Consider the following 113,357-nt stretch of genomic DNA (forward strand, 5'->3'; position numbering starts at 1 on the left):
CTAAATCCTAACCTCAGATGCCCCCGGTCTCTCCCGAGCGTAACCGCCGCTTCCGCCGCGTCCCAGCGCCTCAGCAGCGCCGGTGAAGGGGGTTCTAAGTATAACAAACAAATCCCGCAAGCGGAAAATACACAAAAACAGAAGAAATTCTTGAAAAGTTCATTTATCCAAGAATTACAGATAGTTAATTCAGATCAACCAAGCACACTGCCGCCGATAACTATGTAAAGGCAGGTCAGAATTCCCGGTTCAGCGCGTTATGCACATGATTACCCACAGCCTCACGTCCGAGTCAGGCGGAATCGGCCCTGTTGGACCGGAAAGACAGGTTGGGAATCGGCAGGCGCAGGACAAGCAGGGCGATAATGGCAGCCAGGTAAGCAAGCGGCTCGATCTGAAATCCTTTTGCCAGCAAGAGGTAATGCATCGCCCCCAACAATGCGGCCGCGTAAACGAGGTGGTGCAGCTTGCGCCAGCGCGGTCCCAGTCGGCGCACAGACCAGTTGTTGGAGGTCAACACCAGCGGAAGCAGAAGAAGAAACCCCGCCATGCCGACTGTTATGTACGGGCGTTTGAGGATATCCGCCCAGATCTGGCTGGGAAGCTGCACATCCAGAACCAGCCACACAAGAAGATGCAACGCGACGTATACAAACGTGAGCACCCCGATCGCGCGCCGAAACTTCATCAGGTTGAGGCCGACATGCCGGCGCAGGGGTGTGACCGCCAGACCGGCAATCAGCAACTGAAGGGCCAGTTCCCCATATCTGTGCTCCAACGCCTCAATCGGTTCGACCCCCAAACCACCGGTCAGGCCAAGATAAAACAGCCAGGGGGCGGGCAACGCCCCCAGCAGATAAACGGCCCATACCGGAATACGGCGGAGTGTCTGGTTCATCGCCGACATGGTTTTAATAATTCTTGGCCAGATCCATGCCTTCATAAAGGCTGGCGACCTCTTGTTCATAGCCGTTGAACATCAGGGTCGGCTTACGTGACGCGAAAAGCCCGCCCCCGATCTCGCGCTCTGAAGCCTGAGACCAGCGTGGATGGTCCACGTTGGGGTTCACATTACTGTAGAACCCGTATTCGCGTGGATTGGACATGTTCCAGCTGGTGGGCGGTTCATCCTTTGTGAGCGTGATCCGAACAATCGACTTGATCGATTTGAAGCCGTATTTCCAAGGAACGACCAGACGCAAGGGCGCACCGTTCTGGTTGGGAATCGGGCGGTCGTAAATTCCGGTTGCCATGATTGTCAGGGGGTGCATCGCCTCATCCAGGCGCAATCCCTCTCGGTACGGCCAATCGAGAACGGGAAACCGCGTTCCCGGCATTTCATCCGGGCGATAGGCCGTCTCAAAAGCCACATATTTCGCGCCGTCTTGCACGCCCGCCATATTGAGAAGGTCGGCCAGCTCAAATCCGTTCCACGGAATTACCATCGACCAGGCTTCCACACAGCGAAAGCGGTAGATCCGCTCCTCTATCGTCATCTCGGACAGGATGGCCTGAAAATCATAGTCGCCGGGGTGGTCGACCAGACCATCAATCGTGACGCTCCAGGGTTCGGTCACCAGCGTATGAGCATATTTCGCCGGGTCATCTTTTCCGGTCCCGAACTCATAGTAGTTGTTGTAGGTGGTGATCTCTTCCCACGTGTTCGGCTCCAACCCATCCTGTGCTGCCGCCGGTTTGGCCATCGCAGTCAGGCCGACACCAGCCAGCCCGGCCATAACCTGCCGCCGGTTGAGGAACGCCGCCCGGGGGGTGACGTCTGCATGTGTCAAAGTATTGGTCCAGCGATGCGCCATATGGGTCTCCGTCATCTTCAGTGGTCGCTATTGACGTAGTGTGCTGATAGCACAGAGCCATGGAAACAGGCGTAACGATTGAGCGAAGTGATTGTAACGTTCCATTTTAACAGGGCATTCGAGTAACGTTTTCAGCACCGAAAACCATAGACTCGAGAACTTTTGGAGCCCGGCGGAAAACTGCGGTTTTCGTGGATTACCGTCAGAACTCGGGCACAAAACTTTACAACTGCGGGCGCAAGGCTGCACTCTGTCAGATGGGTGCCACGCCAAGCCGAACGCGAGGCAAGGCTGCAACTGCAGCCTTTTGGCCGCAATGGGAGGAAGAAAAATGTGTGATATCTGCGTAATGAATGCCGTCAAAGACAAGATGCTGTCTCGTCGCGGGTTCTTCAAAGCTGCCGCAGCTTCGGGTGTTGCAGCAGCCGCAACCGGAGCCGTCGCGCCGGCAGCACTGGCGGCCGGGCATGGCGGTGTCGAAGATATGACCCATACGCTGAGCCCGGATTTCCCGACATGGGGCGGCGAACCCGGCATTTCGGCCGAGCAGGCTTTCAACTTTGCTGATCACGGCTTCAATCTGTTCAACCTGTCAATCAACGAACATACGGGCACGCATATCGATGCGCCGCTTCACTTTTCGGCGGATGGGACGTCGGTTGATGAAATCCCCGTCACGGATCTGGTCGCCCCCTTATGCGTCGTGGACATCGCCGCCCGAGCGGCCGAGGACGCTGACACGCGCGTCACCCCGGACGATCTGAAAGCCTGGATTGCGGCCAATGGTGATATTCCTGATGGTGCCTGCGTGGCGATGCATTCCGGATGGGCAGGCAAAACCGCCACGGATGAGTTCCGCAATTTCGACGGCGAAGCGCAGCATTACCCGGGCTTCCACGTTGAAGCCGCGGAGATGCTGATGGAGGAGACCGGAGCACGATCAATTGCCGTTGATACCCTGTCCTTGGATCACGGCATGTCCGCAGATTTCGCGACACATTACGCGTGGTTGCCGTCAGGCCGGTTCGGGATCGAATGTCTGGCTGGGCTGGATCGCGTGCCTGCGTCGGGTGCAACGCTGGTGATCGGCGCACCCAAGCACCAAGGCGGCACCGGCGGGCCGGCGCGGATCTTTGCATTGATCTGACAAATGCCCGGGCGGCCGACCAGCGCCCGCCCGGCCATCTTTCCGGTAGGGCCAAACTTCTGCCACAGTTGCAGACCAAGACTTCGTGCATTCTTGATCTGTTCGGGACACCTGCCTTCATGTTGCTTAGACCCCTTGTTGTTTTTTTGTCTTTGCTGTGCGGATCGGCATTGGCTGATGTGCAATCGTGCAAAAAGCTGTTTGAGCGCGCGCCGCAGGTCCTGAGCGATCTGAATCAGATCGGGTCTGAAGTTTATGAAGACAGCCATCCGGGCCTCGGCTATTCCGCCACTTTTGCAGACCCATCTTCCAAGATCACGGTTTTCTTCTATGACCATCAACAAAGGGACGTCTCATCTGAAATGGCCCTTGAAAGCTTTAAACAAGCTGCACGCGATATCGCTGCAATAGCTGCGCGGCGCGGTGCCGAGCTTGGTGAAATCAACGCCTATCAGTTGCGTGATCCGTCGCAGGTGTTGCCGTATCGGGCCGAGGCCAAAGCATCAGATGGCCTGTCCGAACTTCTGGCAGTCGGCGTCGTGGACAATTGTATTGTGAAGCTGAGGTTCACGGCCCAGTTTCCAATGGAGAAAGCGCAGGTCTGGATGAAGGTCCTCAGTGATTATCTGAACAAAGGCTATGGAAAACCGACATGAAAAAGGCCCGCCAAAAAAGCGGGCCTTTCAGTTCACGGTGTCAGATCAATGCACCACGGCATCGTCCGGGCGCGGTCGCTCGGAAGTTCCCAAACGATCACCGATGATCAAACCATCTTGCCCGGCGGTGACCGGAACGACGTCACCATCCTTGATTTCCCCGGCCAGCAGAGCTTCGGCCAACGGGTTCTGCAAGGCGCGCTGGATGACGCGTTTCAGCGGGCGGGCACCGAAGACCGGGTCATAGCCTTCATTGGCCAGCCATTCCTTGGCGCTGTCATCCAGGGCCAGCTCGATCTTGCGGGCGGCCAGACGTTTTTGCAGACGTGCCATCTGAATATCGACGATGCCATCCATATCGGCACGCTTGAGGCGGTCAAAGATGATCGTTTCGTCCAAACGGTTCAGGAACTCGGGCCGGAAATGTGCCCGGACTGCATCCATCACGTCGCGCTTGGCCTGTGAACTGTCCGCACCTTCGGGCAGCTGGCTGAGCGCCTGAGACCCAAGGTTCGACGTCAGGATGATCAGCGTCTGTTTGAAGTCCACGGTGCGGCCCTGACCATCGGTCAGAACGCCATCGTCCAGAACCTGCAACAGCACGTTGAAGACATCCGGGTGCGCCTTTTCGACCTCGTCGAACAGCACGACCTGATAGGGCCTGCGCCGCACGGCTTCGGTCAGCACACCGCCTTCGTCATAACCGACATAGCCCGGAGGGGCACCGATCAGACGGGCGACCGCGTGTTTCTCCATGAACTCGGACATGTCGATGCGCACCATCGCGTTGTCGTCATCGAACAGGAAATTCGCCACGGCCTTGGTCAGCTCGGTCTTACCCACGCCAGTCGGCCCTAGGAACAGGAACGAGCCCAGCGGGCGGTTTTCGTCATTCAGACCCGCACGAGCACGGCGTACTGCATTGGCTACAGCGGTGACAGCCGCATCCTGACCGATCACGCGCGAATGCAGTTCTTCTTCCATCCGCAGCAGTTTCTCGCGTTCGCCTTCCAGCATTTTGGCGGTCGGGATGCCCGTCCAGCGTTCGACAACGCTGGCTATCTGTTCCGGACGCACCGTTTCCTCGGCCATCATGGCGTTGCTTTCGGCATTCTCGGCCTCGGACAGCTTTTTCTCAAGCTCGGGGATGATGCCATAGGACAGCTCACCCGCCTTGGCGAGGTTGCCTTCGCGCTTGGCGATTTCCAGATCGGCCCGCGCCTTGTCGAGCTGTTCCTTCAAATCCCGCGCGCCAGCCAGCTTGTCGCGTTCGGCCTGCCACTGCGCAGTCATCTCGGCGGATTTTTCCTGAAGTTCTGCTAGATCCTTCTGCAAGGTTTCCAGGCGATCCTTCGATGCCGCATCGTCTTCCAGCTTCAGCGCCTCTTCCTCGATCTGCATTTGCAGAATCTGGCGATCCAGCTGATCGAGTTCCTCAGGCTTGGAATCCACCTCCATCCGCAACCGCGACGCGGCTTCATCGACCAAGTCGATGGCTTTGTCGGGCAGGAACCGGTCGGTGATATAGCGATGCGACAGGGTCGCCGCCGACACCAACGCCGAATCCGAGATGCGCACGCCGTGGTGCAGCTCGTACTTTTCCTTGATGCCGCGCAGAATGCTGATCGTGTCTTCGACCGTCGGTTCCTGAACCATCACCGGCTGGAACCGGCGCGCAAGGGCCGCGTCTTTTTCGACGTATTTGCGATACTCGTCCAGTGTGGTCGCACCGATACAATGCAGCTCACCCCGGGCGAGCGCGGGCTTGATCAGGTTGGCGGCATCCATCGCACCATCCGATTTGCCCGCGCCAACCAGCGTGTGCATCTCGTCGATGAACAGGATGATCTCACCCGCGGCCTCGGTCACCTCGGTCAGAACAGCCTTGAGGCGTTCTTCGAATTCACCACGGTATTTCGCACCGGCAATCAGCGCACCCATGTCGAGCGCAAGCAGCTTCTTGTCCCTCAGCGATTCCGGTACGTCGCCGTTGACGATGCGCAACGCCATGCCCTCGGCAATCGCGGTTTTACCGACGCCAGGTTCCCCTATCAGAACCGGGTTGTTCTTGGTGCGGCGCGACAGAACCTGCATTGAGCGGCGGATTTCCTCATCCCGCCCGATGATCGGGTCAATCTTGCCTTCAGCCGCAGCTTCAGTCAGATCGCGCGCATATTTCTTGAGCGCGTCATAGCCCTCTTCCGCCGACGCTGTGTCAGCAGTGCGACCCTTGCGGATGTCATTGATCGCTTCATTCAGCTTCTGGGCAGATACCGCACCGGCCTCCAAAGCCTCCTTGGCTTTGGATTTCACCATGCACAGCGCCATCAAAACGCGTTCAACGGGCACAAAGCTGTCGCCCGCCTTGGTGGCGATCTTTTCGGCCTCGTCCAGAACCTTGGCCGTCTGACCGTCCATGTAAATCTGGCCGGCATCACCGCTGACTTTCGGGATCTTGCCCATGGCAGCGTCAAGCGCCTCGACCACGCGGTTCGACGCGCCGCCCGCGCGTGTGATCAGATTGCTTGCCAGCCCCTGATCGTCATCCATCAATGCTTTGAGTATATGTGTGGGCTCCAGCCTCTGGTGCCCCTCGCGCAGCGCAATGGTCTGCGCCGCCTGCACGAACCCCCGTGCCCGTTCAGTGAACTTGTTCAAGTCCATGATATTCTCCTTTTCCAAGCGCCCCGTTTTGATGCGCCCGCCTGGCGGCACGCGTCGGTCGAAGCCTCACATTCAATCTGGGAAATACCTTTGCCGGTTCAAGAGGCTAGAGAGTGAAAAAACGCCTCAACCACGCGGAATCGTATAGACAGTGTAGCCCCCGGTTTCGGCCACCTGCTGGGCATCGTTCGTCTCGACCAGCGACTGCGCGGCGGCGCTGCCCGTGGGGCAGGATACAAGATCGGCGGTGTGGTCGAGGAAATTGCCGGTAAAGGTGGTTTCTCCGGTCAACTGGCACCAGTCATCTTCGGACCGATAGCCCCGAACAAGATACAAATCATCATTGGTCGGGGGCGGCGCGGCGCCGGTTTCGGTCTGTGGCGGCGTGTCGTCGCAGGCGGCCAGCGTGGCGACGACGGCCAGCGGAACAAGGTGCTTCATGGTCTGTCCCTTTGATGCAATTTTCGTTTCAGAGTGGCAGCACCATAGCACAGTTGGGACAAAGCGAGGACACCGCTGGCTCCTTTGTCAGCTGTGGGCGTCAACCGCCTTCGATCTGCCGGATCAGCTTTTGCGCCTCGTCATCGCCCTGCTCGGCCGCGAGGCGAAGAAACCTCAGCGCCTCTTCGACATCGCCGATTTCATAGAGCAACCGGCCGAATTTGCGCTGCGATTTCACATCGCCAAGCTTTGCGGCCCTGCCCCAGAACAACAGGGTCGCTTCCGTGTCCTGAGGCACACCGTCCCGCCCGTGATAGGTCAAAGAACCGAGATTGTGCAGCGCCACGACATTGTCCTGCTTGGCGGCCTGGAAATAATAATCCAGCGCCTGTTCGATGTCTTTGGAGTAGCCGTTCTCGCCGATCTCGTAGATGTAGCCCAATCGCGCCGCGGCATCGGCGCTGCCGTTTCGGGCCGCCATCTTCAGATAGTCGACCGCGCGCTGCATATCGCGCGGGACATGCGTTCCTTCGCGATAGATTACGCCGAGGTGCAGCTGAGACGGCTCATATCCGAAGAACGCAGCCCTTTCATAATAGTACAGCGCCTTGTCGATGTCGGGCGCAACACCTTTCCCGTTCTCGAAGCCATACGCGACGTTGTGCATGCCCATCGGCAGAGCGCTTTCGGCAGCCGCCATGTACCAGGCAAACGCGGTCTCGTGGTCCTCGGGAACGATCTCGCCATCACTATAGAGCGAAGCGAGCGTGTTCATCGCCAGCCCGCTGCCCTCCATCGCGGCCAGTTCCGAAAACTCGAGCGCCATTTCCAGCTTGCCGCCCTTCATGAGCGCCCGGCCAAAGGCGGCCACGACCTCGGCATCGACATCCTGATCTTTCAACAGCAGATCGGCGCAGATCGCCATCGCATTCTCGGCGTCCATGTCGGCCCATTTCACCCCGTCGAAATAGGGCGACTGCCCCGGAGCGGCAGCGGCCATCAGGCAGTCATACTCTCCGTCCGAATAGTCGGGGTCCTGCGGTGGATCGTCGGGGTTGGGTTCCGGCCGGGGGCGCAGGTCGGAAACCCGCAGGCGCCGTTGCGGTTCCTTGGGGTCGTCGGCCTTTGCCGGCGCAGAGGCCTCGCCGGTCAGCCCGACCAGCAGATCGCGCGCCAGCTGCGAATAGATCGGGCAATCGGCGTAGATCCGTGAAAAACTCTCGATCGCCGTCGCCGACCCGCTGTCCTTGACGTCCGCCCAGACCAGTCGGGCCTCGCCGCAATCCGTTTCATCGGCCCAGACTGCGCCCGCCCCGACCAGAACAGCCGCCGAGGCCACCACACCCAACCGTATCATCCCGTATTTTCCTGCGTCTTTTCTTGTCTCAATGCGCCACACGCTCTACAGAAGCGCCGATCCCGTCAAGCCTGAAAGGTCGAACCAATGCCCCAAACCGCCGATGACCGCCTGATCGTCGCCCTCGACGTCCCCAACGCGCTGGAAGGGCTGAAGCTGGCCGAGACGCTAGGCGACGCCGTTTCGTTCTACAAGATCGGCCTGGGCATGCTGACAGGCGGCGGGCTGGCACTGGCCAATGAGCTCAAGCAGGAACACGGCAAGCGCATCTTTCTGGACATGAAGCTGTTCGACATCGGCAACACGGTGGAAAACGCGGTGCGGGGGCTGGCGCAGTTCGATCTGGATTTCCTGACCGTGCATGGCGACCCGCATGTGGTGCGCGCCGCCAAGGAAGGGGCGGCGGGCAAGGATCTGAAAATCCTGGCGGTGACCATCCTGACCTCGCTGAACCGCGACGACCTGGATGCCGGCATGATGAAGGCCGGCGACGTTCAGGACATGGTGGTGGAACGCGCCGCCCACGCCTTCGAGGCCGGGGCCGACGGCGTGATCGCCAGCCCGCAGGAGGCCGCCCTGATCCGCGCCCTGCCCCAGGCGACGGGCCGGCTGATCGTAACGCCCGGCGTGCGTCCGGCAGGCGCGGCACTGGGCGATCAAAAACGTGTGGCCACACCTGCCAGCGCCATCCAGGACGGGGCGGATCATATCGTAGTTGGCCGCCCCATTTATCAGGCCGAAGATCCAAAATCCGCGGCCGCGGCCGTTTTGACCGAGTTAAATTCTCTGAAAACGTGATGAGCAGGATCATCGTTTCAACAGGGATTCACGCTGAAAAAACCGCCGCAACAGGTTGACCTTACGTCAGTTTTTCGCGAATCCGCGCCAAATCGTCCCTGTGCCAGAAAACACACATTCAAAAAGCGAGTTTCTGAAAAGCGCGCCAAACCCTATCTCAACCGGAAAATCTTAGCGATTCTCAAGGGGATTTACTCCCCAACGAACCTACTCTTCCTGAGGTTCGTTACTTCCCCCCCGCGAAGCGCGGGGGGTTCTTTTCTCTGAATGATCTTTGATCGATATCACGGGATGATATAAGGAACCCCCAAGACAACTGCGGAACACATGAGGACGCAGATGCCCGGTCTTTGCCGAGATTGCCTGACCCCTTTGACGAACGAACGGCGCTGCACGGCCTGCGGCAGTCCCAGGGTAAAGTCTCATCCCGAACTGTTTGATCTGTCCATCGCACATATGGATTGCGATGCCTTCTATGCTTCGGTGGAAAAGCGGGACAATCCGGAACTGGCAGACAAGCCTGTCATCATCGGCGGCGGCAAACGCGGTGTTGTATCCACGGCATGCTACGTGGCCCGAATTCGCGGTGTGCGATCCGCCATGCCCATGTTCAAAGCGCTGCAACTGTGCCCCGATGCCGTCGTGATCAAACCACGCATGTCCGTGTATGCCCAGGTGTCACGGGACATCCGCGCCATGATGGACGAACTGACACCAGTGGTCGAACCCCTGTCACTGGACGAAGCTTTCTTGGACCTGTCCGGCACCGAACGCCTGCACGGAGCCCCCCCGGCCGTCATGCTGGCGCGCCTGGTCAAACGCATGAAGGATGAACTGGGTGTGACAGGATCCATCGGGCTGAGTCACAATAAGTTTCTGGCCAAGGTTGCCTCGGACCTCGACAAGCCCCGTGGGTTTTCGGTGATCGGCAAGGCCGAGACGGCTGAGTTTCTGAATGACAAACCCGTAAGGTTGATCTGGGGTATTGGCCCCGCTGCGCAGGAATCACTGGACCGGGCAGGGATTCGAACCTTCAACGACCTACTGCGTTGGGATCAGGAGGCTTTGACTGTGCGTTTCGGCTCGATGGGGTATCGCCTGTGGCATTTGGCACGGGGTCAGGACAAACGACGCGTTTCAGCCCATGAACCGATGAAGTCCATCAGCAATGAGACCACGTTTTTCGAGGACACCGCCAATATTGATATTCTGGACGGACATTTGTGGCGCATGGCCCTGAAGGTCTCGGACCGGGCCAAGGCCAAGGATCTGGCTGGCCGGGTCGTTACGCTGAAGCTGAAGAAAGCCAATCACAAGATTCTGACACGGCGCGTGTCATTGCGGGACGCAACGCAGATCGCGGACAAAATCTATCGCACCGCAAAAGGGCTTTTCGATCAGGTGGGGGATCAGGGGCCATACCGCCTGTTGGGGTGTGGCCTGTCTGACCTGTGCCCGGCGGATCAGGCTGACATCTCCGGCGACCTGCTTGATCCCGGCGCCGTCCGCAGATCACAGGCCGAGCGGGCCACCGACCAGATCCGCCAGAGGTTCGGCCCGGAAGCAATCGTGAAGGGCCGCGCTTTGCGCTAGTTTCATTCCGCCGCCAGACGGAGAGGTTTTAAACCGATTCTGGATATGTCGCGCACCACCTGCCGAAGGAGTTTCGAAAACGTCATGAAATTGGCGTTCGGCGCAATCTTTTCTTCGTCCATATACAAGGCCCGGTCGATTTCAATCTGGATCGCGTGTTGCTGGCGGGTGGGGCGGCCGTAAGTCTGTGTCACATAGGCCCCGGCAAACGGGGCGTTGCGCACCACATTCAGACCTGCCGAAGCAAACGCCGATTCGATGAGGTCCACGATTTCAGACGAGGCCGACGCACCGAACCGATCACCCAGCACGATCTCGGGCCGTTTGTTTCGGGTCGTACCAGCCATGGCCACCGCCTCATGCGGCATGGAGTGGCAATCCACCAGTATGGCCTGGCCGAATTTCTCGTGTGATTCGGCCAGCAGGGATTTCAAACGTGCATGATAGGGGCGCCAATAGGTGTCGATGCGCAGCCGCGCCTCGTCCATGGTCAGCTTGCCGCTGTAGATTGCCCGTCCATTGGCCACAACGCGGGGAATCACACCCAACCCTGATGCGACCCTGGGGTTGTGCCCATGCCTGCGGGCACCGCTGATCAGCGCCGGGTCCAGTTCGTCCAGACTGCGATTCAGGTCCAGATAGGCGCGTGGCATGGTCGCTTTGATCAAAGGCGCGCCATTCTCGGCCGCGGCAGCAAACAATTGATCCACGAAGGCGTCTTCCGAGGATCGAATCACGCTTTGATTCAGAACGGACCGCTTCAAAAACGCTTCGGGATAATTCCGCCCGCTATGAGGAGATGAAAAAACCACGCATGAACTGCGGTTTTCCGGCATATCCAATACAAAGGCTGCGTTCTGCATGATCCCTCCATGTTCGCAATCAACATAGACCGGAAAATAGTTCTACCAAACCCCTTGAACCCCTTTGCGACTCCTTTTATAGACCCCGCTACCGGCGCGGGGTTCCGCGCCCCATTTCGTTATGGGGCTGGGCACGCAAAGGGAAAGTGGGCGGTTAGCTCAGCGGTAGAGCACTTCGTTGACATCGAAGGGGTCACAAGTTCGATCCTTGTACCGCCCACCATGATTTCACTGTTCCGGAGATCCGGGACACCCGAGTAACCCAGGCGCTGGCCACGTCCTTGATGAAGGCGCCGCAGATTGGAGACAGACCATGAAGGTCAAGAACTCGCTCCGCTCGCTCAAGAATCGGCACCGCGACTGCCGTGTTGTGCGTCGCAAAGGCCGCGTCTACGTTATCAACAAGACGCAGCGCAAGTTCAAAGCTCGCCAGGGCTGAGAACAGCAAAACACCGTTTTAGAAAACCGCGCCCTTGAGCGCGGTTTTTTGTTTTCTGCACCTGTGGGCCTGACGTGCTACCCTTGCTTCGACATTGCGGAGTGTGAAACCCATGCGCGAACACGGCATCGACGTACTGGTGGGAACGACCAAGGGAACGTTCATTATCTCTGGTGATCAGAACAGGTCAGATTGGAAAGTGACGGGCCCGCATTGCGAAGGATGGCCGATCAACCACGTCATCGGCGACAAGGAAACGGGCACGATTTGGGCCGGGGGCGGTGGTGACTGGCATGGCGCCGGAGTCTGGTGTTCCGAAGACGGCGGTGTGACTTGGCAGGTCGCAAAACTCACCAAGGGCCAAATGGACGAGTGGGCCGCCAACGACCAGGATTTTGCCCAGATGATCGGCTGGACCGGAGAACCCGCACCATTCGCCGATGAGTTTTCGCAGGTCTGGTCTTTGCGTTATCAACATGGAACGTTGTACGCAGGCACAAAACCGGCCCGCCTGCTAGCCAGCCACGACAATGGTCGGACATGGGACACGCTTGAGGGCCTGACAAACCACCCCTCGGCACCCGATTGGGATCCCGGCGGTGCGGGGCTGGTCCTGCATACAATCGTGACTGACCCAAATGATTCGAAAAAGCTCTGGGTCGGCATTTCCGCTGCGGGTGTGTTTGCAACCGAGGATGGTGGCGCAAGCTGGGAGCGGCGAAACAGATTGTCCAACGCCGAATCTTGCACGCATCATGATCATCCCGCTGCCCCCAGGGATGGTGAAACGGGTCATTGCGTCCACAACATGGTTCAAGCTCCGGGAACCGCGGATTTGCTGTACCAGCAAAACCATCACGGTGTTTGGCGCTCGGCCGACGGAGGGCGCAGTTGGGATGACATCACCGAAGGCCTGCCATCCACCTTTGGATTTCCGATTCATGTGCACCCACGTGATCCGGACACGATCTGGACATTGCCTTTGAACGGAGACAGCATCGGGCGCTATCCACCGGATGCCGCCGCGGCAGTTTGGAAATCCACAAACGGAGGCGCAACATGGCAAGACCAGCGACGTGGCTTGCCGCAAGAAAGCTGTTTTTTCACTGTTCTGCGACAGGCCATGGCCGGAGACCGCCGAGACCCCGCCGGTATCTATTTCGGGACCAACAGCGGCTCGGTTTTTGCCAGTGTTGATGAAGGGGACACATGGACGGAAGTCGCGCGCCATTTGCCCACGATCCTTGCAGTTGAGGTACTTGATCGTGAGTGATCCAGACACTGCCGTGTGACGCGGATCTTTCCGTTCAACACAACTCGCGCCCGCCCCCAACAAGCCTCGCAAGGGTGCCTGCGCTCATTTGACCAAGTAAATCTGTCGGATTTTCTTGCATCTCGCTGAGAATCGTATAATTGAGCAAATCAGTCGGGTTATCAACCGACGCGAAATTCAATTGTTGGGGCAAACTATGCTGAAATCCACAACCTGCCTGGCCGCCGCTCTGTCGGCATTGATCGCAACATCAGCCGCAGCTGAAGGCGAGCTGAACCTTTATTCGTCGCGCCACTATGACACTGACGAACGTCTTTACACGGACTTCGAAGAAGCGACCGGCATCAAGATCAACCGGATCGAAGGCAAGGCGGATGAATTGATCGCGCGCATGGAAGCCGAAGGCGCGAACTCTCCGGCGGATATCATGCTGACGGTCGACACGTCTCGCCTGGCGCGTGCCAAAGATGCGGGCATTCTGCAAGCCATCGACAGCGAAACCCTGGAGGAGCGCATCCCCGCCAACCTTCAGGACGAAGACAACCAGTGGTTCGGCTTCTCACAGCGCGGTCGGATCATCTTTTACAACAAAGAAAACGTTGCCAATCCGCCGGCCACTTACGCAGACCTCGCCAAGCCGGAATACAAGGGCCTGATCTGCATCCGATCCTCGACCAACACCTACAACCAGACCCTGCTCGCCTCGATCATCACACATGAAGGTACCGAAGCTGCAAAATCCTGGGCGGAAGGCGTTGTCGCCAACATGGCCCGAGACCCGCAGGGAGGTGACACCGACCAGCTGCGTGGCATCGTTTCGGGTGAATGCGACATCGCTGTATCGAACACCTACTACTATGCACGGGCTATCCGCAAAGACGTCAAAGGCCTGTCCTCTGACCTCGACAAGATCGGCTGGGTCTTCCCCAATCAGGACAGCTATGGTGCGCATATGAACCTGTCGGGCGGTGGCATCGCGGCACACGCCCCGAACAAGGAAAACGCAATCCTGTTCCTCGAGTATCTGGCAAGCGATCAGGCGCAGAAGTACTTCTCGGCGGGCAATGACGAATTCCCGGCAGTGCAGAGTGTTGAACTGGCGGAATCGGTAAAGGCCCTGGGTGAGTTCAAAGCTGACGACGTGAACCTGTCGGAGGTCGCAAAGAACATCCCGGAAGCACAGAAAATCTTTAACGAAGTCGGCTGGAAATAATCCACCACCTCGTCAAAAGCTTGCGAAAGGCGCAGAGTCTCTGCGCCTTTTTTCATTTACACACACATAATTTTTATGTAATTTTCCCACAAATGAAAACTCCTCTCGTTTGTGGTCCATGCTCGACAACCTCTCAAGCCGCCTTGCCGTCCGTTTGAACGAACTCCGCCACGGGCGCGGGTGGTCCCTGGATCAACTGGCCGCCCACAGCGGAATCAGCCGCGCCACGCTGTCCCGCATGGAGAAAGGAGAGGTCAGCCCCACCGCTGAGAATCTTGGCCGCCTCTGTGCCGCTTATGACCTTCCGATGTCCCGGCTTTTGATGATGGTCGAAGACAGCTTTGACCCCAAGGTGGCGTTTGAACGCCAGACCGAATGGCGTGATCCCGAAACCGGCTTTACCCGCCGTGCAGTTTCACCGCCTGCAAACGGCTTGAACGCCGAGGTCGTGGAATGCCACCTGCCGCGCGATACGGTCATCACTTACGAGGCGCCGCCCAAATCCGGGCAGGAACACCATCTGATCCTGATCGACGGCGCACTGACACTGACAGTTGACGGAACCCCCCATGCGCTGAGCGCCGGAGATTGCCTGCGCTATCACCTGTCGGGCCCAACCCGGTTCGAAACCGGGGCATCTCGCGGTGCGCGTTATCTTTTGGTGCTGATATGATCTCGCGTCTGACCGATCTCGATTTCAGCGCGGCAGTGGATGATCTGGCGGAAATCCTCCACGCCTGTGTGCATGACGGGGCCAGCATAGGCTTTGTCCTTCCGTTTACCGAGAGTGACGCACGAAATTACTGGCTGCAAAATGTTCGTCCCGGGCTGAAATCCGGTGCGTTGGAGCTGTTTGCCCTCCACGACAACGGGCGCATTCAGGGCACGGTGCAACTGATCCCCGCGACCATGCCCAATCAACCGCACCGCGCTGATGTCGCGAAACTTCTGGTGCACCCGAACGCCAGACGGCGCGGTTTTGGCCGCGCCTTGATGGAAGCCCTCTTTCAACGAGCGACAGAGTTGGAGCGCACGATGCTGGTTCTTGATACCCGCAGCACCGATCCTTCTCGATTGCTTTATCTGGACCTGGGGTTTCAGATCGCCGGGGAAATTCCGAACTATTGCCGAAACCCGTTCGAAACCAGACTGGAACCCACGACTTACATGTATAAAGAGCTGTCAGCTTGACGCCAAACAGCGACCGTATGACCGTGGATCATGGATTTTCCCCAGTAGTCCACGCGAAGTCGTGCGAAAGGTCCGGGGCATTCCCATGCCGCGCTTTTTCGCGGCGTGCGCTGCAACCAGGCCTGAACACAGCGGAACTCAATCGCCCGGCCACCTGAAGGGATGCCCGGGCAATCAACTTTGTGCCTTGCGTTTAGAAATGCGCTGACTTCGTGCCTGCGGGCTTTTCCATCGGAGGCGCAAATTTGGTCAGGTCGATACCTTTCACGGCCGATTTGTATTCCTCGGCGGTCGGCATTCGGCCCAAAACAGCCGACAGCACGACCACCGGGGTCGATGCCAGCAGGGATTCACCTTTCTTGTCCGCCGCGTCCTCAACAACACGGCCTTGGAACAATCGTGTGGACGTGGCCAGCACAGTGTCACCCTTTGCCGCTTTCTCCTGGTTGCCCATGCAGAGGTTACATCCCGGACGCTCCAGATACAGGATGTTCTCGTATTCCGTCCGTGCTTTGCTTTTTGGGAACAGATCGTCGAATTCAAAGCCTGAATACTTCTGAAGAATGCTCCACTCGCCTTCTTCTTTCAGCTCATCGATGATGTTGTAGGTGGGCGCAGCAACGACCAGCGGGGCCTTGAATTCTACTGTGCCCTTCTCCTGCTCGATGTTTTTCAGCATCTGCGAGACGATGACCAGATCGCCCTTGTGCACCATGCACGATCCAACAAATCCCAGATCGACCTTCTTTTCCCCTTTGTAGTGGGAAACCGGCCGGATCGTATCGTGGGTGTAACGTTTTGATACATCGGCGTTATTGACATCCGGGTCGGCGATCATGGGTTCGCTGATTTCATCCAGGTCAACCACCAACTCGGCAAAATACTTGGCGTTTTCATCCGGTTTCAGGGCCGGCTTTTCACCCGACTTGATTTCCGCGATCCGAGCGTTGGCCTTGTCGATCAGACCTTGCAGTGTCCGGGCCTCGTTATCCATTCCCTTGTCGATCATGATCTGAATACGGCTTTTCGCGATTTCCAGAGATTCGATCAACGTGTCATCCGCTGAGATGCAGATCGACGCCTTGGCCTTCATCTCGGCCGTCCAGTCAGTAAAGGTGAATGCCTGATCCGCCAGCAATGTGCCGATGTGAACTTCGATGATACGCCCCTGGAACACGTTGTCGCCGAATTTCTTCAGCATCTGCGCCTGGGTGGCGTGAACCACATCGCGGAAATCCATGTGATCCGCCATCTGGCCCTTGAACGTCACCTTGACTGATTCCGGGATCGGCATGGTAGCTTCGCCAGTGGCCAGCGCCAGTGCAACAGTACCCGAGTCAGCACCAAACGCGACGCCTTTGGACATACGTGTATGCGAGTCGCCACCGATGATGATCGCCCAGTCATCCACGGTGATGTCGTTCAGAACCTTGTGGATGACGTCTGTCATCGAGTGATAAACACCTTTGGGGTCACGCGCGGTTATCAGGCCAAAGTTGTTCATGAATTTCATCAGTTTTGGGATATTTGCCTGCGCCTTGGAATCCCAAACCGAAGCAGTATGACAGCCAGACTGATAGGCACCGTCAACGGTGGGCGATATCACTGTCGCCGCCATGGCTTCCAGTTCCTGCGCCGTCATCAGGCCGGTGGTGTCCTGCGAACCGACGATGTTGACCTTCACCCGAACGTCCGAGCCCGCATGCAGAACTTTGCCTTCGGCCACGCCAACCGCGTTTTTGTTGAATATCTTTTCAACCGCCGTCAGGCCCTGCCCTTCATGCGAGATCTCCTTGGACGGCGCGAAAGCGGATTTCACCTCGAGACCGAGCGTCTCGGCCGCGAATGTCTGAAGCTTTTTGCCAAAGACAATGGCATAAGATCCTCCGGCCTTTATGAACTCGGTCTTTTGCGGCGTGAAGGATGATGACAGATCGACCAGCTCTTTGTCGCCTGCGTCATTGTACAGCTTTTTGTCCTTGGTGTTGATAGTCAGTACCGTTCCTGTCTCGACGGAGTATTTCTGCTCGAGGATAGGATTGCCGTCATTGTTCAGGATAGGATTGCCGTCGGCATCCACTTTCTTGACCCAGTTCTTGAGATCGATGCCGATCCCGCCGGTGACGCCGACGGTGGTCAGAAAGATCGGTGAAATCCCGTTTGTACCGGCAACAACCGGCGCGATGTTCACGAATGGAACATAGGGGCTGGCTTGCTTTCCTGTCCACAATGCAACGTTGTTGACACCGGACATGCGCGACGATCCAACACCCATCGTCCCTTTTTCAGCAACCAGCATGACGCGCTTGTCCGGGTTCTGTTTTTGCAAGTCCTGAATCTCGGCCTGTGCTTCGGGTGAGATCATGCACTTGCCGTGCAATTCACGGTCCGACCGCGAATGCGCCTGATTGCCGGGCGACAGAAGATCGGTCGAAATATCCCCTTCGGCCGCCACATAGGTCACAACCTTGATTTCTTCTTCGATGTCGGGAAGCCGGGTAAAGAACTCGGCCTTGGCATAGCTTTCCAGAATGTCCCTGGCAACGGCGTTCCCGGCCTCAAAGGCTGTTTTCAGACGGTTGGTATCTGCTTCGTACAGGAACACCTGGGTTTTCAGAACTGCCGCCGCTTTCTGCGCAATCTCTGCGTCATCGCCCAGCGCCAGATCAAGCAGAACCTCTACCGATGGGCCGCCTTTCATATGCGACAGCAATTCAAACGCGAAATCCTGCGAGATTTCTTCAACCGTCGCTTCACCCAGGATGATCTCTTTCAGAAAGCGCGCCTTTTCACCTGCGGCGCTGGTTGTGCCCGGAAGCGTGTTGTAGATGAAGTAGTTCAGTGAATCGGCGCGATGAGCGTGACCCGTATCTTTGATCTGCCCGATGATTTCCTGCAAAAGAGCACCGTCTTCGATGGGTTTGGGGTGCAGACCCTGTTCTTTGCGCGTCTCGATTTCGTTCAGGTATTCTGTGTAAAGGCTCATGACGGTTCCGACCATTTAGCTGATGCACCGGGCCATGTGAAAGCCCGGCACCTTGAATTTGTATGCGGCGGTATACCAAAGCGTACCGACGTGCAAGATGCCGATCTGCGACCCAGTGTCCTGCCCTACGGGCGATGCCCGCCGCAATGTCGGGCGGTGCGTCGATGGGAATGTTCGATCCCCTACCCCCCGAAAGCCGCAATAAGCGCTTTCGCCAAGGGCAAAGAAGAATAGCCCACCCGTGAAGGTGTAAGCCCCATCCGCACGACGACCATGTCACGCGACGGGAAAATTCCGATGGACTGACCGTCATGCCCTTGCAACCAAACCGCGTCTTCAAACGGTGGCAGGTCGCCCGGCGATTTCAACCAGAGATGACCCTTGGCATATTCACTGCCAGACGCCGCAACGGGTCCGAACATCCAGTCCACAAAACCTGTGGGCAAAATCTGTGCGCCGTCCCAAACCCCTTTTTGCAGCAGAAACTGGCCATACCTCGCCCAGTCTCGGGCCGTGGCGTACATATAGCTGGATCCGATGAATGTATCGGCGACATCTGCCTCGATGATCGCCGAAGCCATGCCAAGCGGTTCAAAAAGCGCATCCCGAGGATAGCTCAAACCGCCATCGGGCAGCTTGTCCTGCCACACCCGGGACAACACGGTGGACGTGCCGGAAGAATAGTTGAAGTCGGTTCCAATGCCGGCTTCCAGTGCACGGTCGGCAGCGAAACCGGCCATGTCATCGCTAAGATACAGCATCCTGGTCACGTCTGACACGTCTCCGTATTCTTCATTCCATTGCAGACCGCTTGTCATTGCCAGCATGTCCGCAACAGTAATGTCTCGCCTTGCGTCTTCTGCCCATTCGGGAAAACTGTCGACGAGGGTGTCCGATACATTCATCTGACCCGCTTTGATCAACGTTCCGATCAGCCCGGCCGTCACCGTCTTGGTCATGGACCAGCCCAGCAACGGTGTGTCGGCGTCAAACCCTTCCGCATAGCGTTCGGCCACGATACGCCCGCCTTGAACCACCACTACGGCGCGGTATCCTTCGCCAAGCAGCGTATCATCCGACAAGACGGCCTGAAATTTGGAATCATGAGACTGCGCAACGTCGTTTCCGCTTGGCCAAAGCCCTGTCGGCGCGGGCTTGGCAGCCTCAAGCCCTTGCGCACTCAGGGATGTAGCATGCACGTTGGTGCAGCCAAGCCCCTGCCGGAACTGCGACCTGGCGGGCGCGAAGAACCGAAAGAGTCGCGCATGAACAGTCTGCGCCTCTCGATCGACCTCAATCGAAACATGTTTGAGCAGCGGATGCCCCGGGGCCTGCACATCCACCGCAAGGACCTCTTCCGGATCACGTCCGGCAACGAAAACGTTTGAACAGACAATCTTGGCCGAGTAATTCGTGCCCACTTTCAACAAATCGGGCGGGGCGATCAGCAGATAACCAAGCAGCCCCACGATGCCCAGAACCACGACACCTAGACCCGTTTTCAATACCTTACTGAACATCCGCTGACCTGCCCTTTTGCTGTCTTTTCAGCACAGGTTAGATACATCCAGCTCGGTTTTGCCACTATTCCGTTGCGTATTCTTCCGATGCTGATCGCAAACTCGGCGCCTTTCTCGGTGAACTGCTTAAGTCGTCTCGTCGCTTTGATCCGGCGACAACCAAAAGCTTTGCGATTGCCCGGCAAGACGTTGCCAAATCTGTTCACTGAACTCTGGCTTCGCTTCGGCCAAACGAACCATTCTTATTGTCAGCGCCTGTGCAGGCAGGGCCTCTTCAACGCTTACAAGCTGCCCCTGAGCAAGCAGCGTGGCGACCAAAGAGTGGGGTAGCCATGCAACGCCGATTTCATTCACGGCATATTGCAGCATCGCCAGCGTCAGGGCCGTCTCGGCCTTGGCCACGAGTCTGGTTTCGTCGGGCAAACGCGGTGCAATCAATCGGGAAAACACTTGCCCAAGAAAAACATCAGGCGGGTAGACAATCGCAGGAATAGTCTTGCCATCCAATTCCCCGCGCATTGCCGGTGCGCATACCGGGATCAATGTGTCGGCACCAAGCGTCCTCGCCTCGAACGCACTTTCGAGGTTCTGCACCCCACCGTCCGATGCCGCGTACATGATCGCGAAATCGACTTCTTTCGAGATCAGTTGCAACAGGCATTCGTCCTGGTTCCCCGATCGCACCTGAACCGAGATATCGCTGTTTTCGGTCAACATCCGGACCACTTTCGGCGAGACGGTTGTCGTCAACGCATGCTGGCACACGAGCGACAAAGACTGGCTGGCCTGATCGCTTTCTGTTTTCAAACTGTGACGCAGTTTGTGCAGACGCGCGCTCAGCTCGCGCAGTTCAGGTTCCAACGCCTGAACGCCCGGCATTAGGGATACGGGTTTGCGGCGACGATCAAACAGGGTCGCTCCGATACTGCCTTCGATGAGCCGCACCCGACGGGTAAAGGCAGATTGGGTCAGCAGCCGTTTTTCCGCGGCGCGCGTCAGCGATCCGCTGTCCAGCACGGCCAATATGTCATCGATCCATTCCAAACGCATGTGAATAAGATAGCCCAGACCTTACTAATATGCAATTTTTGCAACATACTCACTGAATTTCGAATTAGAAGAGCGGCAACACACAGCGTAAATTGACGAAAATCAATATTAGGAATTGTGACATGCATCTTGCGCGCTTTCCCCGCCTTCACCTCGCCCATCTTCCGACACCGCTTGAACCGATGAAGCGGCTTTCCAAAGAACTGGGGGTGGAAATCTGGATCAAGCGCGACGATTGCACCGGCATGTCAACCGGCGGCAACAAGACCCGCAAGCTGGAATTTCTGATGGCCGAAGCGGAAGCGCAGGGCGCCGACATGGTGATGACGCAAGGTGCCACTCAAACCAACCACGGTCGACAAACCGCAGCGTTTGCCGCCAAGCTGGGCCTTGATTGCCATATTCTTCTGGAAGATCGCACCGGCTATCAAGATGGCAACTACAATACAAACGGCAATGTCCTGCTGGACCACTTGCACGGCGCGACCACCCAGAAGTTTCCCGGGGGTCACGATATGCCGGGCGAAATGGAAAAGGCTGCCGCGAAGAAACGGGCAGAAGGCCGCAATGTCTATGTCATTCCCGGCGGCGGCTCGAACCCGACCGGGGCGCTGGGCTATGTAAACGCGGCCTTTGAACTGTTGGGTCAGGCCAATGACAGCGGATTGCGGATTGACCGGCTGGTACATGCAACCGGGTCGTCCGGTACGCAGGCAGGTTTGGTGACGGGAATGTGCGCCATGAATGCGCAGGTGCCGGTGCTTGGCATCGGGACAAGGGCACCTCGGCCAAAGCAGGAACAGATGGTGTACGACCTCGCCTGCAAGACCGCCGAAAAGCTGGGGTGCGCGGGCGTGGTAAAGCGTGAAGATGTCATGGCCAATACCGACTATGTCGGCGAAGGCTATGGCCTGCCCACTGAAAGCGGCATCGAAGCGATCCAGATGTTTGCCGAATTGGAAGGTATCCTTCTGGATCCCTGCTACTCGGCCAAGGGTGCGGCGGGCCTGATCGATCTGGCGCGCAAAGGCGAATTCAAAGACCAGCGGGTCGTTTTCCTTCACACGGGTGGCGCGGCGACCTTGGCGGGGTATGACTTTGCCTTCGATCACAAATGCCGCTGGGTGAATATCTGAGCAATGACACTGCGCCTCATCGGCATTCTTGGCGGCATGGGCCCTGAGGCAACGATCCTCCTCCAGCGCAAGCTGGTCGAGGCTGTGCCGGTGAGCGACGACCGGGACCACATTCCGCTTTTGATCGACATGAACACTCAGGTCCCGTCACGGATCGCGCATTTGATCGAAGGGGCGGGCGAAGATCCGGGGCCGACACTGGCGGCGATGGCGCGACGTCTTCAGGATGCCGGCGCCATGGCGCTGGCAATGCCCTGCAACACGGCGCATCACTATGCCAAGGCGATCACCGAAGCCGTGACCGTTCCGCTGTTGAACATGGTTGAACTGGCCGCGGATCACGCCGTCGGGACACTCGGGAAGGGTGGGCGCGTTGGTGTGCTCGCTTCTCCGGCGGTGCGCCGTACTTGTCTTTTCGAAACAGCCCTGCACGCGCGCGGGCTGTCAACCGTTTGGCCAACGGATGACGACGCAATGCTGGCGGCGATCCGCGCGATCAAGGTCAACGGCCAAAGCGACAAGGCGCGCGAAACGCTGCGAGCGTCCTCAAGGGCCTTGGTCAAGGCGGGGGCGGACTTGCAGTTTGTCGCTTGCTCTGAATTCTCCCTCATTGCCGACAGCGTCGCGGATGACGCCAATGCAGTGGATACGATCGATCTGCTGGTCCGCGCGATCGTCAATTTTTCTCAGACGGGCCGGCATACGAGGTAAAGGCGCATTTTCCGTTCAACGGCCGGTCGGTGCGCCAAAACGAATCCGTCCGGTCACAAACGCTGCCAAAGCTGGTGCGCGATCTGATCCAAGCTGGCCGGATTGGAAAAGGCTGAAATCGTCAACGTTGCACACCATGCATCGTCACCGATCGGCACCAGCAACCCCTGATCCAGCTCCGCCGAGATCGACGTTTCGGGCATCCAGGCAAATCCGCTGCCAGTCATCAATCTTCGCTTGATCGTTTCGACGAGGCTATCGACATATATCGTTTCGGTATTCTGGGGTTTCCGGTCAACGGTGTTTTCAACGACCATGCCCAAGAAGGACGATCGGTCATAGGCCAGATAAGGGATCGGCGGGCCATCCTGCCGGGACAAATCCCAACCCAGTGTCCGAACCGGCTGTGCGGCAGCCACCGGTATCAGACGGTCCTTCAACAGATCCTTACGCTCGAACGCGGTTTCGTCGATCATGGGCGAGACAGTATGGTGATAGTAGCACAGCAGGATATCTACCGCGCCTTCGACCAAAAGATCACAGCAGGTGCTCAGAGAATCGGACAGGACGCGCGTGCGCAATTCCGGGATCTGCTTCTGCAACTCTTCTATGCGGGTCGCCAAAAAATTAACCGCAATGGTGTGCAGAACCGAAAACCGGATGAACCGACTGTCGCCCCGGTCGGCGTCCCGCAGGGATTGGCGGGATTCAGACAGCTGTGAAATTGCCGCCTGCGCAACAGGCAGGAATTGTTTGCCGGCCTCGGTCAATTGCACCGGATAGGTTGCCCGATTGACCAAAGGCAGCCCCACCCAGCTTTCCAACGCTTTGATTCTGCGACTGAATGCGGATTGCGTGATGTTACGTTCATCAGACGCACGGGTGAAGTTCAAGGTCCGGGCGAGGCATTCAAAATCGCGTAACCAATTCAGATCCAATGCGTATCCCCGCTTGTGAAAGAGCATCTTCAGCAAGGATACAGAAAACTATGCAGAAAAAGAATAGTTTGATGAAATGTTCGAATTGGCTCTCGGAAAAGCTCCTGTTCTAGACTTCCGGGCAGGGTCTGGCGGTTGGTCTTGTTTCAGCCTTCCGTCCGAATGTGTTGCCAAAGACATGTTGGCGCGCCCCTATTGCCCGACTGGAAAATCGAACGACGGAAAGAACGACGCCGAACCACGGCGCATTTCAACAGAGGAGAAGACCATGAGAACCAATCTGAAAAAGCTGGGGATGGCTGCTGTGGTCAGCGTCTGCGCTGTACCGGCATTCGCAGCCGAAGAGGTGAAAATCGGCGTGCCATCCTGGACCGGTGCACAAGCGATTGCCCATGTGCTGGGCGCGGTAGTGGAAATGCGCATCGGGGGCAAAGTGGAATATGTGCCCGGCAACAACGCCACGATCTTTCAGGCGATGGATCAGGGCAAGGGCGATATCGACGTTCATCCCGACGTTTGGCTGCCCAACCAGGAAAGCTTCACCAAGAAATATGTGGACGAAGCGGGCACCGTCACTCTGTCATCGAACCCCTACGAGGGTAATCAGGGTTTCTGCGTCAGCAAAGACTTTGGTGAAGCCAACAACATCACCGACATCGCCGATCTGGGCCGCCCGGATGTGGCCGCATTGATGGACAGTGACGGCAATGGCAAAGGTGAAATGTGGATTGGCGCGCCAGGTTGGGCTTCGGCCAACGTGAACGAAGTCAAAACCCGCGATTACGGCCTGCTTGATTTCATTGAGCCGATACGCGCCGAGGAAAGCGTGAAAACCGCGCGGATCAAGGACAGCATCGCCAAGGGCGAAGGCTACGCCTTTTATTGCTACAAGCCGCATGCTGTCTGGTACATGTTCGACGTCCAGATGTTGACCGAGCCACAATTCGACCCGGCAAAATACGTGATGGTCCAACCGTCTGATGACCCGGACTGGTACAACAAATCCAATGTTGCGACCAAGGACGCGCTCAAGAACGTGCAGATTGCGTGGTCCAACACGCTGCCAGAGCGTTCTCCGGCGATTGCCGATTTCTTGGCGAATTTCGCATTGACGGCGGATGATGTCAGCGGGTTCGCCTATGAGATCAGCGGCAAGGGCCGCGACCCGGCGGACGTTGCCCGTGAATGGGTCGAAGCAAACCCGGATCGTGTCGACGCCTGGCTGGGTCTCTGATCTTTCGTCCCAAAACAGGGTGGCGGCAATGGACGGCGCCACCCAAATGCGCACCTCTGGGGGACTTATGAGCGACGACACCGTTATTGAAATCTCGAATGTCTGGAAGATTTTCGGGGGCAGGCCCGAGGTGGCGCTGCAGGCAATCCGCGACCGTGGATTGGACAAGGCCCAGGTGCTGGCGAAATACAACTGCGTTGTCGGCGTCGCGGATGTCAGTCTTTCGGTCAACCGGGGCGAGATATTCTGCATCATGGGCCTGTCAGGCAGCGGGAAGTCCACTCTGGTTCGCCATTTCAACCGGCTGTTGGAACCCACCGCAGGCAAGATCGAAATCGAAGGCACTGACGTGATGGCCCTGGGCCCGAAAGAGCTTCAGCAGTTTCGCAACAACAAGATTGGCATGGTGTTTCAGAACTTTGCGCTGATGCCGCATCGGTCTGTGCTGGACAATGTCGCAATGCCGCTGGAGATCCGGCAGGTCAGCAAGAATGAACGCATGCGTCAGGCCGCTGCTATTCTGGATATCGTCGAACTCGGAGCCTGGGGATCGAAATTCGCACACGAGCTGTCCGGGGGTATGCAGCAACGTGTGGGCCTTGCCCGGGCACTGGCAGCGAACCCGGATGTGTTGTTGATGGACGAACCGTTCTCGGCGTTGGACCCGTTGATCCGGCGGCAATTGCAGGATGAGTTCATTCGACTGAGCAAAATCCTGAAAAAGACGACGATCTTCATCACCCATGATTTGGATGAAGCCGTCCGCATCGGGAACCGGATCGCAATCATGCGCGACGGCAAGGTGGTGCAGATCGGGACGGCCGAAGACATCGTCATGAACCCCGCCGACGACTATGTCGCCGATTTCGTGGCGGGTATCTCAAGGCTCAAGGTGGTGCGTGCCCACGCCGTCATGCGGCCCATACCGGAACATGTCGCGACCCACGGTCCGCTGCCCTCGGATGCCCCGCGTGTGAATGAAGGCGAAAACCTGAGCACGCTGATCAATCTGGCAATCGACACCGACAGCGCGATCCTTGTGGAGGACGGCGGCGAGGATGTTGGCGTCATAACCCGTGCCGATCTGTTGCGCACCGTGATCGAAGGAACCGAAGTGTCATGAGGTCTTCAGATGTGAACCCGCTGGAAGATACCGAGAGCGAAGCAGCCCAGGCATATGCCGAAGAGCGGCGCGAAAACATCCGGGCCTTTGTTCGCACCAGCCCCGACTATTACATCCGCAACTTCGACAAGATCGGCGCGTCGTCCCGATTTACGCCGACTTTCAATCTGATGGCCGGGTTGTTTGGCCCGGTCTGGTTCGGTGCGCGGGGCTTGTGGTCATGGGCGTTGCCATTTCTGATCCTGGAAACAATAGCCTATGTGCAGATCGCGCGCGGGTTGTTCGGCGACCTGGCGGCCGAGGCAATGGAACGCATCGCGTCAATTGAAGGGACGCTTGAGCTGCGCCGTCAGCAGTTGGCCGCTGCCATCGAAAACAACTCGGACAAGATCGACGTCTACCAGCGGACGGTGGACTCGCTCGAGGAAAACATTGGCGGCATCCGCGCCGAAGCCGAAGCAATGGCCGCTGAAGGGCCTTACATCGTTCTGACCGGCCTGTTCATTCTGATCATCGTCAAGCTTGTTCAGTCTCAGGTGGCAAATTGGGCGCTCGAGTCGCGTTTCTCGGAATGGCTGTCAGATCGTTCAATCCGATCTGCAATGCCGGTATCGCAGATCGTGTTCAGCGCGATCTTCATGGCGCTGATCGTTGCTGCGGCGATGATGCATTACAGCTTTCCGGGGCGTTTCTCGTTGCTCAGCCATTTCCCGACAGACCCCAATATCCGCCTGACCAGCATCACCTGGGTGGAAGATTTCATCGCCTGGTGCGTGCGCAACAGCGAAGCGTTCTTTGACGGGCTGACATTCGGCATCCGTACCCTGCTGGACGCGCTTGAGGTCATCTTGGTGCAGACGCCTTGGATCGTGATCGCCAGTCTCATCATTCTGCTGACATGGCTGACTGCGGGTGTCAGCACGGCAATCTATTCGGGCGCGTTTCTGGCCTATATGGGGCTGTTGGGCTTTTGGGAGGGCGCAATGACCACGCTGGCCTTGTTGGGGACAGCGGCATGCCTGTCGATTGTCATCGGAATTCCACTGGGCATGTTCGCGGCGCGTCGCCCTCGGTTCTACGCTTTCATCCAGCCGATCATGGATTTCATGCAAACCATGCCCGCCTTTGTTTTCATGGTCCCCGTGATCGCGTTTTTTGGTGTCGGCAAGCCGGCGGCGGTTGTGGTCACGATGATTTTCGGTGGTACGCCCGTGGTGCGCCTGACCGTTCTCGGCTTGCGTGGCGTGCCCGAAAGCGTGCGCGAGGCGGCGATCAGTTTCGGCGCCAACAAATGGTACCTGCTCACCAAAGTCGACTTGCCGCTGGCAAGCCCGTCGATCCGGGCGGGGATCAATCAGACAATCATGTTGTCACTGGCAATGGTTGTTGTTGCGTCTCTGATCGGTGCCAAAGGGCTGGGCGAGGATGTTCTTGAAGCGTTGCAATACGCGAATGTGGGCCAGGGTATTCTTGCGGGGTTCTCAATCCTGTTCTGTGCCATGATCCTCGATCGGATTGTACAGGGCGGCCGGAAATGACACCCATCGTGTTTATTCACGGGTTCCTGGGCGGCAGTCGGCAATGGCAGCGGCAGGTCGAGGCCCTGAAAGGTTACGATGTCATCACGCTGGATCTGCCGGGTTTTGGCGAAAATGCGCAACGTGACGCGTTTTGCAGCATCTCGGGATTCGCGGACTGGGCGCTGAATGAGCTGAAGGCGCGCGACATCGAGACATTCCACCTGGTTGGTCACTCGATGGGTGGAATGGTCGCGCAGGAAATGGTTGCGCGCGCGCCCGAGCGTGTTGACCGTTTGGTTCTTTATGGCACCGGCTCCGTCGGTGTGCTGCCCGGGCGGTTTGAGACCATCGACACCTCGAAAACCCGTGCCTGTGCAGACGGGCCGAAAGTGACGGCGCGACGGATTGCGGCAACCTGGTTTCTCGAACGCGAAAATGCTTTGGAATATGAACTTTGCGCCACGATAGCCCAGAAAAGCAACCTGAAGGCCATGCTCGCTGGTTTGGATGCGATGCATTCCTGGAGCGGCGCTGAAAACCTGCCGGCAATCAAGACCAAGACGCTGATTATCTGGGGGGATCGTGATCGCACCTACCCATGGAGTCAGACGGAACAGTTGTGGCAATCCATCCCGAATGCAAACCTCGCGGTGATACCAAACTCTGCACATGCGGCGCATCTGGAAAAAGCCGAGCTGTTCAACGGGATATTGCGAGACTACTTTGCTGCCTGATGAATTGCGCCAAACAATTGAACCGGTCAGATGTTGCCATTCCGCGGCAAACCGGATGATCGATTTGGTCGAACGCCATGGTCCGTCAGATTAATCCGTTGATCGGCCGGATTTTACATATCAACGCGTCGCCGCAAGACCACCAGTTCCTGGCCTGATATTCGGCAGGGCCCCAAATTGGCATGCGTTCCTGCCCTCACGCTTGAATCGTCGAAAAAGTTTCCTTCGCGCAGTTATGCACCCAATCCAACGAAACTGCGCAAATCGATCAGATTTGCAAAACACGGACGTCCGGCATGGACCGGATCGTGGCCAGATCTTGCTCGTAAAGCTCTGTGAACGCTTCAACTATATCGGAATTCCAGCCCGGCAAGTCGAGCTCTTCTTCGATCTGCTCCGGTCGGGCGTATTCGTCCAGAATATTTGCCATCTCTTCGCGTCGGCGGTCGTGATCGATGGCGTCCCCTTTTCTCACGATGTCCAATACATGACGTTGTCCGGCTTCTGTCAAAAGTGAGGACAGGAATGCAAACTCTTCATGAAGCACAGCCTCATCAGGCAATCCCGCTATGGCGCGGATGATATCGCCCCAGATAAGCGGCGAATTCTCGTGTTCCCACAAGGTGAGCTGAACCTGAGGCGCAAGATCCCGCAGGTCTTCGATCATGCCAAGCCAGCTGAGGCAGCTTAAATCGGTGCTGGCCAGAATGTCCCGCCGATGGTCCTCATGGATCGAGGCCAGAATCTTTGCGATAAAAACCCCGGGGTTCACCAGCCCTGCAAACACTTGAACCTGCACGCCGTCCAGCAGAGTGTCCGCATGGGCCGTTCTATTCCCCGCAAACGGATAGATCTGGCCGTCTTGCAGCGCGGTGCGCCTGGGGCCAAAGAACTTGTCGCTCGACACAACAACGCGGTCCAGATTCTGGTTTCCGGCAACAAGCTCGGACAATCTGTTTCGTGCGTCTGCATCAGATACATCCTGCAGAATCGATTCAGACATCACTTTGACGAATAGCCGGGACCGACGCGGCCCCAGAACCGCAGTTCGGTACTTGGCCAGTACGCTCCTGTTCGCACCAAGCGAGGACATCACCAGCCCTTCATCCGAAAAGGCAACACCGGCGTGGATGGCAACCTGCATTTTTTCCTTTACCCCTTGGCTTTTCTGCATAGCCGCGTCCGTTACCACACGCGAGATATTTGCAACGGATGAATTCAGCGTTTTTTGCACGTTCTCAGGAAATCGGGCAATGTCTAAGTTTGGGCTAAAATTCAGGCTTGCAGTCCACTGCCAGAGGAAGTAATCGACAGCCAGTGCCCCTATAGCTCAGCTGGTAGAGCAACTGATTTGTAATCAGTAGGTCCGCGGTTCGAGTCCGTGTGGGGGCACCACTTGAAATCATTGAAAATGAACAAATAATTTCGCATCGCTGGCGATGTGCGTTTCGAATTTTCAAACGTTTTTCTAACGTTCGCGGTTTCGTTGCCCTGTCGTTTAAACGTGCCGGCGACTCAGTGAAAAATTTCCAGGGTGCGCCAAAATCCCGCTACATCAGGGCTTTAGCGTTCCGCCGTACAGGGGGCATCTTTGCTCAGTAGGTGGGAAAACACGATTCCGTACTCTCAGCCTGTCCAGTCGATTTGACTGGGAGAAGAGAGGTTTCCCTTGCCGTCGGATTTGATCAAGGGCCTCAGCTTCTTGCTCCCTTTTTGTGAAGCGAAAAGGGAATCCCGTCGAGGAATGGGTTCATCTGATCAACGGTAAGCTGCTTGTCGTCACCAACAGTTTGATTGTCGACTATGAGATTTCGGCCGAAACTCTTCTTGATCTCAAGTTCGACGCCAAAGTAATCCGAGCTTTGTCAGCCTTTGGGTCAGCCCCCTCATATCTGATCAACGACCAAGAAGACTTTTGTCAGAAGTGGGACGACGGCCAACGGTTTTTCATATCCAGAAAGGGCGCATTGAAACCCATATGGTTTCCCGGATCACCACGCGACTTGGCTGGTCGAAAAAGCGTTGAACGACGACCATGTTCCCAAGAGCCCACGGCGATCCAGAAAGGCAGGAAGCCGCGAAAGAACATCGAACGACGGCGACGATTCTTCACTGATCGAAGATTGATGGATTGGCCGCTTCAGAAAGATCAAGTGGCCTCGGAACAGCCCCGCGCCGAACGTTCAAGAGTCATGGGCGATGCTGCGATCCAGATGTTCGGTCAAGGGACTTCTTTGAGCGTATTTCGACAAGCGCAAAACACGGTCGACGCGGAATACCGACCTTCTCAAAATCGGTATTTGATTGGCAACAAACCAGAAGAACAGACTTTCGGCGCTGATGTTTCGACACCGCCCGGTCCAAAATACAGGTCTCGGAACTTGTTTCGGTTAAGGAAGTCCCGAGATTTATCTGGACGGCGCTCCTGATGGGGTGGACGTCGATGCCCTGGTCAGCACTTTCAGGTCGCACTTGGTCGTCGTGATCTTTTCGGAATGCTCTGCGACAATGCTTGTGATCAATTCTGCGGACAGGGCGCCAATGCGCTTGGCTGGGATGCGAATGGTCGAGAGGGACGGTTCGATTTCGCTTGAGCCTTTGAAATCTCCGATTCCCATGACGGACAGGTCTTCAGGAACACGCACACCGCAGTGTTTTGCTGCGTACAGCACGCCCTGAGCGATAATGTCATTGCCGCATAAAATAGCGGTAGGACGTGGTGAATGATCCAACAAGCTTATGCAAGCGCGTTTGGCTTCCAAAATGCTATAGGGGGCTTCCAGGCGCCATTGTTCGGGAACCTCGATCCGTTCCAATCCCAATTCTTCCAAGGCGCCGTGCAACCGGTCATATGCGCGATCATTCCCGGCAGGGTCGGGAAAGATCAAACCTATGTCGCGGTGTCCCAAATCCAGCAAGTGGCGTGCGGACAAACGGCCAGCTTCAGAATTCTGAACACCCACGCAAGACAATCGCGCTTCATCGTCATAGTTCCAGATTGCAATCGTCGGAACACCCTGTTGTTCGATCAATTGATACGTCGATTCCGAGTGTTCAAGCCCGATAAGCGCAAGCCCGTCAACGCGATGCTCCATCAGTTTGCGCAGCATCTTGTATTCGCGCTCCAGATCGAACCCGTGCGAAGCAATCAACATCGTGAAACCATGCTGGTCCAGCCCATCCGAAAAGGATTGGATCAGTTCAGCGAAGATGGCGTTGTCGATTGTCGGCACCACCAACCCGACAGTTCCGCTGCGTCGGCCGTGCATGACTTGCGCGGCTCGGTTGCGAATATAACCAAGCTTCTGCACCGCCCGGTCAATCTTTTTCCGAGTCGCCGGCTTGAGCAATTCCGGGTGATTGAAGCTTCTCGAAACCGTCGAGATGGAAACACCGGCAGCCTTTGCGACAGCGACAATATCCGGCTTATCTATATGTTTTTTATTCACAACTTTCATTCGATCGAGGCTATTTATGAAAACATTTGCAAAACTATTTTCATCTCTTAGCCTAAAATGTCAACGCGCAAACAAACACAGGGATGCAACGTGGAATTTCTGTATTACTTCGGAGATGTCTTCACACCGGTCTCGTTCGGGCTGTTGCTCCTGGGAACGATTGGCGGGCTGATTTTGGGGGCAACCCCCGGACTGTCACCCACCATGGCCGTGGCCCTGCTGATCCCATTCACGTTTCATCTGGCACCCGTTCAGGGGCTGATCCTTCTTGGCGCGGCCTATACCTCGACGGTCGCCGGCGGCGCGGTCAGCGCCATCCTTCTGAAAATTCCCGGAGCGCCCGCAAACATCGCCACGACGTTGGATGGGCATACGATGGCCAAGCAGGGCAAGGGCGCACAGGCGTTGCAGCTGAGCTTTCTGGCGTCTGCCGTTGGGGGGGTGATCGGAGTGCTTCTGCTCATCTTCCTGACACCGGTTCTTGCGCAATGGGCGTTGGCCTTTGGACCAAGCCACCTGTTCTGGCTCGCCATCCTGGGCGTAACCGTCATTGGATCGCTGGATAGTGCATCTGTTGTCAAAGGGTTGCTGTCGGGATGCATCGGTCTTTGGCTTGCGACCATTGGGTTCGATGACATCATGGGCGCGCAACGGTTCATCTTCCACCCGGCGCTTGGTGGCGGCATCAACATCATCGCCGCGCTCATCGGGCTTTTTGCAATTCCTCAGGTCCTGACCATGTTCGCCAAGGGCCGCAACACGGCAAATGCCGAAGTGATCGAAGTCGAAAAGCACTCGATCATGGATGCGGTGCGTGAGCTTCTGCGCCGCCCGAGGGCGCTGAGCATCGGCACCATTACCGGCTCGGTCATCGGGCTGATCCCGGGCGTCGGTGGACAGATCGCGGGTTTGGTCGCCTATGACCAGACCAAGAAGTTCAGTCCCGAGCGCGAGAAATTCGGAAAGGGCCACAGCGAAGGCGTGATCGCAGCGGAAAGCGCGAACAACGCCATGGTCGGCCCCAGCCTTGTTCCGCTTTTGACGCTCTCGATCCCGGGGTCGCCGACTGCGGCGGTGCTGCTGGGCGGCCTGTTGATCCACGGGATTTTTCCCGGCACGGACCTTTTCGACAACCACCCGGATGTTGCCTGGACCTTCATAAATTCGATGCTGATCGGGCAGGTGTTGATGTGCATCTTCGGTCTTTATGTCGCGGGCCTTGCCGCCCGGGTGGCGCAGGTACCGCAGAGCGTCATGGCCGCAGTTGTTCTGGGCCTGGCTGTCTTCGGAAGCTATTCGGTACAGTCCAGCATGGGCGACGTCTATGTCATGGCGGCACTTGGCATCATGATGTACTTTCTTGAGCGTTTTGGCTTTTCAGCTGCGCCACTGGTGCTTGGCCTGATCCTTGGCCCGATTGCCGAGGCGAACTTCATTCAAGGTTCGATGATTGCAGGGGCCAGCGAAGGGATGGCCAGCTATTTCCTGACCGGAACGCTGAATATCGTTCTGATCGCAATCGTCATCGCTTCGATCGCCTATTCGGTCTGGATGGAGCTTCGCAATCGTCGCTACACATCAAAAGAGGAGATCATGGCATGAGTTCCGTCAGTCTTCCACGCGCGCAACATATTGTGGCGTCCGGTGTCATTGCTGCCGTCGGGATCTGGGTGGCATGGGTCAGCTATACCCAGCAACCGGCCGAAGCTTTCTTGTTCCCACGCCTGATTTCGACTGTGTTTGTCGTTCTGGCCCTGTGGACGTTTGCCAAGGCGCTTCTGGGCTGGACCAAGGTGGGCAACGGCGTCTCGCGCAAGGATTTCATTTGGCTTCTGCCAGGACTGATTATCGCGCTCATCTACATCTTTTGGGCCGCCAAGGCGCTTGGGTTTTACACCGCCGGAACGATCACATTCTTCTTGCTGCTCAGCTTCTATGACCCTGCACCGCATGGCGAAATCAAAACCTGGACCAGGCGTGTGATCATCACGATCGGGTATTTGGCCGTAATGTATGGGCTCTTCGCCATGCTCCTCAAAGTTTACACGCCACGAGAAGTATTTTTCTGAAAAAGACCGCGCGAAAAGCGGCTTACGCAAATCCAAGGGAGGATCTGAAATGAAACATCTACTGGCAGGCGCTGCACTGGCGCTGATGTCCCTGACCGGTGGCGCGGCCGTCGCGCAGGACTACCCCGAACGCCCGATCATGATGATGGTCAGTTACGGTGCGGGTGGCGCCACCGACTTTCAGGCGCGCATCGTCACCATGACTGCGGGAAATGAAGACGCGCTTGGAATGCCCATCGCGATCATCAACAAGCCGGGGGCCGGTGGCCGTGTCGGCTGGAACTGGTTTGCGACACAGGCCGAAGCTGATGGCTATACGCTGGCGGCTTATAACATCCCGCATTTCATCGCCCAGTCGATCAAGGGCGGCGTTGAATACTCGGCAGACAGCTTTGAGCCCATCGCCAACTGGGGGGCGGATCCTGCGGTATTCGTCGTGGCCAAGGACAGCCCCTTCAATTCCATGCAGGAGGTGGTGAACTATGCCAAGGAAAACCCGGGGAAGCTGACCTTTTCGGGTGCGGGCCTGTTCGTCGGGCACCACATCGCCGCTTTGCAGCTTGAGAAGGAAGCCGGGGTCAAAATGGCGTACATCCCGACCAAGGGCGGCGGTGCGGCGGCCATGAAAGCCGTGATTGCAGGCGACGTCATGGGCGGCGTGAACAACCTGTCCGATGCGTTCCGCGCACAGGAAGCCGGAAATGTCAAAATCCTTGGCGTGTTCGATCTGGAACGCAGCGCGTTCCTGCCGGACGTCCCCACACTGAAAGAGCAAGGCTTTGACATCGACAATGCCAGCGTGAATTTCCGCGGCGTCATGGTCCCCAAGGGCACCCCGCCAGAGGTCATCGACAAACTGGCCGCTACAGTCCCGGAAATGTTCAAAAACGCGCGGGTAGCAGGAAAAATGAAAGCCGGTGGATCACCCATGCACGTCATGACCCGCGAAGAGGTTCAACAGATGTGGGCCGCACGTCAGGAAACCCTGCAAGAGCTTCTGGCCGGTCTGTAACGATTTGAGCAGTGGCACAGGATGGGGCGGTTTCCGCCCTGTCCCCACCAATAGGAATTCAATGATGAATGCACATGATGACATCGCCCAAGTCAGTTTGATCATGACCCGTGCGCGCACCGCTCAGAAAGAATACGAAACCGGCGCCAGCCAGACGCGCTATGACCGCGCAGCAGCTGCCGCCGCCTGGGCGATCATGGAGCCTTCACGCAACAGGGCTTTGGCCGAACTTGCGGTCAAGACGACAGGACTGGGCAACGTGCCGGACAAGGTGATCAAGAACCATCGCAAGACCCTTGGCCTGATGCGCGACATAAAAGACGTCAGAACCCATGGGATCATCCATGAGGATGCAAGTACCGGCATCACCGAGATTGCGCGCCCAATCGGGGTGATTGGCGCCGTGGTGCCGTCGACGAACCCGGCAGCCACACCCGCCAACAACGTCATCAACGCGTTGAAATGCGGCAACTCGGTTGTTGTCGCCCCGTCACCCAAAGGCGTTGCAAGCTGCGAGCTGCTTTTGCGTTACATTCATGCCGAGTTCGACAAACTGGGGCTGGATCACGATCTGGTCCAGATGATTCCCCCGCCGGGTTCCAAGGCCAAGACTCAGGCGATGATGGAGCTCTGCGACCGGGTGATCTGCACCGGCAGTCAAAACAATGTGCACCGCGCACAGACATGCGGCACCCCTGCGGTGGCCGTCGGTGCGGGCAATGTCACCGTGATCGTCGATGAGACAGCTGACCTGAAGGCCGCTGCCCGGAAGATCACGGCCTCCAAGACTTTCGACAATGCGACCTCCTGTTCGTCCGAGAACGCAATCATCGCCGTCGACGCAATCTATGATGATTTTGTCGCAGCCCTTTCCGATGAAGGAGGCGCATTGGTGAAGGACGAAAACCAGATCGTCTCAAAGCTTTGGCCGGATGGGCATCTGAGCCGCGAAGTGATCGCACAGGACGCCGACAAGATGATCAAGGCACTGGGCATGGTTGGTCAGGTGCCTGAAAACACAAGGTTCCTTGCAGTTGAAACCAAGGGGATCGGTCCGGATCATCCGCTTTCGGGTGAGAAACTAAGCCGCGTGGCTGCGCTCTATCGTGCACACGATTTCGAGGACGCCCAAGCCATAGCCGCTCAAATCTTGCGGTATCAGGGCGCGGGGCATTCCATCGGGATACACACCGCCGATGATGCCCGTGCGGTGGCGTTGGGTGCCTCGATGCCCACCTGCCGCGTAATCGTCAATCAGGCTCACACCTTTGCGACCGGAGGGTCATTCAACAACGGCATGCCTTTCTCGCTTTCGATGGGGTGTGGCAGCTGGGGTGGCAATGCGATTGATGAGAACCTGCATTGGAAACACTTTGTCCAAAGCACCAAAGTCATCCGTGAAATCCCGGCAATCGAACCTTCCGTCGAAGATATCTTCGCGGATTATTGGGCTGATGCGGGGACATGAGTATGGAAGATCAGACGCCCCCAGGCGGGACAATCCGCAGCTGGCTGGACGAACGCGCAAGCACCATCGGTGACCGTGATGCTTATCTGTTTTTCGACGGAGAAGCTGCGCTAACCTGGTCATCCCTGAGGGATCGGGCACGAAAACTGGCCGAAAATCTGACCGCGCAGGGATTGGACAAGGGGGCCAGCGTTGCCATCCTTCAACCAAATGGGCGCGAGGCGATCGAGAGCCTTTACGGCGTGCTCTATGGCGGGTTCCGCGCAACGGTCATCAACCTTGTCGCCGGGGACGAGGCCATTGGATATGCGCTGGGCCATTGCGATGCACGAATTGCGTTCGTCGGCGACGCGCAGGCCGATCTGTTCGACAGAGTTCGCCCCAAAGAGATGACGCGGTATTCAGCCTCTCGTTTCGATAAGGCCCCTGATCTCCATGCGCTTGGTCCCGATGACGACGCGCTGCTCATGTATACCTCAGGGACAACCGGCCGCCCGAAGGGGGTCGTGCACAGTCACTTCAGCCTGCTGGCAGGCGGATGGACCCCTACCGTTGCGCACAAGCTGACACCGGCGGATCGTGGTCTTTGCGTGCTTCCGATCTATCACATCAACGGGCTCTGCGTGACCGTGCTGAGCGCGCTTGTTTCCGGCGGTTCCCTGGCCGTGGCCGAAAAGTTTTCAACGCGCAAATTCTGGGACCAGTGCCAGAGCGCCAAAACCACGTGGTTTTCGGTGGTGCCGACCATCATTTCGCACTTGCTGCATTCCGAATTGACACCCGCGCAGGAAACCAGAGCACGCCTTCGTTTCGGCCGCTCGGCATCCTCGCCGCTTGCACCAGATGTACAAACCGCGTTCGAAACCCGTTTTGAAGTCCCCATCGTCGAAACAATGGGCCTGACGGAAACAGCCGCACAGATTTTGTCCAACCCGCTGCCGCCGGGCGTCCGCAAGATTGGGTCGCCGGGCAAAGCTTACGGCAACGAGGCATGTATCCTGTCGGCAGATCTGACCCCCCTGCCGCCAAACACCAAGGGCGAAATCGCCGTACGCGGCCCCAATTTGATGAGAGAATATCTGAAGAACCCTGATGCCACGCGCGCGACATTCACGCCCGATGGCTGGCTGCGCACCGGAGACCTAGGGCATATGGACGAAGACGGGTACTTCTTCGTGACCGGCCGTTTGAAAGAGCTGATCATAAAGGGCGGAGAAAACATCGCCCCTCGTGAAATCGACGAAGCTCTATATTCGCACCCTGACGTGATCGAGGCTGCCGCATTTGCACGCCCTTGCAAAACCTACGGTGAACGCGTCGAGGCCGCCGTCAAATTGCGAACCGGGTCAAGCGTTTCATCCGACCAACTCATCGCGATATGCGTCCAACGGCTGGGTGCCTTCAAATCACCTGATAAGGTGCACTTGTTGCAAGACTTGCCAAAGGGTCCATCTGGAAAGATCCAAAGGATTAAGTTGCCTGTTTTGACACAGTGACCGATTGCAGCCCATAGAGGCCCCGCAAGCAGGCTTGCAATTTCCGATATGCAATCCAGACGGGCCTTCGCAAGGCATTGACCAATAACGGCATTCCCGAGGCTTGGGCCGGAACCAGAGCTTAAAACGATTTGAGCCATTTCATGAAAATTCTCACCGTGACCCTGTCTTGATCGCCGGGGCGGCAGGAGAAGTAGAGCCCACGATCCAATGAAACCCGGCTTTCATCAAGACGATCAACCGACCAAGTTCCAGATCCCACTCTGCCAGAAGATGCCTGGCCAGTGCCTCGCCCTTGGGCGAGTTCTTTGTTTTCCTCAAGCGCCATTCCAGCTTCACACCGAGCTTGCTTCCCATGAAGAACGGCGGGCGATGTACCATCAGGTAGATATCGGGTGGCTTCCCTGTAGCCACTTTTCGATTTGAGCAGGCCCGCCTGCATGGCAGTATGGCCGATTCGATGAAGACACGCCAACGCCGAGCCACCCGTTCAAAACCAACCAACTAACCCGCAGAACTATGGGCGGATACCGCAAAACTATGGGGTATCCGCAGTGCTATGCGCGCACCTACGCATGTGTAGGTCCGCTCATTACGCTGCATTCCCAACATTGATTTCATTGAAGAAAATCTTGGAAGATTGCCCATAACTCTGCGCTTTGTTTATGCATAACTTTGCACGATTTGCCCATAAGTTTGCGTGCCACAGAGAACCCATCGAACAAACCAGCTCCTGTGGCTTAAGGTCGGTGACAAGATCGGCGACGTAACAGAGATCAAACTGAAGGAAACACTCATCAAATCGATCAAAAACGAGATGATATGTATTCCAAATGCCCAGCTGCTCAATTCCGAAGTTGTGAACTACTCACGAAAAGTGGATGGCCGGGGGCTAATGGTGCACACGACGGTGGGGATTGGCTACGAGGAGCCTCCCAAGAAAATCAAAGCGATGCTGATTGAGGCGGCACACCGAACGCAAGGGTTGAGAAAGAGCCCAGAGCCATTTGTGCTTTGGACCCAGTTGGCAGATTACGCGATCAACTATGAAATCAACGCGTACACTTCTCGTGGATCGAGTTTACCAAAATTTTGTTGGATCTTCGCGAGAACATTGTCGATGTTTTTAATGAAAACGAAACTCAAATAATGACTCCGTCTTACATCGCTGACCCACCGGAACCCAAAATACCTTCAGCTGATTGAGTGTGAGCTTGCTCACATATCTGACTAACAACTCGTCAGGGTCATCTATGAAACTTCAAAAACGCAACACCGCCGTCGTCGGATTGGATTGATTGATATTGAGCAATGATTAGAATCAAACAAGAAATCTTCAGAACTCAGCGAGGCTCCGGATGATCAAGTGGGTACTTTCCGCAACTGCAGTGCTTCTGCCTGGGTTTGTTCACGCAGCCGGGATGGAACAGTGGGGTGAGTCCGGCGACTGGGCAATTCTCATCGATCCAGAAAAAGGCAACGGTTGTCTCGCGTGGAGAGCCTTTGAAGACGATATGACAGTAGAAATTGGCGCTGCACCAAACCAGGCTGGCGGCTTTTTTGCCGCCTACAATCCGGCCTGGGTTCAAGTCGAGGACGGTGCGACAGGCATAGTAAGATTTGATTTTGGTGATGCGCAGTTCGAAGGTGAGGCCGTAGGTGTCTACAAGAATGGCGTGCCCGGTGGCTACGCATTTTTCGACAATCCGGCATTTGTAACCGAGTTTGGAAAACGCCAAAGCGTTACGATCATTGGCGAAAGCGGAGCCGAAGTCGAACTCGATTTAAGCGGATCCGCAAAAGCCATTGAGGCCGTTCTGGCGTGTCAGGCGGAGCAGCCAGATCCGCTGAAGAATTAGGTCGCGACCGATTACTGCAATTGGTTGATGTCTGGCACGCAAGGTTGCCTGTTTACTGGCATTGCATCAGCGCCCTCTGGAGCCTTGTTCCTAGACCCACCCACGTCCAGCTTGAACTTCGGTGATGAAAGCTTACCTGTCACATCAAACGGCCAAGCGCTGCGGGAAAGGGGTTTGCCCACGCGCCGTGGCTCCGCTCGTATTGCAATCGTATCGTTCAGCCAGTCCACTTGTCCCCTGGCCACCAACTGAACAGATGCTGTTTCAATGACGATGGAGTTTGAACTGACCCGCCCGGCCTGAATATCAACCGGAGCAACCACGCAAGTGATGTCGGTGTAGCCTTGTCTGAACTCTTCTGAAAACAGCCAAGGGAAAATACCTAGCCCGGCCAACTCAAGAAGACTGGTACTAATGTAACCTTGCGACATCGACAAAGACGCTTTGCCGCGCATGGAGTTGATGAAGGCCTTGCCCGAGGCGGTACTGCCCGAAACGTTGAATTCACCACTCAAACGCCCGTAGGCATCAATTCCAATCCCTAACTCATCAAGGATCTCACCGAACTCCCACCCTGAGGTCGACCCCGACAATGAAAGCCAATCAGGTGAGTCAATCAGATCCATGACCGCCCGCAGGCTGAAGGTTCCGCCGCCATAAGCCATCTGAAGAGGTCCGAAATCCACGGTTCCGTCTTTTGCAGACAATTGGCTGGAAACAGATGTTACGACTTGCTGGCCTACAATCTCTTTGAATTCGATCTGTACCTCGACGTCAGCTTCTCGCAGCACGCGTTGCACATCCAGAAGATCGGCAGGCTTCCCTTTTTCCTTTGGCAACACCAGGGGCTGGACGTTTGTCTCCTTCGACAAAACCAAAGGCTGAACTTCGGCTTCAGGTTCTTTTGGGGTTTCCCCTACCAGGCTTTTCAATTGGTCCAGCACGGCAGTCAGGTTCTTCAGGTCGTTGAGATCGAGCCTCTCGCTGGTAACGTTGCCGCGAATAACAGAAGAGCCATCCGGAAATTTTGCATCGAAAGCCGCTAGAAGCTGCGAGGAGCCAGCTTCGAACTCGATTGCAGCATTAAAGTCCTCGCCCTGCTTTGAGGTTTCAGCATCAATGCCGAGTGCGCCAATTTCGATAGGTTGCAGGTTGAGCGCGTTCAGAAATTGAGCACCATCGCCCACATCCAGGTTCACGTCGAAATCAAGCCCGGCCAGCCCTTTGAGCTCATTGACCGACAACGCAAGGTCGAGCGCCCAAAGATCGGTGTCATAGCTGGTCGCGTTGAACCTATTTAGTGATACCGGGCCTCCCGCATTGGATATGCTGAAGTCCGCCTTAATACCGCCAAACTGGTCGACAAAACCTTCGTCGAGATCGGGCAAAATCAACTTGGCAGGCCCATTCAGCATGCCATCGAAGCTCACGTCCTGAAGCTGAAGCAGGTCGAGTACTTCGCCTTCAGCTTTCAGAAACGGCTCCTCGATTGGGCCAGCTTGCAAGGTAATGCCCAACATCGCGAGGCGGCCATCCGGCATGCGGCGAATACTTTCGATAGAGGCTGGACCGATCACGTCCAGCCCTTGGTCAAAGGCGTTGGTTTCAAACAGTAATTTCTCGAATTCGAAGGAGGCGAGAGATCCAACCATATGCATTTCAAAGCCAGTGAACTTCAGATCTTGGATACTCTTTGCTGCTTGAGGCGGCTGCCCCTCTGGGTGAAGGCGCGCATTGAAAAGCAGATCGACGCCTTTAGCTGTATAGAGGTCATCTATCGAACCTTCAGCTTCGAGTTTTTGCCCATCTTCAAGGCTTACGGTTGTAGTAAATGCTTCGATCTTTAGGGCGTCCTGAGACACAAGCTCAGCTTGCAACTGGCCATTACCTTCCAGAACGCGTTCCAATCCCATGACATCGAGAAAGTCACCGAATTCGCCAGTATCCATCTCCAGGACAGCCCGGTAACCGCCACCTTCGTCTTCCGCGAATGGCTCGCCATCGTAGCGGACAGTCATTTCTCCAAAGTTGGCTCTCGTCGTAAACGGCGCGTCATGGGGATAGTCGCCCTTGATTTCAAAACCTTGACCGTTGACCGAGCCGGAACCAGAGACCTTTGTTCTTTTTCCGTTATCTACTTGTTCAAGCGCAAGCGACTGAAGGTCAAACACAAATGAGAAGCCCGAGACCTTGTCGTCGATGTTTAACCCGATTGATGTGAAATTGACGTTCTTGTCGCTGAGAAAAGTAAGAATCCCACTGTTTTCTTTGCCACCAACTTCGGACGTTTCGAGTTCGGCCTCAGCATCCTGATTGTCCTCTGCAAGCGATCCGTTGGTTTGAGGCGTTGGCATTGGTCGGCTTTTTCGCCAGCTTGTTGTCCCATCCGTGGCTGTAAGAAAGTTAGCCTGAAGACCGTCCACCAAAAGGTTGTCAAAGTGCAGACGTCCGTTGGCCAAGGCGGCAACGTCCAGTTCCAGTTCAAGCAGTTTCAATTCTGCAAGAGAGGTCTCTGGCAGTGTCTCGCTCGGGATGACCACGCCGCCGACATAGATGTGGGTAATGCGACCTAGTGCGACGCTAACATCGTCGTTGACCAGAAGCGGCTGCCCAATTTGTTCCGAAAGAGCCTTTTCCACAAGGTTGCGTCGCATATCTGAGAACAACGGCGCAGCAAGTAGCAACCAAACAAAAGCGATTGCTGCAAAAGCGAGTAGCGCAACGAGTCCAATTATCCTAAACAGCCAAGTTCTCATTTGCTTCCCTGTGATCGCTTTCATAATTCAGTTTAACCGCAAATCGGGAATCTCCAATCTTTCTGGCAACTAAGGATATAGTGATTGCTATGTCGCGTTGGTTGCGTCCGTAGGATTGCATCCTATTTTCTGAGTTTTGGTGGCCTCTCGCCCAGGTCAGCTCGTTCACAAAGAAAGTCCATGGGTTTGTGCTGTGCTATCGGGAGTGTCCACACTCGCGCCTAGATTTTCCGCCCTTTGATCACACAAACGGGCTGAACGCGTCTGGCAATTTCATCAGCTCTGCCGCGACTTTGTTCCCGATTGCGCAGTGCGGTGTTTTTTCGTTGCTGGCGTTCAGTCGTCCTGACAGATGGAGATAGACTTATAGTGCATAGTGCCGTGGAGGCAGAAAATTCAGGCACTAGTATTTGCGCATGCAACGAACGGCAGCTTCGAATCGCCCCAGTGCGGCATCAAAGTAGACTTCATAAAACTTGAAAAGGGCCGTCCGCGAAACTTTGCAAAGTCTGCTTTCTGCGCGTCGCAGAGGTTCGCGAGAATCCAAGCAAAAAGGCCGCATGGAACCCAAGGTTCCTTAGGAAGGCCCTTTGCGTGATCGAGCAACGCAAAGGACCATAACCGCAACGACTAAGCCAAAAACTGATTGAATTCATCGCTAAGGCAGACAATCGCGCAGCGCAAAACTATGGGCAAACTATGCAAACTTATGGGGTATCCGCAGTGCTATGGGGCTCCCTACACATGATCAGAAATCCAGATTCTCAACACTCAAGGCGTTTTTCTGGATGAACTCCCGACGAGGTTCCACAACGTCACCCATCAACTTGGTGAACAGATCATCCGCCTCGACCATGTCATCCACGCGCACTTGCAGCAGCGTCCGCGCATCCGGGTCCAGTGTCGTTTCCCACAGCTGGTCAGGGTTCATCTCACCCAAGCCTTTATAGCGCTGCAAGGACAAGCCCTTTTCACCCTCTTCCAGAATGGCGCGCAACAAGTCCAGCGGACCGTGGATCATCTGGCTGCGATCACGACGGTTCAAAGTGGCCGGAGAGTTGTAGATCTCTTGCAGGCTCTGCGTAAAGCTGCCGGTCTTGCGCGCCTCGCCCGAGCGCAGCATCGGGCCGTCCAGCGTGCGAACCTCTTCGACACCGCGCAGGATACGGGCCAGCCGGATGCCGTGATCCTGTGTAATACGACCCTGCCAACCGCGTTCGTACTCCAACGCGATCAGATCCAGCCGTGCGGCGACTTTGTCAGCCACACCTTGCAGGTCAGCATCAACAGCGCCAGGCACAAAGGCTCCTGCAACGGCGGCCTGTTCCAGAATATGACGCGGGTAATGCGTTGGAAACGCATCCAGCACACGTTTAAGCTGACGCGCCTCATCCACCACGCGGGTCAGGTCCTGGCCGATGATTTCCTCACCCGAGCCGAGTTTCAGAACCGCGCCTTCGACGCCCTGATTGATCAGATAGTCATCCAGAGCGGCCTGATCCTTCAGGTAAACCTCTGACTTTCCGCGGGAAACCTTGTACAGCGGCGGTTGCGCGATATAGAGGTACCCGCCCTCGATCAGCTCAGGCATCTGCCGATAGAAGAAGGTCAGCAACAGGGTCCGGATATGCGCGCCGTCCACATCCGCATCGGTCATGATGACGATCTTGTGGTAGCGCAGCTTTTCGATGTTGAACTCATCGCGGCCAATGCCCGTACCCAGCGCCATGACGAGGTTGCCAATTTCCTGAGACGATAGCATCCGGTCGAACCGGGCGCGTTCGACGTTCAGGATTTTCCCCCGCAGGGGCAGAACCGCCTGCGTCAGACGGTCCCGGCCGGTCTGGGCGGAACCACCAGCCGAGTCACCCTCGACCAGGAAGACTTCGGTTTTCGATGGATCCTTCTCGGAACAATCCTTCAGCTTGCCCGCCAGATAGTTCACATCCATCGCCGTCTTGCGTCGGGTCAGCTCGCGTGCCTTACGCGCAGCTTCCCGGGCCAACGCAGCCTCGATGATCTTGCCGACGATATTCTTGGCCTCGTTGGGGTTTTCTTCGAACCACTCGGCCAGTTTTTCGTTCATCAGACCTTCGACAGCCGGGCGGACCTCGGAGGAAACCAGCTTGTCCTTGGTCTGGGACGAGAATTTCGGGTCGGGCACTTTCACCGACAATACGCAGGTCAAACCTTCGCGCGCATCATCGCCGGTGAAGCTGACCTTTTCCTTTTTCGCGATCCCGCTGGACTGCGCATAGTTGTTGATCGTCCGGGTCAAAGCCCCCCGGAACCCAGCCACATGGGTCCCGCCGTCGCGCTGCGGAATGTTGTTGGTGAATGGCAGTACCGTTTCGTGGTAGCTGTCATTCCACCACATGGCGATCTCGACACCGATATCGTCGCGCTCACCCTTGATATAGATCGGCTCGGGCATGGCCGGCGTTTTGGAACGGTCGAGGTATTTGACGAACTCCTTTACGCCGCCTTCGTAGAACAGCTCGGTCTCCAGCCGCTCGGCAGGGCGTTCGTCGATCAGGATGATCCGCACGCCCGAGTTCAGGAATGCCAGTTCGCGCAGCCGTTTTTCCAACGTCTCGAACGAGTATTCGAGATTCGAGAACGTGTCGGTCGACGCCAGAAACCGCACTTCGGTTCCCGTACGATCGCCGCATTCGCCGACAACCTTCAGATGCTTTGCTGTTTCACCGCCCTCAAATCGCGCCACGTGCTCTTTGCCCGCGCGCCAAATGCGCAGCTCCAGCCAGTCCGACAGGGCGTTTACTACCGAAACACCCACGCCATGCAGTCCGCCCGACACCTTGTAAGAGTTGCTGTCGAACTTGCCGCCCGCGTGCAGCTGGGTCATGATGACCTCTGCCGCTGAAACGCCTTCTTCCGGGTGGATATCAACCGGAATTCCGCGGCCGTTGTCGCTGACCGAAACGCTGGAATCCGCGTGAATTTTCACAGTCACATGGTCGGCGTGACCCGCCAGCGCTTCGTCAATTCCGTTGTCGACAACCTCATACACCATGTGGTGCAGGCCCGATCCATCATCCGTGTCCCCGATATACATCCCGGGGCGTTTGCGAACGGCCTCTAAACCCTTGAGAACTTTGATGGAATCTGCGCCGTATTCTTGAGGAGCCTGTGCGTCTTCGGACATTCAGTCAGTACCTATATTATTTTGGTACCTTATACGTTTTCTGGTGGGGATTGTCACGCGATCCCCCAATATTTTGTGTGTGCTCAAGTCGTTTTCTGCCCATCTGAATCCACCTCATAACCGGTCGATGTCAGAAGCGATATCCGCCGCGATTTCCAGCGCATCGACATCCTTGCGTTCGGCCGATAACCGAAGCCCCAGAATGTCCGACTGATACCGGGCCGCCAGCCGATCCGGGTCATGTTCAGGCCGGATTTCACCGGCGGCCTGGGCGCTGCGGAACAGGTCGGCGAAACACGCCTTCATTTCCGCCATGTGACGCGCGGCCTGATCCGCAAGCGCATGATCCTTCGCCTGCAACTCGGCATATGTCTTTGCCAGCATGCAGGCCTTTGCCGGGTTCTCGACCGCTTCGATGACCAGACGTGGTTGCGCCTTGAGCGCCTCCTTCGGCCCCAGTCTTTCAGCAAGGGCTTTCAGGCGCGCCACACCTTCTTGCGTGTAGCTTTCCAGCGTCAACGCATAGAGCGCGTCCTTCGACCCGAAAGCCGCGTAGAAACTGCCGGGTTTCAGCTTCAATTCCCGTTCAAGGTCCTTCAGCGACGTACCAGCCCAACCCTGACGCCAAAAGATGTCACGGGCCTTCTCGATCAACGCGTCGCGATCATATGCGGGTTTGCGGGGCATCGGCATCACCAATTCTTGAACGTTCGCTCAAATATATACTTGAGTGATCACTCAAGAAACCCTAAATACCACCCATCGCGCCAGAAACAGGAGTTCCGACATGGCCACTTTCCCGTCTCATGACATAGAATCCGCACCCGAAGCATCCAAACCACTGTTGGAAAAGTCCCAGGCCGCTTTTGGCCGTTTGCCGGGCCTGCACAAGGTGATGGCAGAAAGCCCACAGCACCTTGAAGGCTATCAAGTTCTGCACAGCCTGTTCTTGCAGACCGATTTTGACAACGATGAGAAAACCGTCGTCTGGCAGACCATCAATGTGGAAAACGAATGCCATTACTGCGTGCCCGCGCACACCGGCATCGCAAAGATGATGAAGGTATCAGACGAAATCTCCCAGGCTCTGCGCAATGAAACCCCACTGCCTTCGCCCAAACTCGAAGCGCTGCGCAGCTTCACCCTGCAAGTGATGGAAACCCGTGGCAACCCGACCGAGGAACAGCTTCAGGCGTTCTTCGACGCGGGCTATTCCCATCGTGCGGTTCTGGACGTGGTGCTGGGCCTTGCACAAAAAACCATGTCAAACTACGTCAACCACATGGCTAAAACACCGGTCGATGAAGTCATGCGCGGTTTCCTGTGGGAGCGCAAAGTCAACGAACCGGCCTAAGCCGCCACGACCGACCCCTCATCGCCTTCGGTCACGATCAGCGTCTGGGCCCGGTCACTCAACTCCTCAAACAGTTCAGGCCCGGTGCCCGTCATCCAGGCCTGAGCACCCAACGCACAAATCTCGTCATAAAGTGAAGCGCGCCGACCCGCGTCCAGATGAGCGGCCACCTCATCCAGCAAAACGATCGGTGGCGCACCTACCATTGCAGCCAAAGCTCGGGCATTGGACAGGATCAATGAAACCAGCAGCGCCTTCTGCTCACCGGTCGAACAATCCTTGGCGGGAACACCCTTGGCAGCAAAGACGCCATACAAGTCTGACCGATGCGGCCCAACCAAAGTCCGACCCGCAGCCAAGTCCCTGAACCGGCTTTCATTCAAAGCCTCGCGCAGATCCTCTGCCGTTTCGGGCATCGCGCCTTCGGTTTGCACCAATTCCAACTCGGCAGACGGAAAAGCCGTTTCCGCCTGATCCTGCGCCACCCTCAGATGGCTTAACGCCGCCAATCGCGCTGTGTGGATACGATGCCCCATCTCGGCCAACTGACCCTCAAGCGCAGCATACCAATGCGCGTCCCGAACCTGCTCTTTCAGCAAACGGTTCCGTTCGCGCATCGCTTTTTCGTAAGCCAGCGAGGCCTCTGCATGAGACGGATCAAAACTGAGCGCAATGCGATCAAGAAACCGGCGCCGGCCTTCGGCCCCTTCAATCCACAGGCGGTCCATGGATGGAACCAGCCAGACCACCCGCGCAAGTTTACCCAGATCAATCTGGGTGGCGGATTTTCCATCAATCCTCACCTGCCGTGCCGCACCACCCTCAGACCAGGTTTCGATTTCGAAATTCTGACCCTGCGATTGCAACAGTCCCGACAGTTTCCAGCCCAGCGCCTCGGGCCGCCGCGTCATCTCGGCCGCGCTTGCCCGCCGCATTCCGCGACCGGGTGAAAACAAGGATACCGCTTCCAGAATATTGGTCTTGCCCGCCCCGTTCGACCCGTGAATAGCCACCGGCCGCCCGTCCAGAGACAACCGCGCCAGCTTGTGAGACCGAAAATGCGAGACCGTAAGCTCGGTCAGGGCCAATCCCATGACCCCTCCCTTCATTTTTTCAAAAATACTCCCGCCGGAGGCATCGCATGTCCGCGCGATCAGACGCGCATTGGCATGACGACGTAAACTGCGCTCTGGTCATTGCCTTCGCGCATCAGGGTCGGGTCGCCAGCTGAATTGAACATGAACACCGCATTCTCTCGATCCACCTGAGACGCGATCTCCAGCAGATATTTGGCATTGAACCCGATCTCCAGACGCTCATCACCATAGGCGACCGCCAGTTCTTCCTCGGCCGCGCCACTGTCTGGTGCGTTCACCGACAGGACCAGCTTGTCGCCATCCAGTTGCAGCTTCACCGCACGCGAACGCTCGGAAGACACCGTTGCCACCCGGTCCACGGCCTGTGCGAACTCGGCAGCATCCACTTCCAGCTTGCGCGTATTTCCTTGCGGGATAACGCGCGTGTAGTCGGGAAAGGTTCCGTCAATGACCTTCGAGGTCAGCGTGATATCAGGCGTGGCGAAACGCACCTTGGTTTCGCTGACCGAAACCGCGATATCCATTTCATCATCGTCCAGCAGCTTGCGCAGTTCGCCTACGGTTTTACGCGGGACGATAACGCCCGGCATGCCCTCTGCACCATCCGGCAAATCGGCATCGATCCGAGCAAGCCGGTGGCCGTCGGTGGCCACGCAGCGCAGCACCTTGCCGCCATCGGATCCGTCGGCCACATGCATATAGACACCGTTCAGATAATACCGGGTCTCTTCTGTTGAGATTGCGAATTTCGACTTGTCGAACAACCGTCGCAGCAGGGCAGCCGAAGCCGTGAAATTTGATTGATACTCCGACGACGCCATGACCGGGAAATCCTCTTTCGGCAGCGTCGCCAGCGAGAAATTCGACCGACCCGCCTCAACCGTCAGACGCCCTGCCGCGCTGTCCGCGGTCAGCGTGACCAACGCTCCGTCGGGCAGTTTGCGCACGATCTCGTGCAAGGTGGTCGCGGCCACGGTGGTGGCACCGGCTTTCTCGACCTGCGCCGGGGCTTTGTCGACCACTTCGATATCCAGATCGGTCGCGCGAAACAGCGCCTGATCGCCTTCCGCCTCAATCAGGACATTCGCAAGTATGGGAATGGTATTGCGGCGTTCCACTACGGATTGGGCCTGCGAAACGGCCTTGAGAAGGGTGCCGCGTTCGATGCTGATCTTCATACCCTCAATTCCTCTGACTTGCGTACCGACATGGGCGGGACTGGCACGTTAGCGGTTCCACCCTGAGGCACAAGGATTTTTTACGGATTTCTGGGTTGGATTGCGTCCAGCGTCAAGGGCAGCGTGCCTGACAGGCACCAGTTCTGATCCAACCGTGGACTAATGCGCACAAGAAACGCCCCGAACCCAAGGAACCGGGGCGGTTTCCTGCATTAAAGGCGCGGATCAGGCTTCAAGCGACCGGCGCAGCATTTCGACGTCTTCAGCGATCTGACCGTCGGTCAGCTTCAACTCTTCAATGCGCTTGACGCCATGCATGACCGTCGTGTGATCGCGCCCGCCAAAACGGCGGCCAATCTCGGGCAGCGACCGGCTGGTCAACTGCTTGCACAGATACATCGCCACCTGACGCGGACGCGCGTAAGAGCGCAGGCGCTTCGGGCCGATGATGTCAGAAAGCCGGATGTTGTAATATTCGGACACCTTCCGCTGGATCTCTTCAACGGTGATCTTGCGTTCCGAGGCGCGCAGCACATCCGCCAGACAATCCTGCGTCAGTTCCATGTCGATCTCGCGGCCAACCAGCGAGGCAAAAGCGAACAGACGGGTCAGGGCACCTTCCAGCACCCGAACATTGGTCGAGATGCGATGCGCCAGGAATTCCAGAACGCCATCGGCAATCGCCAGGTCCGGATAGGATGAGCTGTATTGCTGCACCTTGTTCTGCAAAATGCCCAGACGCAGTTCATAATCGGTCGGGTGCAGATCAACCACCAGACCACATTGCAGGCGGGATTTCACCCGTTCTTCCAGATCCTTGATCTCACCCGGGGCGCGGTCGGCCGAGATGATGATCTGTTTATTCTGATCCACCAGCGCGTTGAACGTGTGGAAAAACTCTTCCTGAGTGGAATCCTTGCCGGCGATGAACTGCACGTCGTCAACCATCAAAACGTCAACCGAACGGAACAGGTGTTTGAAATCCATCATCCGACGCTCGCGCAGGGCCTGCACGAACCGGTACATGAACTGTTCCGCTGACAGGTACAGAACGTTGAGTTCCGGATGTTTGGTTTTCAGCTCCCATGCAATGGCGTGCATCAAGTGGGTCTTACCCAGCCCCACGCCGCCGTACAGAACCAGCGGATTGAAGGTTACCGGCCCGCCCTCGGATACCCGACGCGCGGCCGCATGGGCCAGTTCATTGGGCTTGCCGACGACAAAACTGTCAAAGGTAAAGCGGGAATCCAACGGGGCAGCCTGAAGCGATTCCAATGTATCCTGCGCCGGGTCCTCGCTCGGCGCGGCGACAGGTTCAGGCTTTGCCACCGGCGGCGTATCGACAGCTGGCTTAGGCCGTGCAGGCGAGTTTGCAGCGACGCGGAAATCCAGACGCTGCACAGTTTCACCTGCGGTGTTCAGCTCGTATAAAATGAGGTCGGCAAAATTCTGGCTGACGTAATTGCCCATGAAATTGGTCGGCACCGAGAAAACCGCCACGCCGTCCTGAAGCTCCTTGAATTCCAAAGGCTCGATCCAAGTCGTATAATTGTTCCGACCGATGGCCTTCAGCAACTTGTTACGCAGTAGTCCCCATTTTTCTTGTGTCATTAAGCGCCTCACGCATCCCATTCTTATTGGCCTGTCAGCCTTATTCATACGAAGCCGGTTTCCCGGTGTTGTATTCACACGCAATAGGTATCCAATCGCCAAACCAGTCGGCTTGGCGGGACCATCCCGAATAGCCCGGCAACCCCCAATTCTGACGCTCAGCAATAACGGAACGTCCCGAAAATCGGGTTGCACGTCGCAACCTCAATTTTTAGACAGGGCCAAGATCACCGGGTTTATTCCGGCTTCCATGGCAGATCGGCAGCCTGGCTCAAGCCAGTCGTCGACAATTGTCCCCAGATCGCTCTGATGCCCGTCAGTTCGATCGGGAAAACAGCCTGTCCCCCCAAGCGAGTGAATCGCTGACATCAGTCGTAGCAATTCAGAGAGGGGCGCGGCAACGAAACTCTGATATTGACTCGGGTCTTTGGGCGAAAGAATCTCTCGGTTTTGTGAAGGCGCGGTTTTCTGGCAACACGACAAAAGGCGCCGTGATGCACGACGCCTTTTCAGAATGGTTCAGCCTTTCTGACGTGACCTTGGGTCACCCAAAAGCTTAGCCCAGTGCTTTGACGCGCGCGGACAGGCGCGACATTTTGCGGGCGGCGGTGTTCTTGTGGAAAACACCCTTGGTAACGCCGCGCATCAGCTCGGGCTGAGCCGCACGCAGAGCAGCAGTCGCCGCGTCCTTGTCGCCGGATGCGATCGCTTCTTCGACTTTACGCAGATAGGTGCGGATGCGCGAACGACGCGCTTTGTTGATTGCGAAACGCTTTTCGTTCTGACGCGCGCGTTTTTTTGCCTGAGGCGAGTTTGCCATGTGAATCTGACCTTCGTTAGGTACGTTAATCTAGGGTTGCGCGCCACGGACATATCCGCACCGGATCAGAAATCACGAGTGTGAGTCGGGCCAAGCGGGCCGCACGCGCATGTATAGCGGGGGTCTTTAGCCAAGTTTCGAGAGATTGCCAAGTTGATTCTTGGAACCATGGCCAAGAATATGGGGCGGGCTTAAAACACCCGCCTCAGAGGTCCCGCGCTTTACTTGTCGCGGAATTGCGCCGTGCGCTTTTCCAGGAACGCGGCCATGCCTTCCTTCTGATCTTCGGTCGCGAACATCGAATGGAAGACACGACGCTCGAACAACATACCTTCACTCAGCGGAAGCTCGTAGCTGCGGTTCACCGCTTCTTTCGCGGCCATTGCAGTCAATTGCGATTTCTCGGCAATCTTCTGTGCTGCGCTCACGGCTTCTTCGATCAGCTTCTTGGCCGGCACCACCCGGCTGACGAGACCCGCACGCTCGGCTTCGTCGGCATCCATGAAACGCCCGGTCAGGTTCATGTCCATCGATTTGGATTTACCCACGAACCGCGTCAGACGCTGACTTCCACCCAGACCGGCAATGACGCCCAGATTGATCTCGGGCTGGCCGAATTTCGCAGTGTCCGCCGCGATGATGAAATCGCACAGCATGGCAAGTTCACAGCCACCGCCCAGCGCATAGCCCGCAACGGCCGCGATGATCGGCTTGCGAATCGCGGTCACACGATCATTCGCATCGGCAAAAAGGTTGATGTTGTAGACGTCGACAAAACTCATCTCGGACATTTCCTTGATGTCCGCGCCGGCGGCGAAGGCCTTGTCCGATCCGGTTATCACGATGCAGCGCACCTTGTCGTTGCTGTCCGCATCTTCCAGTGCAGTGCAGAGCTCACCCAGCAACTGGGTGTTCAACGCGTTCAACGCATCCGGTCGGTTGAGTTTGATAAGTGCGACGTGGTCTTCGATTTCGACGATGATCGTCTCAAAAGCCATGAGGAGAAAGCTTCCGGTTGTTCCGTTCAGGTACGATTCCTTACCACGCGAAAAACTTGGATCAAGCTATCTTTGGCATTGCGCACAATAGAAGGATGAGCGACCGGACTGGGTGATTCTCTTGATCGGCGCTCCGCACCCTTCGGTCCGGCAGGCCTCGCCCTCGCGGCCATAGACATCAAACTTGTGCTGAAAATATCCAAGTTCTCCATCGGCTTGGCGGAAATCCCGCAGCGAAGACCCACCGGCTTCGATGGCGTCCTGCAACACCTGCCGGATGATCGGAACAAGCGCCGCCACGCGGGGCGCGGAAATCTGTCCGGCTTTGCGACGTGGCGACACTCGGCCGCGATAAAGAGCTTCGCAAACATAGATATTGCCCAGACCGGCAACGATTCCCTGATCCAGCAGGGCGGATTTGACAGGGGTGTTCTTGCCTTTGAACGCCTTGATCAGGTGTTGGTCGTGAAAATCGTTGCCCAAGGGTTCAGGCCCCAGAACCGACAGCAACTTGTGATCTTCGGCGTTGGCCGTTTGCATCAGGTCCATCGCGCCAAACCGGCGGGGATCGTTGAAGGTGATGCGCGCGCCGTTGGCCATATGAAAGACCACATGGTCATGTTTTTGCACGGCGGGATGGTCATGGACGAATTGCCCCAACGGGTCACCCGACACCGTCATCCGCCCCGACATACCCAGGTGGATCAGCATCGTCTCACCGCTGCTGAGATCCGCCAGAATGTATTTCGACCGCCGCCGCAGCCGCTCTACCCGCTGCCCGGTCAGCCGTTCGGCCATACGTTCGGGGAACGGCCAGCGCAGATCGGGGCGGTTCACATCAGCCCGTTCGATCACGACCCCTTCCATGGCAGGACTCAGGCCGCGTCTTACTGTCTCGACCTCAGGTAATTCGGGCATTACAGGGCTCCTAATTCAAAGGGCCGCATTGTGCCCGCCTCTCTTGGCCCTATAACAGAGGCGAAAATCGACAAACGGCAAGGCAAATGTCCGACAACATCGACAAGACCACTCATTTCGGTTTCGAAACCGTCCCCGAGGCCGAAAAGGCAGGGCGCGTACAGGGCGTGTTCAACTCGGTTGCCTCGAAATATGACGTGATGAACGACGTCATGTCGATGGGCATCCACCGGGTCTGGAAGGACGCGATGATGGACTGGCTGGCGCCACGCCCCGGCCAGCGGCTGCTGGACGTGGCCGGTGGCACGGGCGACATCTCGTTCAGGTTCCTCAAGCGCGCGGGTCACGGCCACGCCACGGTCCTGGACCTGACCGAGCCGATGCTGATCGAAGGGCGCCAACGTGCCGAGGCAGATCAGATGTCGGGCAGCCTGAACTGGGTCGTGGGCGATGCCATGGCCCTGCCCTTCGAAGACAATACATTCGATGTTTACACGATCTCGTTCGGCATTCGGAACGTCACCCGCCCGCAAGAAGCTTTGAACGAGGCTTACCGCGTGCTGAAACCCGGCGGCCGCCTGATGGTGCTGGAATTCAGCCAGCTGCCCAATGAGGGGCTGCAGAAGCTCTACGACCTTTACAGCTTCAACGTCATCCCGCGCATGGGAAAACTGATCGCCAATGACTATGACAGCTATCAGTACCTGGTCGAATCGATCCGAAAATTTCCCGATCAGGAAACGTTCCTGAACATGGTTCGCACAGCAGGTTTCGAAAACGCCAAATACCGGAACCTGAGCATGGGTATCGCCGCGCTGCATTCCGGCTGGAAGATCTGACACATGCGTGGTCCCCATAACATCATCCGCCTGATCCGCACAGGCGCCACGCTCGAGCGCACAGGCGCCATGAACGTGGTACTGGATGCGTTCGAAGCCCCGCGCGCCGTACGCATCCTAGCCCACGCATTGGGCAAACCCTTTCAATGGCTTGGCTACAAAGGCGACCCCGGTATGCCACCGGCAACGCGCGCCCTGACGGCGCTTGGCCCCGCCTATATCAAATTCGGGCAAGTGCTTTCGACCCGCCCTGACGTCGTTGGAAATGAACTGGCCGAGCAACTGCGCGTTCTGCAAGACAAGCTGCCCCCTTTCTCCAAAGCCGACGCGATGGCCGAAGTCGAGAAAGAACTGGGTCAGCCGATCTCGGACATGTTCAGCGAATTCAGCGAACCGATTGCCGCAGCCTCGATTGCGCAGGTTCACAAGGCCAAGCTGACCAGCACGGGTGAGGATGTCGCAGTGAAAGTCCTGCGCCCGGGGATCGAACGCGCGTTCCGCAAAGATGTCGATGCGTTCTATTTCGCCGCCGGAATTGTCCAGCTTTTCGCCCCCGGCGCGCGCCGTCTGCGACCGGTGGAGGTGATCGAGCATTTCGACGGTGTAGTGCGCGGCGAACTGGATCTGCGTCTGGAAAGCGCGGCGGCCTCCGAATATGCCGCCAACACCAAGGACGACACCGGCTTCTGGCTGCCGCCCGTTGTGTGGTCACTGTCCGCGCGGCGCGTCATGACGCTCAGCTGGGCGGACGGGATCGCGCTGGGTGACAATGATGCTCTGGATGCCGCAGGTCACAACCGCAATGATCTGGCCGAACGTGTCCTGCGCCTGTTCCTCCTCCATGCGCTGCGCGACGGCTTTTTCCACGCCGACATGCACCAGGGCAACCTCAAGGTCGCCGCGAACGGAGACATCATTGCCTATGACTATGGCATCATGGGGCATATCGATGAATACACGCGCCGGGTCTATGCCGAAATCCTGTTTGGCTTCATCCGCCGCGACTACAAACGTGTGGCCGAGGTGCATTTCGAAGCCGGCTATGTTCCCGCCAACCAGGACGTGGACGAGTTCGCCCGCGCCCTGCGTGCCGTGGGCGAGCCGATCTTCGGCATGGATGCCACGCATATTTCCATGGGGCGGTTGCTGAGCTATCTGTTCGAAGTGACCGAACGGTTCGGGATGGAAACACGAACCGAGCTGATCCTGCTGCAACGCACCATGGTTGTCGTCGAAGGCGTTGCGCGCTCACTCGACCCTCATATGAACATCTGGGAAGTCGCCCGCCCCGTGGTCGAAGACTACATCAAACAATCCATCGGCCCTCGGGCGGCCCTGCGTGATTTTGGGAAAACCGCAATGGTGCTGGCCCGCTTCGGCCCGCGTCTGCCGGCACTGGTCGAAAACGCACTGATTGCGCAGACACAGAAGGACGAACCGCAGACGCCCACCTTTTGGTCCTTTGCTCTGCCCGCCACGATCGGCGCCGCAGCAGGTGCGGCGCTGGTCTTGCTGATCAACGCGCTCAGCTGAACCAACCCGCCTGCTCCATCTGGCCACAAATATCCTCGGGGGGATCGCGCCCTGGCGCGATGGGGGGCAGACAGCCCCCCGCACCCCTTCCGGGTCAGAGCCGCTCGATGGCGATGGCAATCCCCTGACCGCCCCCGATGCACATGGTGATCAACCCTTTGGATCCGCCGGTACGTTCCAGCTCGTACAGTGCTTTCAGCGTGATGATCGCACCCGTGGCCCCCACCGGATGCCCCAGCGCAATCGCACCGCCGTTGGGGTTCACCTTGCTCGCGTCCAATCCAAGCTCCTGATTCACGGCCAGTGCCTGCGCGGCGAAGGCTTCATTGCTTTCGATCACGTCGAAATCTTCCGCTGACAGACCCGTCTTCGCAAACAGGTTTTGCACTGCCGGAACCGGACCGATGCCCATGACTTCCGGCCGCACGCCTGCATGCGCATAACCAATCACACGCGCCTTCGGTTTCAAACCGGCCCTTTCGGCCGCATCCGCTGTCGCCAGCACCATCGCCGCCGCGCCGTCATTGATGCCCGAGGCATTCCCGGCTGTCACACGCCCGTCCTTCTTGAACACCGGGCGCAGACCGGCCAACGCTTCGGCAGTCGTCGCCTTTGGATGCTCGTCGACTTTGAAATCGACCATGTCCCGCTTGACCTTGACCTGTACCGGAGTGATCTGGCTGTCGAAGTAACCGGCCTCGATCGCCGCCGCCGCACGTGTCTGGCTGTCCAATGCGAACGCATCCATCTGTTCGCGGCTGATTTGATGCTCATCCGCCACGTTTTCGGCCGTCACCCCCATATGTCCGGTGCCAAAGGGGCAGTTCAACGCGCCCAGCATCATGTCCAGCGCGGTGACGTCGCCCATCTTCGCGCCCCAGCGCGCCTGCGGAACGATATAGGGGCTTCGTGACATGCTCTCTGCTCCGCCCGCAACGGCAAAGTCAGCATCGCCCAGCATCAGGGACTGCACGGCTGACACGATCGCCTGCGCGCCGGATCCGCACAGACGGTTCACGTTCATGGCCGGTGTGCCGTTGGGAATGCCCGCCTGCATCGCGGCAACACGCGACAGATACATGTCACGCGGTTCAGTGTTGATCACATGACCGAACACCACATGCCCGATCTGCGCCCCCTCAACCCCCGAGCGCTCAAGCGCCGCTTCCGTCGCGACAGTGGCCAGATCAATCGGCGCGGTTGAAGCCAGCGCACCACCAAAGGTGCCAATTGCGGTGCGGGCACCGTCGAGAATAACGATATCGCTCATGAGCTACTCCTCCTGAATTTCGCTGCATTATGCATGCGCAGAATGGCACTGTCGCCCCAGACGTCCCGTCACGGCGGGAATTGACATTGCGTTGCGCAGCCCCCATGGATTCCGTCATGACGGAAGACACAGACGATATCCTGAACCTCCTGCCCGCCCGCCTGAAAGAGGCACGCCGGGCCAAAGGCCTGTCCCTGGAAGCGGTCGCCAATCTCAGCGGTGTGTCCCGGTCCATGGTCAGTCAGATCGAACGCGGCGAAAGCAGCCCGACGATCTCGACCTTGTGGAACCTGACACGCGCCTTGCAGGTGGATTTCGCCGGTCTCTTGGAGGGCACAAAGACCACGGACCAGATCGAGGTTCTGCGAAGCTCCGAGGTCCCAAGCATCGACAATATGGGGCAGAACTGCCGAATTCGTATCCTGTCACCGCCGGAAGAGGCCGGGGGTCATGAAGTCTATGATATCGAATTCGACGAGGACGGGGCCCTGAACAGCCAACCCCATGCCCGCGGTGCCCGTGAACAGCTCACCGTGCTGGAAGGCACGGTCAAGGTCACTTCAGGCATTGCGGTGACCGAGTTGAACCAGGGGGACACGGCCCGATATGCCGCCGACATTGCGCATTCCATCTGTGCCAAAGGACCGGCCCGGGTATTCCTGATCGTAAAAAACGCCTGACACCCGCGAAATTCCATCTTCACGGATTTTTTTCCTTCATATTGAATTTCCCCTATTTGGGAATTTCATCCGCTATGTTAGATGTGCGACTCAGTTGAACGGAGGTCGCCATGGCAGATGCATTCCTGTCCCATATCACGGACACACTTGCGCAGATCGAATCTGAGGGTCTTTACAAACGCGAACGAATGATCACCTCGCCTCAGGGCGGTGAGATTACTGTCGGCGGCAAGCAGGTGATCAACCTCTGTGCCAACAACTATCTGGGTCTGGCGGATCATCCCGCGCTGATCGAGGCCGCAACACAAGCCATGGGCCCCAAGGGATTCGGCATGGCGTCGGTTCGGTTCATCTGTGGCACGCAAGACATTCACCGCGAACTGGAACAACGTCTTGCCAGTTTCCTGAACAAGGACGACTCCATCCTTTTTGCCGCCTGTTTCGACGCCAACGGCGGGCTGTTTGAACCTCTGCTGGGACCGGAAGACGCCATCATTTCGGACAGCCTGAACCACGCCTCGATCATCGACGGCGTGCGGCTGTGCAAGGCCAAACGCTATCGCTATCTGAACAACGACATGAACGATCTCGAAGCCTGGCTGAAACAGGCGCGTGAGGACGGGGCGCGGCACATCATGATCGCCACCGATGGCGTGTTCTCGATGGACGGCTATCTGGCCAACCTGCCGAAAATCCGGGAACTGGCCGATAAATACGATGCGATTGTCATGGTGGACGATTGCCACGCGACCGGCTTCATGGGGCCGAACGGGGCCGGCACACCGGATCATTTCGGCGTCGATGTGGATATTCTGACGGGAACCTTGGGCAAGGCACTTGGGGGGGCAATCGGCGGCTATATCGCCGGGCCGCAGCCAGTGATCGACCTGCTGCGGCAGCGGGCGCGGCCCTATCTGTTCTCAAACTCGCTGCCGCCCTCCATCGTCGCTGCCGGATTGGAGGCGATCCGTCTGGTCGAAGAAGGCGACATGCTGCGCGCGCAACTGTTCGGAAACGCCAAGTACTGGCGCGCTGGCTTGGAAAAGCTTGGTTTTGACCTGCTGCCCGGGGAACACCCGATCATCCCGGTGATGCTGGGTGAGGCGACGCTGGCACAAGACATGGCCTCACGACTGTTCGACGAAGGCGTCTATGTTTCGGGCTTCTTCTTCCCGGTCGTCCCACGCGGGCAAGCGCGGATCAGAACGCAGATGAACGCGGCGCTGACCAAGGATGAACTGGACCGCGCCCTGTCCGCATTTGGCAAGGTCGGCAAAGAACTGGGGGTCATCGAATGATCCTTCCATCGGTCATTGATGTGATCGGCGACACCCCCATGGTTGAACTGTCGCGCGTGTGTGCCCAGCAGAAGCTGAACGGGCGTATCATCGCCAAGCTCGACTACTTGCTGCCGGGGTTTTCGAAAAAGGACCGCGCGGCAAAGTCCATCATCGAAACGGCGCGCGCAGACGGTTCTCTGTCACCTGGGCAAACGGTGGTCGAGCTGACCTCGGGCAATATGGGAACCGGGCTGGCTATCGTTTGCGGTATTCTGGGCCATCCTTTCGTGGCAGTCATGAGCGCCGGGAACTCGGTCGAACGTGCACGTATGATGCGGGCCCTGGGGGCCGAAGTTGTCATCGTGCCCCAGGCCCCGGGCAGCAAACCCGGCGAAGTCTCGGGCGCCGATCTTGAACTGGTCGATGTCGAGGCGAAACGCATCACAGCCGAACGTAACGCATATCGTGCCGATCAATTTGGTCATTCGGGAAATCCCAAGGCCCACGAAACCGGAACCGGGCCCGAGATCTGGGCGCAATCCGAAGGCACCGTTACGGCATTCTGCGATTTTGCAGGATCCGGTGGAACACTGGCTGGCGCGGCAGAGTATCTGAACCGACGCGGCGTACGGTGTTATGCCATAGAACCCGAAGGCGCACGCGCATTGGCCGGTGAACCGGTTTCGATCCCGGATCACCCCATTCAGGGCGGTGGTTACGCCATGGGTGATCTGGTGCATCTGAAGGACACCCAATTGGCAGGACACCTTGCTGTTTCGGGAAAGGCCGCGCGGGATTGTGCCCGGCTTCTGGCCCGCACCGAGGGGATATTCGCCGGTTATTCGGCAGGCGCGAACCTTGCCGCGGCAATTGAACTGCTTCGCGGTCCCGAGGAAGGCGGATGCGTCGCAATCATCATGTGTGACAGCGGCCTGAAATACCTGTCGACCGATTTGTGGGAGTAAGTCCATGCGACCCAACACGATGAAAGCACTGGAAAAATCCAAACCCGAAGAGGGGCTGTGGATGGTGCAGGCCCCGATCCCCGAAATCGGCCCGGATGACGTGCTGATCCGCATCCACAAGACGGGCATCTGCGGCACCGACATCCATATCTGGAACTGGGATGAATGGGCCTCTCATACCGTGCCGGTTCCGATGATCACCGGCCATGAGTTTGCCGGAGAGATCGTCGAGATCGGACGCAACGTGACAGGGCTTGAAATCGGCCAGCGGTGCTCGGGCGAAGGTCATCTGATCACCACCGACAGCCGCCAGAGCCGCGCCGGAAAGTTCCACCTGGATCCGGGCACGCGGGGCATAGGAGTAAACGAACAGGGCGCATTTGCCGAGTATCTGAAACTGCCTGCTTTCAACGTGGTTCCCTTGCCCGACGACATACCGGATGAGATCGGAGCCATCCTCGATCCGCTGGGCAACGCAGTGCATACTGCCCTCAGCTTTGATTTGCTGGGAGAGGACGTTCTGATCACGGGTGCGGGCCCCATCGGTATCATGGCCGCTGCCGTCGCTCGTCACGCGGGTGCACGCAACGTGGTCATCACCGACATCAACGCAGACCGATTGAAACTGGCCGAACATGTGGTTCCTTCGGTGCGGACCGTCGATGTCTCCACCGAGGAATTGCGGGACGTCATCGCCGAGCTTGGGATGAAGGAAGGGTTCGATGTCGGGCTTGAAATGTCCGGCTCGCAAGCCGCCCTGGACCAGATGGTCGAAGCGTTGGTGATGGGTGGAAAGATCGCGTTGCTGGGGATTCCACCGGGCAAATCTCCGGTCGACTGGTCGCGCATCGTGTTCAAGGCGATCACGATCAAGGGGGTCTATGGGCGTGAGATGTTCGAAACGTGGTACAAGATGATCGCCATGCTGCAAAACGGTCTGGATGTGTCCCGCGTGATCACGCATCGCTTTGCGGTTGATGATTTCGCTAAAGGGTTTTCCGCGATGAAATCAGGCCTGTCCGGCAAGGTTGTTCTGGACTGGACCTAACGCGCTGGAAAGTTGCAAGTTCAGCCCCTAGACAGGTGCAGAACTTGCACAATGGAGGCATGAGATGGGCGAGAACAAAGACGATCGTCTGTTGCAACGGGGGGTCGAAGACACCCTGGTCACTGATTTCGCCGAAACGCACCGCAAAAGCTATGGCGACTTCCTGCAACTGAAGACGCTGCTGAACCTGCAAAAAACCTTTCAGGACCCCGCACAACCTGACGAGATGCTGTTCATCATCATTCATCAGGTCAGTGAGCTGTGGCTGAAACTGATGCATCACCAACTGGTCGAGGTCCGCCGGTTCCTGCAACAAGACGAATTCGGGCCCGCCATGAAAAACCTCGACCGTATCAAGGCCATTCAACGGCAATTGATTGCGGCCTGGGAAACCCTGCTGACCATGACGCCGGCCGACTATATGACGTTTCGGCAGGCCCTCGGCAACTCTTCCGGGTTTCAAAGCTATGGGTACAGGCAGATCGAGTTCATTCTGGGCAATAAGGATGCCTCGACTCTGAAAGTGCACGAGCATGACCCCGAGGTGATGGAGATGCTGAACGCCGCCCTGACCAAACCGTCCCTGTATGACGAAGTGTTGCACATGCTGGCCCGACAGGGGTTCGACGTTCCAAAGGACTTGATCGAGCGGGACTACTCTGCACCCTATTCCGGTGATCCGCGCGTGGTTCAGATCTGGGTCGACGTGTTCCGCAACACGGACAAATATTGGGATCTGTATGCGCTGGCAGAAAAGCTCATGGATGTGGAAAGCCTGTTTCAACGCTGGCGCTTTGACCACGCCACGGCGGTTGAACGTGTGATCGGAATGCAACCCGGTACCGGAGGTTCCAGCGGCGTGGCTTTCTTGCGAAAAGCACTTGAGTTGCGGTTCTTCCATGACCTCTATGATGTGCGGACGGAACTCATGTACAGCGGGCAGGGCTGAGCCATGCTGTATCGCGGATTTTCACAAGCCGAACTGGAGCGGGAATACTCTCCCAGTTCGATGATCGGTGGCGACCTGACCCCTTATCTGGCCAGCTATCAAACGCTGAGTGCGCAAGCCCGTGCCGAGCTGCCCGTTCAGGCCAACCTAGCCTATGGCGACACCCCGGTCCAGGTGCTGGATTTCTTTCCTGCGAAGGGGGCCGGCGCCCCGTTGCATGTCTTTATTCACGGTGGGTATTGGCAGGATCTCAGCCAGCGCGAATCGGCCATGATGGCCCCGGCGCTGATCGAAGCCGAGCAATCCTTTGCCACCTTGAACTACACGCTTGCCCCGGATGCGCGGCTGGATCAAATGGTCGACGAATGCCGCGACGCCCTTCTGTGGCTTGCGTCACAAGCCGGGGCACTGGGATTCGACCCGACGCGGATCACCTTGTCAGGGCACAGTGCCGGCGCCCATCTGGCAAGCATGGTCATGGCGACCTCGGCCGGTGCATTGGCCCGCGCCGGGCTGCGTGTGCGTGACGTGCTTCTGATCAGCGGCGTCTACGATCTGGAACCCGTCAGTTTGACATCCGTGAATGACCCGCTGCACCTGACCCCAGTCGAAGTGAACGATCTGTCCCCGATCCGCAACCTGCCCCCACCGGGCCCCCGCTATCATGTTTCAGTGGGGGAACGGGACACCGGCGAATTCATTCGTCAAAGCCGCGACTATGCGGAACGGCTGCGCAAGGCCGGGCACTCGGTCAGCTTTGCCTTGAAACACGGAATGCACCATTTCGACATCATCCTGCATTCCGGAACATTCCTGCCCGACACGTAATGAGGCATTTTTCAAACAAAAACAGCGGCCCGACCGGTGCCGCTGTTTTTTGTGTCCATCCCGCTTGGGATCAATCCAGGGTACGGGTAACTTCTTCGCGCTCGAATATCTCGATCACGTCGCCCTGGCGGATATCGTCGTAGTTCTCGAACGCCATACCACATTCCTGACCCGACTGGACCTCGGCCACTTCGTCTTTGAAGCGCTTCAGGGTCTTCAGCGTGCCTTCGTGGATCACCACGTTGTCGCGCAGCAGGCGAACGCCTGCGGAACGGCGGGCAACACCTTCGGTCACCAGACAGCCGGCAACCTTGCCGACACCGGTAACCTTGAAGACTTCGCGGATCTCGGCATAGCCGATGAACTTCTCGCGGATCTCGGCGCTCAGCAGGCCGGATGCGGCCGCTTTCACGTCGTCGACCAGGTCATAGATCACCGAGTAGTAGCGGATCTCGACACCCTTTTGGTTCGCCGTGTTCCGCGCCGATGCGTTGGCACGGACGTTGAAGCCAAAGACCGGCGCGCCGGAAGCCTCCGCCAGACCGACATCCGTTTCGGTGATCGCGCCCACACCCGAGTGCAGAACGCGCACGCGCACTTCTTCGTTGCCGATCTTTTCCATCGCCTGAACGATGGCTTCGGCAGAACCCTGCACATCGGCTTTGACGAGGATCGGCAACTCGGCCACGTTCTCGTCTTCTTTCGCCTTCTGCATCAGCTGCTCAAGGGTGGTTGCGGCACCAGCGGCGGCACGTTTGTCCTTGGCGGCTTGTTCGCGATAAGCGGCGATTTCGCGGGCCTGCGCTTCGGTCTCGGTCACGTTCAGAACGTCACCGGCCTCGGGCGTACCGTTCAGGCCCAGAACCTCGACCGGAACCGAGGGGCCAGCTTCCTTGACGCGTTCACCCTTGTCGTTGATCAGCGCGCGGACCTTACCGTACTGCTCACCCACAACGAAGATATCGCCCTGACGCAGTGTGCCGTTCTGAACCAGAACCGTGGCGACCGGGCCACGACCCACGTCCAGCTGCGCCTCGATCACGGCACCTTGTGCGGCGCGGTTCGGGTTTGCCTTCAGTTCCAGAATCTCGGCCTGAAGCGCGATGGCTTCCAGCAATTCGTCCAGACCCTGACCCGTGATTGCGGACACTTCGACATCCTGGACTTCACCGGACATTTTCTCGACGATCACTTCGTGTTGCAGCAGATCGGTGCGGACCTTGTCCGGGTTTGCATCCGGCTTGTCGACCTTGTTGATCGCCACGATCATCGGTACTTCGGCCGCTTTTGCGTGGTTGATCGCTTCGATCGTCTGCGGCATCACCGCGTCGTCAGCCGCGACGACCAGAACCACGATATCCGTAACCTGAGCACCGCGCGAGCGCATCGACGTAAACGCCGCGTGGCCCGGAGTATCCAGGAAGGTCAGCGTGGTGCCGCCATCGGTTTTCACCTGATACGCGCCGATATGTTGGGTGATGCCACCGGCCTCACCCGCCACAACGCGCGCGTCGCGGATTGCGTCCAACAGCGAGGTCTTGCCGTGGTCGACGTGACCCATGATGGTGATGACCGGCGGACGCGGCTGCAGATCGTCTTCGCTGTCTTCGACCTCTTTGATGACGTCTTCAACATCCGAATCGGATACGCGAGTGACCTTGTGGCCAAATTCTTCGATGATCAGTTCCGCGGTGTCTGCGTCGATGGTCTGGTTCTGCGTGACCATCATGCCCATCTGCATCAGCGATTTGACCACGTCAGCCACACGCTCGGCCATACGGTTGGCCAGTTCCGAGACCATGATCGCCTCGGGCAGCTGTACGTCGCGGATCACCTTTTCCCGTTCAACGGCACCGCCCATGGCTTTCTGACGCGCACGCTCCTGCTTGCGCTTCATCGCGGCCATCGAGCGCTGACGGTTGCCCTCGCCACCGGTCGCCTGACCCAGAGTCAGCTTGCCCGAACGGCGGTTGTCATCGCGACCTTTGCCACGACCACGCTGCTCACGTTCGCGATCCTGTTTGCGCGGCGTGGCTGCCGGCGCAGGTTTGCTGGCCGGGGCGCGAGCCGCTTTGGGCTCTTCCGGTGCGGGCGCGGCAGCGGCGCGTTTGGCGGCTTCTTCCGCCTCTTTGCGCTTGCGCTCTTCTTCCTCAGCCTTCTGACGCGCACGCTCTTCGGCTTCGCGCTGTTCGCGTTCTTTGGCTTCCTGTTCCGCACGGCGGCGGGCGCGCTCTTCTTCGCGCGCCTTTTCAGCAGCCTCGCGCGCCGCGGCCTCTTCGGCCTCACGCGCCTTGGCCGCTTGCAACGCCTTCATGCGGCGCGCCATTTCCGCATCGGAAATGCCCGCAGGACGACGCGACGGATCACCCGAAGGTGCAGCACCGCCACCCGGCTTTGCTGCGCCCGGCTTGGGAACCACCACGCGTTTGCGTTTGGTTTCCACCACGACATTCTTGGTGCGTCCGTGGCTGAAACTCTGTTTCACATTTCCGGGGCGTGCCCCGCCACGAAGACCCAATGTCTTTTTGCCGTCATTATCGCTCATAAAGCTCTTTACCCTTCCGCGCGGCCCCTGCCGCCGTCATCCGTTTCGCGCAAGCCACGCAGGCGCTGCGCTTCCTCTACAACACGTTTGGCGAGTCCGCCAGAGGCCAAGGCCGCATGAATCACCGTTTGGCGCCCAAATGCCTGTCCTAATTCGTCTGCCGTCAGCCAACCTATGTATTTCCCGAAGTGCGGCGTGCTCAGTTTGGACTTGCCGCGCCCCGATCCATCGGCGGCCTGAATCAGCACCTGCGCCTCTTCCCGGTCCAGCCACGTCTTGACCTTTTCATACCCCGCGACCGCGTCGCCGGACTTGCGCGCCAGGCTGAGCAGCTCGACAACGCGGCGCGCGATCTGCTGTTCAACCTTTTCCGCCAGGTCCTTGGGCACAGACACCTGCGCCTTGAACCCCCGCGCAAACAGTTTCTTGCCAACGGCCTTGTCCAGGGCGGCACGATCCGCCGCCACATAGACCCCCCGCCCGGGCAGTTTCGCCGCGACATCCGGAAAAACCTGACCGTCCGGCCCCGCCACAAAGCGGATCAGCCCGTTTTTGGGCTGCACCTCGCCTGTGGCGATACACTTGCGCTCGGGTCCGTCGGACCGATCCTTATGGGCGCCACCGCGACTCATACACGCCACCCGAAGCCCGAGATCAGGCCTCGACCTCCTCGTCTGCTGCGTCGCCGTCGACGTCTTCTTCCGCCTGTTCCAGCTCGGCCGGATCAACCCAACCCAGCAGGATACGCGCCGTCATGACCATATCTTGCGCCTCTTCCAGCGTTACGCCGAAAGGCTCCAATACACCGTCATCCTTGACACGCTCACCATCGACGGTCGTCCAGCCACCGGCCAGTTCCCAGTCGGCGCAAGTTGCAAAGTCTTCCAGAGTCTTCACGTCGTCCCTGGCCAGCGCCTCTACCATCTGGGGTGTCAGACCTTCGAATTCAATGAGACTGTCCTCGGCCCCCAATTCACGCGCCGCATCCAGTGCCGCCTTGGCCTGTGCTTCCAGGAATTCGCGGGCGCGGGTTTGCAGTTCCTGCGCGGTACCTTCGTCGACGCCGTCGATGACCAACAGTTCCTCAATTTCGACATAGGCAACTTCTTCGAGGTTGGTGAAGCCTTCCGAGACCAGCAGCTGAGCAAAGAATTCGTCCAGATCCAGGCTGTCCATGAACAGTTTGGTACGGGCTTCGAATTCCTTCTGGCGGCGGGCCGATTCTTCGGCCTCGGTCATGATGTCGATGTCCAGGCCGGTCAGCTGGCTGGCCAGACGCACGTTCTGACCGCGGCGACCGATGGCCAGCGACAGTTGTTCTTCTGGCACGACAACCTCGATCTTGCCGGCTTCTTCGTCCAGAACCACCTTGGAAACCTCGGCAGGCTGCAACGCGTTCACCAGGAAGGTAGGCTGGTCTTCGTTCCACGGGATGATGTCGATCTTTTCACCCTGAAGCTCGTTCACGACCGCCTGAACACGGCTGCCGCGCATACCAACGCAGGCACCGACGGGGTCGATCGAACCATCATAGGAAATCACGGCGATCTTGGCGCGCGAACCGGGGTCACGGGCCACGGCCTTGACCTCGATGATGCCGTCATAGATTTCCGGCACTTCCATCTTGAACAGCTCGGCCATGAATTCCGGCGCTGTGCGCGACAGGAAGATCTGATGGCCACGCACTTCGCGGCGAACCTCTTTGATATAGGCGCGCACCCGGTCATTCGGGCGATAGCTTTCGCGGCCGATCTTGTCGTTGCGGCGCAGAACCGCCTCGGCACCGCCCAGATCGACGATGACATTGCCAAACTCTTCGCGCTTGACCGCACCGTTGATGATGGTACCGGCGCGATCCTTGAATTCTTCGTACTGACGGTCACGCTCGGCTTCGCGCACCTTCTGCAAAATCACCTGCTTGGCGGACTGAGCCGCGATCCGGCCCATCTCAACCGGCGGGACCTCTTCGACGAAGACGTCACCAACCTCGGGCGCTTCCATATACTGCTTGGCCTGCTCGACGGTCATTTCGGCCTGATAGTTCTCAAGCTCCTCATCTTCGACCACGGTACGGACGCGGGTAAAGGTCGCCTTGCCGGTCTTGCGGTCGATCGACACGCGGATGTCCATCTCGGCGCCGTAGCGGCTCTTGGCGGCGCGGGCGAGCGATTCCTCCATCGCTTCGACAACCAGACCGGGGTCGATCATCTTTTCGCGGGCCACGGCCTCGGCGGTCTGCAACAGCTCCAGCTGGTTGGCTGAGGTGATTGCCATCAGTTCGTCTCCTCTTCGGACCCTTCGGTCTCAATCTCGTCGAAAGCGTTTTCGTTCAGGGCACCGGCGTCTTTGCGCTGGCGCAGCATTTCCTTGATCAGGTCATCGGTCAGGACCAGCTTGGCGTCGCTCAGCCAGTCGAATTGCAGACCGATGGTGATGGTTTCATCCCCCTCGGGGATGTTGATCAGAACCTCGTCCCCTTCGATCCCCGCCAATTCGCCCTTGAAGCGTCGGCGGCCGTCAATCAGTTCGGCGGTCTCGATCTTGGCCTCATAGCCTTCGAAGGTCTCGAAATCCTTCAGACGGGTCAGAGGGCGGTCGATACCGGGGCTGGACACCTCAAGCGTATAGGCATCAAGGATTGGGTCCTCGACATCCAGCGTGGCGCTGACCGCGTTGGAAATCTCGGCGCAATCATCCACTTCGATACCGCCATCGGGCTTGTCGGCCATGATCTGAAGCGTAGTCTGCTTGCCGCTCATCAGGCGGATACGGACCAGCTCATACCCCAGATCTTCGATCACGGGCGTGATGATCTCGGCCAGTCGCCGGTCAATGGCAGCTTTTGCTATCAGGTCGTTTGTCATCTGGTACTCTACCCTGTCAGTCGGGCACAAAAAAACGGGCGCGCGGCCCGTCGAATTTTCCGGTGGAGCCTTGGACCAGAAGTCCAACGCGCCGCTGTTGAAACTGCATATACGCAGGATGGCCCGAGTCTGCAACCCCCTGAGGGATTCGCATTCGGATTTACACCATCCACCACCGTTCGGCGATGCGGCCATCGTCCAGCGCACCGTTCCCGGCAATCTGCCGCGGCATCCCGACAGAATCCGATACGGCAAGGGCCATGTCGGCCTCGGAGGGGTGGAACCGGACACCGCGCGTGCCTCGCATTCCGGCCCGATCCGGAAGCGCCGCGATATCGACATACCCGTCCCGCAGCGCCTCGGCGCGCACGGCTGGGTCCGGGATTACAATGACTTCAACCGCGTCAGCCCATCCGGCCTGACCATCTTTATAATGCCCCTCGACACGGCGGCCCAGAAAATGGCGGCCATCTTCTGCCCGTTCGACACGATAGCAGCCGGTGCCGTAGGCTTTGCGCAACGGGGATACGGTTTCACCGGCGCGCGCAACAACAAAGCGGCTGTCGGCCAACAGGAATGGCAATCCGGGATTTGCCTCGGCAAGTTCAAGCCGCAGGCGGTTGGGGGCAAGCGCCTCGGGCCTTCCGATTTCGGCCAGAACGGCCAGGACATCGGCAATCTGCAAGGGTTCGCCATCGTGAAAGACCGCGTCATCACGCAGATCAAAGTTCCAGACCCGTGCGTCGGCGTCGGTTTGCCAGCCGGTCGCAAGCTCACCGCGCAACGTACCATCCGGGGCGATTTCGGTCATTGTGTCGAAAACGGCCCCACGCGCCACTTGCTCGAGGCTGTCATCGCGCGGAACAGCCAGACGCAATGTCCCGCCTTTCTTGGGCGTACCGGCAAGGGATGCTCCTGTCGCCGCTAGCAATGCGGCAGCGGCACCAGAGGCAAAGAGAGCACGGCGATCGATGCGGGTCATGCGACACCCTCCGCCACACGGTCCATGATTCGCACCAGTTCCGCGCTGATGCCCGGCTCGGACAGGGCGTGCCCCGCCTGACGAACCATCTTCAGTTCGGCATTCGGCCAGCGTTCCGCCAGCGACCAGGCGGCCTGCGGCGGGCAGATCATGTCATAGCGCCCCTGCACGATATGGCCGGGGATATGCGCGATCCGGTCCATCTGATCCAGAATCTGCCCGTCCGTTTCCAGAAACGCCTTGTTGGTGAAATAGTGATTCTCGAGCCGCGCAAAGGTGCGCGCGTATTCGCCGGGGCTTTCGCCAACCGATCCGTTGGTGTGGATCGAGGCCAGCGCGTTTTCCCAATGCGACCAGGCCCGCGCATACAGGATCTCTGTCGCGCGGTCGCCCGAAAACAGACGTTTGTTATAGGCGGCAATGGTGTCGTTCAGTTCAACCTCGGGCAGCAGCGAGGTGAATTTCTGCCATTGCTCGGGCCAAAACCGCCCGGCGCCACCGCCGTAAAACCAGTCAAGCTCGGCCTGAGTCGCAAGGAACACCCCGCGCAACACCAGTCGACTGACGCGATCGGGATGGGTCTGGGCATAGATCAACGCCAGAGTCGCCCCCCAGCTTCCGCCAAAAGCGATCCATTCTTCGATCTCGAAGAGTTTGCGCAGCCGCTCTATGTCGGCCACCAGATGCCACGTCGTGTTGTCCTCGACCGAGGCGGTGGGGCGCGACCGGCCACATCCGCGCTGGTCAAACAGAATCACCCTGTAAGCCTGAGGATCGAAGTATCGCCTCATGGCCGGGCTGCACCCCCCACCCGGCCCCCCGTGCAGGATCACGACGGGTATGCCGTCAGGATTTCCGCATTGTTCCACATAAATACGGTGCCCATCGCCCATATTGACCATCCGCTGGTCGAAAGGGTCGATCGGCGGGTACAGATATTGAACTGCGCGCTTTTGGTCCGGGTACTTGTCCATTATGGCCCTATATAGTCCTTAAGCGTAAAAGAGCACACGGAGACAGGAATGCAAGCGCATCCGAACACGGTGGACCCGTCCGAGATCGCAAAATTCGAGGCGATGGCCGCCGAATGGTGGGACCCGCACGGGAAATTCAAACCATTGCACATGCTTAACCCGTGCCGGCTGGACTATATAACGCAGCAGATCGCCGGAGAATTCGATCGCGACCTAAAGTCGCCTGTGCCGTTCGAAGGCCTGCGCCTGCTGGATATCGGCTGCGGCGGCGGGCTGCTGAGCGAACCCATGGCGCGGCTCGGTGCTGAAGTTGTGGGTGCCGACGCCGCCGAGGGCAACCTGCCCGTGGCCCGCATCCATGCCGAGCAATCGGGGCTGCAAATCGATTATCGCCACACAACCGCCGAAGACATGGCTGCAGCAGGCGAACAATTCGACGTGGTGCTGAACATGGAGGTGGTCGAACATGTGGCCGATCCCCTTGGCTTTCTGACCGCATCGCAAGACTTGCTGAAACCGGGTGGCTTGCTGATCTGCTCCACCATCAACCGCAACCCGAAATCCTATGCGATGGCGATTTTCGGGGCCGAGGTCGTCATGCGCTGGCTGCCGCGCGGCACCCATGAATGGAACAAGTTCATCACGCCGGACGAGCTGTTCGACCTGCTGCGTCAGGCCGGGCTGGACCCGGTGGACCGCAAAGGGTTCGTGTTCAACCCAATCCTGTGGAGCTGGTCCATCTCGGATCGGGACTTGAGCGTGAATTACGTGACGGCGAGCGTGAAGCCACAGTAGGGGGTTACTCCCCCTCCAACTGCAACCGCAAATCCCTTAGAACCGGCAGCGTGCCGCGCACCCGTTCCAGCCCCAGCTCTCCGACGACACGGTTGATCAGCGGCGCGATCGAGGAAATCGCCTGATCCCGCGCACGGCGACCGGCGGGGCTGATCGCGACCATCTTGCGGCGGGCGTCGTCCCAGTCGGGGCGGATGTGGATGTATCCGGCCCATTCCAGCTTGGCCAAGGTGTTGGTCATCGCTCCTCGGGTCACGTGGAATGTGTTGGCCAGTTGCGCCGGGCTACGCTCGTCCCCGACGAAAACCAGATGATTCAGCACAGAGAAATGCGAAATTTCCATACCCTTGGGCAGCACCCGGCTGAGCCGGTTGCGCAACAACTGATCCGCGGTCAGGATCTCGCTGAACAGCGTGACCGCAAGGGCGTTGGTGTCTTCCGTCATTGTTCAGTTCTGTCAGGGTCCCGTGAAAGACCGGATATGTGTCAACGACGGCACGCGGCGGCGTGCCTCTGACACAGAACTATCATCCAAATCGAAAATGTGAATGCCCGGATCGGTACCTGCGTCGATCAGCACCTCTCCCCAAGGGGCGACAACCATGCTGTGCCCATGGGTAAAACGCGTCTTTCCGCGCGTTGATGGGTGTTCCCCCGTTTGCGCGGGGGCCAAGACCCAACAGCCTGTCTCGATCGCCCGGGCCCGCAGCAGCGATTCCCAATGCGCGGCGCCCGTAACAGGTGAAAACGCTGCCGGAACGGTCAGGATTCGCGCGCCTGCCTGCGCCAAAGCCGCATGCAGGTACGGAAACCGGATGTCATAACAGATGGTCAAACCCACCTTGCCAAAATCGGTTTCGGCTATGACCGCCTTTTCACCGGGGCGGTAGTTCTTTGATTCGCGAAACGTCTCGGTCTCGGTGACTTGCACGTCGAACATATGAATCTTGTCGTAACGCGCCACGATCTGACCTTGCGGATCGATCATGAAAGACCGGTTGGCAAACCGCCCGTCAGCGTCATGAGTCTTGATCCCCAGTGACCCGATCAACACCCACACGCCCAGTCGGGCGGCCTGTTCCCGCAGGCCGGCCAAGGTGATGTCGTCTTCTTCGTGCTGAAGAACCTCGTTTTGCCGCGTCGTACTGTTTGACACGCAATTCGTGACCTCTGGCGTCAGGATAAACCGCGCACCCTGCCCTGCCGCGTCGGCCGCCATGGCGCGCACCATGTCCAGGTTTTCGACCGGATCATCCGACGAGGTGATTTGCAGCAGCGCGGTCTTCATCAGGCCGCAAGCAGACGGTCAAGCTTGCCTTGCCGCTCCAGCTCGTAAAGGTCGTCGCAGCCGCCCACATGCTGTGTCCCGATGAAAATCTGAGGCACGGTGCGTTTGCCGCCTGCGCGCTGGATCATCTCGGGCTTGCGTTTGGGGTGCATCAGAATGTCAACTTCCTTGAACTCAACGCCTTTCTGCTTCAGCAGACGTTTGGCCGCGTGGCAAAAACCACAGAGCGGCGAGGTATAGATTTCTACGGGCTTCATGTTCCGGTCCCTTTGGGTTTCGTGCGATCTTGGGCGAATTAGGCATCCTTGGCAACGCGCGCCAGTGCCAACACGAAAATATGATTTGCCGCAGCGGCCTGACACGCACGCGTGCACGCCGCCAACGTCGCGCCGGATGTCATCACGTCATCCACCAGCAGGACATCGCGCCCCTTCAAATGCAGTGCCCGCCTTGGGTGGATGTCAATTGCGCCTGCCAAGGCTTCGTCCCTTTCCCGCGCGGTCTTTCCGTCCAGCGCCGGGGTCCGCCGTTTGCGCACCAGCAGATCCGGCATGCAGTCCAACCCGGTTTCTCGCCCTAGGTTGCGTGCCAGCAGCGCAGACTGATTGTATCGCCGTTTCAGCAGGCGTGACCAATGCAACGGCACCGGAGCAATCACCATACCGGGACGCAACAGCTCGCGCCCGGCCTGCGCCATCCAACGCGCAGCGGGGCGGGCCAGTTCGGTACGGTCACCATGTTTCAAAGCCAGAACAAGTGACCGCGCCTTCCCATCATACATCAGCGCAGCGCGGCCCGCGTTCCAGGGCGGAGGGGTTTTCAGACAATCGTCGCACTCGGTCCGGAACCTGTCTGCGCTTCCGATCACGGGCACACCACAGCTTTCGCAAACCGTGCCACCGATGAACGGCGTATCCCGCCAACACGCCCCACACAGGCCGAAATCGGATTCCGTCAGCTCTCCGCAGCCCATGCAACGCGGCGGGTAGATCAGAGCAAGGGCAGTTTGAATCCGCTGCGCAATGCGATACTTGCGACCTATGAAACTGCCCGAGCCCACCGCACCCTCTCTTTTCGACCGTAACGCCATTCTGCATCATCGCGCCCGCGCGAAGGACGACGCCTTGTTCTTGCACCGCGCCGCCATTGATGAGGTTCAGGATCGGCTCTCCATGGTTAACAGAACCTTTACGGCACCTGCGGTTGTGACCCCTTTTCCACAGCTTTGGGCAGACGTTTTTCCGGATGCCGCCATTGTCGCGGATGACGATGTGCTGTCGCTTCAACCCGGTGCGCATGATCTGGTAATTCATGCGATGGCGCTGCATTGCGCCAATGACCCGGTCGGCCAGTTGATCCAATGCAAAAGGGCTTTGAAACCGGATGGACTGGTTCTTGTTCTATGCCTTGGGGGTGAGACCCTTCACGAATTGCGCGCCGCGCTGGGTCAGGCCGAAATCAAAGTCACGGGCGGGCTCAGCCCCCGAATCGCCCCCATGGCCGAACTGCGCGACCTCGGTGGATTGTTGCAGCGGGCCGGTCTGGCATTGCCAGTGGCCGATGCCGTACCGCTGACGGCAGAATACCGCGATATCTGGCACCTGATGCACGATCTGAGGGACATGGGTGAGACCAACGCTTTGGCTGCCCGGTTGAAATGCCCAACCCGACGCAGAGTGTTCGAAGCCGCACAGCGCGTCTATTCGGATCACTTTTCGACGGAAACAGGCCGCCTTGCCGCAACCTTCGAACTGATTTGCCTGACCGGCTGGTCCCCCGATGACAGCCAACCAAAGCCGCTGCGCCCGGGGTCAGCCCAAATGCGCCTGGCAGATGCCCTGCGCACGAAAGAGGGCAAACTGCCGGATTGACGCGCAACCAAATCCCTTTATCTCAGGTCGGAACACGAAAACTCAGGAATGCTCAAATGTTTGATGCCACTCGTCCCGCTCATGCTCCTGCCGACCATCCCAAGGTCAAGATGGGCCGTGTTGGCATTTTGCTGGCCAATCTGGGCACCCCGGACGATTACACCTATTGGCCGATGCGTCGCTATCTGAACGAGTTTCTGTCGGATCAACGGGTCATCGACTATCCGAAATGGAAATGGCAACCGATTCTTCAGGCGATCATCCTCAGCAAACGGCCATTCAGTTCGGGAGAAGCCTACAAATCGATCTGGAATCACGAGAAGGGCGAAAGCCCGCTGATGACGATCACCAAGGACCAGACTGCCAAGCTGCGCGGCGCAATGCAGGATCGGTACGGGGATCAGGTGATGGTCGATTTCTGTATGCGCTACGGCAACCCCTCAACAAAGTCCAAAGTGCGCGAGATGGTTGCCGCGGGCTGTGACCGTATTCTGTTCTTCCCGCTTTACCCACAATACGCGGGCGCAACCACAGCCACCGCCAATGACCAGTTCTTTCGTGTACTGATGGATGAGGCCTGGCAGCCCGCCTCGCGAACCGTACCGGCCTATTTCGACCAACCGGCCTATATCGACGCCCTGGCGCAATCCGTTGAACGTGCCTATGCAGCGGCGGAGACAAAACCCGATATTCTGGTCTGCTCGTATCACGGGATGCCGGAACGGTATCTGCAACAGGGTGACCCCTATCATTGCCAGTGCGCCAAAACGACACGGCTGCTGAAGGAACGGCTGGGGTGGTCTGACGATCAACTGGTTTCAACGTTCCAGTCGCGATTCGGCCCCGAGGAATGGCTGAAACCCTATACAGTGGATCATGTGGCGGATTTGGCCAGGCAGGGCAAAAAGAACATAGCGGTCATCGCACCGGCATTCTCGGCCGACTGCATCGAAACGCTGGAAGAGATCAACGAAGAGATCAAGGAAAGCTTCGAAGAAGCAGGCGGCGAAACCTTCACCTATATTCCATGCCTCAATGACGATGCGGCGCACATTGCTGCATTGGGCACGGTGATCGAAGAAAACTTGCGTGGCTGGCTGGACTGACCTGCACAGCCTTGGGAAACAAAAAAGGCGGTGGATTGCTCCACCGCCTTTTTCATGAATTCCGTGTCGGATTAGCTTGCAGCAACAGCAGCAGCAACAACGACCAGCAGGATCAGCGGCAGCAGGATGCCCTGCGACGAACCCTGAGTTTCTTCTACAACAACAGGTGCTTCAACAACCGGCTCTTCCAGGTTACCAGCATAAGCGGTCGAAGCGGCAGCAGTCAGTGCAGCAGCGAGAACGAGTTTCTTCATATTAACCTCCAGAATTTGCGCAGTTCCAATGCCCGGAACCACACATCTAAGACTTACCTCGTGGTTTTTTCTAATCAGCATTGACGCTGGAATGCAATTGCAACTTGACCGCTAAGCGGGTTCCCACACGAAAATGTCGTCAAATTAGCAACACTTGCGTGCCGACCTTCGCCATCGAGAACAGCTCGGCAATGTCTTCGTTGAACAGACCGATACAGCCATTCGACGACCGACGTCCGATTTTTCGCGTATCGTGCGTGCCGTGAATGCGGTAATACTTCCAGCTCAGGTATAAAGCGTGTGTTCCCAGCGGGTTATCTGGCCCCGGAGGAATATAGTCCGGCCATTCCGGATTTCGTTTTTTCATCGACGGCGTCGGAGACCAGCTGGGCCCTTCAACCTTGCGGATTACGCTGGTACGCCCGCGCCGGGTGAGTTCTTCGGTCAGCGGAACCGACGACGGGTACAATTTGTACACCGCTTGATCATCCGACCAATAATGCAGCGCTCTTGAGACGGTATCGACCAGAATGGCGCCATTTCTGGTGTTCGAGAAATACGGTTGCCAATCCAATGCCCGGAACCCGGATACGTTGCGGCGAACCGCCGGTTCAGTCTCGGGTGCAGGGCGCAGCGGGTCGCCCGGGATATATTGCGCCAGTGCTGGGGTTGCCAGCGTCGCAGTGGCCCCTGCCAGAAATCCCCTGCGAGTGGGCGAATGAATACGCTTTTTGACCATGACAACGGGTCCTGTGTTTAGATGAGGTCTGAAATCTATGACATTCTATTGCCAGAATGCTTCAGTCGCAAATCAAACCGGCAGAATCATGCGAGTTAGGGCCATTGCGCGTTTGCTCAGAGCCTTCAGGCGCGCTATGCCCTGTAAAGACACAATAACCAGGTCGATCATGACGCGTATCGTTTCTTTACTCTTGATTTGCTTTGTCGCGCTGGCGGCATGTACAGACACCGGCACCACGACCATTGGTGCAGACGGTCGCCCGCTGCCCACGGTCTACAAAATTCGCGGCAACCCGGAAAAGTTGCAGTTCCGTATGGTTGATTCGGTCAATGCCCTGCGCCAGGCCCAGGGATTGCAGCCTGTCCAGCTGAACGCGCAGCTGAACGCAGCAGCGGCGACCCATTCCAAGGACATGGCCAGACAGAACCGGCCCTGGCACTTTGGGTCCGACGGTTCCTCGCCGATCGATCGGGCTGCACGGGTCGGATATTTCGGCACGTTCCTCGGTGAAGCCATTTCCGAGACATACGAAACCGAAACCGAAACCCTTGCCGCCTGGATGCAGGAACCCGGACCGCGCGCCGTGATCATGGACCCCAAGGCCACGCAGATGGGGTTCGCCTGGCATCAGGAAAAAGGCGGGAAAATCTGGTGGACGCTGGAAATGGGAACCGGCGGCTGACCCCGATCACCGTACACACAAAAAGGCCCCCGAAATCCGGGGGCTTTTTTTTGTGATTACGCTGCCTGCATGGACTGCGCTTCGGTCAGGATAGCATAAAGCTTGACCGGATCAGGGTTCGCCCGAAGTTTGGTGCACACCGAGGTGTCCCTCAGCGTGCGTGACACAAGGGCCAGCGCCTTGAGATGATCGACGCCGGCCTCTTCCGGCGCAAAAAGTGCAAAGGCGATGTCCACGGGTTGACGATCAACCGATCCAAAGTCGATGGGCTTTTCCAGCATGACGAATACGCCCGAAACCGAATCCAGCTCGGGCAAACGCGCGTGCGGAAGCGCAACGCCATGCCCCACGCCGGTCGGGCCCAGGCTTTCCCGTTCGAGCAGACAGTCGACGACGGCCTGCGAGTCGAGCCCCAGATTGGCGGCTGCTACATCGCCTATTTCCTGAAACAACCGCTTCTTGCTGGAAGCGGCGGATAGTACACGTACTGCTTCGGGCTTTAGTATGCTCGAAAGCTCCATGATCACGCTCCATGGGCACCGCACCCGCCTCGGCGGGTGCCGCCCCGTATCCTTGCCTGTTAAGGATCAATCCAGCCGATATTACCGTCTTCGCGACGATACACGACGTTCAATCCATCCTTGTTCTCATTTCTGAACACCAGCACCGGGGCACCGGCAAGTTCCATTTGCATCACGGCTTCACCAACGCTCAAAGATGGGATTTTAGTTTCCATCTCAGCCACAATCATGGGCTGTAGCGATTCGGGTTCATCGGCCGTGTCCGATTCGTCAGAGGCGAGGATATAAGAGGACGCCCCAAAGAGTTCAACCGGCTCGGACCGATCCTTGTGGTGGTCCTTCAAACGACGTTTGTAGCGCCGCAGTTGTGTTTCCATTTTGTCGCAGCATGCCTCGAACGCCGCATAAATTTCGGTTGCATGCGCCTTGGCCTGAGCGGTCAGCCCGGTGGACAGGTGCACTGTTGTTTCGCATACATATTCATGCGCTGAACGGGAAAAGACGACGTTGGCGTCGGTAGGCCGCTGGGCATATTTGCCCACAACCTCGCCCAATTCGGTCTGCACGTGAGTCTGAAGCGCCGCACCGATGTCGATCTGTTTTCCGCTGATTTGGTAACGCATGTGATCTCCTTCACAATTCACACCCATTCTGACGTCACGTTACGCGACGAACTTGTTTTTATCGGGTGGGGGGTCGAGACACTTTCCGCGGTTGTCTTAACTCCAGCCCTTCAACGAAGGGACAACGATCTCCAGACTGGAACCGGGTAAATGCCATGGGACAATTGAGGCAAGAGACGACGGAAGAGTCAATCAAAACAGGTGTGTATATACGCGATTTCCGCCATGCATCCGACGCAGACCATAACAAGCCTATGAAATACGGAAGTTTTCGCCAAGATAGACACGGCGGACATTCTCGTTCTCGACGACTTCGTCAGGTGTGCCGGACATCAGAACCTGCCCGTCATGCAGGATATAGGCGCGGTCGACAATTTCCAGCGTTTCCCGCACGTTATGGTCGGTGATCAGAACACCGATCCCCCGTTTTTTAAGGTCGGCAACCAGATGCCGGATATCGCCGACGCTGATCGGATCAACACCCGCAAATGGTTCGTCCAACAAAAGATATTTCGGGTCTGCGGCCAAACATCGCGCTATCTCAACGCGGCGGCGCTCACCGCCGGAAAGGGCAAGAGCAGGCGCGCGACGCAGATGTTCGATCGAGAAATCCGACAACAGCTCTTCCAGCCGTTCTTTCCGCCTGTGAGCATGAGGAACCGTGATATCCAGTACCGCGGCGATATTGTCCTCGACGCTCATGCCGCGAAAGATCGACATCTCCTGCGGCAGGTAACCGATGCCCATTCGCGCACGCCGGTACATCGGCAAAGTCGTAACATTCTGGCCGTCAATCGTGACTTTGCCGGCCTCTGGGAAAACAAGCCCCGCCACGGAATAAAAGGTCGTGGTCTTACCCGACCCGTTGGGTCCCAACAGGGCAACGACTTCGGACCGGTCCAGTGTCATCGAGACATCGCGGATCACCGTTTTCTTACGGTAGGATTTCCGCAGCTTCTCGATGCGCAGCCCGGAATTGCCTTCGGCCACTGACAGGTCGGGTCGCGCCATCAGTTGTTTCCCTGCTGAAGGATCGTCTTGACGCGCCCGGTCATGGTCGCTGTGCCCGTTGTCAGATTGGCGTTCATCTGGTCGCCGCTGATGATGCTGGGGCCTTGCGTCAGCAGGACATTGCCTTTCATCACGATCACACCGGAATCGATCGTGTATTCCGCCCAATCGCCCTCTGCCGCATCGGGCGGGCTGACCAGAACAACATTCTCGGTGGCTTCCATCCGTTCAATCGCCGAGCGTTCCTCGTTATAGATCACGAGAACCCGTTCAGCAGTCAGCCGCATTTCGCCCTGAATGACGACGACATTTCCGAGGAATTCGGCAGAACCGTCCTCCTGGTTGACGTTCAATGTTTCGGACGTGACCTCGACCGGAAGACTCGGGTCGGCATTTGCAGAACCAAAAGCCACCTGCGCCTCCTGCGCTGTCGCGGTTACGGCACCTGCAAACAGAGCAAGGCACAAAGGAACAAAACGAAAATCGAACACAGGTTATCTTTCTGCTTTTTCAGGCTCGTATACCAGCTTCACGCCGTCTGTAAAAACAATATGGACCGGTCCGTCCTTTTTTTCAGTGCCAAAGGTCATGCGTCCGGCGGAAAAATTGCCGATCGGCCCGGTTCCGTTCACCCGCCCCGGCGTGTCGCCCCGGATTTCGTCCAGCGACGTGTTGAGCAGATCAGTCGTGACCTGAAGTCCGTCGGCAGTGGTAATCACGACGTCGCCGACAAAAGTTGCCGTGCCCTCATCGGGGCGGATCAAACCTGAATTGGAATCCAGAAATATCGTTCCACCGCTGAGAAGCCCCAGACGGCCCCGAAATTCGGATGCGGTCGGGGTTTCGTCTTCGCCGCCCTGCTTGGCCTGGATGGCTTCGATCTGGACATCTTCGCCTTTGCGGGTTGTCCCTCGATATTTCGGCTGTGTGACCACCTGTTGCGCCAATCGCTCGTCAATGTCTTTTTCGGCGAATGGCACCGATACGTTGGTTTCGATGCTGCGAGACAGCAGGAACACTGTGGACAGCATCAGAATGGCCGCAAGTGGCAACAGAACCTTCAGGAACTGTACCATGCGGGAATACCTGTCCAATTCGACCTCCCTCAGCCCAGACCGACGCGCAAGCAGTCGTGGATATGCAGAAGACCCAGCGCCTGCCCGGATGCAGCCTCGTCGACCACAAACAGCGAAGTGATCTTGCGATCATTCATGATCGCCACCGCCTCTTCGGCCAATGCGTCCGGTGTTATGGTGGTCGGATTGGCGGTCATGACCTGCTCGGTCGTTTTGTCCAGCAGACCGTCCATGTGTCGCCGCAAGTCACCGTCCGTAATGATGCCCGACAAATGCCCCTGCGCATCCGTTACACCGGCCACGCCGAAACCCTTTTGGCTAATTTCGATCAGCGCGTCGCTCATCGCGGTGTTCGCCGCGACCAGAGGCAGGGCGTCGCCTGTATGCATCAGGTCGCGCACCGTACTCAGCCGTGCACCCAGCTTTCCGCCGGGGTGGAAGGCGCGAAAATCCTCGGGGCGGAAGTCGCGATACTTCATCAGCGCAATGGCCAGCGCATCGCCCATTGCAAGGGTCAGCGTCGTCGAGATCGAAGGCACCATGCCGAAACCGCAGGCCTCGCCCATCGACGGTATCAGCAGATGCACATCAGCCTGTTTCATCAACGTGCTTTCTGGCTTGCTGGATAGCCCGATCAGCGGAATGCCAAAGCGGCGCGTAAAGGCAAGCAGGTTGGCCAGCTCAGGCGCTTCGCCCGAATTCGAAATCGCCAGCACCACATCGCCTTTGGAAACCATGCCCAGATCTCCATGGCTGGCCTCGGCCGGGTGCACGAAATAGGCGGGCGTTCCGGTACTGGCCAGAGTGGCGGCAATCTTGTGGCCGATATGGCCCGATTTTCCGATGCCACTGATGATGATGCGCCCGGTGGCTTTCAGGATCAGATGCACGGCCTCGGCAAAATGCTCGTCAAGGCTGTCGGCCAGCACATCCAGCGCGCGGGCCTCGTCAGTGACGACCTGGCGGGCGGTTCTCAGAAATGCTTCGGTGTCGGTCATGAGTGTGCAAAGATATCCGTTTCGGGCCAACCGGCGAGGTCCAGCTTCGCACGCATCGGCAGGAAATCAAAACAGGCCTGCGCCATCTCGGTCCGGCCCTCGCGCGCCAGCCGCTTGTTCAACTCGTCGCGCAGGCGGTGCAGATAAAGAACGTCCGAGGCCGCATAGTCCAGCTGAGCATCGGTCAGGGTTTCAGCGCCCCAGTCGCTCATCTGCTGTTGTTTCGAGATATCCACGCCGATCAGTTCCTGGCACAGGTTCTTCAGCCCGTGACGGTCGGTGTAGGTGCGCACCAGCCGGCTGGCGATCTTGGTGCAGTAAACCGGCGCGGCCAGGGCACCAAAGGTGTGATACATCGCGGCGATGTCGAACCGCCCGAAATGGAACAGCTTCAGGACATCGGGGTTTTCCAGCATGGCACCCAGGTTCGGGGCTACGGTCTGGCCCTTGTCCACCTGGATGATATGGCTGTTACCGTCGCCGCCTGACATTTGGATCACGCACAGGCGATCGCGATGCGGGTTCAGCCCCATGGTTTCACAGTCAATGGCCACAACCGGGCCCAGATCCAGCCCATCCGGCAGATCGTTTTTGTACAAATGGTTCGCCACCCGACTATTCCTTTGTGCGATATCGCCTCCGAGATAGGCGGTTTGGTCCCCAAACTCAACGCCGACCGAAAGTCGCGGGCCGTTCGATGCCGAATCCTTGACCATATCCCCATCGGGGGGATATGGATAAGTCATGTCAGACAACGCCCACCAGTCACATCCACAGATCACGGCCCGACTGAAGCGGGCCCATGGGCACCTGGCCAAGGTCATTGCCATGCTCGAGGAGCACGCCCCCTGTTCCGACATCGCCCAACAGTTGTTTGCAGTAGAGAAGGCCGTCACCAATGCCAAACGCGCATTGATTCATGATCATATCGAACACTGCCTGTCCGCTGACGACGATGGCGGCGGGATCGAAGACTTCAAAGCGATTACAAAGTACCTCTGAGCCATGCTGAGTATTCTGAAACACCGCACCTACCGCCACCTGTTCGCCGCCCAGATCGTCGCCCTGACCGGAACCGGGCTGGCCACGGTCGCCCTTGGGCTGCTCGCCTTTGATCTGGCCGGGAATGCTGCGGGCCTTGTCCTAGGCACGGCACTGACGATCAAGATGGTGGCTTACGTCACTGTTGCACCGCTCGCCGCTGCTTTTGCCGAGCGTCTGGATCGTCGCAAGATGTTGGTCGTGCTGGACCTGATCCGCGCTGCGGTTGCAGTGTGCCTGCCTTTCGTGACCGAAATCTGGCAAATCTACGTGCTGATCTTCGTGCTCCAATCGGCGTCGGCGGGCTTTACGCCCGCCTTTCAGGCCACGATCCCGGACGTTCTGCCAGACGAAGCTGAATACACGCGTGCCTTGTCGCTGTCACGCCTGGCCTACGATATGGAAAGCCTGCTGAGTCCCATGTTCGCCGCCGCATTGCTGCTGCTGGTCAGCTTCAACAGCCTGTTCTGGGGTACCGCGCTGGGTTTTGTCGCATCGGCAATGCTGGTTGTCTCGGTCGTGCTTCCGTCACCCAAGCCAAGCCGCCCCCGCGGCATCTATGACCGCACCACGCGCGGCATTCGTATCTATCTGAAAACACCCAGGTTGCGCGGACTGCTTGCGCTCAGCTGGAGCGCAGCAGCCCTGAGCTCGATGGTAATCGTGAACACTGTGGTCATCGTGCGCGCCAATCTGGGCCTGTCGGAAAGCGCGGTGGCCATTGCCCTGGCCGGGTTCGGGGGCGGGTCGATGCTTGCAGCCTTTACCTTGCCCCGCCTTCTGGATCGGATCGAGGACCGTCGGGTCATGGTCGCGGGCGCCGTATTCGCCACTGGCTCCATGGCCGTCGCTGCGATGTTGGCCGCAATTGCTCCTCTGTCGCTCGGGTTGCTGACCGCGTTGTGGGCATTCACCGGTTTCGGATATTCCACCACCCTGACACCTTCGGGCCGCCTTTTGACCCGGTCGGCCCATCCCGAGGATCGCCCCGCCGTCTTCGCCGCACAGTTTACTCTGTCGCATGGTTGCTGGCTGGTTCTTTACCCGCTGGCGGGGTGGTTGATGACCGTGTTCGGCCCGACCGTCACACTCAGCAGCATGGCGACGCTGTCCGTGGCGGGCGTCGTCGGTGCAATCGGCCTGTGGCCGCGCCTCGACCAGGAACCGATCACCCATGATCACCCCGACCTGCCGCCCGATCACCCACATCTGGCCGGGCCAGGCCCGCACGCGCATCCGATCATCATCGACGATCTGCACCCGCGCATCCCGCGCGAACCCTGAGCGGGCGCTTCGATCTGATCTCAACCCGGAATGACCACGAACCAGAGCCCCAATGGACCAGCTTGACCGCCGCATCATCGCCGCCCTGCAAGCCAACGCACGCGCCTCGACCACGCAGATTGCGACCACGCTGGGTGTTGCCCGGACAACCGTGCACGAGCGAATAAACCGGATGGAACAGCGCGGCCTGATCGAAGGATATTCCGTGCGCCTCGGGTCCACCGAAGACACGCCGAAAGTGCAGGTCATCGTCATGCTTGAAGTGCAGCAAAAGGAAACCAGCCGGATCATCAGGCGGCTCGAAGCCTACCCCGAGGTCAAGCTATGCCTGTCGATCAACGGAGAGTTCGATCTTATGCTGTCGGCGGAGGCGCCCAGGCTGGAGGATCTGGACATTCTGGTCGACGACCTGGCGAAGATCCCCGGTGTCCTGCGCACCAATACCAGCGTCGTGTTCGGGCGCAGGATAGATCGAAACTGAAGCGGCGATAACTCTCTGTAAACCGATCGTTGGCTAGCTTGGCCGGGAGAGATCAGAATCCCGGACCGGCAGAATGCCAAATCAGAAGTTCCCGCTGTTACTCATATTGGTGCATGTGCTTTTGGCGCAGGCAGGGTTTGCCATGCCAGATGCCAAAACCGGTGACCTGTGCGATCATGCCGCGCGCCGCGCCGCTTTGTCCGAAGGCGTGCCCCTGGACGTGCTGCGCGCCATCTCGCGCGTTGAAACCGGGCGCAGGCTGGACGGCCGGTTGCAGCCTTGGCCCTGGACGATCAACGTCGGCGGTCAGGGATACTGGTTCAAGTCCGAGGTCGAAGCCAAGACCTATGCGTTCAAAATCTTCAAATCGGGCGCCCGCAGCTTTGATGTCGGCTGTTTTCAGATCAATTATCGCTGGCACGGCAGAGCCTTCCGTTCGATCGACGCGATGTTCGATCCGGATGAGAACGCGACCTACGCCGCCCGGTTCCTGAATGAACTCCATGCCGAGCTTGGATCGTGGCCCGCAGCCGCGGGGGCTTATCATTCCCGCACGACACCCCTTGCCGAAGCTTACAAAGAGCGGTTTCAAAAGGTGCTGGCACAGCTTGAAGGGGCCCCCCGAACCCGGGTTGCGGGCACGTCTCGGGATCCGTTCACCGGAGCCGGACTCCCCTTGATCCCCATTCCGACGGCCTCGCCCCGCACCGGCGCGCTTGGGTCTCTGGTGCCGGCCGCAGGCGCCGCAACCGCGTTTATCGCCTTCAACTAGGAGTTTCGCGTGCCCAAGGTAAACATCCAGTCGCTGTTTTCGCCTACTGTCCTGCTGGCGATTGCGCTGATGACGGTCATCGTCATGATGATCCTGCCCATGCCAGCCTGGGTTCTGGACGTGGGGTTGGCGGCCTCCTTTGCCCTGGCCATCCTGATCTTCACCCTGACGCTGTTCATTGAACGCCCGCTGGACTTTTCGTCCTTCCCCACGATTCTGCTGGCGTCTTTGATGTTGCGCCTGTCGCTGAATGTGTCGTCGACGAAACTGATCATCGGGCAGGGGCACACCGGCCCGAATGCGGCAGGAGACGTGATCGAAGGTTTTGCCAGTTTCGTCATGGGCGGCAGTATTTTTCTTGGCCTGGTGGTGTTCGGCGTGCTGCTGATCGTGAATTTCATGGTCATCACCAAAGGCGCCGCCCGCATGGCCGAAGTTGGCGCGCGCTTTGCGTTGGACGGGATGCCCGGCAAACAACTTGCGATCGACAGCGACATGTCCGCCGGGGCAATCGATCATCAGCAAGCCAAGGAACGGCGAGAGCTGGAACAGCAGGAGACGACATTCTTCGGTTCGCTCGACGGTGCGTCGAAATTCGTGAAAGGTGACGCCGTCGCCGGGCTTCTGATCACGTTGCTGAACCTCGTCATGGGCCTGGTCATGGGAGTCGTCGTGCATGGTATGCCCGTGGCCTCGGCGTTCGAAACCTATGCGATTCTGACCGTCGGCGATGGGTTGGTATCCCAAATTCCCGCCGTCATCATTTCCATAGCGTCTGCCCTGCTGCTGGCACGGGGCGGCACGCAAGGGGCCACAGACAACGCCATCTTTTCTCAACTTGGCCGCCACCCCGCAGCATTGTCGACTGTCGCGGTGCTCATGGTCCTGTTCGCTCTGGTGCCCGGTCTCCCTTTTCTGCCATTCATCCTTGGCGCAGCTATTCTGGGATATGCGGCTTACAATGTTCACCGAAAGCAGCAAGATGCGGCGGCATCGGCAAACCTGCCCTCGACCGAAACCGAAGCGCCGTCATACCAGGCTATCGGCGACATCCTGGACCTGGATGATGTCCATCTGGAGTTCGCGCCGGATCTGGTCAGCATGGTTCTGAACCCTGGCACGGGGCTGGACGCCCGTATTGCCAATATGCGGACCTATGTGGCGTCGACCTTTGGCCTGATTCTGCCCGAGATCCGCCTGACCGACCGCGCCGACCTGCCGACCGGAACGTATGTGATCAAGGTTCAGGGCGTCGAACAGGCACGCGGTGTCTTGCATCCCGATCTGGTCCTGGCGCTCGTGCAGGACGGGTTTGACCTGCTGCCGGAGGGCAATGACGTGACCGAGCCTGTCTATGGTGCTCCGGCGCGCTGGATCCTGCCGAAAGATCAGGAGGACGCCGCGCTGAGCGGCGCCACCATAGTCTCACCGCCTGAGATTCTTGCCACCCATCTGCTGGAGATCATCAAACAGAACTTCTCGCGCCTGCTGACACTGAAATCCCTCCGGCGCCTGCTGTCGGAAATGACCCGCCTGAGCGACCCGGTACGCGCCGAAGCCAACCGCAAGCTGCTGGATGAACTGATCCCCGACAAAGTGCCGATCGACACGTTGCACGCTGTTCTGCGCCTGTTGCTCGACGAACGTGTGTCGATCCGCAACATGGCGCTGATCCTTGAAAGTGTCGCCGAGGCGCGGCTGACCACAACCCAGCCCGAAGGCATCTGTGAACTTGTGCGTCAGCGTCTTGGCTTTCAGCTGGTCGCGGACATGAAGCGCGAGGATGGTTCGATCCCTCTGATACAGTTGGCCCCGGAATGGGAGGACACATTCGCCTCTTACCAGATCGACGCCCCAAATACCGGCATGGATGTCGCGCTGCCCCCAAACGTGTTCAACAAACTGGCCGACGGAGTTGTGAGCACCATCGCCAATTCCGCTGACAACGGTCTGTTTCCGGCCGTCGTGACCTCGACCCGGCGCCGTCGGTTGCTGCGCACAGTCATGCAGGCACGCGGCGTGTCCAACCCGGTGTTGTCCTTCGAAGAAATCGGGCTGGAAGCCAAACCTGCCTTGGTCGGAACTGTTGCAGCGTGATTGCCCTGCCGCCAGAAATGCTGTCGCAGCTGGCCGAAGCAATCTGGCACGCCTTTGTCGTGTTTCTGCGCGTCTCCGCTCTTGTTTCGCTGCTTCCAGCTTTCGGTGAGCGCAGTATTCCGACACGGGTAAAGCTTGGTGCTTCCGTTGCTTTCACGCTGATCATACTGCCCGCTGCGCCCCCCGTCAGAATTGATCCCAGCCTTTGGGCGACCGTGCAACTGGTCGGCACCGAAGTCCTGATCGGGCTTGTCCTGGGGATAGGCCTGCGCCTGTTCGTTCTCGCGCTGCAAACCGCGGGGTCTATTGCGGCTCAGTCCACGTCATTGTCGCAACTGTTGGGTGGAGCGGCGGCCGATCCGGTCCCCGCCATGGGATACCTGCTGACCCTGGCAGGGCTGACACTTGCCGTAATCATGGACCTGCACATCCGGGCCGCGCAGTTCCTGATCCAGAGTTATGGCCTGTTCCCAATAGGGCTGGCACCTGATGCCGCGGATTCGTCGCGCTGGGGATTGCATCAGGTCGCCAGCAGCTTTGGGCTGGCTTTTGCACTGGCAACGCCGTTCGTCATTGCCTCTCTGATTTACAACCTGGCACTTGGGGTCATCAACCGGGCAATGCCCCAGCTGATGGTGGCCTTCGTGGGTGCTCCTGCAATTACCTTCGCCGGGCTGTTTCTGCTGTTCGCAGGCACACCGCTGATCCTGTCCGTGTGGGCGGACGCGCTGGTTGCCTTCTTCGCCAACCCTATGGGAGCGCAAAGATGAGCGCAGGTGATGACGACAGCGACAAGTCATACGAGCCGACACCGCAAAAGCTGCTGAAGGCGCGCGAGAAAGGTGAGGTTCCAAAATCCAACGACTTGTCGGTTGTGGCGGCATATACCGGGTTTCTGATCGCTCTGCTTACAGTCGGTCAATACAGCGTCGAGCATATGGGCACCGGGTTCATGGTTCTGATCGATCAGTCCGACGCATTTGCACGGCTTCTGACGGATGGGGCATCGCATGCTCCGGTTGCGGGGGTTTTGAAAAGTGCCCTGCTGCCTGTTGCTTTGCTGTTCTTCCTTCCTGCCGCGGCTGTTCTGCTGAACTTGATCGCCCAGCGCGCGCTGATCTTTGCCCCAAGCAAATTGAAACCAAGACTTTCGCGTATCTCTCTGATTTCGAACGCTAAGAACAAGTTCGGGCGGGGCGGCCTGTTCGAGTTTGCCAAAAGCACCACCAAACTGTTGATCTACAGCACCTGCCTTGCGCTTTTTCTGAAAGCCAATCTAACCGAAATTTTGTCTGCCAGCGCGGCGCCGGCAAAGTCATCCATTCTGCTGATGATGAACCTGCTGTTTCGCTTTCTGTTCATCGTGATCGCCATCGCACTGGCCATCGGGGTTGTCGATTTCCTTTGGCAATATGCCGAACACATGCGCAAGAACCGTATGTCGCGCAAGGAGATCATGGATGAAACCAAGGATGCCGAGGGCGACCCTCATGTCAAACAACACCGGCGCCAGCGTGCACAGGAAATCGCAACCAACCAAATGTTGGCAGGTGTTCCAGGCGCGGATGTCGTGATCGTAAACCCCACCCATTATGCTGTGGCGCTTAAATGGACACGGGTTGCGGGCAGCGCCCCGGTTTGCGTTGCCAAAGGGGTGGACGAAATCGCCGCCACCATCCGATCCGCCGCAGGAGAAGCAGGCGTTCCGATCCATTCAGACCCTCCCACAGCGCGCGCCCTTCACGCGACCGTGGACATAGGTCAGGAGATCGCCGAAGAGCACTATCGTCCTGTTGCCGCCGCGATCCGGTTTGCCGAAGCGATGCGAAAACGCGCGAAGGAGCAAGTTCGATGACTCATACGCAATTACCCGATCTGGAAAAAGTGACCAACGCAGCGTTTCAGAAGCAATTTCAAGCGCTGCGACCGATCCTGGAGGCCGAGGCACGGATCAAGCAGCAACTTGCCAGATTGGACGGTCAACTCCGTCAGGCGCGCCAAGACAGCACCAAGGTCGAAGGCTATCAGGTTTCAGGGACCGACGTTCTCTGGAATAGTTGGGAGTCCGCGACCCGGAGACAATTGAACCTGCAACTGGCACGAACGCGCGCGCAGAAACTGGCCGGAATGGAAGCTTTACGTGCTGCCTTTGGGCGAAAACAAGCGGTGGAAACATTGCGGAAGGAAGTTCAGCAGGCAAACCGAAAAGCAAAAACCAGAAAACACTTCGGGCCATAGCTTGACCGACCCGGAGTATCGGGCCGATTAGTGTCAGCTATCTTGTCGGTTTACACTCAGGATCAGCACTTTGGACACGTCGTCGCCAAATTCTTTGCGCGCCACTTCCAACAAGGAATTCCGCAATACATCCAGGTTCCCGGATTCTGTAAAAGCCCCGTCAAAACCACCCGTGTTTGCATGGTCAAAAAGAACCTGAAGAAATCCATCCCTGAGTTTAGGTTCGATTGCATAATAGGTTTCTGTAATGGCCGGGTTCGCCTCAAGGCTCAGCGACAGCGTTACCATGGCTTCGATCTGGTCATCTTTTACAACGGGGACGACAAATTGTTTGGTCATTTTCAGATAACCAAAGCTCTCCCCCTCGCCTTTTTCCTTTGATTTCCCTGTTTTTTTGCCGGCCGCCTTGTCCTCTTTGACTGCTTCTTTTTCGGCAACGGCAGTTTCAGGTTTCTTTGCAGGTGCAAGAACCAGACTCGCGCCAATACCCGCACCGAGTCCAACAATCAGAAAAATCACGGGAATCAATTTTGCGACCACGATCTCACCTCAGAACGGCAAAAGGGAATCAAGAACTTGCTGACCATAGCGGGGTTGCTGGACATCCGTTATCTGCCCTCTGCCGCCATATGACACGCGCGCTGACGCGATTTTGTCATAGGTTATTTCGTTTTGCCGCGAGATGTCCTGCGGGCGGACATATCCCGTCACAAGAAGCTCTCGCAGTTCGAAGTTGACCCGCAACTCCTGGGATCCCGATATTGAAAGAACTCCGTTCGGCAACACATCCAGCACTGTTGCGGCAACACGCAGAGTCAGTTTTTCGTTTCTCCTGACGGATCCCCGGCCAGAGCTCGAGGAATCCGCCTCAATCGAAACGGCTTCATCCAGTGACGCGCCCTGGGGCAGGTTCTTTTGCACGCGCTGAGGCAGGCCGAAGAGGCTGGGTACTTCGAGATTCTCGGAACCAGATCTGGATCGTCTGGTGTTGTTCGAAATTTCTGCCTTCTCGTCCAGCTCGATGACAACGGTCAGGATGTCGCCTTTCTTGATCGCCCGCTGGTCGCCCAGCAATGAATGCTGCCCGCCGCTCCACAAAGAGGATCGGTCGACGTTTCGCTGGGGTTGGGTGTGCAATGGCAAACCCGGCCACAACATTGCAACCTGTTCCGGGGAATCCTCGTTGGGTGTGAAACTTGGCGGTTTGCCCAAATGATCCATTCGACCACATGCGGACAAGGCAAAAGCCGACAGGATAAGGGTTTTTGGCAATCCGTGCATCACTGTACCTCGATTTGACCGTCCGGACGGATTCGGCCTGTTACGGTTGTTCGGGATGAAAGGTTCATGACCCGAATGCGATCCCCCGCCGCGCCGCGCCCCAAGGCCCGGCCCTCTGTGGTGATCGACAAGGGTTGGCTACTGAACACCAGCACGACCAGATCGTTTCGATCCACGATGGCAGGTGGCCCGACATCAGAGCCGCGAATTGGCCGACCGGGGTAGAGCGCCACCCGGGCCTCTTGTCCGATCAGAAGATCAGGGTCTGAAATTGCATCGGCAACATCTGTTGGCTTTAGCTCGAGATCGGCCGCAGAAATGACTTCCTTGGCCCGTATCGTGCGTGTCGGCACCACAATGTCAGCCTGTGCGGCAATTGGCGCCAGCAGCACCAGAGAAAGAACCAGATGTCGCATCACCGTACCTGCGTTGTCGCGCTCATCATCTGGTCCACCGCCGTGATGACTTTGGCATTCATCTCATAGCCGCGTTGCGCTTCGATCAGCTCGGTAACTTCGCGAACGGCGTCAACCGAACTGTCTTCCAGATAACCCTGCCGCAAAGTTCCCAGACCGTCTTCGCCCGGCGTACCTAGTACCGGAGCGCCGGAAGCTTCGGTTTCCTTGAACAGATTGCTTCCGACGGCTTCCAGGCCCTTTGCGTTCGAAAAACTGGCCAGCGTAAACTCCCCAAGCAACTGACCTTCGGGGGAATCGTCAAAATATGCATAGACCTCGCCCGACGCATTGATCGAAACAGAACGCGCATCGTCGGGGATGGTGATTTCCGGCGAAACCGCAAACCCCTCAGAGGTGACGATCAGACCTTCTGCCGACCGCTTCAAACTGCCGTCGCGCGTATAAGCGGCCTGACCGCTGGGCAAGGTCACCTCCAGATATCCGCGACCTTCGATTGCAACATCCAGATCGCTCCCGGTGGCTGACAAGGCGCCTTGTTCCAATTGCACTGTTACCGCTGCCGGTCGCACACCCAGACCCAGTTGAATACCCGTGGGCAGAACCGTTCCGTCCGACGCGTTCACGGTGCCGGCCCGCGCCATCTGCTGATAATGCAGGTCGGCGAATTCGGCCCGTCGGGCGTTGTAGCCGGTGGTGTTCATATTCGCGAGGTTGTTCGAGATCGTCTCGACCCGCATCTGTTGCGCTGTCATCCCGGTGGCGGCAATTTTAAGGGCCCGCATGTCTAACTCTCCTCATCCAAATCAGCGCATCAGCGCCTTGAGTGCTCCACGCACGCGCTCATCTTCACTCTCAAGAAAGCTTTGCCCCAGCTCATAGGCGCGCTGGATTTCCACCAAACGGGTCACTTGCTGAATCGCGTTCACGTTTGACCCTTCGAGAAAGCGATGCAAAACCACCGGCTCGTCGACCGGCTCGATTGCACCGTCGGTGCGGAAACGAGTGTTTCCTTCGCGTACAAGTTCGTTCGTGTCGGCGACGTTGAAAACGCCCAACTGACCCAGAAGTTGACCATCGACACTCAGCGTTCCGTCGCTGCCGACATCGATTGACGCGGCATCAGGCGGGATGAACACAGGCGCGCCATTGGCATCGAGCACGCGCGCACCATCCATTGAAACCAGATCGCCATCGGCATTGGGAGAAAAACTACCAGCCCGCGTCAGCCGGTTGCCGTTCTCGGTTTCGACCATGAAGAACCCGTCGCCCTCGATGGCAAAATCAAATTGCCCGCCGGTTTGCTTCAGCACACCCTGCTGCGTTGACGAATTTCGCGCCTCGGCCCTGCTCATGGAAAGGGAGGGGCTGTTCGGCATATCTCGAATGTATTCCGAGAACACCAGCCCCTGCTGGCGATAGCCGGTCGTGTTGGCATTTGCGATGTTATTCGCCACCAGGCGCATTTCATTCATCAGCCCGGACTGGCGGGACAGGGTGACATAGGCGGTGTCCATCAGCGACCTCCTGCGATCAATGGAACAAGCGTACCGGTAAAAAACGTAACAAGGGTCTGAGTCATGAACCCCATCGAGATCCAGAACACGACGACGATGGCGATCAGTTTGGGAACAAAGGTCAGTGTCATTTCCTGTATCGACGTCAGGGCCTGAAACAGACCAACGATCAGGCCTGACACCAAAGCAACTGCCAGAATCGGAACCGATGTGATGACGGCGATCCAGAGAGCCTGACGCACGATGTCATAGAAAAGACCTTCGCTCAGCATGGTATCAGACCGGCATCCGAAGGATTTCCTGATAGGCCTCGACCACCTTGTTGCGCACGATCACAGCTGTCTCGACGGCCAGTTCGGTCTGTGCCAGCGCCTGCACCAGCGCGTGCGGGTCGGCCTGCCCCACCATCGAGGTCTGCGACATCTGCTCGCTGTGTTTCAACGTGGATGCAAAGTCCTGAAAACTTGCCTTCAGCCCCTGCACCATGCCCGAGTGATCTGGGTCGGCCTGGGTTGCAGGACGGGCGCCGGCATAATTCTGCGCGGCGGTCAAGGATCGGATGTCCATTCTGGCTGTCCTTTATTTTCTAAGCAGTTCCATCAATGACGACGACATTTGCCGTGTTTGATCGAACATCTTGAGGTTGGCTTCGTAGCTCCGCTGCGCCTCACGCGCGTCGGCTATTTCGATCATCAGATCGACATTCGATCCCAGATAGTGACCACTGGCATCTGCCAACGGGTGACCGGGGTCGAAAATTCGTGTCAAGTCGCGTCGATCAAGCTTTACGCGGCCAGCTTTCACCACGTTCCGACCCTCTTTTTCCATGGTCTCAAACGGCACCGTCTTCCGCCGGTACCCGGGTGTATCCGCATTCGATATGTTTTCGGACACGTGACGCAGACGGGCTGCCTGCGCACGCAGGGCGCTGGCGGATGCAGCAAGTGAGTGGGAAAAATCGCTCATCCCCGGCCTCCTTATCCACGCCCCAGACTGGTGCGAAGGATGTTCATCGAGGATTTGTAGATCGCCAACGCGCGGTCGTGCTGTCGTTTGACATCGACCGATTTCAGCATTTCTTCTTCAAGCGATACGCCGTTGCCATTTGGATCACCCGACGAAGCGGCCTGGTGCTCTGCCCAGGGCTGCGCACCTGTACCGCCGTGCAGATGACCCTGCCGCGTGGCCATCATGGTCACTTCGCGTCCCGAGGTTTCAAGTGCTTTATGGAAGGGCTCGATATCGCGCGGCTGGTAGCCCGGCGTATCCGCATTGGCCATGTTGCGCGCAATCACTGCCTGCCGTTGCCCGGCATGGGTTGCCATTGCGTACGCGGTCTTTAGGACGTTCAAGTCATAGAACATCGGGGCTTCTCCCTCGATCAATTTCAATCAAGGCTTAACCCCGATTCCTTTAGAAACCGTTTTCAGAACCCAATTGGAGAACCCAAGATGTCTGATCTCGACCCGATGCTTCTGAAACATGAATTCGATCGGATGACTTCAATCCGCCACGTGGGCCTGGTCAGCGGCGTCGCACAAGGGTTGATCGAGATCAGTGGCCTGAACGAACATGCGCGAATCGGAGACTTGCTTACATTGCGGCGGCGCGCAGGGCCCGATCTGGCCGGTGAAGTGCTGCATGTCGGTGCAGACCATATCCACATGATACCGGGTTCCGCCCCTGACGGTGTCAGCCTCGGGGATCGTGTGTACCTTGATCCCTCGCCGGGTTTCGCGCCCGCATTGCACTGGCTTGGACGCGTCATTGATCCGTTTGGCAAACCGCTGGACGGAAAACCTCTGCTGAACGGGCCACAGGATCGCGACATCATGCAAGCCCCGCCGCCTGCGGTGGCGCGCAAGCCATTAGGAAAGCGGATGGCCACCGGACTATCTGTTCTCAACACCATGCTGCCGATTGTACGCGGTCAACGCGTTGGGTTGTTTGCGGGATCAGGTGTAGGGAAATCGACGCTGCTGTCGACGCTGGCGCGCTTCATGCAGGCTGACGTGGTTGTGGTGACTCTTGTCGGCGAACGTGGGCGTGAAGTGAACGAGTTTGTTGCCCGCGCCATAGGTCCGGAAGCCATGAGGCGCACGATCGTGGTCGCCGCGACGTCCGACCAGTCTGCATTGGCGCGCAGACGGTGCGCGTGGTCGGCCATGTCGGCGGCAGAGTTCCTGCGGGATCTGGGGCTGAACGTCCTGTTTCTGGCCGATTCGGTAACCCGTTTCGCGGAAGCGCACCGTGAAATCGCCGTTGCCATGGGCGAAGCCCCGTCACTCCGAGGCTATCCGCCCTCTGTCACCCCCCTGATTGCCAACCTGTGTGAACGCGCAGGCCCCGGCACGCAGGAGCAGGGTGATATCACCGCCGTGTTCAGCGTCCTGGTTGCGGGGTCCGACATGGATGAACCCATCGCCGACATTCTGCGCGGTGTGTTGGACGGGCATATCGTACTCAGCCGCGAGATTGCCGAACGCGGGCGCTTCCCGGCCATCGACCTCAGAAAATCCGTATCCCGCAGCCTTCCAGAGGCCGCGTCAGAGGCCGAGAACCGGATGATCAACGAAACCCGCAAACTTGTTGGCAGCTACGAACAATCCGAAGTCATGATAAAGGCCGGGCTGTATTCAGAAGGATCAGATCCGCTCTTGGATCAGGCCGTGCGCGTTCATGAGGAGTTGGACGCGTTTTTCGGCAAACCCGATTCCGAAGGGATTGAAAACAGCTTCAACCGCTTGTCCCTGATTCTGCGCCGTGCCTCGGCCGGCCTGCCGCGTTAGTGAACTCGGAACAGTTTTAAGTATTAAGGCCGCCTTAAGACCTACGCTGCTATCCCGATAGTCGGGTGATAAAAAGGTGGTGGAGATGGGTGCGCAAACCAATGCGGCGCCAATCATCATCAAGAAGAAGCGTGTATCGGGTGGCGATGGCCATCACGGTGGCGCGTGGAAAGTCGCGTATGCCGACTTTGTGACGGCCATGATGGCCTTCTTCATGTTGATGTGGCTGCTGAACGCAACAACGGAACAGCAACGAAAAGGGTTGGCGGATTATTTCGCACCGACAATCCCGCTAAGCCCGGAATCCGGCGGCGGGGACGGGGCGTTTGGCGGCGACAGCATGCTGTCTGAAGAAGTGCTGCTGCGGGACGGTCAGGGTGCCACGACCACTCACCCGACTGAATCGCATCAGGCCCGTGGCTCGATCGGAGTGAATGCCGAGGGCGGCGGCAAAGGAGACAAGGAAGATTTCTCTACGTTGGAGGCGCAACTGCTGGGGCGCACGGGTGAAAGCGAGATCTCGGACAAACTGCTCAAGCATATCGTCACACGAGTCACGGATGAGGGACTGGTGGTGGAACTGTTTGACACCGACGATCAGGCATTGTTCGAATCGGGCTCTGACAAGCCAACCAGCTTTCTGCGGTCCCTGGCCCTGATCATCGCCCGAGCCTCGGATCTTGTCGTCAATTCGATCGCTGTCGAAGGGCATGTCAGCGCGTCTCCGGTTGTGCAGGCGCGCAACACAGCCTGGGAACTGTCCACGGCAAGGGCCCAAAAATTGCGTCAGTTGCTACAGGACAAGGGCGTTGCGGCACAAAGAATGGATCGTGTTACGGGCCATGCAGACCGAGAATTGTTCGCCGACAATCCCATGGCTGCGCGGAACAACAGGATCGAAGTGATCTTTCTGCGCCAGCCCTAAATGATAGAGCGTATTTTACATGTTAGCGCGCTGTTAAGGGGCAGCGCGTTACCTGTTGCATCAAAGACGGACGCAACAGAAGGGCGCACCCATGACCATTTCCTCTTCGCTCAATGCCGGTGTGGCGGCGCTGAAAGCCAATGCCAACAGGTTGGCGACGATTTCCGACAACATCGCGAACTCTTCAACCTATGGATATAAACGGGTCGAGACGGATTTTCATTCAATGGTCACGTCGGGCCAGGGTGGCAGCTATTCGGCAGGCGGCGTGCGGACGACAAGCCAGCGCATGATTGATCAACGCGGGCCATTGGTCACAACCAGCAACTCAACCGATCTGGCAGTTCGTGGGCGCGGCATGTTGCCTGTGCGCCCCAGTTCGCAGATCGGGAATAATTCGAACGAGATGCTGCTGACAACAACCGGGTCGTTCCGCACCAACGAAGAAGGGTATTTGGTTACCGAATCCGGCCTCGTTCTTCTGGGGTGGCCCGCGGCATCTGATGGCACTATTCCACCGGTTTCGCGCGACACACCCTCCGCGCTTGTACCCATTCAGCTCAGCGTGAATCAGCTGTCGGGTTCTCCAACCACGGAAATGAAACTGCGTATGAACCTTCCGGCCACGGCAACAGATGCGGGCGCGCCGGGCGACATTCAGCCTTTGTCGGTCAAGTATTTCGACAATCTCGGCAAGTCTGAAAGCGTCGATATCCAGTTGATTCCGACCGTTCCCGCAACCGGCAGCAGCAATGAATGGCGGATGGTATTGCGCGATTCAGCCTCTGGCGGGGCCGTCGTAGGGGAATACAGGCTGACATTCACCGACAACCGAACGGCCGGGGGAACCCTCGCAAGCGTGACACCTATTTCAGGTGGTGCTTATGATCCAGCAACGGGCAGTGTCATGGTCAACGTCGCCGGTGGACCGATGGAGATCAATATCGGCCAGATCGGGGATGCCGACGGCATAACCCAGCTATCCGACACCTTTGCGCCGGTTTCAATCACACGCGACGGCTCTGCCGTGGGAACCATGACCAGCGTTCAGGTGGACGAAAACGGCAATGTCTACGCGCGCTATGATACAGGTGTCAACCGCCGCATGTTCCAAATCCCGCTTGCTGACGTTCCCAATCCTAACGGCCTGACCGCGCTGGACAGCCAAACCTACGAGCCGTCACGGGAAAGCGGTACGTTCTTTCTTTGGAATGCCGGCGAAGGCCCGACAGGGGATCTTGTTTCTTTCGCGCGTGAGGAATCCACCACGGATGTGGCGACTGAGCTGACCTCATTGATTCAGACGCAACGTGCTTACTCGTCCAGCGCCACTGTGATCCAGACAGTGGACGAGATGTTGCAGGAAACGACAAACCTGAAACGTTAATCCAGCTCTGACCCAAAGAAAGGAGCGGCCTCATGAACATGTCGACAGCACTCAATAACGCATTGGGCGGGCTGACTGCGGCCAGTCGCGGGGCCGCTGTAGTGTCCGGGAACATCGCGAATGCGCTAACCCCCGGCTATGCGCGCCGGTCCCTGGAACTTGCGACAAGTCCTATATCCGGAAATGGCGTACGCACCGTTGGCGTGATCCGGCATCAGGATCCGGTTTTGACCGCCAACAGACGTTCGTCTGATGCCGAACTCGCCTTTCGGTCGGACGTTTCAGATTTTCACGCGCGGTTCGAACAACTGGTGGGGTCTCCTGATGACGGCCCTTCGCTGTCTACCCGTCTGTCCTCGTTGGAAAACGCCTTTATCACGGCGGCCAGTCTGCCTGACTCGATCGAACGGCTGGATCAGGTTGCGCGCTCGGCCCGCGATCTGACCAACGAGCTGAACGCGGCGTCCGAAGGCGTACGCCAGGCACGCTCGGATGCTGATCGAAAAATTGGCGCCCAGATCGATACCCTGAATCAGACTCTGAAAGATATCGAAGACCTGAACGCCAAGATTCCCGCCATTCAAAACTCTGGCGGTGACATCGGTGCCCTGCTGGATCAGCGGCACGTCCTGATCGACCAAGTCAATACCCTGATCCCGGTCAATGTCGTGCCTCGCGCCAATGATCAGGTATCCCTGTACTCGGAGGGCGGGCTGATCCTGTTGGAAGGCACGGCCTCGGAGTTCACTTTTTCCACGACGGGCGAAACAAAGCCTCATATGACTGTGGCAAATGGTCTGTTGTCCAGTCTGGAGATGAACGGAAACCCGGTACGGACAAGCGGAGATAACGCTCAAATCCGCGGCGGGGCACTGATGGCGCAGTTCACCATCCGCGACGACTTGGCAGTCGAGGCGCAGGTTCAGCTCGACACGGTTGCAAGGGACCTGATTGAACGATTTGAAACGCCCGGTTTGGATTCGTCGGCTCTTGTGACAGATCCCGGTCTGTTCACCGACGATGGCAACCGATTTGATCCTGCATCTGTTGTCGGACTTGCATCACGGATCTCACTCAATTCAACCGTGGACCCTGACAATGGCGGGGTCAGTTGGAAACTGCGCGCGGGTCTGGGCGCCGCAACTCCGGGTGACCCTGGGCAGGCTGCTCAATTGCGCGCGTTCGGGCACATATTGAACGACGCACGTCCGGTACCTGGCGGGCTGTTCGGCACGGGAAACATGCGAGCTGCCGAGTTGACCGAGGCCCTGTTGTCGAAAGCGGGCGCACACGCCCATGCCGCAGATCAACGCAAGACTTTTGCAAACAGCTTCCAGCAGCAAATGGCGCAGATCGAGGCCGCGCAGGGCGTGGATACCGATCAGGAACTACAGCGGCTCATGCAGGTCGAACAGACTTATGCCGCAAACGCTCGTGTCATCTCGGTTGTTGACGAGCTTATGGAAACTCTTCTGAGGTTGTGACCATGAATATCACTTCTATCGGCGATTTGGCGCGAGGAATGACCTTACGAACCCGCGCAACAGATATCAAAACCCAGATCGAAACCCTGTCTTATGAAATGTCCACCGGGCGGGTACAGGACGTCTCGGGGCGGCTTGGCGGGGATTATTCGCAAATTCTGGATCTCGACCGCAGCCTCGCCAGACTCGACGCCTTTGGCATCGCAACGTCCGAAGCGGCCCTGTTCACCGATACCATGCAACTGAGCCTGAAAACCTTCGGAGATTCGGTCGGAGACATGACCGCGTCTTTGCTGGCTTACGGAACCGCCAATCAGCCCGTCAATCATGAACAAGCGTCCCAACAGGCGAAGAATGAGCTGGACACGATGATCTCGGCACTGAACACGCGCGTAGGAGGGCGCAGCCTGTTTTCCGGTACCGCCACCGATGTGTCGCCCCTGCAATCTTCGAACGAGCTTTTGACGGCGCTGAAATCGCAGTTGACGGGGCTTGCGACGGTCGCTGATATCAGGCTGGCGGCAGAAAACTGGTTCAATGACCCAGCCGGTTTCGACGCCGTGATTTATCAGGGGTCAAACGGCACCCTGTCTCCGATGCAGATTTCGGAAAACGAAAGCGTCACGCTGCCGATCACGGCAACGGACCCGGCGTTCAAGGCCGCACTCAAGGATGTCGCCGTTGCGGCGCTGGCCACCGACAGCGCATTGGCACTTTCGCCCGATCAACGCACCGCTTTGTTCACGCAGTTAGGGGTCGATCTGGCCAACTCACAGGATGCCACCGTCAAGCTCCGGGCAAAGGTCGGGGCGGCCGAAGCCCGCATCGAAGAGGCGGCAACACGCAATTCCTCGACCCGAACCAGCCTGGAATTCAGCCGGAACGAACTGATCGCGGCCGATCCTTATGAGACGGCAGCGAAACTGCAAACGGTGCAATTTCAGTTGGAAAGCCTGTATTCCGTAACCGTTCGCAATGCGAACCTGTCGCTGGTGAACTTTCTGAGATGAGGGCGCTGATATTTCTCCTGCTTCTCCTTCCCGGCATGGCTTGGGCAGGGACAATCCGTCTCAAGGACCTCGTGGATTTTGACGGTGTACGGGGCAACGATCTGGTGGGTTACGGCCTGGTGGTCGGCTTGAACGGAACTGGCGATGGGTTACGCAACGCGCCTTTCACCGAAGAAATCATGTCCAATATCCTCGAACGCCTTGGCGTCAACGTCACAGGTGAGGATTTCCGGCCCAAAAACGTGGCAGCGGTATTGGTCACGGCCAGCCTGCCGCCCTTTGCACGGGTGGGTGGTCAAATCGATGTAACGGTTTCAGCCATAGGCGATTCAAGCAACCTGTTGGGTGGAACATTGATCATGACCCCGCTTAACGCAGCCGATGGCCAAATTTATGCGGTCGCGCAGGGCACAATCCTTGCAGGTGGCGTTTCGGCTGAAGGAGAGGCAGCCTCGGTCGTGCGTGGGGTGCCAACTTCGGGCGTGATCCCATCCGGTGCCAGGGTCGAGCGTGAAATTGACTTCGACTTGTCAACTCTCACTCAGATGCGCCTTGCACTCAGAGAGCCCGATTTCACAACAGCCGCGCGCATCGAAACCGCGATAAACACCGAGTTCAACAGAACCGTGGCAATCATGCGAGATTCCGGCACGGTTGAGATCAACGTCGCGGCGACGCAGGCGGTTTCGACAGCCCACGCCATAGGGCGTATCGAAAACATTCTGGTCGAACCTGAATCGAAAGCGCGCGTTGTTGTTGATCAGCGCTCTGGCACCATTGTCATGGGGCAGGAGGTCCGAATTTCGCGTGTTGCGGTGTCTCAAGGCAACCTGACTCTGACGGTTCAGGAAGCACCGATTGCGGTGCAGCCCAACCCGTTCGCCAGAGGTGAAACAGTGGTCGTGCCACGTACAATCGCAGGGATCGAGGAAGAAGAGGGAACCGGCCTCGCCGAAATCCCCGAAGCCACCACCCTGTCCGAGGTTGTGGCAGGTCTGAACGCGCTTGGGGTCTCGCCTCAGGACATGATCGACATTCTGAAAACGATCAAGGCAGCAGGCGCGCTGCATGCGGAATTCATCGTCAGGTGAAGGGCGCCGCCAGTTGGATGGGCGTGCTGCTGGCACGCCCGCCAAAGCTTGTATCTATTTCGATTTCCAGCTGTCCAGCCAGCGCCGAAATCTGTTGTGTCGCTCTTCTATGGCGTCACCCGCCGCATAAAGGCCGTCTTCCACGTTTTCGATCATCGGATCAATCCGTGCTTGCCGGAACCTGCGCCAACGCACCCACATCGCCCAGACGAACGCCGCAAAGATCGTCAGGAAGATGATATTGAACCAGGGAATGATCCGAACATCCGGCCCTTCAACGTCTTTGATGAAAATGGCGTTGGGAAAGATCGACATGAATTCGTTGCGCCACCCGTAATGGGTTACGACCACCCATTTCGGGTTTTCCTTGGTGGATTTCGCATCATTGGCCTCGGTGTACAGGTTCGCAGTGTCGAACTTGAAATACGGGGGCCATCCCCAGCCGGTATCCTCATTTCGGTACACGATGGGTTTTCCGTTGGCCCGCACTGCCTGAATGAACTGCACATCCCGGTTGGACAGGCTGGTGGATTGATCTTCCGGCTCTGACCAGAAGATCCGGGTCCAGTCGTTCAGATCCTGCCGTTCTTCATAGGTGTTGACGATGCGCACAATGTCATGCTGGGGCAGAGAATATTGCAGGATCACGGCAATCGTACCCCAGAAAATGATAATGAACGCCCATTTCACATAGGCCATGCCTAAACCCTCACATGTAATTCACGATGTAGATCAGCGCGCCAATCGCCACCCACGGCACAATATAGACACCCAGGATCAGTTTACGCCGAAACGAGTTGTCATACACATGCAATCCGCGTTCGACAAAGGCTTCTTTGTTGCCCGTCTTGCCCTTTTCGTCCCACCAGTTCTCCAGTTTCCGCCGGCGTATGCCGCGCGAATAGAAAGACAGCCCGACATAGGCAATCGTCTGGATCACCAGCAAGATCAGCAAAAGGCGCAATAATCCAATCATTTCAACCTTTCCTCACCGAACCCCACGGACCAACCCGGGCAATTATGTCATCGCTGACCCGATCGTCGCCGCTCATATCCGGCTCATGTCCGAACAGGGCGGCGCGGGCGCCTTGCTTGTCCACCTGATATTCGCGCGCAAGGAAGTCGGCCACATAGGCCTTCTTGCTCTCGGGCCAGCCCGAATATGTTCGGTAGAACAATTCTTTGTGGCAGATGAACATCTGGCGCGGGTCCAGCGGGGCCAATTCGGACAACAGCATGTTCACCAGATCACGGTTCGGTGTATCGGTCGCCCGCAAGGTGTAGAAGTAGGCCGGGTGATCCGAGGTGATGCGCGGCCAAGGTCCGCCATCCTTTGCCCAGCGCAGCAATTGCGCAAGGCCGTGATAGGCTTCGGGCAGGCGGTCGGCATGGTTGCGCGCCAACCGGCGCATATCGCTGCGATCCAGACCCGCCATATCCACGCCCGCATCCGCAGCAGCAGAAACCGTCAGAAAATCCATCTTCTGTTGCAGGATCGCGCTCGAGTTCACGCCCCGCGCTTCGATGATCGTTTCGACAAGGTTGTTCAGCCCAAGGAATTTGGCGATCTGATTACGTTGCGCCTTTTGAAAGACGTGTTTCAGCGGAAGATCGTCTGGTACGTCTTCCATACAAATTGCGGCCGGGTGATCCAGATCCGGGAACAGATAAAGCCCACCGAAATGCGCTGTCCAGAAGTTGCGCTGCTCGAACGCGGTATGGCGCAAGCGGACGGGGTTTCGGGTCACGTCACCGGTTTCCCTGGCCGTTTCGATCATCTTGGCGATCAGCACATCGTCGAACCAGGCGTCCTCTTCGGTTTTGAACCGCTCGACCATGCCCGCCAGTTGTTCGGCCTTGCGCAGGGTGCCGCCTGCGGTGTCAGCCTCAATCTCAATCTTGCGCAGGTTCAGAAGATCGCGCGGCGTGCTGAGTTTGATGACCGAGTTCACCAATTCTCCGGCCACCGCATCGGTGGCGGTCAGGGCAAACAACTGCGCTTCGTTCATCTCGATGAATTCCCGCAGGATATCGCGCGAGGTCGAGAATTTGACGTCCAGCAGCGGCGCGCGTTTCTGCTCGGTCGTCAGCAGGATGAACTGCCGGTTGACCCCGTTGGGATTGAGGTAGAGCTCATCCTCCAGCTCAATCCCCACCTCTGGCGAATAGCCCGAGATATCGACATGGAAATCCGTCAGCTCGGTGGTCTTGCCCGCCAGATGCTGCAGCGCGCGGTTATACCGCTCGACTAAGGCCGGGCTGGAGATGTGGACGAGGTTGCCGAACATCAGGCCTTTTTTGATGAGGCGGATCATTGGCCTCCTTTCTGTTGAGCGCTCTTTTCCTCAACGTTCCACAAAAATTCTTCCTGCTGAGCCAACTGGGATGATTGTCGTTCTGAGCATATTTCGCCATTGCCAGAATTACGGCTGCTGATTGACACTGCTGCTAGGCAAAACAGGATACCCAACACCAATATTGCCCAAAGGATAGCCGATCCGACAATGATGCCGCCAACCACTATGAACATTGCCGCGGTCCACATGTCCAAAAAGTGGCTCAAGCTTTCCGCGCCACCTGCCAAAATAGTTGAGACCACGACAGGTGCGAGTGGAACTACTGTGAAAAACAACGCCATAGTCATCATCAACGCACGAAACCTAATGAAGCCAGCTCTGTTCGAAGCTGTCTTTCCTGCACGCCAGCCGACAAGACCGGAAGTCACCATACTGAAAACAAAAAAGACAACGATTACGAAGTTACTGCTCACACCTTCCCCTCCAGATACCGCCGCTTGGCCTCGCTGACTACAATCAGGATCAAGACAACCGAAGATAGGCAAAAACTAAGAAGAAACGAAGCCCAACCCGTTGCTGCGTAAGTTGTTCGATCATTGCTGAGAAGCCGATGGCCAAGGCCAAGATCGAACAACATTCCGATCAGAGAAAGACACAGGATCGAAACTGCCAGCGCCGTAATCCATGCTACAATCGAACGCGGGATGAATGGCAGGCGGACAATTTTTTGAGCAATCAAAAAGCACGCAGACAAACTCAGACTGGCTGGAAGTGCGAAGATCACAAAGTTAGCAATCAAGACCCCTTCCCCTCCAGATACCGCCGCTTGGCCTCTTCCATCCGGCCCATCTCACGCACCGCGTTTTCGATGGCGACCTCGTCGCTCTTGTCGGCATAGCGGAACTCGCTGTCGGCGTAGCGGTTGATCTCTTGGATCACCATCTCGACCGTGATCGGTTGGCGCAGGTCCTCGATCATCGCTTTCTTGGTGTCGTAGTCGCGGAACAGGAACAGGTCGGGGTTTTCCATCCATTCGTCAGGCAGTTCGAAATCCATCGCGCGGACCTTGACCGCGTCGGTGATGTTCTTGATCGCGCGGCCCGTAAAGCGCTCATCCGCCTGCTGGATCGCCTTGAGGTAAGTGCCCAGCTTGGCGATCGTATCCATCTGGCCGATCTCACCCGAGACCCGGTCATAGACCTGCAACAGAGCGTCCTCATGTGGGCGGGAATGGCTTTCGAAACTGGCGGCGACGGCCTTCTTGATTTCCTGCGCGGCGTAAGCTTCGTGTTCGCCCAGCGGGATGTCGTGGTTGCGGCCCATCAACAGGTGCAGGATGTCGATGTAATCCTCGCGCGTTTGCGGCCCGTCCACCAGGAACCGCGCGCCTGCGCGCTGGCGCAGGGCGTCGTCCACATTCTCAGGGTAGTTCGAGAACATGCCAAAGGTGCAGTTGCCACGCACGACTGTGTTGGCACCGGCAAAGCTCTCCATCAGCACGGCGGTGATTTCCAGCTGCCCGGCTGACGATTGCCGGTCGCCGCGTTTGCCTGCCAGCTGGTCGATATCGTCGATAGTGCCAAAGCCGATGACCGAGGGGTCGATGATCGTGTTGATAAAGGCCTTGGCGTTCTGACCGGATTTCCCCTGATAGCTGTCGATATTGTCGGTACTCAGGTTCTGATAGCGGAACGGATAGCCCGCGTTCTGGCAATAATCGTTGATCAGCCCGGCCATCATCTGGATCAGGGTGGTCTTGCCGGTACCCGGCTTGCCGTCGCCCATGAAGGTAAAGATGAACCCGCCCAGTTCCGCGAACGGGTTCAGGCGGCGGTCGAAATCATAGGCCATCACCATCTTGGCCAGCTTCATCGCCTGATACTTGGCGATATGGTTGCCCACCACCTCGTTCGGTTTCTTGAACGTCATGGTGAGCGTTGTGGATTTGGCTTTTGAGGCCGGCTCAAACCCCCGGATCGTCAGATCATCCGCCTCGATATGCCAGGCAGCATTATGGAACGGGGCCAGATGGCCTGCGGACCCTGCGCGCAGGGCGGACTTTTCCATCAGTTGTTCGGCATAAGCGCTGGTTGCCGCGATCAGATGGGCGTCGTCGGGGGCGTGTTTGGCCAGTACCTGATCCAGCTCCCACAGCGCGCCATGCAGGGCAAGCTGGCCATTGTCGGTCAGGACCTCTTCGATCTCACCGAGATCAACCCTGGTTTCGCCCAGATGCGAGGACAACAGATAGGCCAGCGCATTGCCGAACGTATGGAGCGTGATCAAAGCCTCGGCGGTCAGCAATTCCGAGAATTCAGTCTTGCGCGCGGCTGGCAAATCCCCGGCCAGATTGGCCCGTTTCAAGTCGCCTAGTGGCGTCTGGTTCGCGTAAGCCTCGGCCACAGCCAAAGCGATGGCTATCGCGCGGCGAATGGCTTGCTGTGTCGTAGCCTGAGGCGGAGACACCAGCGTATCCCCATCGTCCGACGCCTCGATCCGTTCAACCAGATGCACCCCATCCGCCCGCACCGTGCGCCGCGTGACCAGACCCGGTGTCGTGGATCGAAACCGTCGCCCCGTGGAAATCCCCGGAGACCGCTCAACCGCCACTTCAACCGGTTTCGCAATCCGCGGCGCATGTTCGAACCCGTTCAACAAGGCCGTCGCCGCAGGGTAATGCTTGCGAATATCGTCTTCCCGCAATTCCATCTGATCTGACGTTAAACTCATCTCAAAAACCGCTCTTGCTTCATCTTTTCAAAAATACTCTCCCCGGAGGCGAAACTAATATCGCAACACCTGCCCGGCCTTGCTGACGACGAATTTGCGCACATCGGCAAAGCCTGGCGGGTTGCGCTCGGCCAGCACCTGAAACGGCCGCTGTGGCAGGATGATCGACCGCTGGGTGCGCGAAGCCCCGGTTTCGGCCCCCTGCCCGCCGAACGGGTCCAGCGCAAAGACCTCGCGTTCGACGGTGGAAAACCAACCTGCGCGTTCTTCGATCACCTCTTCGCTTTCCAGCTCCTCAGTGGTCCAAGCCAGCGCCCAATCCTGACCTTCGGGCGCCTGTGCGTCCTCCAACACCTGCCGCAGGGGGCCGGATTGCTCGGTATAGGCCGAGGAATACATCGGACCCACATGGATGCGGCGCAGGTGTTTGGGATGCAGGTCGTCGAAATCCTGATCGAAGCCTTTGGCAATCGTCACCAGTTTCAACCCACCCAGCGCTTGCGCCATCAGATGCGCCTGAACCTCGGGCCAGCGGCGTTGGTCCTTGGGCAGGGCAGTTTTGCCGCTGTCCTCCAACTGCATCAGGTAAATGACCGGCAGGTTGATCTGGCTGTCATAGACCGCCCAATGGATCAGGAACTTGCGCCGCTCGCCCTCATTCCCGATCCAGTGACATTCGGGATCGTTGCGGGCCCAGAACAGCTGACCTTTCAGCAATTCCTCGTAATAGAGCCTTTGGGACAGCGCGAATTGCAGCTTGGTGGGGATGTCCTGATCGCCAATGATGGTCCGCACCATGTCGGTTTTCAGGTCGTCTTCCGAGGGCATATTCGCCAGATGAACCTGCGCCTGCTGCGCGTCATTGGCCATGGTCAACAACTCGGCCGCCACCGGAAACCCGCTGTCGCGCTTGTCCATGGCGAGGCTGCCAAAGAACCGCCCCGTATCGCGCCCGACCAGCAGGTATTTCATGGACAGCGCGCGGAAGGTGTAGAGCAGCCCCGAAAGGTAGCGCGACACGATCCGCACCTCTTGCTTTGAGATCGCGCCTTCGGCCTCCATCGTTGCGGCCACGCGCAGAAGGTGGACGGTGATCACCTCGAATTTGCGGAAGTAACGGCGCGAGGCGAAGGTGTCGGTCAGGCCGACATGGTCTTGGGTGGGGTCAGTCATCCTTGATGGTTTCTTCAAAATTGTTTGAACTCAGCCTAGAAAACCAAAACCTAACTAAGCTGCCAAAGCAGAGCACAGCATAGAGCAGTATCCATTTCGACGCATCGTTTGGAGCTAACCAGACTATGAACGGAATGAGGCAGGCACCTAATGCTGATTGGTATGCCCACTCACCCAACGTTCTTGGACGCCCCACTAAATTGAACTCAGAGAGCTTCATCCCCCATACAAATTCTTATCATGCTTCTCGACAATCGACGCGAACCGGCGGGCAAAGCGTTCATCCGCCTTTGCCTTTTTCTCCAGCACGTCGCGGGCAAAGACCATGTGGTCCTCATGCGCCTCAAGCATGTCGGCCATTTTCTGATTGGTCGCGGTGCCGATGGCGGCCATGGCGGTTTGCGCCTCCTGATCCGTCTGCACGCCGATCTCGTTGATACGGTGGGCCACGTCCTGCTGTTGCGCGGTTTTCAGCGATTTGGTCAGCGCGTCATACAGCACCACGCGCTGTTGTGTGTCTGTTTGCAGCTTGTTGATCAGCACCATCTGCGTCGCCGCCTGATTTTGCAGTGAATCGACCCAGGTCTTGCCCTTTTCAATGTACCGCTCCAGCGTTTGTGATTTGGCCAGCTTGACCTGCTCTTCCTGAACCTTGGCGTTGTATTGCTTGTTCAGCTCAGCCAATTCAGTCTCTAACTGGGTCCGCGCGGCGGCGTCCTGTTCGACGCTGATCTTGTTTTCCAGCGTGATGATCGTCGGATCCATACCCTGAATTTCGGCGCGCAGCGCCTCGAGTTCCGCCACGGTCGCCTCGCGATCGTCCAGCGTGACGGTCAGGTTGTCCTCGACCTTGACGCGCTGTTCCTCCAGCACGGCCAACTGCCCTTGCAGCAGTTTGACGATCACGTCGGATTTGGCGATCAGGTCTTGCAACTTGTCGTCGATATTGGCGGTGCGCATCCGCTCCTGCCGCATCGACTCGGATTTACCTTTCGAGAAGATGCCGACAAACGACTCCCACCCGGTTTTCGAGCGCATCTCGTCAAAATCCTTGGAAAACGCGCTGGTGACGTCGTCCAGCCCCATGATCAGCTCGGCGATATTGGCATTCATCACCTCGGTATGGGCATGCACATCTTCGAGCGTGGCGTTTTCGATGTCGATATCGGCCTCGGCAGTGCCGATCTTGGCGCGGGCCGCTTCAATGCGCGAGGTCAGCCCTTCGATCTGAGACTGGCTTTCGCGCACTTTGGCTTGAGTCTCTTCTATCAACGCTTCGAATTGCTGGTTCGACATCGCTTCTATCCCTTTTTTCTTCTATTACCCAATAAGATAGGAAATGTTACACTGATTTACATCCCCTGGGTCTCAAAATTCACCCAGACTTTGGCAAACTCCTTGGCAAAAAGAAAGGCGAGACCGGACAATGAAACGCGCAGATTTCGGGTGACTCGATTAAATTAACTTGTTAAGTAATTTTTTGATCAAATCTGGATTGATTCCACATCCAGAGTGGCCATAGACAATTGAGACATCACCTGTTTGGGTGCGCACAACCCAATTCACGCCGGAGGCTTATCATGCTGGACGCAACGACCGATCTGAAGTCAATCCTGAAGAACCCCGAATTGCTTGTAACCAAAGCCTATATCGGCGGTCAGTGGGTGGACGGTGACAATGGCACGTTCAAAGTCACAAACCCCGCTCGGGGCGATGTGGTCGCCGAGGTAGCAGACGTCAGCCGCGCTCAGGTCGCCGGAGCAATCGCACAGGCCGAAGCCGCGCAGAAAGAATGGGCCAAGCTGACCGGCAAGGAACGTGCAGCCATCCTGCGGCGCTGGTTCGATCTGATGATGGAAAACGCCGAGGATCTGGGCAAGATCCTGACCGCTGAACAGGGCAAGCCCCTGGCAGAGGCCATCGGTGAAATCGGCTATGGCGCGTCTTTCATCGAGTTCTTCGGCGAAGAGGCCAAGCGTGTCTATGGCGAGACCATCCCCGGCCATCAGCGCGACAAGCGGATCATGGTGATGAAACAGCCGATCGGCGTTGCGGCCTCGATCACGCCCTGGAATTTCCCCAACGCGATGATCACCCGCAAGGCAGGCCCGGCTTTGGCCGCCGGCTGCGCCTTTGTGGCGCGTCCGGCCACTGAAACGCCCCTGTCGGCGCTGGTACTGGCGCTGCTGGCGGAACAGGCCGGCGTACCCGCGGGCGTGTTCAACGTGGTGCCCTCGTCACAGGCCAGTGAGATTGGCAAGGAGTTCTGCGAGAACCCCGGAGTGCGCAAGCTGACCTTTACCGGATCGACCGAAGTGGGCCGCATCCTGCTGCGCCAGGCGGCCGATCAGGTCATGAAATGTTCGATGGAGCTGGGTGGCAACGCGCCGTTCATCGTGTTCGACGACGCCGATCTGGATGCCGCAGTCGAAGGCGCGATGCTGTGCAAGTTCCGCAACAACGGCCAGACCTGCGTCTGTGCGAACCGTATCTATGTGCAGGCCGGTGTCTATGACGCGTTCGCGGCCAAACTGAAAGCGGCAGTGGAAGCGCTGAAAATCGGCGACGGTTTGACCGAAGGCACCACCACCGGCCCGCTGATCAATGCCGACGCGGTCGCCAAGGTCGAAGAACATATCAAGGACGTAACCGACAAGGGCGGCGCGGTCCTGACTGGCGGCCTGCCTCATGATCTGGGCGGCACGTTCTTCCAGCCAACCATCGTGACCGGCGTGACGCAGGACATGCTGGTGGCGCAGGACGAAACCTTTGGCCCGCTGGCCCCGCTGTTCAAATTCGAGGACGAAGACGACGTGATCGCCATGGCCAATGACACGATTTTTGGTCTGGCCTCGTATTTCTATGCCAAGGACCTGAGCCGCGTCTACAAGGTGGCCGAAGCGCTGGAATACGGTATCGTCGGCGTGAACACCGGCATCATCTCGACCGAGCTGGGCCCGTTCGGCGGCGTCAAGCAATCCGGTCTGGGCCGCGAAGGCAGCCATCACGGCATGGAAGACTATCTGGAAATGAAATACGTCTGCATGTCGGTCTGATCCAATACGGTCTCTGTCCCATTGCGGTGGGCAGAGACCCCGCGTCCGGAAACGCAATCGCGTCGTCTATTGACTGTTCATGGCGGCGGCCCAGTCGACGCTGACACGGCTATTCTGCGGATTTGTCGCGGATTTGTTCGATTGCACGGGTCGCGAACTTTCCCTGCAACGAACCGTCCACCATGGCTTCCAGCGCGGGCAATGCAGAGGACGCCGCGCCACCTATTTTCCCCAATGCAATAGCTGCCTCTTTGCGGACAAACACCGACGGGCTTTCAAGAAGCGCGATCAATTCCGGCACCGCTGGCTCTGCCTCGGGACCAAACAGGGCCAGCGATTGGGCTGCCGTCCTCTGATCTTTGGCATCCCCCCGTGACAGGTCCGCCCTCAGGCTTGCTATGGTTTTTTCCGGAGGCAACGCCGCCAGACGCAGCCCGTCGTTCAGCCGGGCGTTCAACTGCTGGTTCTCACCGACCCAGCGAATGATGAAAAAGTAATTCTGAACAGCGTCCTGTATGACACCGGCATGCTTGCCCTTTTGCCATCGGTCGATGATGGCCCTGCCCGCACGGCGATCTCCATTCAGGGCCAGAACCGAGGCTGCAAATGGCATCAGCTCGGTTGCCTGCGGATTTCTGTTCAACTCTTTCTCGATCACATCTGCCGCGCCCGTCAGGTCATTCAATGCGTAAAGAGCCGCCGCTTCAAACAGCGCGTAGTGGCTGGGATAATTGGGATCCAGCCGGGTCGCAGCCTGTACAAAGGCCAATCCTTCCTCGGGCTCACCGGCTGCAATCAGCGCCCATCCCATCGTCAGATGCGCCTCGGGGTCGCTGGGTTGCAGCGCGATGGCTTTCGCTGCTTCTCGTCTGGCTTCTTCCGTCCCCCGACCTACCCGTAGGTTACTGTCCCAATCCGGAAGGTTGAGACTGACAATAGCCCGGATAACGTGCACCAGGGCGGTATCCTGCTCCATCACATCCCGGTAATATCTGTAAAACAGGCCGATATGCATTTGCGCGCCTGACTCTGCAAACCCATTCCAATGATGAAAGATGTGCGGCCGCAAATGCGCCAGGGCAAGCGTCGCCCAGGCACGCCCATAATCCGGGTCCAGTTCCACGGCCTTTTCAAAATGGGGAATTGCCGCAAGGTTGTCCTGTTCGTTGAACTGCGAATACAACTCCCACCCGCGTTGGAAGGCTTCGCGTGCCGCAATGGTCTGGGTTTCCACGCTTTCGATGGCTTGCCGGCTTTGAGGGTCGAGCGGAAGATCCAGCTCCTGCGCAATTGCGAGAACAATGGTTTTCTGCACTTCAAAGACGTCATCAATCGCGCCATCAAACCTGTCCGCCCAGATCAATCGCCCGCTCAATGTGTCGGTCAGGCGAATGTTGATCCGGAAATCTTCATCCGCACGTCGCACGCTGCCGTCAACGACGTAGCGAACCCCAAGTTCTTCGGCGAAACGTGCGATATTTATGTTTCTGTCGCGGTATGCGAAGGATGAATTCCCGGCGATGACAAACAATCCGGATATTCGGGACAGGTCCGTGATCAAATCCTCAGAGATACCGTTGATCAGCATCTCCTTGGATGCGTCATCGGTGTAATTCGCAATCGGCAACACGGCGATGGAAGGCAGATCCGGTAAAGGGTAAACCATCTGCGCCTCTGAGGCGCGCAATTGGCCCGTCTTCCACGGTTTCGTCAGAAAAAGCCCAACAGCTGCCAACATCACCAGCAGAGCCGCCAGTGGCAGCCAGCGGGATGTCCTCTGCGTGCGGCTTTTTCGCGGGGAAGGCAAAATTTCCGCTTCTACGCGGAAGGCCTGAACCAGGTCTGCGATGTTCTTGACGTTCTGTGGCCCGATCGGGGCAAAACCATAGGGCACTTTGTTGCGCGCATAATCGACTATGGATTGTGAAACAATGATACCACCTGGATCTGCCAGTGCCTCAAGCCGCGCGGCAACGTTCACCCCGTCGCCAAGGATGTCATCCCCGTTCGAAACCACATCGCCGACATTCAGGCCAACCCGAAACGTGAAGACGCTATCTTGATCGGTGCCCGCGTTTCTCTTTGCAAGGTCGGCCTGAATTTCCACGGCAGCGTGAACCGCATCGACGGCGCTGCGAAATTCGATCACAAAGCTGTCTCCCGCAGTGTTCGCGATGCGCCCTGAATGCCGGGCGATCGCCGGCTCTATCACTTCGCTGCGGATCAGGCGAAGCCTTGCGATGGTACCTTCTTCGTCCAGACCAACCAATCTTGAGTAGCCGGCGATGTCGGCTGCCAGGATAGCTGCTAGTCGACGTTTTGGTCGGCTTTCCATAATACCGAAGACTATCAGGCGGATAATTTGCTGGGAACCAGTTTTCGCAAACGCCCAAAACACAACGCCCCGCATCTGGAGGAACACGGGGCGTGTGTTGCGGCAGTCCGGGAGGAGTGAACTGCCGCGGGATATTCAGAAGCCTCAGTTCACGGCTTTGGCGTCCATCACATCCTTCTCGATGGCTTTGGCCGAGGTGATCTCGATCCGGCGCGGTTTCAGGGCCTCTGGAACCTCGCGCTTCAGTTCGATGTTCAGCATACCGTTTTCGTGGCTAGCACCGGTGACGCGGACATGATCCGCCAAGGCAAACCGACGCTCGAACGCGCGGGTGGCGATGCCACGGTGCAGATAGGTGCGCTCTTTGTCTTCGGCGGCTTTTTTACCTGCCACGACAAGTGAATTCTCTTTCACTTCAACGGTCAGGTCGTTTTCCGAAAAACCGGCAACGGCCACCGAAATCCGGTAGGTGTCGACATCAGTTTTTTCGATGTTGTAGGGTGGATAGCTGGGCTGGGCCCCATCATTGGTCAGAACGCGATCCATCATGTCGGCAATCTGGTCAAAG

The 113,357-nt window shown here is 57.9% G+C and carries 111 protein-coding genes and 2 tRNA genes (1 of these 113 running past the window's edge); 52 read left to right on the plus strand and 61 right to left on the minus strand.

The genetic code is table 11. The features are described 5' to 3' along the window. Positions 1–292: 292 nt before the first annotated feature. Both msrQ and msrP read right to left on the minus strand, forming a co-directional pair. Positions 293–907, minus strand: coding sequence for a protein-methionine-sulfoxide reductase heme-binding subunit MsrQ (msrQ, locus tag ACR0I0_RS16155; RefSeq protein WP_480492205.1), 615 nt, complete (start codon positions 905–907; stop codon positions 293–295). A gap of 4 nt (positions 908–911) precedes the next feature. After that, positions 912–1,814 (minus strand): protein-methionine-sulfoxide reductase catalytic subunit MsrP, encoded by a 903-nt coding sequence (gene msrP / locus ACR0I0_RS16160; protein WP_171635771.1) that lies wholly within the window; start codon positions 1,812–1,814, stop codon positions 912–914. Positions 1,815–2,145: 331 nt separating this feature from the next. Here msrP and ACR0I0_RS16165 point away from each other — a divergent pair, with 331 nt between their 5' ends. Continuing rightward, entirely contained in the window at positions 2,146–2,961 is an 816-nt protein-coding gene (locus ACR0I0_RS16165) for a cyclase family protein (RefSeq protein ID WP_171635769.1), read from the plus strand. Positions 2,962–3,080: 119 nt separating this feature from the next. Next, the gene (locus ACR0I0_RS16170) at positions 3,081–3,617 is read left to right on the plus strand and encodes a hypothetical protein (RefSeq protein ID WP_171635767.1); all 537 of its coding nucleotides are present in this window, start codon (positions 3,081–3,083) and stop codon (positions 3,615–3,617) included. Between the two features lie 45 nt (positions 3,618–3,662). Here ACR0I0_RS16170 and clpB read toward each other — a convergent pair whose 3' ends face one another. The 3 genes from clpB to ACR0I0_RS16185 all read right to left on the minus strand — a co-directional run bounded on the left by clpB (position 3,663) and on the right by ACR0I0_RS16185 (position 8,079). After that, a complete protein-coding gene (gene clpB / locus ACR0I0_RS16175) occupies positions 3,663–6,281 on the minus strand; it encodes an ATP-dependent chaperone ClpB (RefSeq protein WP_480492207.1) in 2,619 nt (872 codons plus the stop codon). Positions 6,282–6,407: 126 nt separating this feature from the next. Further along, positions 6,408–6,722 carry a hypothetical protein gene (locus ACR0I0_RS16180; RefSeq protein WP_171635763.1) on the minus strand — a complete coding sequence of 105 codons (315 nt, stop codon included), beginning with the start codon at positions 6,720–6,722 and terminating at the stop codon, positions 6,408–6,410. A 100-nt stretch (positions 6,723–6,822) separates the two neighbouring features. Then, positions 6,823–8,079 carry a tetratricopeptide repeat protein gene (locus ACR0I0_RS16185; protein ID WP_209834114.1) on the minus strand — a complete coding sequence of 419 codons (1,257 nt, stop codon included), beginning with the start codon at positions 8,077–8,079 and terminating at the stop codon, positions 6,823–6,825. A gap of 87 nt (positions 8,080–8,166) precedes the next feature. Here ACR0I0_RS16185 and pyrF point away from each other — a divergent pair, with 87 nt between their 5' ends. Both pyrF and ACR0I0_RS16195 read left to right on the plus strand, forming a co-directional pair. After that, positions 8,167–8,877, plus strand: a complete 711-nt coding sequence (gene pyrF, locus ACR0I0_RS16190) for an orotidine-5'-phosphate decarboxylase (protein ID WP_170347373.1) — start codon at positions 8,167–8,169, stop codon at positions 8,875–8,877. A 339-nt stretch (positions 8,878–9,216) separates the two neighbouring features. Next, entirely contained in the window at positions 9,217–10,470 is a 1,254-nt protein-coding gene (locus ACR0I0_RS16195; protein ID WP_480492209.1) for a DNA polymerase IV, read from the plus strand. A gap of 2 nt (positions 10,471–10,472) precedes the next feature. Here the strand turns inward: ACR0I0_RS16195 and ACR0I0_RS16200 are convergent, their stop codons facing one another. Next, on the minus strand, positions 10,473–11,333 hold the full coding sequence (locus ACR0I0_RS16200; RefSeq protein ID WP_480492211.1) for an N-formylglutamate amidohydrolase: 861 nt from the start codon (positions 11,331–11,333) through the stop codon (positions 10,473–10,475). A gap of 148 nt (positions 11,334–11,481) precedes the next feature. Here ACR0I0_RS16200 and ACR0I0_RS16205 point away from each other — a divergent pair. The 6 genes from ACR0I0_RS16205 to ACR0I0_RS16230 all read left to right on the plus strand — a co-directional run bounded on the left by ACR0I0_RS16205 (position 11,482) and on the right by ACR0I0_RS16230 (position 15,449). Then, positions 11,482–11,556 (plus strand) — tRNA-Val (locus tag ACR0I0_RS16205). Between the two features lie 90 nt (positions 11,557–11,646). Further along, a complete protein-coding gene (gene ykgO / locus ACR0I0_RS16210) occupies positions 11,647–11,772 on the plus strand; it encodes a type B 50S ribosomal protein L36 (RefSeq protein ID WP_005648635.1) in 126 nt (41 codons plus the stop codon). A gap of 112 nt (positions 11,773–11,884) precedes the next feature. Further along, on the plus strand, positions 11,885–13,045 hold the full coding sequence (locus tag ACR0I0_RS16215; RefSeq protein WP_480492213.1) for a WD40/YVTN/BNR-like repeat-containing protein: 1,161 nt from the start codon (positions 11,885–11,887) through the stop codon (positions 13,043–13,045). A gap of 196 nt (positions 13,046–13,241) precedes the next feature. Beyond that, positions 13,242–14,258, plus strand: a complete 1,017-nt coding sequence (locus tag ACR0I0_RS16220; protein WP_480492214.1) for a Fe(3+) ABC transporter substrate-binding protein — start codon at positions 13,242–13,244, stop codon at positions 14,256–14,258. Positions 14,259–14,376: 118 nt separating this feature from the next. Continuing rightward, positions 14,377–14,931 carry a helix-turn-helix domain-containing protein gene (locus tag ACR0I0_RS16225; protein ID WP_480492216.1) on the plus strand — a complete coding sequence of 185 codons (555 nt, stop codon included), beginning with the start codon at positions 14,377–14,379 and terminating at the stop codon, positions 14,929–14,931. Continuing rightward, the gene (locus tag ACR0I0_RS16230) at positions 14,928–15,449 is read left to right on the plus strand and encodes a GNAT family N-acetyltransferase (protein ID WP_171635747.1); all 522 of its coding nucleotides are present in this window, start codon (positions 14,928–14,930) and stop codon (positions 15,447–15,449) included. Before ACR0I0_RS16225 ends, ACR0I0_RS16230 begins: the two co-directional genes overlap by 4 nt. Positions 15,450–15,642: 193 nt before the next feature. Here the strand turns inward: ACR0I0_RS16230 and ACR0I0_RS16235 are convergent, their stop codons facing one another. The 3 genes from ACR0I0_RS16235 to ACR0I0_RS16245 all read right to left on the minus strand — a co-directional run bounded on the left by ACR0I0_RS16235 (position 15,643) and on the right by ACR0I0_RS16245 (position 21,005). Beyond that, the gene (locus ACR0I0_RS16235) at positions 15,643–18,435 is read right to left on the minus strand and encodes a bifunctional aconitate hydratase 2/2-methylisocitrate dehydratase (RefSeq protein WP_480492218.1); all 2,793 of its coding nucleotides are present in this window, start codon (positions 18,433–18,435) and stop codon (positions 15,643–15,645) included. Between the two features lie 182 nt (positions 18,436–18,617). Further along, a complete protein-coding gene (locus tag ACR0I0_RS16240; protein ID WP_480492219.1) occupies positions 18,618–19,955 on the minus strand; it encodes a serine hydrolase domain-containing protein in 1,338 nt (445 codons plus the stop codon). Positions 19,956–20,081: 126 nt separating this feature from the next. Beyond that, positions 20,082–21,005: a LysR family transcriptional regulator gene (locus ACR0I0_RS16245; protein WP_209834130.1), complete on the minus strand. Its 924-nt coding sequence runs from the start codon at positions 21,003–21,005 to the stop codon at positions 20,082–20,084. A 122-nt stretch (positions 21,006–21,127) separates the two neighbouring features. On the opposite strand from ACR0I0_RS16245, the gene cuyA reads away from it, so the two are divergent. Together cuyA and cuyB are read left to right on the plus strand one after the other, a co-directional pair. Continuing rightward, positions 21,128–22,141, plus strand: coding sequence for a D-cysteate sulfo-lyase (gene cuyA, locus ACR0I0_RS16250; protein ID WP_480492221.1), 1,014 nt, complete (start codon positions 21,128–21,130; stop codon positions 22,139–22,141). A gap of 3 nt (positions 22,142–22,144) precedes the next feature. Then, entirely contained in the window at positions 22,145–22,852 is a 708-nt protein-coding gene (gene cuyB / locus ACR0I0_RS16255; RefSeq protein WP_480492223.1) for a cysteate racemase, read from the plus strand. Between the two features lie 53 nt (positions 22,853–22,905). Here cuyB and ACR0I0_RS16260 read toward each other — a convergent pair whose 3' ends face one another. After that, positions 22,906–23,790, minus strand: coding sequence for a LysR family transcriptional regulator (locus ACR0I0_RS16260; protein ID WP_171635733.1), 885 nt, complete (start codon positions 23,788–23,790; stop codon positions 22,906–22,908). 268 nt (positions 23,791–24,058) lie between these two features. On the opposite strand from ACR0I0_RS16260, the gene ACR0I0_RS16265 reads away from it, so the two are divergent. From ACR0I0_RS16265 to ACR0I0_RS16280, 4 genes are all read left to right on the plus strand, one after another. Beyond that, positions 24,059–25,024 carry an ABC transporter substrate-binding protein gene (locus ACR0I0_RS16265; RefSeq protein ID WP_171724150.1) on the plus strand — a complete coding sequence of 322 codons (966 nt, stop codon included), beginning with the start codon at positions 24,059–24,061 and terminating at the stop codon, positions 25,022–25,024. 67 nt (positions 25,025–25,091) lie between these two features. Then, positions 25,092–26,147 (plus strand): quaternary amine ABC transporter ATP-binding protein, encoded by a 1,056-nt coding sequence (locus ACR0I0_RS16270; RefSeq protein ID WP_480492225.1) that lies wholly within the window; start codon positions 25,092–25,094, stop codon positions 26,145–26,147. Continuing rightward, positions 26,144–27,685, plus strand: a complete 1,542-nt coding sequence (locus ACR0I0_RS16275; protein ID WP_480492226.1) for an ABC transporter permease — start codon at positions 26,144–26,146, stop codon at positions 27,683–27,685. The genes ACR0I0_RS16270 and ACR0I0_RS16275 overlap by 4 nt, the downstream gene beginning before the upstream one ends. Continuing rightward, positions 27,682–28,401, plus strand: a complete 720-nt coding sequence (locus ACR0I0_RS16280) for an alpha/beta fold hydrolase (protein ID WP_480492228.1) — start codon at positions 27,682–27,684, stop codon at positions 28,399–28,401. The genes ACR0I0_RS16275 and ACR0I0_RS16280 overlap by 4 nt, the downstream gene beginning before the upstream one ends. A 268-nt stretch (positions 28,402–28,669) precedes the next feature. On the opposite strand, the gene ACR0I0_RS16285 is transcribed toward ACR0I0_RS16280, so the two are convergent. Then, positions 28,670–29,575, minus strand: a complete 906-nt coding sequence (locus ACR0I0_RS16285; RefSeq protein WP_480492230.1) for a hypothetical protein — start codon at positions 29,573–29,575, stop codon at positions 28,670–28,672. Between the two features lie 145 nt (positions 29,576–29,720). On the opposite strand from ACR0I0_RS16285, the gene ACR0I0_RS16290 reads away from it, so the two are divergent. After that, positions 29,721–29,796: transfer RNA gene (locus ACR0I0_RS16290), tRNA-Thr, on the plus strand. 1,013 nt (positions 29,797–30,809) lie between these two features. Here the strand turns inward: ACR0I0_RS16290 and ACR0I0_RS16295 are convergent. Next, complete coding sequence (locus ACR0I0_RS16295) at positions 30,810–31,850, minus strand: LacI family DNA-binding transcriptional regulator (protein WP_480492232.1); 1,041 nt, start codon at positions 31,848–31,850, stop codon at positions 30,810–30,812. A gap of 99 nt (positions 31,851–31,949) precedes the next feature. On the opposite strand from ACR0I0_RS16295, the gene ACR0I0_RS16300 reads away from it, so the two are divergent. From ACR0I0_RS16300 to ACR0I0_RS16320, 5 genes are all read left to right on the plus strand, one after another. After that, entirely contained in the window at positions 31,950–33,461 is a 1,512-nt protein-coding gene (locus tag ACR0I0_RS16300) for a tripartite tricarboxylate transporter permease (RefSeq protein ID WP_171724144.1), read from the plus strand. Then, positions 33,458–33,928: a tripartite tricarboxylate transporter TctB family protein gene (locus tag ACR0I0_RS16305; RefSeq protein WP_171635715.1), complete on the plus strand. Its 471-nt coding sequence runs from the start codon at positions 33,458–33,460 to the stop codon at positions 33,926–33,928. The genes ACR0I0_RS16300 and ACR0I0_RS16305 overlap by 4 nt, the downstream gene beginning before the upstream one ends. Before the next feature lie 49 nt (positions 33,929–33,977). Continuing rightward, positions 33,978–34,940, plus strand: a complete 963-nt coding sequence (locus tag ACR0I0_RS16310; RefSeq protein ID WP_171635713.1) for a tripartite tricarboxylate transporter substrate binding protein — start codon at positions 33,978–33,980, stop codon at positions 34,938–34,940. A 64-nt stretch (positions 34,941–35,004) separates the two neighbouring features. Beyond that, entirely contained in the window at positions 35,005–36,408 is a 1,404-nt protein-coding gene (gene sauS / locus ACR0I0_RS16315) for an acylating sulfoacetaldehyde dehydrogenase (RefSeq protein ID WP_480492234.1), read from the plus strand. Then, positions 36,405–37,904, plus strand: a complete 1,500-nt coding sequence (locus tag ACR0I0_RS16320; protein ID WP_480492236.1) for an AMP-binding protein — start codon at positions 36,405–36,407, stop codon at positions 37,902–37,904. Before sauS ends, ACR0I0_RS16320 begins: the two co-directional genes overlap by 4 nt. A 153-nt stretch (positions 37,905–38,057) precedes the next feature. Here ACR0I0_RS16320 and ACR0I0_RS16325 read toward each other — a convergent pair whose 3' ends face one another. Then, complete coding sequence (locus ACR0I0_RS16325) at positions 38,058–38,285, minus strand: hypothetical protein (protein WP_245218079.1); 228 nt, start codon at positions 38,283–38,285, stop codon at positions 38,058–38,060. A gap of 319 nt (positions 38,286–38,604) precedes the next feature. Between ACR0I0_RS16325 and ACR0I0_RS16330 the strand changes: the two genes are divergently transcribed. Next, positions 38,605–39,054: a mechanosensitive ion channel family protein gene (locus tag ACR0I0_RS16330; RefSeq protein WP_480492238.1), complete on the plus strand. Its 450-nt coding sequence runs from the start codon at positions 38,605–38,607 to the stop codon at positions 39,052–39,054. A gap of 208 nt (positions 39,055–39,262) precedes the next feature. After that, positions 39,263–39,763, plus strand: a complete 501-nt coding sequence (locus tag ACR0I0_RS16335) for a hypothetical protein (protein WP_480485983.1) — start codon at positions 39,263–39,265, stop codon at positions 39,761–39,763. Positions 39,764–39,774: 11 nt separating this feature from the next. Here ACR0I0_RS16335 and ACR0I0_RS16340 read toward each other — a convergent pair whose 3' ends face one another. The 3 genes from ACR0I0_RS16340 to ACR0I0_RS16350 all read right to left on the minus strand — a co-directional run bounded on the left by ACR0I0_RS16340 (position 39,775) and on the right by ACR0I0_RS16350 (position 46,372). After that, the gene (locus tag ACR0I0_RS16340; protein ID WP_480492240.1) at positions 39,775–42,543 is read right to left on the minus strand and encodes an AsmA family protein; all 2,769 of its coding nucleotides are present in this window, start codon (positions 42,541–42,543) and stop codon (positions 39,775–39,777) included. A 724-nt stretch (positions 42,544–43,267) separates the two neighbouring features. Further along, positions 43,268–45,685 carry a DNA topoisomerase (ATP-hydrolyzing) subunit B gene (gene gyrB / locus ACR0I0_RS16345; RefSeq protein WP_480492242.1) on the minus strand — a complete coding sequence of 806 codons (2,418 nt, stop codon included), beginning with the start codon at positions 45,683–45,685 and terminating at the stop codon, positions 43,268–43,270. 114 nt (positions 45,686–45,799) lie between these two features. After that, positions 45,800–46,372 (minus strand): TetR/AcrR family transcriptional regulator, encoded by a 573-nt coding sequence (locus ACR0I0_RS16350; protein ID WP_171724140.1) that lies wholly within the window; start codon positions 46,370–46,372, stop codon positions 45,800–45,802. Positions 46,373–46,472: 100 nt separating this feature from the next. On the opposite strand from ACR0I0_RS16350, the gene ACR0I0_RS16355 reads away from it, so the two are divergent. Beyond that, entirely contained in the window at positions 46,473–47,039 is a 567-nt protein-coding gene (locus ACR0I0_RS16355) for a carboxymuconolactone decarboxylase family protein (protein WP_209834144.1), read from the plus strand. Here ACR0I0_RS16355 and recF read toward each other — a convergent pair. From recF to mutM, 6 genes are all read right to left on the minus strand, one after another. After that, positions 47,036–48,133, minus strand: coding sequence for a DNA replication/repair protein RecF (gene recF / locus ACR0I0_RS16360; RefSeq protein ID WP_210093235.1), 1,098 nt, complete (start codon positions 48,131–48,133; stop codon positions 47,036–47,038). The genes ACR0I0_RS16355 and recF overlap by 4 nt on opposite strands. Positions 48,134–48,192: 59 nt before the next feature. Beyond that, entirely contained in the window at positions 48,193–49,314 is a 1,122-nt protein-coding gene (gene dnaN / locus ACR0I0_RS16365) for a DNA polymerase III subunit beta (protein ID WP_171617360.1), read from the minus strand. Positions 49,315–49,539: 225 nt separating this feature from the next. Further along, positions 49,540–50,925 carry a chromosomal replication initiator protein DnaA gene (gene dnaA, locus ACR0I0_RS16370; protein WP_480492244.1) on the minus strand — a complete coding sequence of 462 codons (1,386 nt, stop codon included), beginning with the start codon at positions 50,923–50,925 and terminating at the stop codon, positions 49,540–49,542. A 556-nt stretch (positions 50,926–51,481) separates the two neighbouring features. After that, positions 51,482–51,745: a 30S ribosomal protein S20 gene (gene rpsT / locus ACR0I0_RS16375; RefSeq protein WP_170345656.1), complete on the minus strand. Its 264-nt coding sequence runs from the start codon at positions 51,743–51,745 to the stop codon at positions 51,482–51,484. 221 nt (positions 51,746–51,966) lie between these two features. Next, positions 51,967–52,743, minus strand: coding sequence for an enoyl-CoA hydratase (locus tag ACR0I0_RS16380; RefSeq protein ID WP_117870917.1), 777 nt, complete (start codon positions 52,741–52,743; stop codon positions 51,967–51,969). A gap of 66 nt (positions 52,744–52,809) precedes the next feature. Beyond that, positions 52,810–53,661 (minus strand): bifunctional DNA-formamidopyrimidine glycosylase/DNA-(apurinic or apyrimidinic site) lyase, encoded by an 852-nt coding sequence (gene mutM / locus ACR0I0_RS16385; RefSeq protein ID WP_480492246.1) that lies wholly within the window; start codon positions 53,659–53,661, stop codon positions 52,810–52,812. An 86-nt stretch (positions 53,662–53,747) separates the two neighbouring features. On the opposite strand from mutM, the gene ubiE reads away from it, so the two are divergent. Then, positions 53,748–54,500 carry a bifunctional demethylmenaquinone methyltransferase/2-methoxy-6-polyprenyl-1,4-benzoquinol methylase UbiE gene (gene ubiE, locus ACR0I0_RS16390; protein ID WP_171724136.1) on the plus strand — a complete coding sequence of 251 codons (753 nt, stop codon included), beginning with the start codon at positions 53,748–53,750 and terminating at the stop codon, positions 54,498–54,500. A 3-nt stretch (positions 54,501–54,503) separates the two neighbouring features. Continuing rightward, positions 54,504–56,033 carry a 2-polyprenylphenol 6-hydroxylase gene (ubiB, locus tag ACR0I0_RS16395; RefSeq protein WP_210093233.1) on the plus strand — a complete coding sequence of 510 codons (1,530 nt, stop codon included), beginning with the start codon at positions 54,504–54,506 and terminating at the stop codon, positions 56,031–56,033. A 94-nt stretch (positions 56,034–56,127) separates the two neighbouring features. Here the strand turns inward: ubiB and ACR0I0_RS16400 are convergent, their stop codons facing one another. After that, on the minus strand, positions 56,128–57,303 hold the full coding sequence (locus tag ACR0I0_RS16400) for an acetyl-CoA C-acyltransferase family protein (protein ID WP_480492248.1): 1,176 nt from the start codon (positions 57,301–57,303) through the stop codon (positions 56,128–56,130). 116 nt (positions 57,304–57,419) lie between these two features. Here ACR0I0_RS16400 and ACR0I0_RS16405 point away from each other — a divergent pair, with 116 nt between their 5' ends. The 6 genes from ACR0I0_RS16405 to ACR0I0_RS16430 all read left to right on the plus strand — a co-directional run bounded on the left by ACR0I0_RS16405 (position 57,420) and on the right by ACR0I0_RS16430 (position 63,053). After that, entirely contained in the window at positions 57,420–57,983 is a 564-nt protein-coding gene (locus tag ACR0I0_RS16405) for a helix-turn-helix domain-containing protein (protein WP_480492250.1), read from the plus strand. Between the two features lie 110 nt (positions 57,984–58,093). Further along, a complete protein-coding gene (locus ACR0I0_RS16410; RefSeq protein ID WP_480492252.1) occupies positions 58,094–59,281 on the plus strand; it encodes a glycine C-acetyltransferase in 1,188 nt (395 codons plus the stop codon). Beyond that, complete coding sequence (locus ACR0I0_RS16415) at positions 59,278–60,228, plus strand: PLP-dependent cysteine synthase family protein (protein ID WP_480492254.1); 951 nt, start codon at positions 59,278–59,280, stop codon at positions 60,226–60,228. The genes ACR0I0_RS16410 and ACR0I0_RS16415 overlap by 4 nt, the downstream gene beginning before the upstream one ends. 19 nt (positions 60,229–60,247) lie before the next feature. Beyond that, positions 60,248–61,276 carry an L-threonine 3-dehydrogenase gene (gene tdh / locus ACR0I0_RS16420; RefSeq protein ID WP_480492310.1) on the plus strand — a complete coding sequence of 343 codons (1,029 nt, stop codon included), beginning with the start codon at positions 60,248–60,250 and terminating at the stop codon, positions 61,274–61,276. A gap of 64 nt (positions 61,277–61,340) precedes the next feature. Continuing rightward, complete coding sequence (locus ACR0I0_RS16425) at positions 61,341–62,225, plus strand: tryptophan 2,3-dioxygenase (protein WP_480492256.1); 885 nt, start codon at positions 61,341–61,343, stop codon at positions 62,223–62,225. A gap of 3 nt (positions 62,226–62,228) precedes the next feature. Continuing rightward, a complete protein-coding gene (locus ACR0I0_RS16430) occupies positions 62,229–63,053 on the plus strand; it encodes an alpha/beta hydrolase (protein WP_480492257.1) in 825 nt (274 codons plus the stop codon). A gap of 70 nt (positions 63,054–63,123) precedes the next feature. Here ACR0I0_RS16430 and infB read toward each other — a convergent pair whose 3' ends face one another. The 6 genes from infB to pip form a co-directional block, all read right to left on the minus strand. Then, positions 63,124–65,598: a translation initiation factor IF-2 gene (infB, locus tag ACR0I0_RS16435; RefSeq protein WP_171724130.1), complete on the minus strand. Its 2,475-nt coding sequence runs from the start codon at positions 65,596–65,598 to the stop codon at positions 63,124–63,126. An 8-nt stretch (positions 65,599–65,606) separates the two neighbouring features. Beyond that, on the minus strand, positions 65,607–66,230 hold the full coding sequence (locus tag ACR0I0_RS16440; RefSeq protein WP_171635687.1) for an RNA-binding protein: 624 nt from the start codon (positions 66,228–66,230) through the stop codon (positions 65,607–65,609). Positions 66,231–66,252: 22 nt separating this feature from the next. Continuing rightward, positions 66,253–67,872, minus strand: a complete 1,620-nt coding sequence (gene nusA / locus ACR0I0_RS16445; protein WP_171120181.1) for a transcription termination factor NusA — start codon at positions 67,870–67,872, stop codon at positions 66,253–66,255. Beyond that, positions 67,872–68,462: a ribosome maturation factor RimP gene (gene rimP / locus ACR0I0_RS16450; protein WP_152459779.1), complete on the minus strand. Its 591-nt coding sequence runs from the start codon at positions 68,460–68,462 to the stop codon at positions 67,872–67,874. The genes nusA and rimP overlap by 1 nt, the downstream gene beginning before the upstream one ends. A 160-nt stretch (positions 68,463–68,622) precedes the next feature. Beyond that, on the minus strand, positions 68,623–69,444 hold the full coding sequence (locus ACR0I0_RS16455; RefSeq protein WP_480492259.1) for an ABC transporter substrate-binding protein: 822 nt from the start codon (positions 69,442–69,444) through the stop codon (positions 68,623–68,625). After that, entirely contained in the window at positions 69,441–70,418 is a 978-nt protein-coding gene (pip, locus tag ACR0I0_RS16460) for a prolyl aminopeptidase (RefSeq protein ID WP_480492261.1), read from the minus strand. Before pip ends, ACR0I0_RS16455 begins: the two co-directional genes overlap by 4 nt. A 48-nt stretch (positions 70,419–70,466) precedes the next feature. On the opposite strand from pip, the gene ubiG reads away from it, so the two are divergent. After that, positions 70,467–71,213, plus strand: coding sequence for a bifunctional 2-polyprenyl-6-hydroxyphenol methylase/3-demethylubiquinol 3-O-methyltransferase UbiG (ubiG, locus tag ACR0I0_RS16465; protein WP_209834178.1), 747 nt, complete (start codon positions 70,467–70,469; stop codon positions 71,211–71,213). A gap of 4 nt (positions 71,214–71,217) precedes the next feature. Here ubiG and ACR0I0_RS16470 read toward each other — a convergent pair whose 3' ends face one another. From ACR0I0_RS16470 to ACR0I0_RS16485, 4 genes are read right to left on the minus strand one after another with little or no spacing between them, the layout of a single operon-like run. Then, complete coding sequence (locus tag ACR0I0_RS16470) at positions 71,218–71,658, minus strand: MarR family winged helix-turn-helix transcriptional regulator (protein WP_171635682.1); 441 nt, start codon at positions 71,656–71,658, stop codon at positions 71,218–71,220. A 12-nt stretch (positions 71,659–71,670) separates the two neighbouring features. Continuing rightward, a complete protein-coding gene (locus ACR0I0_RS16475) occupies positions 71,671–72,501 on the minus strand; it encodes a carbon-nitrogen hydrolase family protein (protein WP_480492264.1) in 831 nt (276 codons plus the stop codon). Then, positions 72,501–72,758 carry a glutaredoxin 3 gene (gene grxC / locus ACR0I0_RS16480; RefSeq protein WP_152459773.1) on the minus strand — a complete coding sequence of 86 codons (258 nt, stop codon included), beginning with the start codon at positions 72,756–72,758 and terminating at the stop codon, positions 72,501–72,503. The genes ACR0I0_RS16475 and grxC overlap by 1 nt, the downstream gene beginning before the upstream one ends. Positions 72,759–72,796: 38 nt before the next feature. Further along, on the minus strand, positions 72,797–73,591 hold the full coding sequence (locus tag ACR0I0_RS16485; protein WP_480492266.1) for a double zinc ribbon domain-containing protein: 795 nt from the start codon (positions 73,589–73,591) through the stop codon (positions 72,797–72,799). On the opposite strand from ACR0I0_RS16485, the gene ACR0I0_RS16490 reads away from it, so the two are divergent. After that, positions 73,542–74,372 carry a methyltransferase domain-containing protein gene (locus ACR0I0_RS16490; RefSeq protein ID WP_171635676.1) on the plus strand — a complete coding sequence of 277 codons (831 nt, stop codon included), beginning with the start codon at positions 73,542–73,544 and terminating at the stop codon, positions 74,370–74,372. The genes ACR0I0_RS16485 and ACR0I0_RS16490 overlap by 50 nt on opposite strands. A 56-nt stretch (positions 74,373–74,428) precedes the next feature. Next, positions 74,429–75,478, plus strand: coding sequence for a ferrochelatase (hemH, locus tag ACR0I0_RS16495; RefSeq protein WP_480492268.1), 1,050 nt, complete (start codon positions 74,429–74,431; stop codon positions 75,476–75,478). Between the two features lie 71 nt (positions 75,479–75,549). Here the strand turns inward: hemH and ACR0I0_RS16500 are convergent, their stop codons facing one another. Together ACR0I0_RS16500 and ACR0I0_RS16505 are read right to left on the minus strand one after the other, a co-directional pair. Further along, on the minus strand, positions 75,550–75,732 hold the full coding sequence (locus tag ACR0I0_RS16500) for a hypothetical protein (protein ID WP_117870963.1): 183 nt from the start codon (positions 75,730–75,732) through the stop codon (positions 75,550–75,552). Between the two features lie 139 nt (positions 75,733–75,871). After that, positions 75,872–76,471: a L,D-transpeptidase gene (locus tag ACR0I0_RS16505; RefSeq protein WP_171635671.1), complete on the minus strand. Its 600-nt coding sequence runs from the start codon at positions 76,469–76,471 to the stop codon at positions 75,872–75,874. 169 nt (positions 76,472–76,640) lie between these two features. Between ACR0I0_RS16505 and dalA the strand changes: the two genes are divergently transcribed. Further along, positions 76,641–77,156: a divisome-associated lipoprotein DalA gene (dalA, locus tag ACR0I0_RS16510; RefSeq protein ID WP_171120163.1), complete on the plus strand. Its 516-nt coding sequence runs from the start codon at positions 76,641–76,643 to the stop codon at positions 77,154–77,156. A 56-nt stretch (positions 77,157–77,212) separates the two neighbouring features. Here dalA and ptsN read toward each other — a convergent pair whose 3' ends face one another. The 7 genes from ptsN to ACR0I0_RS16545 all read right to left on the minus strand — a co-directional run bounded on the left by ptsN (position 77,213) and on the right by ACR0I0_RS16545 (position 81,996). After that, entirely contained in the window at positions 77,213–77,677 is a 465-nt protein-coding gene (gene ptsN / locus ACR0I0_RS16515; RefSeq protein WP_117872900.1) for a PTS IIA-like nitrogen regulatory protein PtsN, read from the minus strand. Between the two features lie 59 nt (positions 77,678–77,736). Then, a complete protein-coding gene (hpf, locus tag ACR0I0_RS16520) occupies positions 77,737–78,300 on the minus strand; it encodes a ribosome hibernation-promoting factor, HPF/YfiA family (RefSeq protein WP_117870967.1) in 564 nt (187 codons plus the stop codon). 252 nt (positions 78,301–78,552) lie between these two features. Continuing rightward, a complete protein-coding gene (gene lptB, locus ACR0I0_RS16525) occupies positions 78,553–79,311 on the minus strand; it encodes an LPS export ABC transporter ATP-binding protein (RefSeq protein ID WP_152459766.1) in 759 nt (252 codons plus the stop codon). Further along, the gene (locus ACR0I0_RS16530; protein WP_371732247.1) at positions 79,311–79,802 is read right to left on the minus strand and encodes an LptA/OstA family protein; all 492 of its coding nucleotides are present in this window, start codon (positions 79,800–79,802) and stop codon (positions 79,311–79,313) included. The genes lptB and ACR0I0_RS16530 overlap by 1 nt, the downstream gene beginning before the upstream one ends. A gap of 3 nt (positions 79,803–79,805) precedes the next feature. Beyond that, the gene (locus tag ACR0I0_RS16535; protein ID WP_245218082.1) at positions 79,806–80,387 is read right to left on the minus strand and encodes an LPS export ABC transporter periplasmic protein LptC; all 582 of its coding nucleotides are present in this window, start codon (positions 80,385–80,387) and stop codon (positions 79,806–79,808) included. A 29-nt stretch (positions 80,388–80,416) separates the two neighbouring features. After that, positions 80,417–81,385, minus strand: a complete 969-nt coding sequence (locus ACR0I0_RS16540; RefSeq protein ID WP_171724122.1) for a KpsF/GutQ family sugar-phosphate isomerase — start codon at positions 81,383–81,385, stop codon at positions 80,417–80,419. Further along, positions 81,382–81,996, minus strand: a complete 615-nt coding sequence (locus ACR0I0_RS16545; RefSeq protein WP_209834187.1) for a ribonuclease D — start codon at positions 81,994–81,996, stop codon at positions 81,382–81,384. Before ACR0I0_RS16545 ends, ACR0I0_RS16540 begins: the two co-directional genes overlap by 4 nt. Positions 81,997–82,129: 133 nt before the next feature. Here ACR0I0_RS16545 and ACR0I0_RS16550 point away from each other — a divergent pair, with 133 nt between their 5' ends. From ACR0I0_RS16550 to ACR0I0_RS16585, 8 genes are all read left to right on the plus strand, one after another. Then, on the plus strand, positions 82,130–82,387 hold the full coding sequence (locus ACR0I0_RS16550) for a metal-sensing transcriptional repressor (protein WP_171635661.1): 258 nt from the start codon (positions 82,130–82,132) through the stop codon (positions 82,385–82,387). A 3-nt stretch (positions 82,388–82,390) separates the two neighbouring features. Then, positions 82,391–83,710 (plus strand): MFS transporter, encoded by a 1,320-nt coding sequence (locus ACR0I0_RS16555; RefSeq protein ID WP_480492271.1) that lies wholly within the window; start codon positions 82,391–82,393, stop codon positions 83,708–83,710. A 52-nt stretch (positions 83,711–83,762) separates the two neighbouring features. Further along, positions 83,763–84,191 carry an Lrp/AsnC family transcriptional regulator gene (locus ACR0I0_RS16560; protein ID WP_171120148.1) on the plus strand — a complete coding sequence of 143 codons (429 nt, stop codon included), beginning with the start codon at positions 83,763–83,765 and terminating at the stop codon, positions 84,189–84,191. Between the two features lie 73 nt (positions 84,192–84,264). Next, positions 84,265–84,963, plus strand: a complete 699-nt coding sequence (locus ACR0I0_RS16565; protein ID WP_480492273.1) for a transglycosylase SLT domain-containing protein — start codon at positions 84,265–84,267, stop codon at positions 84,961–84,963. A 69-nt stretch (positions 84,964–85,032) separates the two neighbouring features. Continuing rightward, positions 85,033–87,060, plus strand: coding sequence for a flagellar biosynthesis protein FlhA (gene flhA, locus ACR0I0_RS16570; protein ID WP_480492311.1), 2,028 nt, complete (start codon positions 85,033–85,035; stop codon positions 87,058–87,060). Then, complete coding sequence (locus tag ACR0I0_RS16575; RefSeq protein ID WP_480486038.1) at positions 87,057–87,830, plus strand: flagellar biosynthetic protein FliR; 774 nt, start codon at positions 87,057–87,059, stop codon at positions 87,828–87,830. Before flhA ends, ACR0I0_RS16575 begins: the two co-directional genes overlap by 4 nt. Then, complete coding sequence (gene flhB, locus ACR0I0_RS16580; protein ID WP_480492276.1) at positions 87,827–88,915, plus strand: flagellar type III secretion system protein FlhB; 1,089 nt, start codon at positions 87,827–87,829, stop codon at positions 88,913–88,915. Before ACR0I0_RS16575 ends, flhB begins: the two co-directional genes overlap by 4 nt. Further along, positions 88,912–89,298, plus strand: coding sequence for a hypothetical protein (locus ACR0I0_RS16585; protein WP_171635652.1), 387 nt, complete (start codon positions 88,912–88,914; stop codon positions 89,296–89,298). The genes flhB and ACR0I0_RS16585 overlap by 4 nt, the downstream gene beginning before the upstream one ends. A 33-nt stretch (positions 89,299–89,331) precedes the next feature. On the opposite strand, the gene ACR0I0_RS16590 is transcribed toward ACR0I0_RS16585, so the two are convergent. Genes ACR0I0_RS16590 through ACR0I0_RS16630 form a run of 9 tightly spaced genes read right to left on the minus strand, consistent with a single transcriptional unit; the run spans position 89,332 to position 93,876 of the window. Next, a complete protein-coding gene (locus ACR0I0_RS16590; RefSeq protein WP_171635650.1) occupies positions 89,332–89,838 on the minus strand; it encodes a flagellar basal body-associated protein FliL in 507 nt (168 codons plus the stop codon). A 9-nt stretch (positions 89,839–89,847) separates the two neighbouring features. After that, on the minus strand, positions 89,848–90,579 hold the full coding sequence (gene flgH, locus ACR0I0_RS16595) for a flagellar basal body L-ring protein FlgH (protein ID WP_480492278.1): 732 nt from the start codon (positions 90,577–90,579) through the stop codon (positions 89,848–89,850). Then, entirely contained in the window at positions 90,579–90,995 is a 417-nt protein-coding gene (gene flgA, locus ACR0I0_RS16600) for a flagellar basal body P-ring formation chaperone FlgA (RefSeq protein WP_171635646.1), read from the minus strand. Before flgA ends, flgH begins: the two co-directional genes overlap by 1 nt. After that, entirely contained in the window at positions 90,995–91,780 is a 786-nt protein-coding gene (flgG, locus tag ACR0I0_RS16605; RefSeq protein ID WP_171724116.1) for a flagellar basal-body rod protein FlgG, read from the minus strand. The genes flgA and flgG overlap by 1 nt, the downstream gene beginning before the upstream one ends. A gap of 21 nt (positions 91,781–91,801) precedes the next feature. Then, entirely contained in the window at positions 91,802–92,512 is a 711-nt protein-coding gene (locus ACR0I0_RS16610) for a flagellar hook-basal body complex protein (protein WP_171635644.1), read from the minus strand. Next, on the minus strand, positions 92,512–92,784 hold the full coding sequence (locus tag ACR0I0_RS16615; protein WP_152459750.1) for a flagellar biosynthetic protein FliQ: 273 nt from the start codon (positions 92,782–92,784) through the stop codon (positions 92,512–92,514). The genes ACR0I0_RS16610 and ACR0I0_RS16615 overlap by 1 nt, the downstream gene beginning before the upstream one ends. Before the next feature lie 4 nt (positions 92,785–92,788). Then, a complete protein-coding gene (fliE, locus tag ACR0I0_RS16620; RefSeq protein WP_171724115.1) occupies positions 92,789–93,079 on the minus strand; it encodes a flagellar hook-basal body complex protein FliE in 291 nt (96 codons plus the stop codon). 12 nt (positions 93,080–93,091) lie between these two features. Next, positions 93,092–93,478: a flagellar basal body rod protein FlgC gene (gene flgC / locus ACR0I0_RS16625; protein ID WP_171724114.1), complete on the minus strand. Its 387-nt coding sequence runs from the start codon at positions 93,476–93,478 to the stop codon at positions 93,092–93,094. An 11-nt stretch (positions 93,479–93,489) separates the two neighbouring features. After that, positions 93,490–93,876 carry a FlgB family protein gene (locus ACR0I0_RS16630; RefSeq protein WP_171724113.1) on the minus strand — a complete coding sequence of 129 codons (387 nt, stop codon included), beginning with the start codon at positions 93,874–93,876 and terminating at the stop codon, positions 93,490–93,492. Positions 93,877–93,981: 105 nt separating this feature from the next. On the opposite strand from ACR0I0_RS16630, the gene ACR0I0_RS16635 reads away from it, so the two are divergent. The 6 genes from ACR0I0_RS16635 (at position 93,982) to ACR0I0_RS16660 (ending at position 101,198) form a co-directional block, all read left to right on the plus strand. Next, positions 93,982–95,301 (plus strand): FliI/YscN family ATPase, encoded by a 1,320-nt coding sequence (locus ACR0I0_RS16635; protein WP_480492312.1) that lies wholly within the window; start codon positions 93,982–93,984, stop codon positions 95,299–95,301. 85 nt (positions 95,302–95,386) lie between these two features. Then, a complete protein-coding gene (locus ACR0I0_RS16640) occupies positions 95,387–96,226 on the plus strand; it encodes a flagellar motor protein MotB (protein ID WP_480492281.1) in 840 nt (279 codons plus the stop codon). Positions 96,227–96,317: 91 nt separating this feature from the next. After that, positions 96,318–97,613, plus strand: coding sequence for a flagellar hook protein FlgE (locus tag ACR0I0_RS16645; protein ID WP_480492282.1), 1,296 nt, complete (start codon positions 96,318–96,320; stop codon positions 97,611–97,613). A 32-nt stretch (positions 97,614–97,645) separates the two neighbouring features. Continuing rightward, positions 97,646–99,097: a flagellar hook-associated protein FlgK gene (gene flgK / locus ACR0I0_RS16650; RefSeq protein ID WP_480492284.1), complete on the plus strand. Its 1,452-nt coding sequence runs from the start codon at positions 97,646–97,648 to the stop codon at positions 99,095–99,097. A gap of 2 nt (positions 99,098–99,099) precedes the next feature. Further along, positions 99,100–100,107: a flagellin gene (locus tag ACR0I0_RS16655; RefSeq protein WP_171724109.1), complete on the plus strand. Its 1,008-nt coding sequence runs from the start codon at positions 99,100–99,102 to the stop codon at positions 100,105–100,107. Further along, complete coding sequence (locus ACR0I0_RS16660) at positions 100,104–101,198, plus strand: flagellar basal body P-ring protein FlgI (protein WP_171635626.1); 1,095 nt, start codon at positions 100,104–100,106, stop codon at positions 101,196–101,198. The genes ACR0I0_RS16655 and ACR0I0_RS16660 overlap by 4 nt, the downstream gene beginning before the upstream one ends. Positions 101,199–101,252: 54 nt before the next feature. Here ACR0I0_RS16660 and ACR0I0_RS16665 read toward each other — a convergent pair whose 3' ends face one another. The 8 genes from ACR0I0_RS16665 to ACR0I0_RS16700 form a co-directional block, all read right to left on the minus strand. Continuing rightward, positions 101,253–101,897, minus strand: a complete 645-nt coding sequence (locus ACR0I0_RS16665) for a DUF1523 family protein (protein WP_171635623.1) — start codon at positions 101,895–101,897, stop codon at positions 101,253–101,255. A 10-nt stretch (positions 101,898–101,907) separates the two neighbouring features. Next, positions 101,908–102,174 (minus strand): hypothetical protein, encoded by a 267-nt coding sequence (locus ACR0I0_RS16670; RefSeq protein ID WP_171120117.1) that lies wholly within the window; start codon positions 102,172–102,174, stop codon positions 101,908–101,910. A 1-nt stretch (position 102,175) separates the two neighbouring features. Continuing rightward, positions 102,176–103,513 (minus strand): DUF6638 family protein, encoded by a 1,338-nt coding sequence (locus ACR0I0_RS16675; protein ID WP_480492285.1) that lies wholly within the window; start codon positions 103,511–103,513, stop codon positions 102,176–102,178. Next, positions 103,510–103,968 (minus strand): hypothetical protein, encoded by a 459-nt coding sequence (locus ACR0I0_RS16680; RefSeq protein WP_171724106.1) that lies wholly within the window; start codon positions 103,966–103,968, stop codon positions 103,510–103,512. The genes ACR0I0_RS16675 and ACR0I0_RS16680 overlap by 4 nt, the downstream gene beginning before the upstream one ends. After that, positions 103,965–104,294, minus strand: coding sequence for a hypothetical protein (locus ACR0I0_RS16685; protein WP_171724105.1), 330 nt, complete (start codon positions 104,292–104,294; stop codon positions 103,965–103,967). Before ACR0I0_RS16685 ends, ACR0I0_RS16680 begins: the two co-directional genes overlap by 4 nt. After that, positions 104,291–106,225 carry an AAA family ATPase gene (locus ACR0I0_RS16690; protein WP_480492288.1) on the minus strand — a complete coding sequence of 645 codons (1,935 nt, stop codon included), beginning with the start codon at positions 106,223–106,225 and terminating at the stop codon, positions 104,291–104,293. Before ACR0I0_RS16690 ends, ACR0I0_RS16685 begins: the two co-directional genes overlap by 4 nt. Positions 106,226–106,279: 54 nt before the next feature. Beyond that, positions 106,280–107,398, minus strand: a complete 1,119-nt coding sequence (locus ACR0I0_RS16695) for a hypothetical protein (protein WP_480492290.1) — start codon at positions 107,396–107,398, stop codon at positions 106,280–106,282. A gap of 216 nt (positions 107,399–107,614) precedes the next feature. Beyond that, positions 107,615–108,694, minus strand: coding sequence for a coiled-coil domain-containing protein (locus tag ACR0I0_RS16700; protein ID WP_171230262.1), 1,080 nt, complete (start codon positions 108,692–108,694; stop codon positions 107,615–107,617). A 284-nt stretch (positions 108,695–108,978) separates the two neighbouring features. On the opposite strand from ACR0I0_RS16700, the gene ACR0I0_RS16705 reads away from it, so the two are divergent. Continuing rightward, positions 108,979–110,454, plus strand: coding sequence for an NAD-dependent succinate-semialdehyde dehydrogenase (locus ACR0I0_RS16705; protein ID WP_171635609.1), 1,476 nt, complete (start codon positions 108,979–108,981; stop codon positions 110,452–110,454). 109 nt (positions 110,455–110,563) lie between these two features. Here ACR0I0_RS16705 and ACR0I0_RS16710 read toward each other — a convergent pair whose 3' ends face one another. Both ACR0I0_RS16710 and ACR0I0_RS16715 read right to left on the minus strand, forming a co-directional pair. Next, the gene (locus ACR0I0_RS16710) at positions 110,564–112,789 is read right to left on the minus strand and encodes a tetratricopeptide repeat protein (RefSeq protein WP_480492293.1); all 2,226 of its coding nucleotides are present in this window, start codon (positions 112,787–112,789) and stop codon (positions 110,564–110,566) included. A gap of 144 nt (positions 112,790–112,933) precedes the next feature. Next, positions 112,934–113,357, minus strand: the 3' portion of a protein-coding gene (locus ACR0I0_RS16715; protein WP_171635607.1) for an Hsp20 family protein. It continues 44 nt past the right edge of the window; 424 of the gene's 468 nt are visible here — the last part of the coding sequence; its start codon lies off the right edge, out of view; it ends in the stop codon at positions 112,934–112,936.

Source organism: Ruegeria sp. AG6 (assembly GCF_056541565.1).

Coding starts and splice junctions, on each gene's coding strand:
- ACR0I0_RS16665 (WP_171635623.1), bottom strand. CDS start 101,897: ATGGCCTATGTGAAATGGGCGTTCATTATCATTTTCTGGGGTACGATT.
- hemH (WP_480492268.1), top strand. CDS start 74,429: ATGTTTGATGCCACTCGTCCCGCTCATGCTCCTGCCGACCATCCCAAG.
- ACR0I0_RS16630 (WP_171724113.1), bottom strand. CDS start 93,876: ATGTTCTATGACTTGAACGTCCTAAAGACCGCGTACGCAATGGCAACC.
- ACR0I0_RS16285 (WP_480492230.1), bottom strand. CDS start 29,575: ATGCAGAAAAGCCAAGGGGTAAAGGAAAAAATGCAGGTTGCCATCCAC.
- ACR0I0_RS16655 (WP_171724109.1), top strand. CDS start 99,100: ATGAATATCACTTCTATCGGCGATTTGGCGCGAGGAATGACCTTACGA.
- flgH (WP_480492278.1), bottom strand. CDS start 90,579: ATGCACGGATTGCCAAAAACCCTTATCCTGTCGGCTTTTGCCTTGTCC.
- ACR0I0_RS16610 (WP_171635644.1), bottom strand. CDS start 92,512: ATGGACACCGCCTATGTCACCCTGTCCCGCCAGTCCGGGCTGATGAAT.
- ACR0I0_RS16405 (WP_480492250.1), top strand. CDS start 57,420: ATGACGGAAGACACAGACGATATCCTGAACCTCCTGCCCGCCCGCCTG.
- pyrF (WP_170347373.1), top strand. CDS start 8,167: ATGCCCCAAACCGCCGATGACCGCCTGATCGTCGCCCTCGACGTCCCC.
- ACR0I0_RS16675 (WP_480492285.1), bottom strand. CDS start 103,513: ATGATCCGCCTCATCAAAAAAGGCCTGATGTTCGGCAACCTCGTCCAC.
- flhA (WP_480492311.1), top strand. CDS start 85,033: ATGACGGTCATCGTCATGATGATCCTGCCCATGCCAGCCTGGGTTCTG.
- ACR0I0_RS16335 (WP_480485983.1), top strand. CDS start 39,263: ATGATCAAGTGGGTACTTTCCGCAACTGCAGTGCTTCTGCCTGGGTTT.
- rpsT (WP_170345656.1), bottom strand. CDS start 51,745: ATGGCAAACTCGCCTCAGGCAAAAAAACGCGCGCGTCAGAACGAAAAG.
- ACR0I0_RS16340 (WP_480492240.1), bottom strand. CDS start 42,543: ATGAAAGCGATCACAGGGAAGCAAATGAGAACTTGGCTGTTTAGGATA.
- ACR0I0_RS16280 (WP_480492228.1), top strand. CDS start 27,682: ATGACACCCATCGTGTTTATTCACGGGTTCCTGGGCGGCAGTCGGCAA.
- msrP (WP_171635771.1), bottom strand. CDS start 1,814: ATGGCGCATCGCTGGACCAATACTTTGACACATGCAGACGTCACCCCC.
- ACR0I0_RS16170 (WP_171635767.1), top strand. CDS start 3,081: ATGTTGCTTAGACCCCTTGTTGTTTTTTTGTCTTTGCTGTGCGGATCG.
- sauS (WP_480492234.1), top strand. CDS start 35,005: ATGAATGCACATGATGACATCGCCCAAGTCAGTTTGATCATGACCCGT.
- ACR0I0_RS16710 (WP_480492293.1), bottom strand. CDS start 112,789: ATGGAAAGCCGACCAAAACGTCGACTAGCAGCTATCCTGGCAGCCGAC.
- cuyB (WP_480492223.1), top strand. CDS start 22,145: ATGACACTGCGCCTCATCGGCATTCTTGGCGGCATGGGCCCTGAGGCA.
- ACR0I0_RS16555 (WP_480492271.1), top strand. CDS start 82,391: ATGCTGAGTATTCTGAAACACCGCACCTACCGCCACCTGTTCGCCGCC.
- ACR0I0_RS16230 (WP_171635747.1), top strand. CDS start 14,928: ATGATCTCGCGTCTGACCGATCTCGATTTCAGCGCGGCAGTGGATGAT.
- ACR0I0_RS16200 (WP_480492211.1), bottom strand. CDS start 11,333: ATGCAGAACGCAGCCTTTGTATTGGATATGCCGGAAAACCGCAGTTCA.
- ACR0I0_RS16235 (WP_480492218.1), bottom strand. CDS start 18,435: ATGAGCCTTTACACAGAATACCTGAACGAAATCGAGACGCGCAAAGAA.
- ACR0I0_RS16540 (WP_171724122.1), bottom strand. CDS start 81,385: ATGACCGACACCGAAGCATTTCTGAGAACCGCCCGCCAGGTCGTCACT.
- ACR0I0_RS16455 (WP_480492259.1), bottom strand. CDS start 69,444: ATGACCCGCATCGATCGCCGTGCTCTCTTTGCCTCTGGTGCCGCTGCC.
- ACR0I0_RS16165 (WP_171635769.1), top strand. CDS start 2,146: ATGTGTGATATCTGCGTAATGAATGCCGTCAAAGACAAGATGCTGTCT.
- grxC (WP_152459773.1), bottom strand. CDS start 72,758: ATGAAGCCCGTAGAAATCTATACCTCGCCGCTCTGTGGTTTTTGCCAC.
- pip (WP_480492261.1), bottom strand. CDS start 70,418: ATGGACAAGTACCCGGACCAAAAGCGCGCAGTTCAATATCTGTACCCG.
- dnaN (WP_171617360.1), bottom strand. CDS start 49,314: ATGAAGATCAGCATCGAACGCGGCACCCTTCTCAAGGCCGTTTCGCAG.
- ACR0I0_RS16485 (WP_480492266.1), bottom strand. CDS start 73,591: ATGGCGTTACGGTCGAAAAGAGAGGGTGCGGTGGGCTCGGGCAGTTTC.
- ACR0I0_RS16265 (WP_171724150.1), top strand. CDS start 24,059: ATGAGAACCAATCTGAAAAAGCTGGGGATGGCTGCTGTGGTCAGCGTC.
- ubiB (WP_210093233.1), top strand. CDS start 54,504: ATGCGTGGTCCCCATAACATCATCCGCCTGATCCGCACAGGCGCCACG.
- recF (WP_210093235.1), bottom strand. CDS start 48,133: ATGGGATTGGCCCTGACCGAGCTTACGGTCTCGCATTTTCGGTCTCAC.
- infB (WP_171724130.1), bottom strand. CDS start 65,598: ATGAGCGATAATGACGGCAAAAAGACATTGGGTCTTCGTGGCGGGGCA.
- ACR0I0_RS16660 (WP_171635626.1), top strand. CDS start 100,104: ATGAGGGCGCTGATATTTCTCCTGCTTCTCCTTCCCGGCATGGCTTGG.
- ACR0I0_RS16270 (WP_480492225.1), top strand. CDS start 25,092: ATGAGCGACGACACCGTTATTGAAATCTCGAATGTCTGGAAGATTTTC.
- ACR0I0_RS16275 (WP_480492226.1), top strand. CDS start 26,144: ATGAGGTCTTCAGATGTGAACCCGCTGGAAGATACCGAGAGCGAAGCA.
- tdh (WP_480492310.1), top strand. CDS start 60,248: ATGAAAGCACTGGAAAAATCCAAACCCGAAGAGGGGCTGTGGATGGTG.
- gyrB (WP_480492242.1), bottom strand. CDS start 45,685: ATGTCCGAAGACGCACAGGCTCCTCAAGAATACGGCGCAGATTCCATC.
- ACR0I0_RS16355 (WP_209834144.1), top strand. CDS start 46,473: ATGGCCACTTTCCCGTCTCATGACATAGAATCCGCACCCGAAGCATCC.
- ACR0I0_RS16565 (WP_480492273.1), top strand. CDS start 84,265: ATGCCAAATCAGAAGTTCCCGCTGTTACTCATATTGGTGCATGTGCTT.
- ACR0I0_RS16225 (WP_480492216.1), top strand. CDS start 14,377: ATGCTCGACAACCTCTCAAGCCGCCTTGCCGTCCGTTTGAACGAACTC.
- ACR0I0_RS16560 (WP_171120148.1), top strand. CDS start 83,763: ATGGACCAGCTTGACCGCCGCATCATCGCCGCCCTGCAAGCCAACGCA.
- ptsN (WP_117872900.1), bottom strand. CDS start 77,677: ATGGAGCTTTCGAGCATACTAAAGCCCGAAGCAGTACGTGTACTATCC.
- dnaA (WP_480492244.1), bottom strand. CDS start 50,925: ATGACACAAGAAAAATGGGGACTACTGCGTAACAAGTTGCTGAAGGCC.
- ACR0I0_RS16305 (WP_171635715.1), top strand. CDS start 33,458: ATGAGTTCCGTCAGTCTTCCACGCGCGCAACATATTGTGGCGTCCGGT.
- ACR0I0_RS16220 (WP_480492214.1), top strand. CDS start 13,242: ATGCTGAAATCCACAACCTGCCTGGCCGCCGCTCTGTCGGCATTGATC.
- ACR0I0_RS16500 (WP_117870963.1), bottom strand. CDS start 75,732: ATGAAGAAACTCGTTCTCGCTGCTGCACTGACTGCTGCCGCTTCGACC.
- fliE (WP_171724115.1), bottom strand. CDS start 93,079: ATGGACATCCGATCCTTGACCGCCGCGCAGAATTATGCCGGCGCCCGT.
- msrQ (WP_480492205.1), bottom strand. CDS start 907: ATGTCGGCGATGAACCAGACACTCCGCCGTATTCCGGTATGGGCCGTT.
- ACR0I0_RS16640 (WP_480492281.1), top strand. CDS start 95,387: ATGGGTGCGCAAACCAATGCGGCGCCAATCATCATCAAGAAGAAGCGT.
- flgA (WP_171635646.1), bottom strand. CDS start 90,995: ATGCGACATCTGGTTCTTTCTCTGGTGCTGCTGGCGCCAATTGCCGCA.
- flhB (WP_480492276.1), top strand. CDS start 87,827: ATGAGCGCAGGTGATGACGACAGCGACAAGTCATACGAGCCGACACCG.
- ACR0I0_RS16415 (WP_480492254.1), top strand. CDS start 59,278: ATGATCCTTCCATCGGTCATTGATGTGATCGGCGACACCCCCATGGTT.
- rimP (WP_152459779.1), bottom strand. CDS start 68,462: ATGACAAACGACCTGATAGCAAAAGCTGCCATTGACCGGCGACTGGCC.
- ACR0I0_RS16440 (WP_171635687.1), bottom strand. CDS start 66,230: ATGAGTCGCGGTGGCGCCCATAAGGATCGGTCCGACGGACCCGAGCGC.
- ACR0I0_RS16310 (WP_171635713.1), top strand. CDS start 33,978: ATGAAACATCTACTGGCAGGCGCTGCACTGGCGCTGATGTCCCTGACC.
- ACR0I0_RS16245 (WP_209834130.1), bottom strand. CDS start 21,005: ATGCGTTTGGAATGGATCGATGACATATTGGCCGTGCTGGACAGCGGA.
- ACR0I0_RS16705 (WP_171635609.1), top strand. CDS start 108,979: ATGCTGGACGCAACGACCGATCTGAAGTCAATCCTGAAGAACCCCGAA.
- nusA (WP_171120181.1), bottom strand. CDS start 67,872: ATGGCAATCACCTCAGCCAACCAGCTGGAGCTGTTGCAGACCGCCGAG.
- ACR0I0_RS16585 (WP_171635652.1), top strand. CDS start 88,912: ATGACTCATACGCAATTACCCGATCTGGAAAAAGTGACCAACGCAGCG.
- flgG (WP_171724116.1), bottom strand. CDS start 91,780: ATGCGGGCCCTTAAAATTGCCGCCACCGGGATGACAGCGCAACAGATG.
- cuyA (WP_480492221.1), top strand. CDS start 21,128: ATGCATCTTGCGCGCTTTCCCCGCCTTCACCTCGCCCATCTTCCGACA.
- ACR0I0_RS16615 (WP_152459750.1), bottom strand. CDS start 92,784: ATGCTGAGCGAAGGTCTTTTCTATGACATCGTGCGTCAGGCTCTCTGG.
- ACR0I0_RS16700 (WP_171230262.1), bottom strand. CDS start 108,694: ATGTCGAACCAGCAATTCGAAGCGTTGATAGAAGAGACTCAAGCCAAA.
- flgC (WP_171724114.1), bottom strand. CDS start 93,478: ATGAGCGATTTTTCCCACTCACTTGCTGCATCCGCCAGCGCCCTGCGT.
- ACR0I0_RS16430 (WP_480492257.1), top strand. CDS start 62,229: ATGCTGTATCGCGGATTTTCACAAGCCGAACTGGAGCGGGAATACTCT.
- hpf (WP_117870967.1), bottom strand. CDS start 78,300: ATGCGTTACCAAATCAGCGGAAAACAGATCGACATCGGTGCGGCGCTT.
- ACR0I0_RS16325 (WP_245218079.1), bottom strand. CDS start 38,285: ATGGTACATCGCCCGCCGTTCTTCATGGGAAGCAAGCTCGGTGTGAAG.
- ACR0I0_RS16535 (WP_245218082.1), bottom strand. CDS start 80,387: ATGGTACAGTTCCTGAAGGTTCTGTTGCCACTTGCGGCCATTCTGATG.
- ACR0I0_RS16550 (WP_171635661.1), top strand. CDS start 82,130: ATGTCAGACAACGCCCACCAGTCACATCCACAGATCACGGCCCGACTG.
- ACR0I0_RS16690 (WP_480492288.1), bottom strand. CDS start 106,225: ATGAGTTTAACGTCAGATCAGATGGAATTGCGGGAAGACGATATTCGC.
- ACR0I0_RS16400 (WP_480492248.1), bottom strand. CDS start 57,303: ATGAGCGATATCGTTATTCTCGACGGTGCCCGCACCGCAATTGGCACC.
- ACR0I0_RS16490 (WP_171635676.1), top strand. CDS start 73,542: ATGAAACTGCCCGAGCCCACCGCACCCTCTCTTTTCGACCGTAACGCC.
- dalA (WP_171120163.1), top strand. CDS start 76,641: ATGACGCGTATCGTTTCTTTACTCTTGATTTGCTTTGTCGCGCTGGCG.
- ACR0I0_RS16320 (WP_480492236.1), top strand. CDS start 36,405: ATGAGTATGGAAGATCAGACGCCCCCAGGCGGGACAATCCGCAGCTGG.
- ACR0I0_RS16470 (WP_171635682.1), bottom strand. CDS start 71,658: ATGACGGAAGACACCAACGCCCTTGCGGTCACGCTGTTCAGCGAGATC.
- ACR0I0_RS16410 (WP_480492252.1), top strand. CDS start 58,094: ATGGCAGATGCATTCCTGTCCCATATCACGGACACACTTGCGCAGATC.
- lptB (WP_152459766.1), bottom strand. CDS start 79,311: ATGGCGCGACCCGACCTGTCAGTGGCCGAAGGCAATTCCGGGCTGCGC.
- ACR0I0_RS16215 (WP_480492213.1), top strand. CDS start 11,885: ATGCGCGAACACGGCATCGACGTACTGGTGGGAACGACCAAGGGAACG.
- ACR0I0_RS16670 (WP_171120117.1), bottom strand. CDS start 102,174: ATGATTGGATTATTGCGCCTTTTGCTGATCTTGCTGGTGATCCAGACG.
- ACR0I0_RS16240 (WP_480492219.1), bottom strand. CDS start 19,955: ATGTTCAGTAAGGTATTGAAAACGGGTCTAGGTGTCGTGGTTCTGGGC.
- ACR0I0_RS16695 (WP_480492290.1), bottom strand. CDS start 107,398: ATGACTGACCCCACCCAAGACCATGTCGGCCTGACCGACACCTTCGCC.
- ACR0I0_RS16185 (WP_209834114.1), bottom strand. CDS start 8,079: ATGATACGGTTGGGTGTGGTGGCCTCGGCGGCTGTTCTGGTCGGGGCG.
- ACR0I0_RS16195 (WP_480492209.1), top strand. CDS start 9,217: ATGCCCGGTCTTTGCCGAGATTGCCTGACCCCTTTGACGAACGAACGG.
- ACR0I0_RS16350 (WP_171724140.1), bottom strand. CDS start 46,372: ATGCCCCGCAAACCCGCATATGATCGCGACGCGTTGATCGAGAAGGCC.
- ubiE (WP_171724136.1), top strand. CDS start 53,748: ATGTCCGACAACATCGACAAGACCACTCATTTCGGTTTCGAAACCGTC.
- ACR0I0_RS16180 (WP_171635763.1), bottom strand. CDS start 6,722: ATGAAGCACCTTGTTCCGCTGGCCGTCGTCGCCACGCTGGCCGCCTGC.
- ACR0I0_RS16645 (WP_480492282.1), top strand. CDS start 96,318: ATGACCATTTCCTCTTCGCTCAATGCCGGTGTGGCGGCGCTGAAAGCC.
- flgK (WP_480492284.1), top strand. CDS start 97,646: ATGAACATGTCGACAGCACTCAATAACGCATTGGGCGGGCTGACTGCG.
- clpB (WP_480492207.1), bottom strand. CDS start 6,281: ATGGACTTGAACAAGTTCACTGAACGGGCACGGGGGTTCGTGCAGGCG.
- ACR0I0_RS16425 (WP_480492256.1), top strand. CDS start 61,341: ATGGGCGAGAACAAAGACGATCGTCTGTTGCAACGGGGGGTCGAAGAC.
- ACR0I0_RS16505 (WP_171635671.1), bottom strand. CDS start 76,471: ATGGTCAAAAAGCGTATTCATTCGCCCACTCGCAGGGGATTTCTGGCA.
- mutM (WP_480492246.1), bottom strand. CDS start 53,661: ATGCCCGAATTACCTGAGGTCGAGACAGTAAGACGCGGCCTGAGTCCT.
- ACR0I0_RS16475 (WP_480492264.1), bottom strand. CDS start 72,501: ATGAAGACCGCGCTGCTGCAAATCACCTCGTCGGATGATCCGGTCGAA.
- ykgO (WP_005648635.1), top strand. CDS start 11,647: ATGAAGGTCAAGAACTCGCTCCGCTCGCTCAAGAATCGGCACCGCGAC.
- ubiG (WP_209834178.1), top strand. CDS start 70,467: ATGCAAGCGCATCCGAACACGGTGGACCCGTCCGAGATCGCAAAATTC.
- ACR0I0_RS16635 (WP_480492312.1), top strand. CDS start 93,982: ATGCTTCTGAAACATGAATTCGATCGGATGACTTCAATCCGCCACGTG.
- ACR0I0_RS16380 (WP_117870917.1), bottom strand. CDS start 52,743: ATGGCTTTTGAGACGATCATCGTCGAAATCGAAGACCACGTCGCACTT.